Origin of the sequence: Nonomuraea sp. NPDC050227 (assembly GCF_044459705.1) — a bacterium.
In the GTDB taxonomy this organism is placed as follows: domain Bacteria; phylum Actinomycetota; class Actinomycetes; order Streptosporangiales; family Streptosporangiaceae; genus Nonomuraea.
Genome location: NZ_JBITJF010000004.1, coordinates 112,975 through 227,689 on the forward strand (window position 1 = coordinate 112,975; position 114,715 = coordinate 227,689).

The 114,715-nt window shown below is 71.3% G+C and carries 96 protein-coding genes and 2 pseudogenes (2 of these 98 running past the window's edge); 50 read left to right on the top strand and 48 right to left on the bottom strand.

The genetic code is table 11. The features are described from left to right. The 5 genes from ACIBK9_RS17615 to ACIBK9_RS17635 form a co-directional block, all read right to left on the bottom strand. On the bottom strand, positions 1–250 hold the beginning of the coding sequence (locus ACIBK9_RS17615) for an alpha/beta fold hydrolase (protein ID WP_397159204.1). The gene continues 554 nt to the left of window position 1, outside the view; the window shows 250 of its 804 coding nt (coding positions 1–250); it begins with the start codon at positions 248–250; its stop codon lies beyond the left edge, outside the window. Between the two features lie 246 nt (positions 251–496). Continuing rightward, complete coding sequence (locus ACIBK9_RS17620; RefSeq protein WP_397159206.1) at positions 497–1,018, bottom strand: hypothetical protein; 522 nt, start codon at positions 1,016–1,018, stop codon at positions 497–499. 155 nt (positions 1,019–1,173) lie between these two features. Next, positions 1,174–2,508: a DJ-1/PfpI family protein gene (locus tag ACIBK9_RS17625; protein ID WP_397159208.1), complete on the bottom strand. Its 1,335-nt coding sequence runs from the start codon at positions 2,506–2,508 to the stop codon at positions 1,174–1,176. A gap of 173 nt (positions 2,509–2,681) precedes the next feature. Beyond that, on the bottom strand, positions 2,682–3,662 hold the full coding sequence (locus ACIBK9_RS17630; RefSeq protein WP_397159210.1) for a GlxA family transcriptional regulator: 981 nt from the start codon (positions 3,660–3,662) through the stop codon (positions 2,682–2,684). Positions 3,663–3,948: 286 nt separating this feature from the next. Continuing rightward, the gene (locus ACIBK9_RS17635; protein ID WP_397159212.1) at positions 3,949–4,500 is read right to left on the bottom strand and encodes a TetR family transcriptional regulator; all 552 of its coding nucleotides are present in this window, start codon (positions 4,498–4,500) and stop codon (positions 3,949–3,951) included. Positions 4,501–4,576: 76 nt separating this feature from the next. Between ACIBK9_RS17635 and ACIBK9_RS17640 the strand changes: the two genes are divergently transcribed. After that, on the top strand, positions 4,577–5,605 hold the full coding sequence (locus ACIBK9_RS17640) for a fatty acid desaturase family protein (protein WP_397159214.1): 1,029 nt from the start codon (positions 4,577–4,579) through the stop codon (positions 5,603–5,605). Next, positions 5,602–7,131 carry an MFS transporter gene (locus ACIBK9_RS17645; RefSeq protein ID WP_397159216.1) on the top strand — a complete coding sequence of 510 codons (1,530 nt, stop codon included), beginning with the start codon at positions 5,602–5,604 and terminating at the stop codon, positions 7,129–7,131. Before ACIBK9_RS17640 ends, ACIBK9_RS17645 begins: the two co-directional genes overlap by 4 nt. 112 nt (positions 7,132–7,243) lie before the next feature. Here ACIBK9_RS17645 and ACIBK9_RS17650 read toward each other — a convergent pair whose 3' ends face one another. The 6 genes from ACIBK9_RS17650 to ACIBK9_RS17675 all read right to left on the bottom strand — a co-directional run bounded on the left by ACIBK9_RS17650 (position 7,244) and on the right by ACIBK9_RS17675 (position 15,187). Beyond that, positions 7,244–7,798, bottom strand: coding sequence for a TetR/AcrR family transcriptional regulator (locus ACIBK9_RS17650; protein WP_397159218.1), 555 nt, complete (start codon positions 7,796–7,798; stop codon positions 7,244–7,246). Positions 7,799–8,127: 329 nt separating this feature from the next. Then, positions 8,128–10,902: a hypothetical protein gene (locus ACIBK9_RS17655; RefSeq protein WP_397159220.1), complete on the bottom strand. Its 2,775-nt coding sequence runs from the start codon at positions 10,900–10,902 to the stop codon at positions 8,128–8,130. Between the two features lie 565 nt (positions 10,903–11,467). After that, positions 11,468–12,553, bottom strand: coding sequence for an LLM class flavin-dependent oxidoreductase (locus tag ACIBK9_RS17660; RefSeq protein ID WP_397159222.1), 1,086 nt, complete (start codon positions 12,551–12,553; stop codon positions 11,468–11,470). Further along, entirely contained in the window at positions 12,553–13,368 is an 816-nt protein-coding gene (locus tag ACIBK9_RS17665; protein ID WP_397159223.1) for an ABC transporter ATP-binding protein, read from the bottom strand. Before ACIBK9_RS17665 ends, ACIBK9_RS17660 begins: the two co-directional genes overlap by 1 nt. Continuing rightward, on the bottom strand, positions 13,352–14,386 hold the full coding sequence (locus ACIBK9_RS17670) for a glycine betaine ABC transporter substrate-binding protein (protein WP_397159225.1): 1,035 nt from the start codon (positions 14,384–14,386) through the stop codon (positions 13,352–13,354). Before ACIBK9_RS17670 ends, ACIBK9_RS17665 begins: the two co-directional genes overlap by 17 nt. 21 nt (positions 14,387–14,407) lie before the next feature. Further along, the gene (locus tag ACIBK9_RS17675) at positions 14,408–15,187 is read right to left on the bottom strand and encodes an ABC transporter permease (RefSeq protein ID WP_397159227.1); all 780 of its coding nucleotides are present in this window, start codon (positions 15,185–15,187) and stop codon (positions 14,408–14,410) included. 205 nt (positions 15,188–15,392) lie between these two features. Between ACIBK9_RS17675 and ACIBK9_RS17680 the strand changes: the two genes are divergently transcribed. Both ACIBK9_RS17680 and ACIBK9_RS17685 read left to right on the top strand, forming a co-directional pair. Continuing rightward, positions 15,393–16,019, top strand: a complete 627-nt coding sequence (locus tag ACIBK9_RS17680; protein WP_397159229.1) for a TetR/AcrR family transcriptional regulator — start codon at positions 15,393–15,395, stop codon at positions 16,017–16,019. A gap of 28 nt (positions 16,020–16,047) precedes the next feature. Beyond that, complete coding sequence (locus ACIBK9_RS17685; RefSeq protein WP_397159231.1) at positions 16,048–17,418, top strand: hypothetical protein; 1,371 nt, start codon at positions 16,048–16,050, stop codon at positions 17,416–17,418. Between the two features lie 75 nt (positions 17,419–17,493). Here the strand turns inward: ACIBK9_RS17685 and ACIBK9_RS17690 are convergent, their stop codons facing one another. From ACIBK9_RS17690 to ACIBK9_RS17715, 6 genes are read right to left on the bottom strand one after another with little or no spacing between them, the layout of a single operon-like run. Further along, a complete protein-coding gene (locus tag ACIBK9_RS17690; RefSeq protein ID WP_397159233.1) occupies positions 17,494–18,708 on the bottom strand; it encodes an alpha-L-fucosidase in 1,215 nt (404 codons plus the stop codon). After that, on the bottom strand, positions 18,705–20,912 hold the full coding sequence (locus ACIBK9_RS17695; RefSeq protein ID WP_397159235.1) for a right-handed parallel beta-helix repeat-containing protein: 2,208 nt from the start codon (positions 20,910–20,912) through the stop codon (positions 18,705–18,707). The genes ACIBK9_RS17690 and ACIBK9_RS17695 overlap by 4 nt, the downstream gene beginning before the upstream one ends. Continuing rightward, complete coding sequence (locus tag ACIBK9_RS17700; protein WP_387667216.1) at positions 20,909–22,279, bottom strand: M1 family metallopeptidase; 1,371 nt, start codon at positions 22,277–22,279, stop codon at positions 20,909–20,911. Before ACIBK9_RS17700 ends, ACIBK9_RS17695 begins: the two co-directional genes overlap by 4 nt. Positions 22,280–22,281: 2 nt before the next feature. Beyond that, positions 22,282–23,949: an extracellular solute-binding protein gene (locus ACIBK9_RS17705; protein ID WP_397159238.1), complete on the bottom strand. Its 1,668-nt coding sequence runs from the start codon at positions 23,947–23,949 to the stop codon at positions 22,282–22,284. A 27-nt stretch (positions 23,950–23,976) separates the two neighbouring features. Then, positions 23,977–24,864: a carbohydrate ABC transporter permease gene (locus ACIBK9_RS17710; RefSeq protein WP_357985905.1), complete on the bottom strand. Its 888-nt coding sequence runs from the start codon at positions 24,862–24,864 to the stop codon at positions 23,977–23,979. Further along, a complete protein-coding gene (locus ACIBK9_RS17715) occupies positions 24,851–25,831 on the bottom strand; it encodes an ABC transporter permease (RefSeq protein ID WP_397159240.1) in 981 nt (326 codons plus the stop codon). Before ACIBK9_RS17715 ends, ACIBK9_RS17710 begins: the two co-directional genes overlap by 14 nt. Before the next feature lie 189 nt (positions 25,832–26,020). On the opposite strand from ACIBK9_RS17715, the gene ACIBK9_RS17720 reads away from it, so the two are divergent. From ACIBK9_RS17720 to ACIBK9_RS17745, 6 genes are all read left to right on the top strand, one after another. Continuing rightward, positions 26,021–27,040, top strand: coding sequence for a hydroxyacid dehydrogenase (locus ACIBK9_RS17720; protein WP_397159242.1), 1,020 nt, complete (start codon positions 26,021–26,023; stop codon positions 27,038–27,040). Continuing rightward, on the top strand, positions 27,037–28,116 hold the full coding sequence (locus ACIBK9_RS17725) for a LacI family DNA-binding transcriptional regulator (RefSeq protein ID WP_357985914.1): 1,080 nt from the start codon (positions 27,037–27,039) through the stop codon (positions 28,114–28,116). Before ACIBK9_RS17720 ends, ACIBK9_RS17725 begins: the two co-directional genes overlap by 4 nt. Positions 28,117–28,228: 112 nt before the next feature. After that, positions 28,229–29,548: a M60 family metallopeptidase gene (locus ACIBK9_RS17730; RefSeq protein ID WP_397159245.1), complete on the top strand. Its 1,320-nt coding sequence runs from the start codon at positions 28,229–28,231 to the stop codon at positions 29,546–29,548. A 9-nt stretch (positions 29,549–29,557) separates the two neighbouring features. Next, positions 29,558–30,997 carry a M60 family metallopeptidase gene (locus ACIBK9_RS17735; RefSeq protein WP_397159247.1) on the top strand — a complete coding sequence of 480 codons (1,440 nt, stop codon included), beginning with the start codon at positions 29,558–29,560 and terminating at the stop codon, positions 30,995–30,997. Then, positions 30,994–33,351 (top strand): polysaccharide lyase 8 family protein, encoded by a 2,358-nt coding sequence (locus ACIBK9_RS17740; RefSeq protein WP_397159249.1) that lies wholly within the window; start codon positions 30,994–30,996, stop codon positions 33,349–33,351. The genes ACIBK9_RS17735 and ACIBK9_RS17740 overlap by 4 nt, the downstream gene beginning before the upstream one ends. A 3-nt stretch (positions 33,352–33,354) precedes the next feature. Continuing rightward, positions 33,355–35,274, top strand: a complete 1,920-nt coding sequence (locus ACIBK9_RS17745; RefSeq protein WP_397159251.1) for a DUF2264 domain-containing protein — start codon at positions 33,355–33,357, stop codon at positions 35,272–35,274. Positions 35,275–35,694: 420 nt separating this feature from the next. Here the strand turns inward: ACIBK9_RS17745 and ACIBK9_RS17750 are convergent, their stop codons facing one another. The 3 genes from ACIBK9_RS17750 to ACIBK9_RS17760 form a co-directional block, all read right to left on the bottom strand. After that, entirely contained in the window at positions 35,695–36,399 is a 705-nt protein-coding gene (locus tag ACIBK9_RS17750) for a hypothetical protein (RefSeq protein WP_397159253.1), read from the bottom strand. 351 nt (positions 36,400–36,750) lie between these two features. Beyond that, positions 36,751–37,341, bottom strand: coding sequence for a hypothetical protein (locus ACIBK9_RS17755; RefSeq protein WP_397159255.1), 591 nt, complete (start codon positions 37,339–37,341; stop codon positions 36,751–36,753). Between the two features lie 671 nt (positions 37,342–38,012). Beyond that, entirely contained in the window at positions 38,013–38,825 is an 813-nt protein-coding gene (locus ACIBK9_RS17760) for a MurR/RpiR family transcriptional regulator (RefSeq protein WP_397159257.1), read from the bottom strand. A 55-nt stretch (positions 38,826–38,880) separates the two neighbouring features. On the opposite strand from ACIBK9_RS17760, the gene thrC reads away from it, so the two are divergent. Beyond that, positions 38,881–39,945, top strand: coding sequence for a threonine synthase (gene thrC, locus ACIBK9_RS17765; RefSeq protein ID WP_397159259.1), 1,065 nt, complete (start codon positions 38,881–38,883; stop codon positions 39,943–39,945). A 507-nt stretch (positions 39,946–40,452) separates the two neighbouring features. Next, positions 40,453–40,935 carry a nuclear transport factor 2 family protein gene (locus ACIBK9_RS17770; protein WP_397159261.1) on the top strand — a complete coding sequence of 161 codons (483 nt, stop codon included), beginning with the start codon at positions 40,453–40,455 and terminating at the stop codon, positions 40,933–40,935. On the opposite strand, the pseudogene ACIBK9_RS17775 reads toward ACIBK9_RS17770, so the two are convergent. Together ACIBK9_RS17775 and ACIBK9_RS17780 are read right to left on the bottom strand one after the other, a co-directional pair. Then, positions 40,932–41,129: pseudogene (locus ACIBK9_RS17775) on the bottom strand (IS481 family transposase); the annotation flags it as partial. The gene ACIBK9_RS17770 and the pseudogene ACIBK9_RS17775 sit on opposite strands and share 4 nt — an antisense overlap. Further along, positions 41,112–41,234 (bottom strand): annotated as a pseudogene (locus tag ACIBK9_RS17780) (IS481 family transposase); the annotation flags it as partial. The pseudogenes ACIBK9_RS17775 and ACIBK9_RS17780, both read right to left, overlap by 18 nt. 678 nt (positions 41,235–41,912) lie before the next feature. Between ACIBK9_RS17780 and ACIBK9_RS17785 the strand changes: the two are divergent. After that, on the top strand, positions 41,913–44,438 hold the full coding sequence (locus ACIBK9_RS17785; protein ID WP_397159262.1) for an excinuclease ABC subunit UvrA: 2,526 nt from the start codon (positions 41,913–41,915) through the stop codon (positions 44,436–44,438). Positions 44,439–44,491: 53 nt separating this feature from the next. On the opposite strand, the gene ACIBK9_RS17790 is transcribed toward ACIBK9_RS17785, so the two are convergent. Further along, positions 44,492–45,787 (bottom strand): alpha/beta hydrolase, encoded by a 1,296-nt coding sequence (locus ACIBK9_RS17790; protein ID WP_397159264.1) that lies wholly within the window; start codon positions 45,785–45,787, stop codon positions 44,492–44,494. 494 nt (positions 45,788–46,281) lie between these two features. Here ACIBK9_RS17790 and ACIBK9_RS17795 point away from each other — a divergent pair, with 494 nt between their 5' ends. The 8 genes from ACIBK9_RS17795 to ACIBK9_RS17830 all read left to right on the top strand — a co-directional run bounded on the left by ACIBK9_RS17795 (position 46,282) and on the right by ACIBK9_RS17830 (position 54,911). Next, positions 46,282–47,559 carry a sensor histidine kinase gene (locus tag ACIBK9_RS17795; protein WP_397159266.1) on the top strand — a complete coding sequence of 426 codons (1,278 nt, stop codon included), beginning with the start codon at positions 46,282–46,284 and terminating at the stop codon, positions 47,557–47,559. Continuing rightward, a complete protein-coding gene (locus ACIBK9_RS17800) occupies positions 47,556–48,257 on the top strand; it encodes a response regulator (protein ID WP_397159268.1) in 702 nt (233 codons plus the stop codon). The genes ACIBK9_RS17795 and ACIBK9_RS17800 overlap by 4 nt, the downstream gene beginning before the upstream one ends. 276 nt (positions 48,258–48,533) lie before the next feature. Then, positions 48,534–50,225 carry an ABC transporter substrate-binding protein gene (locus tag ACIBK9_RS17805; RefSeq protein ID WP_397159270.1) on the top strand — a complete coding sequence of 564 codons (1,692 nt, stop codon included), beginning with the start codon at positions 48,534–48,536 and terminating at the stop codon, positions 50,223–50,225. After that, on the top strand, positions 50,212–51,141 hold the full coding sequence (locus tag ACIBK9_RS17810; protein WP_397159272.1) for an ABC transporter permease: 930 nt from the start codon (positions 50,212–50,214) through the stop codon (positions 51,139–51,141). Before ACIBK9_RS17805 ends, ACIBK9_RS17810 begins: the two co-directional genes overlap by 14 nt. After that, positions 51,138–52,124: an ABC transporter permease gene (locus tag ACIBK9_RS17815; protein WP_397159274.1), complete on the top strand. Its 987-nt coding sequence runs from the start codon at positions 51,138–51,140 to the stop codon at positions 52,122–52,124. Before ACIBK9_RS17810 ends, ACIBK9_RS17815 begins: the two co-directional genes overlap by 4 nt. After that, positions 52,117–53,151 carry an ABC transporter ATP-binding protein gene (locus tag ACIBK9_RS17820; RefSeq protein ID WP_397159275.1) on the top strand — a complete coding sequence of 345 codons (1,035 nt, stop codon included), beginning with the start codon at positions 52,117–52,119 and terminating at the stop codon, positions 53,149–53,151. Before ACIBK9_RS17815 ends, ACIBK9_RS17820 begins: the two co-directional genes overlap by 8 nt. Continuing rightward, positions 53,148–53,936 (top strand): ATP-binding cassette domain-containing protein, encoded by a 789-nt coding sequence (locus tag ACIBK9_RS17825; RefSeq protein ID WP_397159277.1) that lies wholly within the window; start codon positions 53,148–53,150, stop codon positions 53,934–53,936. Before ACIBK9_RS17820 ends, ACIBK9_RS17825 begins: the two co-directional genes overlap by 4 nt. Positions 53,937–54,062: 126 nt before the next feature. Then, on the top strand, positions 54,063–54,911 hold the full coding sequence (locus ACIBK9_RS17830; protein WP_397159279.1) for an alpha/beta fold hydrolase: 849 nt from the start codon (positions 54,063–54,065) through the stop codon (positions 54,909–54,911). On the opposite strand, the gene ACIBK9_RS17835 is transcribed toward ACIBK9_RS17830, so the two are convergent. Both ACIBK9_RS17835 and ACIBK9_RS17840 read right to left on the bottom strand, forming a co-directional pair. After that, positions 54,898–55,860: a LysR family transcriptional regulator gene (locus tag ACIBK9_RS17835; protein WP_397159281.1), complete on the bottom strand. Its 963-nt coding sequence runs from the start codon at positions 55,858–55,860 to the stop codon at positions 54,898–54,900. The genes ACIBK9_RS17830 and ACIBK9_RS17835 overlap by 14 nt on opposite strands. A 315-nt stretch (positions 55,861–56,175) precedes the next feature. Beyond that, entirely contained in the window at positions 56,176–57,795 is a 1,620-nt protein-coding gene (locus ACIBK9_RS17840; protein ID WP_397159282.1) for a PHP domain-containing protein, read from the bottom strand. A gap of 297 nt (positions 57,796–58,092) precedes the next feature. Between ACIBK9_RS17840 and ACIBK9_RS17845 the strand changes: the two genes are divergently transcribed. Next, entirely contained in the window at positions 58,093–58,572 is a 480-nt protein-coding gene (locus tag ACIBK9_RS17845; RefSeq protein ID WP_397159284.1) for a GNAT family N-acetyltransferase, read from the top strand. 78 nt (positions 58,573–58,650) lie between these two features. On the opposite strand, the gene ACIBK9_RS17850 is transcribed toward ACIBK9_RS17845, so the two are convergent. Genes ACIBK9_RS17850 through ACIBK9_RS17860 form a run of 3 tightly spaced genes read right to left on the bottom strand, consistent with a single transcriptional unit; the run spans position 58,651 to position 61,077 of the window. Further along, positions 58,651–59,961, bottom strand: a complete 1,311-nt coding sequence (locus ACIBK9_RS17850) for an FAD-binding oxidoreductase (protein ID WP_397159286.1) — start codon at positions 59,959–59,961, stop codon at positions 58,651–58,653. A 38-nt stretch (positions 59,962–59,999) separates the two neighbouring features. Then, positions 60,000–60,404 (bottom strand): DUF4267 domain-containing protein, encoded by a 405-nt coding sequence (locus ACIBK9_RS17855; protein ID WP_397159287.1) that lies wholly within the window; start codon positions 60,402–60,404, stop codon positions 60,000–60,002. 34 nt (positions 60,405–60,438) lie between these two features. Next, positions 60,439–61,077, bottom strand: coding sequence for a hemerythrin domain-containing protein (locus ACIBK9_RS17860; protein ID WP_397159289.1), 639 nt, complete (start codon positions 61,075–61,077; stop codon positions 60,439–60,441). A 248-nt stretch (positions 61,078–61,325) separates the two neighbouring features. Between ACIBK9_RS17860 and ACIBK9_RS17865 the strand changes: the two genes are divergently transcribed. Beyond that, complete coding sequence (locus ACIBK9_RS17865; protein ID WP_397159290.1) at positions 61,326–62,195, top strand: oxidoreductase; 870 nt, start codon at positions 61,326–61,328, stop codon at positions 62,193–62,195. 197 nt (positions 62,196–62,392) lie between these two features. Here the strand turns inward: ACIBK9_RS17865 and ACIBK9_RS17870 are convergent, their stop codons facing one another. Together ACIBK9_RS17870 and ACIBK9_RS17875 are read right to left on the bottom strand one after the other, a co-directional pair. Beyond that, positions 62,393–62,875: a hypothetical protein gene (locus tag ACIBK9_RS17870; protein ID WP_397159292.1), complete on the bottom strand. Its 483-nt coding sequence runs from the start codon at positions 62,873–62,875 to the stop codon at positions 62,393–62,395. Positions 62,876–62,949: 74 nt separating this feature from the next. Continuing rightward, complete coding sequence (locus ACIBK9_RS17875; RefSeq protein WP_397159294.1) at positions 62,950–63,918, bottom strand: NmrA/HSCARG family protein; 969 nt, start codon at positions 63,916–63,918, stop codon at positions 62,950–62,952. 95 nt (positions 63,919–64,013) lie between these two features. On the opposite strand from ACIBK9_RS17875, the gene ACIBK9_RS17880 reads away from it, so the two are divergent. Beyond that, entirely contained in the window at positions 64,014–64,487 is a 474-nt protein-coding gene (locus tag ACIBK9_RS17880; protein ID WP_397159296.1) for a MarR family winged helix-turn-helix transcriptional regulator, read from the top strand. 35 nt (positions 64,488–64,522) lie between these two features. On the opposite strand, the gene ACIBK9_RS17885 is transcribed toward ACIBK9_RS17880, so the two are convergent. The 3 genes from ACIBK9_RS17885 to ACIBK9_RS17895 form a co-directional block, all read right to left on the bottom strand. Continuing rightward, positions 64,523–68,347, bottom strand: coding sequence for a hypothetical protein (locus ACIBK9_RS17885; RefSeq protein ID WP_397159298.1), 3,825 nt, complete (start codon positions 68,345–68,347; stop codon positions 64,523–64,525). Between the two features lie 86 nt (positions 68,348–68,433). Continuing rightward, positions 68,434–69,531 (bottom strand): hypothetical protein, encoded by a 1,098-nt coding sequence (locus ACIBK9_RS17890; RefSeq protein ID WP_397159300.1) that lies wholly within the window; start codon positions 69,529–69,531, stop codon positions 68,434–68,436. A gap of 161 nt (positions 69,532–69,692) precedes the next feature. Then, entirely contained in the window at positions 69,693–72,464 is a 2,772-nt protein-coding gene (locus ACIBK9_RS17895; protein ID WP_397159302.1) for an ATP-binding protein, read from the bottom strand. Between the two features lie 325 nt (positions 72,465–72,789). Between ACIBK9_RS17895 and ACIBK9_RS17900 the strand changes: the two genes are divergently transcribed. The 10 genes from ACIBK9_RS17900 to ACIBK9_RS17945 all read left to right on the top strand — a co-directional run bounded on the left by ACIBK9_RS17900 (position 72,790) and on the right by ACIBK9_RS17945 (position 81,806). Continuing rightward, positions 72,790–73,401, top strand: coding sequence for a sigma-70 family RNA polymerase sigma factor (locus ACIBK9_RS17900; protein ID WP_397159304.1), 612 nt, complete (start codon positions 72,790–72,792; stop codon positions 73,399–73,401). 104 nt (positions 73,402–73,505) lie between these two features. Beyond that, positions 73,506–74,678 carry a low temperature requirement protein A gene (locus tag ACIBK9_RS17905; RefSeq protein WP_397159306.1) on the top strand — a complete coding sequence of 391 codons (1,173 nt, stop codon included), beginning with the start codon at positions 73,506–73,508 and terminating at the stop codon, positions 74,676–74,678. Positions 74,679–74,688: 10 nt separating this feature from the next. Continuing rightward, complete coding sequence (locus tag ACIBK9_RS17910) at positions 74,689–76,419, top strand: L-aspartate oxidase (RefSeq protein ID WP_397159308.1); 1,731 nt, start codon at positions 74,689–74,691, stop codon at positions 76,417–76,419. Positions 76,420–76,539: 120 nt separating this feature from the next. Then, positions 76,540–76,770, top strand: coding sequence for a hypothetical protein (locus tag ACIBK9_RS17915; RefSeq protein ID WP_397159310.1), 231 nt, complete (start codon positions 76,540–76,542; stop codon positions 76,768–76,770). Positions 76,771–76,863: 93 nt separating this feature from the next. Continuing rightward, complete coding sequence (locus ACIBK9_RS17920; protein ID WP_397159311.1) at positions 76,864–77,580, top strand: alpha/beta fold hydrolase; 717 nt, start codon at positions 76,864–76,866, stop codon at positions 77,578–77,580. A gap of 42 nt (positions 77,581–77,622) precedes the next feature. After that, entirely contained in the window at positions 77,623–78,537 is a 915-nt protein-coding gene (locus tag ACIBK9_RS17925) for an RNA polymerase sigma-70 factor (RefSeq protein ID WP_397159312.1), read from the top strand. Positions 78,538–78,583: 46 nt separating this feature from the next. After that, on the top strand, positions 78,584–79,273 hold the full coding sequence (locus tag ACIBK9_RS17930) for a sigma factor (protein WP_397159313.1): 690 nt from the start codon (positions 78,584–78,586) through the stop codon (positions 79,271–79,273). A gap of 207 nt (positions 79,274–79,480) precedes the next feature. Further along, positions 79,481–80,233, top strand: coding sequence for an SDR family oxidoreductase (locus tag ACIBK9_RS17935; protein ID WP_397159315.1), 753 nt, complete (start codon positions 79,481–79,483; stop codon positions 80,231–80,233). Positions 80,234–80,242: 9 nt separating this feature from the next. Beyond that, on the top strand, positions 80,243–80,653 hold the full coding sequence (locus ACIBK9_RS17940; RefSeq protein WP_358296042.1) for a cupin domain-containing protein: 411 nt from the start codon (positions 80,243–80,245) through the stop codon (positions 80,651–80,653). A gap of 133 nt (positions 80,654–80,786) precedes the next feature. Continuing rightward, positions 80,787–81,806, top strand: coding sequence for a ferritin-like protein (locus ACIBK9_RS17945; protein WP_397159317.1), 1,020 nt, complete (start codon positions 80,787–80,789; stop codon positions 81,804–81,806). 47 nt (positions 81,807–81,853) lie between these two features. Here the strand turns inward: ACIBK9_RS17945 and ACIBK9_RS17950 are convergent, their stop codons facing one another. Genes ACIBK9_RS17950 through ACIBK9_RS17990 form a run of 9 tightly spaced genes read right to left on the bottom strand, consistent with a single transcriptional unit; the run spans position 81,854 to position 90,092 of the window. Beyond that, complete coding sequence (locus ACIBK9_RS17950) at positions 81,854–82,735, bottom strand: ABC transporter substrate-binding protein (protein WP_397159319.1); 882 nt, start codon at positions 82,733–82,735, stop codon at positions 81,854–81,856. Beyond that, positions 82,735–83,832, bottom strand: a complete 1,098-nt coding sequence (locus tag ACIBK9_RS17955) for an LLM class flavin-dependent oxidoreductase (RefSeq protein WP_352356221.1) — start codon at positions 83,830–83,832, stop codon at positions 82,735–82,737. The genes ACIBK9_RS17950 and ACIBK9_RS17955 overlap by 1 nt, the downstream gene beginning before the upstream one ends. Then, entirely contained in the window at positions 83,822–84,610 is a 789-nt protein-coding gene (locus tag ACIBK9_RS17960) for an LLM class flavin-dependent oxidoreductase (RefSeq protein ID WP_397159321.1), read from the bottom strand. The genes ACIBK9_RS17955 and ACIBK9_RS17960 overlap by 11 nt, the downstream gene beginning before the upstream one ends. Then, entirely contained in the window at positions 84,607–85,104 is a 498-nt protein-coding gene (ssuE, locus tag ACIBK9_RS17965) for an NADPH-dependent FMN reductase (RefSeq protein WP_397159323.1), read from the bottom strand. Before ssuE ends, ACIBK9_RS17960 begins: the two co-directional genes overlap by 4 nt. A 1-nt stretch (position 85,105) precedes the next feature. Beyond that, on the bottom strand, positions 85,106–86,566 hold the full coding sequence (locus ACIBK9_RS17970) for a hypothetical protein (protein WP_397159325.1): 1,461 nt from the start codon (positions 86,564–86,566) through the stop codon (positions 85,106–85,108). Positions 86,567–86,586: 20 nt separating this feature from the next. Continuing rightward, positions 86,587–87,297: an ABC transporter ATP-binding protein gene (locus tag ACIBK9_RS17975; protein ID WP_125629991.1), complete on the bottom strand. Its 711-nt coding sequence runs from the start codon at positions 87,295–87,297 to the stop codon at positions 86,587–86,589. After that, positions 87,294–88,133: an ABC transporter permease subunit gene (locus tag ACIBK9_RS17980; RefSeq protein ID WP_358296064.1), complete on the bottom strand. Its 840-nt coding sequence runs from the start codon at positions 88,131–88,133 to the stop codon at positions 87,294–87,296. Before ACIBK9_RS17980 ends, ACIBK9_RS17975 begins: the two co-directional genes overlap by 4 nt. Further along, a complete protein-coding gene (locus ACIBK9_RS17985; protein WP_397159327.1) occupies positions 88,130–89,125 on the bottom strand; it encodes an ABC transporter substrate-binding protein in 996 nt (331 codons plus the stop codon). Before ACIBK9_RS17985 ends, ACIBK9_RS17980 begins: the two co-directional genes overlap by 4 nt. Next, complete coding sequence (locus ACIBK9_RS17990; protein ID WP_397159329.1) at positions 89,118–90,092, bottom strand: ABC transporter substrate-binding protein; 975 nt, start codon at positions 90,090–90,092, stop codon at positions 89,118–89,120. The genes ACIBK9_RS17985 and ACIBK9_RS17990 overlap by 8 nt, the downstream gene beginning before the upstream one ends. A 125-nt stretch (positions 90,093–90,217) precedes the next feature. Between ACIBK9_RS17990 and ACIBK9_RS17995 the strand changes: the two genes are divergently transcribed. Continuing rightward, positions 90,218–90,991, top strand: coding sequence for an IclR family transcriptional regulator (locus tag ACIBK9_RS17995; protein ID WP_397159331.1), 774 nt, complete (start codon positions 90,218–90,220; stop codon positions 90,989–90,991). 67 nt (positions 90,992–91,058) lie between these two features. Here ACIBK9_RS17995 and ACIBK9_RS18000 read toward each other — a convergent pair whose 3' ends face one another. Next, positions 91,059–91,883, bottom strand: coding sequence for a helix-turn-helix domain-containing protein (locus ACIBK9_RS18000; RefSeq protein ID WP_397159333.1), 825 nt, complete (start codon positions 91,881–91,883; stop codon positions 91,059–91,061). A 138-nt stretch (positions 91,884–92,021) separates the two neighbouring features. Here ACIBK9_RS18000 and ACIBK9_RS18005 point away from each other — a divergent pair, with 138 nt between their 5' ends. From ACIBK9_RS18005 to ACIBK9_RS18015, 3 genes are all read left to right on the top strand, one after another. After that, positions 92,022–92,747 carry an alpha/beta fold hydrolase gene (locus tag ACIBK9_RS18005; protein ID WP_397159335.1) on the top strand — a complete coding sequence of 242 codons (726 nt, stop codon included), beginning with the start codon at positions 92,022–92,024 and terminating at the stop codon, positions 92,745–92,747. Positions 92,748–93,094: 347 nt separating this feature from the next. Then, positions 93,095–94,612 carry an RtcB family protein gene (locus tag ACIBK9_RS18010; protein WP_397159337.1) on the top strand — a complete coding sequence of 506 codons (1,518 nt, stop codon included), beginning with the start codon at positions 93,095–93,097 and terminating at the stop codon, positions 94,610–94,612. A gap of 808 nt (positions 94,613–95,420) precedes the next feature. Next, positions 95,421–95,870 carry an RICIN domain-containing protein gene (locus ACIBK9_RS18015; RefSeq protein ID WP_397159339.1) on the top strand — a complete coding sequence of 150 codons (450 nt, stop codon included), beginning with the start codon at positions 95,421–95,423 and terminating at the stop codon, positions 95,868–95,870. A 255-nt stretch (positions 95,871–96,125) separates the two neighbouring features. On the opposite strand, the gene ACIBK9_RS18020 is transcribed toward ACIBK9_RS18015, so the two are convergent. The 3 genes from ACIBK9_RS18020 to ACIBK9_RS18030 all read right to left on the bottom strand — a co-directional run bounded on the left by ACIBK9_RS18020 (position 96,126) and on the right by ACIBK9_RS18030 (position 98,641). Further along, entirely contained in the window at positions 96,126–96,755 is a 630-nt protein-coding gene (locus ACIBK9_RS18020) for a hypothetical protein (protein WP_397159341.1), read from the bottom strand. Between the two features lie 129 nt (positions 96,756–96,884). After that, a complete protein-coding gene (locus ACIBK9_RS18025; protein ID WP_397159343.1) occupies positions 96,885–97,979 on the bottom strand; it encodes a sensor histidine kinase in 1,095 nt (364 codons plus the stop codon). Continuing rightward, positions 97,976–98,641, bottom strand: a complete 666-nt coding sequence (locus ACIBK9_RS18030) for a response regulator transcription factor (RefSeq protein WP_387667372.1) — start codon at positions 98,639–98,641, stop codon at positions 97,976–97,978. Before ACIBK9_RS18030 ends, ACIBK9_RS18025 begins: the two co-directional genes overlap by 4 nt. Before the next feature lie 164 nt (positions 98,642–98,805). On the opposite strand from ACIBK9_RS18030, the gene ACIBK9_RS18035 reads away from it, so the two are divergent. The 9 genes from ACIBK9_RS18035 (at position 98,806) to ACIBK9_RS18075 (ending at position 110,080) form a co-directional block, all read left to right on the top strand. Continuing rightward, positions 98,806–99,870, top strand: coding sequence for a hypothetical protein (locus tag ACIBK9_RS18035; protein WP_397159345.1), 1,065 nt, complete (start codon positions 98,806–98,808; stop codon positions 99,868–99,870). 311 nt (positions 99,871–100,181) lie between these two features. Next, on the top strand, positions 100,182–101,513 hold the full coding sequence (locus tag ACIBK9_RS18040; protein WP_397159347.1) for a PHB depolymerase family esterase: 1,332 nt from the start codon (positions 100,182–100,184) through the stop codon (positions 101,511–101,513). Further along, positions 101,498–102,880: a PHB depolymerase family esterase gene (locus ACIBK9_RS18045; protein ID WP_397159349.1), complete on the top strand. Its 1,383-nt coding sequence runs from the start codon at positions 101,498–101,500 to the stop codon at positions 102,878–102,880. The genes ACIBK9_RS18040 and ACIBK9_RS18045 overlap by 16 nt, the downstream gene beginning before the upstream one ends. Before the next feature lie 198 nt (positions 102,881–103,078). Further along, positions 103,079–104,200, top strand: a complete 1,122-nt coding sequence (locus ACIBK9_RS18050; protein WP_397159351.1) for a lectin — start codon at positions 103,079–103,081, stop codon at positions 104,198–104,200. Positions 104,201–104,226: 26 nt separating this feature from the next. Next, positions 104,227–105,804, top strand: coding sequence for a lectin (locus ACIBK9_RS18055; RefSeq protein ID WP_397159353.1), 1,578 nt, complete (start codon positions 104,227–104,229; stop codon positions 105,802–105,804). 77 nt (positions 105,805–105,881) lie between these two features. Further along, a complete protein-coding gene (locus ACIBK9_RS18060; protein ID WP_397159355.1) occupies positions 105,882–107,213 on the top strand; it encodes a glycoside hydrolase family 43 protein in 1,332 nt (443 codons plus the stop codon). 505 nt (positions 107,214–107,718) lie between these two features. Further along, on the top strand, positions 107,719–108,078 hold the full coding sequence (locus ACIBK9_RS18065) for a hypothetical protein (RefSeq protein ID WP_397159356.1): 360 nt from the start codon (positions 107,719–107,721) through the stop codon (positions 108,076–108,078). A gap of 89 nt (positions 108,079–108,167) precedes the next feature. Beyond that, entirely contained in the window at positions 108,168–109,433 is a 1,266-nt protein-coding gene (locus ACIBK9_RS18070; protein WP_397159358.1) for a sensor histidine kinase, read from the top strand. Further along, on the top strand, positions 109,430–110,080 hold the full coding sequence (locus tag ACIBK9_RS18075) for a response regulator (RefSeq protein WP_387667392.1): 651 nt from the start codon (positions 109,430–109,432) through the stop codon (positions 110,078–110,080). Before ACIBK9_RS18070 ends, ACIBK9_RS18075 begins: the two co-directional genes overlap by 4 nt. 214 nt (positions 110,081–110,294) lie before the next feature. On the opposite strand, the gene ACIBK9_RS18080 is transcribed toward ACIBK9_RS18075, so the two are convergent. After that, entirely contained in the window at positions 110,295–110,993 is a 699-nt protein-coding gene (locus ACIBK9_RS18080) for an MBL fold metallo-hydrolase (protein ID WP_397159360.1), read from the bottom strand. Positions 110,994–111,115: 122 nt separating this feature from the next. Here ACIBK9_RS18080 and ACIBK9_RS18085 point away from each other — a divergent pair, with 122 nt between their 5' ends. Beyond that, entirely contained in the window at positions 111,116–112,048 is a 933-nt protein-coding gene (locus tag ACIBK9_RS18085; protein ID WP_397159362.1) for a LysR family transcriptional regulator, read from the top strand. 49 nt (positions 112,049–112,097) lie between these two features. Here ACIBK9_RS18085 and ACIBK9_RS18090 read toward each other — a convergent pair whose 3' ends face one another. Continuing rightward, the gene (locus ACIBK9_RS18090; RefSeq protein WP_397159364.1) at positions 112,098–113,552 is read right to left on the bottom strand and encodes an MFS transporter; all 1,455 of its coding nucleotides are present in this window, start codon (positions 113,550–113,552) and stop codon (positions 112,098–112,100) included. 84 nt (positions 113,553–113,636) lie between these two features. Here ACIBK9_RS18090 and ACIBK9_RS18095 point away from each other — a divergent pair, with 84 nt between their 5' ends. Further along, positions 113,637–114,467, top strand: coding sequence for a helix-turn-helix transcriptional regulator (locus ACIBK9_RS18095; protein WP_397159366.1), 831 nt, complete (start codon positions 113,637–113,639; stop codon positions 114,465–114,467). Between the two features lie 51 nt (positions 114,468–114,518). Next, on the top strand, positions 114,519–114,715 hold the start of the coding sequence (locus ACIBK9_RS18100) for a hypothetical protein (RefSeq protein WP_397159367.1). It continues 220 nt past the right edge of the window; the window shows 197 of its 417 coding nt (coding positions 1–197); it begins with the start codon at positions 114,519–114,521; its stop codon lies off the right edge, out of view.

The following is a 114,715-nucleotide window of genomic DNA, read 5'->3' on the forward strand; positions in this document are numbered from 1 at the left end:
GGACGCAGGCCTCGAAGGAGTAGTCCGCCGACTTCTTCGACTTGCCGCGAGCCCGCTCGTCGTAGGTGATGTGCCGCCACCCCGGCCCCAGGGCGTTGATGACGGGCCGCCAGTGCCGCTGGCTCGCGTAGGAACCGTTCAGGTAGACCACGGGGATGCCTGACCCGCCGGTGTCGGTCACGGCCAGTGCGGTGTCCTCCACCGGCAACAGGCCCTTCCACCCCAGGTGGGCAGCGTTCGAGTTCGTCATGCCACCAGCGTCACCCTTGACCCTAGGGTCAAGGTCAAGTCGCGTTTCCGTGAACTCCGGCCTGTCACAGTCGTCGCGGGTCTCCTTCACCACCACGCCGCTCATCGACCCCGGCTACCGGCCAAGATCTTCTGGGGTGCCGCCGGAATGCGGCAGAATCGGGCCGCATCCGGCTGACCCGAAAGAACACGGTCCTGCCCGGTCGCTGTGGGCGTATCGTCCCCGATCATCGGAGCGGCGGCATCGCTACCCGTCGTCCCGCCGCCGGTGGGAGAGGCGCGCCACCGCGCCGAGGACGGAGGCGGCGGCGACCGCTGCCGGATCGTCGCCGCCGCGCAGCCGTTCGAGGGCCGCAACCGCCTGGTCGCGGCCGACGTCACCGGTGAGCAGCCCGACCGCGATCCGGTACCGCACCCCCCGATCGCCCTCGACGGCGAGCCGCGCCAGCAGCGCCCCGGCCGAAGCGCCCAGCGCGGCCCGCACCCTAACCCGGAGATCACCGTCCTGAAGCGCGTCGTCGAACACCCCGGTGAACATCCCCGGCCCCCGCAGCCGGGCGAGCACTTCGAGGGCGACCATCCGGACGGGCGTTCGCGCCGACTCGGGTGGATCGTCATGATCCCGATCATCGAACTCGCCCGGATCCCGCACGAGAGGTGCCACGACCGCCGCGTCGCCGAAGTCCCCGTGCGCCGCGAACCACCGCAGCGCCTCGGCCCGCGTACCCGGATCGGCCGCCGACAGATTCGCGAGCATCTCCGCCCTCACGCGTCCATGATCCCTCCAAAGACGGGAATCGGGGTCCCGGTGCAAGCCGTCTGACCGCCGCACTGGGCCTGTCCGGAGTTGTGATCAATGGTGTCGGGTTCGGGCCGGTAAGGGGCTGTGGGCTGGGAGACCACCCCGCGGGGTGCGACGCGCTGTCATGTCGCCCGCAGGCGCCGCACAGCCCGCCGGATCGCCGTCGGAAGGAACCCCGCACCGACGCTGACCGCGGCCGCCGCGACGGCCAGCAGGGTCGACCGCCAGGGCCAGGCCGCCCCGGTGAGCGTCAGGTGGGCGGAGGGGTACTCCGTGAACTTCGCCGTGACCCGGGCCGTGGAGCGGTCGCTGTGGCGGGCGAGATCACGCAGGACCGGATCAAAGCCGAACTCACCGGCATGCCGTCCCCCGCCGGGCAGTTCGACGGCCAGCTTGTTGCGGTGCGCCCAGGTGCGCAGCGACGTGTCGACGGCCGACACATCCGCGACACCCGGCACCACGAAGCGGTCCACTCCGTGGGAGCTGGAACCTGTCGGCTGGGCGATCAGGACGAGGCCGTGACGAGTGGTGACTGTGCCACGGCTGCCCAGGACCACCGTACGTGCGCTGAAGGACACCCCGCCGTACGCTTCGAAGGCGGCTGCGGCGTCGATCTCATCGACGCCGTCGACCAGGCCGATCCCCACCGTGGAGCGCCGCCAGGGGAACGCGGCGTTCAGCGCGTACGGCAGGTCGCCGAGTGTCAGTTGGTTGGCCGGGATCGAGGTCGGCCCGTCCAGAGTCCAGCCCGGATACGACAGGCCATTCCCGATTCGGGCGGCTTCGCCGTTGCCTGCCAGTTCCTCCACGACCCGTAGGGCTCCGACCGTACCGGAGGTGACGCCGGCGGTGGTGGTGACCCGGCCGTCCTCCACATACCTCTGGCCGCGCTTCCAGTGCACCCGGGGGTAATCGCGCTGCAAGGAGCCGATGTTGGACCAGAAGGAGGTCGCGTCCCGGCCGTCCAGCAGGCCGGAGGCCGCCAGCAGCTCCGAGCCCGCGCATACTCCCAGAACACGCGCGCCCTTGCGGTGCCGCTCCACGATCCACTCCCGCAGCCGCGCCTCCTTGGCGCCGGCCGGTTCGGTCACCGCGGGCACGACCACCACATCGGGCTCAGGGATCACTCCCCGTCCCACCTCGGCCAACGTGTGGTCGGGCAGGAGATGGGCTCCGCCGGACAGCGGGGAGACGCGGCGCTCGGCTGCCACCGTGTAGACGAAGAACTTCTCCGACTCGGCGAACACCCGGTACGGCGCCATCACGTCGGTGGCCACAGACCCCTCGTTGCTGACCACCACGGCCACCGTGATCCGGCCGGTCGGCACGGCCGGCGCGGTCGGCCACGCACGCGCGTCCGATGCGGTCGGTGCGGGGGCGAAACTGTCCGCCATCGACATGCTCACCCCCGCGAAGGCGATCCCGGCGAACGACGCCACCGACAGCGCCGTGCCCATGAGCACCCAGCCCGCACGGCGGACCACCCAGCGCCCCCTGTTCAATCTTGACACGACATACCTCCATAAAGCGGTCGATCAATGGCGGTGCGGCACACGCAACCGCCCCCATGGGGAGAACAAGAAAGGAAGTGGCCGAGGGAAGGCGTCAGGAGCCGTTCCCGGCGGGCGTTTCAGCCGGCGGGGCGCAACTGCGTGCGGAGTCGGGACGGCGAAATGCCGAAGCTCGCGGTGACCAGACGGCGCAACTGCCGTGCGTCACGGAAGCCGCAACGGGCGGCGATCGTCTCCACCGTCAGGTCGGTGTCCGTCAGCAGGGCACGGGCCCGTTCCAGGCGCAGCCGGCGCTGGTAGGCCAGCGGAGTGATCCCGGTGGCCGTGGTGAAGGCCCGCGTCAGACCACGCGGCGACAGATGGGCGACGGCGGCGAGCTCGTCGAGGGAGTGCGGGGCATCCAGGTTCTGAGCCAGGTGGTCCTGCACCCGGTGCACGGCGGGCTGCAGATGGTCGCGGTAGCGCAGGAATGGGCTGATCTGGGCAGCATCGCCGTCCCGCCGCAGATAGAGCACCAGCTCACGGGCGACGGCGGCGGCCAGTTCCGGGCCGTGGTCGCGTTCGACGAGGGACAGTGCAAGGTCGATCCCGGAGGAGATGCCCGCGCTGGTACTGATGCGCCCGTCGTGGACGTACAGGGCCGCCTCGCGGACCCGGGCCGCCGGATACCGCTCGCGCATCGCTCCGGTCAGCGACCAGTGCGTCGTGCACGCCCGGCCGTCCAGCAGCCCCGCCTCTCCCAGGGCCGCGGCGCCGCTGCACACCGATGCCACCCGCGCCCCCGCGTCATAAGCCTCCCGCAGCCATCGCACTGCGGCGCTCGACACCAGTCGGTCGGATCCGGTCAGTCGTGGCCCCGGTACCAGCACCAGATCACCCGGTCCCGCCTGCGTCGCCGCGAGCGCCTGGAGGCCAGCGAGCTCCAGCCCCTGCGCCGAGCGCACCCCACCGGTCTCGGCGACGTACTCCAGCCGGTAGCAGCCGCCCAGGTGGGCTGCCGCAGAGAAGACCTGGACCGGGCCGCCGAGATCCAACAGGTTCACCTCGGGCAGCACCAGCACGACCACCCGTCCCGTACGCCCGCTCGTCACGTCACTCACACGGACACAGTAGGCAAGCTCCACCGATGCCCACGAGGGCAACCAGCGCCGGAGACCGGACGGATCAGGCACTGCGAGGTCCGGCCCCTTGAGCAATTCTCGGTGACGCAGGAGCCGACCGACTGGGGTGCCTGCCGAGTCCTGATCATCTGTGGGATTCGCTCTCGGGGCGGGGCCTGGGTCGGCAGAGCTTCTTGCGTGACCTCCGGGCCTGGAGGAGGTCCGGGTGGAGTTCGGGCGCGCGGAGCTGTGGGTGCTCACGCGGCTCCGGTTCCGGCGCCGGCGCTCAGCTCAGCAGTCCTACTGCTCGCAGCCCCTCTTCGTAGCCACCCTCGGAACATGCCCAGAATCGCTCGGCGGCGGCGATGACCGCCAGGCGCTCGCGGGTCGTCCATGCCTTGATCATGTCCAACAGGGCGCGCCCTTCCTCCGCCCATACCGCTGCCGCGCCCAACGCGATCACCGCCTCCACTTCCTGTGCCAGCAGGCGCGTGTCGGCCAGGCGGTCGGTGGAGTGCATACCGTTCACCGCGTCCACGACCAGCAGAGCTTGACGCAGGGTGAGTGAAGGTATCGCCGTCATGCGCCGGCATGTGCACGCACGGCACGCAGCGCCTCCGTCAGTGATTCGGCGGTGGGGGCGCGTTCCGGGTCGATGAGACGTTGCAGGATCAGCCCCGTCAGCAAGGTCGGGCAGAGGGCGCCGACCGCCCGCTGCGTCGCTGGAGGCGAGATTGGCGCCGGAAGTCCTGGCGATGTCGCGTGCCGTGGTGTGCGCGTAGCCGCGTTCCTGCAGGCAGCGTTCAGCGCCGTCGATCAGCTTGTCTCGCTCTTTCACTCTGCCACCCTATCCGAACGCACGTCACAAACATATGTTTTGCACGAGTGTTTCAAACATGTGTATGGTCATCGGCATGGCACAAGCAACCGCAGCGGCTACGGCCGCGAGCGACTTCAGCCGCCTGTCCAGACTCATCCGGCAGGCCGGGCTCCTCGACCGGCGCCCCCGCTACTACCTGATCCGGATCACCGCCGTCGCAGCCGCCTACCTTGCAGGAGCGGCGGCGTTCCACTGGCTGGGCGACTCCTGGCTCCAGCTCCCGCTGGCCGTCTACTTCGCGATCGTCTTCGCGCAGGTCGCCCTGGTTCTGCACGATCTGGCTCACCGGCAGGTCTTCACCAATCGCCGCCCGAGCGAGATCCTCGGGCGGCTCGGCGGCAACCTCGCCATCGGCCTCGGCTACGGCTGGTGGATGAACAAGCACACCCGCCACCACGCCAACCCCAACCACGAGCAACTCGATCCGGACGTCACACCCGACGTCCTCGTGTGGTCACAGGAACAGGCACGCAACGCGCGCGGCCCGGCCCGGCTCATCGGCGGCCGGCAGGCGTTCCTCCTCTACCCGCTGCTCCTGCTCGAAGGGCTCAACCTGCACGTCAGCGGTGTGCGGGCACTGCGGCAGCCCTGGATGAAACAGCGCTTCCTGGAGGGCGCGCTGCTGTTCGCGCACTTCGCCTGTTACCTCGGTGTGCTGGCTTGGACCCTGTCACCGGGCAAGGCACTGGTCTTCCTCGCCGTCCACCAGGGGCTGTTCGGCGTCTACATGGGCTGCGTGTTCGCCCCCGGCCACAAGGGAATGCCGACCCTCACGGGGGAGGCCAAGCTCGACTTTCTACGCAAGCAGGTGCTCACCACCCGCAACGTGCGCGGCGGCCGGTTCACCGACATCGCCATGGGCGGGCTCAACTACCAGATCGAACACCACCTGTTCCCCAACATGCCCACCCCCAACCTGCGCCTGGCGCAACCCATCGTGCAGGCCCACTGCCGGCAATTGCGCCTGCCGTACCACGAAGTCAGTTTCGTCGCCTCGCACGCCGAGGCGCTGCGTCACCTGCACCAGGCCGGTGCTCCGCTCCGAGAGAAGGGCCGCTCATGAAGGCCGGACGCAAACAGTGGATCGGGCTGGCCGTCCTGGTCCTGCCCGTACTCCTGATCTCCGTCGACCTGCACGTCTTGTCCTACGCGCTGCCGTTCATCAGCGCCTCCCTGGCGCCGAGCGGTGCCCAGCTGCTGTGGATCATCGACATCTATCCGTTCATGCTCGCCGGGCTGCTGCTGCCGATGGGCACGCTCGGTGACCGGGTCGGGCGGCGGCGGCTGCTGATGGCGGGGGCCGCCGCGTTCGGGGCCGCCTCCGCGGTCGCCGCGTTCTCTCCCAGTGCCGACCTGCTGATCGTCACCCGTGCCCTGCTCGGGGTGGGTGGCGCCACGTTGATGCCCTCGACGTTGTCGCTGATTCGCAACATGTTCCACGATGACGGCCAGCGCCGCGTCGCGATCGCCATCTGGACCGGCGCGTTCGCCGGCGGCGCGATGCTGGGCCCGCTGATGGGCGGGGCGTTGCTCGAGCACTTCTGGTGGGGGTCGGTGTTCCTGGTCAACCTGCCGGTCATGGCGCTGCTGGTGGTCCTGGCGCCGCTGCTGCCCGAGTCGCGTGACCCGCGTCCGGGCAGGTTCGATCTGCTCGGAGTGGCGTTGTCGCTGGGCGCCATCCTGCCGACGATCTACGGGATCCAGCACATCGCCCAGGACGGCCTCGGCTGGGCGCCGGCGTCGGCCATCGTCGCCGGGCTGACGCTGGGGGCCGCCTTCGTCAGGCGCCAGCGCTCGATGGCCGATCCGATGCTGGACGTGCGCCTGTTCGGCAGCCGCGCCTTCACCGTCTCGATCGGCGCCAACACCCTCGGGGTCTTCGCGATGGTCGGCTCCAGCCTGTTCACGACGCAGTACTTGCAGATGGTCATGGGCGCCAGGCCGCTCATCGCCGGGCTGTACGCGCTGCCGTCGGCGGGCATGGCGATGCTGGCCGCCGGGCTCGCGCCGATGCTCGTCCGCAAGGTCAGGCCGGGCCTGGTGGTCTGCGCCGGGCTGCTCGTCGGCGCGAGCGGGTTCATGCTGCTGTCCCGGCTGGACATGACGGGGCAGAGCGGTCTGCTGATCGCCGGGATCATGCTGATGGCCGGTGGCGTCACGCTCGTCCTGACGGTCTCCTCCGACCTGATCATCGCCACCGCTCCGCCGGAGCGCGCGGGATCGGTCGCCGGGCTGTCACAGGTGGCCACCGAGTTCGGCGGCGCGCTCGGCATCTCCCTGCTGGGCAGCATCGGCACCGCCGTCTACCGGGGACACCTCGCCGAGACGGGCGCTCCGTCAGCGGCGCTCGACACTCTGGGCGGCGCCCTGGAGTCGGCGCGGCACCTGACGGAACCGGCCGCGACCACGCTGGCCGCCGCCGCCCGCGAGGCCTTCACACAGGGGCAGCACTACGCCATGCTCGCCGCGGCCGCCGCGTTGTGCGTGATGGCGGTGCTCGCTCCCGTCATGCTGCGTGCCGTACGGCAGGCGAAGGGCGCCCCGCCGCCACCTGAGGACCGGCACGCCGGCCGCCACGCGATGCGCTGAAGAGGCCGCTTGCCACGGCAGGCGGAAGGGGGGCGGGGCGGAACGAGGTGGGCGGAACAGGGCCGCTGGGGCGAGGAGCCTGGAGTGGGGCGGCTGGAGTGGGGCCGAGCGGTCAGGCGGGTGCCGATTCCCCGTCTCCCGCCGCCTGGGCGACCGCGCGGAGGCCGGCGGCCAGATCGTGGGCCGCCGGGGCGTTGTCGGGGTCGATCTGCCAGCGCACCAGCAGCCCGATGAACAGCGTCAGCAGCACCTGGGCCCCCGCCTCGTCGTGCCCGGGAAGGCGCGCGCTCAGCTCCCGCTGGGCCAGCGCCTGCCCCTCGGCCAGCCGGGCCCGCACATCAGGCAGGTGAGAGGCCTGCGCGAGCGTCTCGACATTGGCCCGCCAGACGGTCGGGTTGGTGCGGAAGGACTCGATCAGCTCACCCCAGAAGGCCTCGAACCATTCCTTGGAGTCGTCGGGAAAAGCCTTGAGGATCTCCGCGACCGCCTCGCCGGTCACCTCGATCATGGCCTGGGTGAGCAGCGCGTCCTTGGAGCGGAAGTGGTAGTTGATCGCGGCGAGGTTGCTGCCGGAGACGGCGATGATGTCGCGCACCGTCGTGCGGGCATATCCGCGCTCGGACAGACACTGCTTGGTCGCGGCCAGCAAATCCTCAGGAACTCCCACGTGATGATCCTACCAACGCCGCAAACAAGCGTTTCAAACATCCGTAGCTCAGAATCGAGGCCGGGCTCGCTGGTGTGAACGGTCACGTCAGCGTCGGTGGCGGGGGTCAGGTGCGGGATCCCGAAGAGCGCCCGGCGGCTGTGGTGCCCGGTGCTGACGCGGCGGAGTGCGCCCTTGCTGATCAGCGCGTTGATCACCTCGTAGCGCTGGGATCGGCTGGCGATCCGGGGCCGGACGATGAAGTCGGGGTCGGCCTCGATGCCAGGCCAGGCCGCCACGGGGGCGGCCACCGAGGTGGCCACCAGGACGGCCACCTCGGAAGCACATGGCTAGCTCGCCAGACCCGAGTTGATCTCGGCGAGCACCTGGGTCGCCTTCGTGTAGCGGACGAGGTTGTCCAGCGTGGGCGGCTGCGCGAGGGTGGCCTGGGCGTGGCGGACGGCCTCGCCCACCGTCCGCACCCCCAGGGCCCGCGCGGTGAGGCCGTCCACGGCGGTGCCGGCGTTGATCCGGCGGTCGGCCAGGTTGAGCGTGGTGGCCAGCAGTTCGGCCCGCAGTGTGCGCGGCTGCGTCAGCGGCAGGGTCAGGACGGCGGTGGACTCCCGCAGGGAGAGCGCGCCGTTCGCGGCCGAGCCGTCGGCGCCGTCGAAGCGGTCGTCGGTGGCCTGGACGCGGGCGAGCGCCTCGGCGGTGCGCAGGTCGGGCCGCAGCGCCCAGAACGTGACCAGCCCCGGGTCGCGGCTGGGGGAGACGGTCGTGATCCGCGTTTCCGCCGTCGCGGCGGCGGGGCTGGTGAGGCACGGGCCGGAGCCGTCGGCGCTCAGCGAGACCGGCACGGTGACCGTCGCCGCGTCCAGGAGCAGCAGGCTCGGCCGTGCGGTGAAGGCGATCGTGCCGGCCCCCGTGCCGGCGGGCAGCGTGCCGATGGCCCAGCGCAGCGTGGTGGTGCCGTCGGTGTTCCTGCTCACGGAGCCGGGACGGGGCCCGGCGCCCTGGTCGAGCGCGGCGCTGTAGTAGAGGCCGGCGGGCAGCGTGGCGGTGAGCGTGGCGCCGGAGGCCGCGGCCCCGCCGGTGTTGCGGTAGGTCAGGGTGTAGGCGGCGGCCTCGCCGGCGTTGACGGTGGCGGGCGCGGTGGCCGCCACGCCGATCACCGACCGGTGCACCGTGGTGGACACCTCGGCGGCGTTGTCGGACAGGGTGCCGGTCTCGGCGTATCCGCGCTCATTGGTCCCCGACACGGCCGCCTTGTTCGTCAGGACCGTCCCGTCCGTGGTCGCACAGGGGATGTCGTAGGTGAACGTCTCCCGCGCGGAGCCGCCCGCCGGCACGTCGGACGTCGTGCGGTGGACGACGTCGCCGCCGGGCATCGTGTCGTCGATCTTCACCGCCGTGGCGGTGGCGGGTCCCTTGTTGCCCACGGCCACGGTGTAGGTGAGCCGGTCGCCGGGGGAGGCGTCCTGCCTGTCCACGGTCTTGGCGGCGGTGAGGTCGATCGGCGGGTTGAGACTCGCGGCGGCCTCGGCGGTGATCTCGGCGCTGCCCAGGCCGAGCACGCCCTTGTGCGCGCCGTCCTCGAACCAGGGGCTCTCGCGGAAGTTGAGGTTCAGGTGGTCCCAGTCGTTCCAGGAGGTGAGGGTCTGCTTGGGGGAGACGGGGCAGGACGTGGTGTCGGGGCCCATGATGATGTGGTTGACGTCCCCGGACTGGCTCGTCGCGCGGGTGCCGTCGCCATTCCAGTCGACCGGCTTGTTGGCCGGCGTGGTCAGCGCGACTCCGGGTTTCCCGGCCACCACCGTCCCGTACACGACCGTCGCGCCACCCGCTCCCGGCAGGGCGTCGCCCACTTCGTCGAGACCTTGGTCCTCGTTCATGGGGGCGCGCTCCTGGGGCTGGTAGTCCAGGGGGCGGGACGCGGTGGACGCCGTGGGGAACTGGTAGGAGTAGTTCATGACGCTCAGGTAGTTCGGCTTGCAGTTGACGCTGTCCAGGCCGCCGTGCTGCAGCCCGAGCGTGTGGCCGAGCTCGTGCATGAACGTGCCCGCCTCCGCCGCGGTCTGGCCGCCGTTGGCGGCGATCCGCGTGTTGTCCCACGCGCCGAGCGAGATGACGAAGTCGTTGCCGCCCGGCAGGGCGACGCGGGCCAGGTGGGCCAGGTCGACGTGCTGCTGGGTGTCGTCGCCCGCCTCGGCCTGGCCCGATGTGGTGCCGAGGCCGGTCAGCCCGTGCACCGACACGGCGTAGCGGAACGCCAGCCGCTTGGCGCCCAGGATGTTCTCGCAGTTGCGTGAGATCCGGTCGAGCACGTCGCCGAAGTTCCCGTCGCAGGCGATGGCGGAGTCGCCGAACTTCACATCGTCGAAGTCGTCCCAGCTGCCGGGGCTCTTGGTGTCGAACGTGATCCGCTCCGCCTCGCCGGCCCGCTCGCCGGTATGGACGTGCAGGGTGATGCCGTGCGCCGCGAAGGCGGTCACCACCTGGCTGATGGCGTTCGGGTCGAACTCCCTGGAGCGCCGGCAGTACGACGCCAGGCAGAACATCGCGTCCAGCTCGACGAAGACGTCCTTCTTGTTCGGGTCAGCGCTGTACGGGGGCTGGTTCAGCGCGAGATCGACCGTGCCGTCCTGGTCGTAGTCGATGCCGTTGGTCTCCCAGTCGTCCAGCAGCCCGTCCTGGTCGGTGTCACGGCCGGTGTGCACCTTCAGGGTGGTGGAGCAGGTGCCGATCGTCGTGTCGCCCGACAGCGTCGAGGTGATGTCGATCCGCAGGCCGCTCGCGTCACCGAGGCCCTCCGCGTACGCCGGCGGCAGGTCGAACTCCCCCTGCACCAGCCCCGTCTCGGCGGACAACAACTGCCGGTGGAACGGCGTGGCGTGCCAGTAGTGGAACCCGGCCTCCACCGTGGCGGTGAACCAGCCGCTCTCCTGACTGTCGTTGAGGAAGGTGATACGGGCACGGGGCCGCTCGCCCTCCGCGAGCGACAGGGGCGAGGTCCCGAGGAACTCGCACTCACCGTGCACCGCGCTGTCGGCGTGCCCCGCGGGGGCGCCGAGCAGGGCGGCGACGACGAACAAGACGAGCGGCACGATCACGCGGCGGATAAGCATGGGCCGAGTGTCGGCGCCCGCGCTCGTGCCGTCATGAGTAGCCCGTACTCATCCCGTTCCGGTGGCGGCCACAACCTGGCCGCCACCCCTGCGGCGGTGGTTCCACAGCCGGGCAACCATGAAGGAGCCGAACATGGGCTCGACTGTCCGCGCAGCCTCCAGCAGTTCGTGAACGGCACGCTGGATCCTCCCCGGGCCACGGCTCTCATCAGCACAACGTAAGTGTTGAGGCGTTTCGGCACGCGCCACCTCAACACTGACCGCCTTCGGCCCCCGCGGGTCGAAATCCGAGTATGGGTTACTCATGACCGATCTCGCCTGGGCCGGTGATGGTGGGGGAGTTCAGCCCGTGTCACCGAGGAAGCGCAGGAGAGATCATGAGTGGTAGGCGACTCAGGTCAGCAGGCCGGCGCCGCGCGGATGGCTTGCACCGGGACCCCGATTCCCCTCATCGGAGGGATCATGGACGCGTGAGGGCGGAGATGGCCCAACGCCATGACCGCCTCATCCCGCTGACGAAGATCGTCGACGAGCGCCGCGGCGACTGACCAGCCTCCCATGGGGCTCAGGCCGGAAGGGCCGCCGTCCGCGGCACGCGCGGCAGGACGTGCTCGCCGACCCGGTACGCCTCCTCCAGATGCGGCCACCCGGACAGCACGAACTCCTCCACCCCTGCCTCCGCGTATTCGTGGAACAGCGCCGCGACCTCGTCGTACGAGCCGACCAGGGCGGTGCCGGCGCCCTCGCGCACCAGCCCGACCCCGGCCCACAGCCCCGGGTGGATCTCCAGCTCACGGGTGCCGCCGGCGTGCAGGTCCACCATGCGGCGCTGGCCGACGGAGTCGTAGCGGGCGAAGCGGCGTTGGGCCTCGGCGATGCGGCCCGGGTCCATGCCCGTGAGCAGCCGATCGGCCTCGGCCCAGGCGGCTTCGTTCGTGTCGCGGGCGATGACGTGCACGCGCAGGCCGTACCCGAGGGTGCGGCCGTGCGCGGTGCTGAGCGTGCGCAACCTGGCCACCCGCTCGGCGACCGCCTGCGGCGGCTCGCCCCACATGAGCACGACGTCGGCGTGGCGGGCGGCGACCTGCTCGGCGGCCGGTGACGCGCCGCCGAAGTAGAGCGGCGGCCTCGGGTCGAGCGGCGCGGGCAGGCCGCCGCTCTCGACCCGGTAGTGCTCGCCGTGGTGGTCGAACGGCGCGCCGTCCCAGGCGCGGCGGAGCACGTGCAGGAACTCGCCGGTCCTGGCGTAGCGGGCGTCGTGGTCGAGGAAGTCTCCGTACGCGCGCTGCTCGACGGGGTCGCCCCCGGTCACGACGTTCAGCAGCAGCCGGCCGCCGGAGATCTCCTGGAAGGACTGGGCCTGCTGGGCGAGCAGGGTGGGCAGCGCGTACCCGGTGCGGAAGGCGACCAGCAGCCGCAGCCGCTCGGTGTGCTGGGCCAGGGCCGCGCACACGATCCATGGGTCGGGGCAGCCCGCGCCGACGGGGGCGAGCGCGGCCTCGAACCCCGCCTGCTCGGCCGCCCTGGCCACCTGCGTCAGGTACGCGACGGTGGCCGGGCGGGCGGAAGGGCGGTAGGCGTCGGTGGTGGTGATGGCCGAGCGTACGTCGTGACCGTCACCGGTCGTGGGCAGGAACCAGTGGAAACGCATCAGGAAACCTCGGGGTCGGACGAAGCGGCCCGCCGGACGGCTGCGGCCACGGTCTCGCGTACGGACGGGAAGTCGGGATGGGTGCGCGGATCGGCCGCGCGCGGCAGCTCCGAGGGCTGGTCGAGCACGATCGTGCCCGGCCCGCGGCTCATCACCAGCAGGCGGGTGCCCAGGTAGACGGCCTCGTCGACGCTGTGCGTGACGAACAGGACGGTCTTGCCCGTGGCCTGCCACAGCCGTCGCAGCTCTTCCTGGAGCCGCTCCCTGGTGAGCGCGTCGAGCGCGGCGAACGGCTCGTCCATCAGCAGGATCGCGGGGTCGGGCGCGAGCGCCCGGGCGATGGCGGCGCGCTGCTGCATGCCGCCGGACAACTCGTACGGACGCCGCCCCGCCACCTCGCCCAGCCCCACGAGCGCGAGCAGTTCGTCGGCCCTGGCCGTCCTGACCCGCTTCGGCACCCCTGTCATGCGCAGCCCGAACTCGACGTTACGCCGTACGTTCAGCCAGGGGAACAGCCGCGGCTGCTGGAACACCACGCCCCGGTCGGGCCCCGGCCCCGCCACGGGCTCGCCACCCACGGTGACCGTCCCGGAGGTGGGCGCGGCGAACCCGGCGACGAGCCTGAGCAGCGTGCTCTTCCCACAGCCCGAGGGCCCGACGATCGTCACGAACTCGCCCGCGCCGACGTCGGCCCCGATCCCGCGCAGTGCCTCCACAGGCTCCGCCTTCGACCAGCGGGAGCGCGGCCGGTAGGTGAGCGAGACCCCCTCCAGCCGCACCGCCGCCGCGGTGAGCGTGTCAGCTGGTGAAGGCATCGCGCAGGTCCTTGGTGTCCAGGCCCTTCTGGAAGACCTCCAGGGCGGGCACCTCGGGCAGCTTGTTCTGGGCCTTGAGGAACTCGGCGGCGCTGCGCAGGTTCTCGGCCAGTGCGCCCGGCTTGTCCGGGGTGCCCAGGTAGGCGGAGCCGGCCTGCTCCTTGGCGTCCAGCAGGATCAGCTCGTCGATCTGCCCGGCGGCCTCGTCGGGGCTCAGGTTGAGCTGGCGTCCGACGGCCGCCGCCGCGGCCCGCTTGTCGGTGCGTACGAGCTTGACCGCCCGGTCCTGCTGCGTGAGCCAGGTGCGCAGCGCCTGGGGGTAGGAGGTGGCGAACTGGGTGCGGACGACGGCCAGGTCGGCCGTCAGCTTGCCCTTGGCGGCCAGCTCCTTGCTGGTGACCAGCACCTTGCCGCTCTTGCGCAGCTCGCCGAGCACGGGCGTCCAGACGTAGGCGGCGTCGATGTCGCCGCGCGTCCAGGCGGCCTGGATGTCCGGCGGCTCCAGGTCGACGACGGTGACGTCCGACTCGCCCAGCCCGGCCTCCTGGAGCGCGGCCAGCAGGCTGTAGTGCGAGGTCGAGGAGAACGGCGTCGCGATCTTCCGGCCCTTCAGCTCGGCCACCGAGCCCGCCTGGCGGGCCACGAGCGCCTCGTTCTCGCCGATGACGTCGAAGATCCACGGCACCTGGTACGGGATGTTCAGCGGCGCGGACAGGCCGCGGGTGACCGGGCTGCTGCCGGCCAGGCCGATGTCGATGCTGCCCGCGACCATCGCGGTGTTCACGTCGCCGCCCGAGTCGAACTTGATCCAGCTGATCTTCGTGTTCGGCAGCGCGCTCTCCAGCCAGCGCTGGTCCTTGACGATGAGGTCGCCGTTCGGGATGAGCTGGTAGCCGATGCGCAGCTCCTTGGGGCTGCCGTCGGCGGCGGGGGCGGCGCCGGTGGCGGCTCCGGTGCCGGTGGAGCAGGCCGCCAGGCACAGTGCGAGCGCCAGCGCGGGGATGAGGCGATGTTTCATGGCTGATGCCTTCGCAGGGGGTCAGGCCTTGCCGCGCCAGGGCACGAGCAGGCGCTCGGTGAGTTGGAGGAGGGTGTCGATGAGCAGGCCGGACGCGCCGATGACGAGCAGCCCCAGCACGACGACGTCGGTCTGGTTGTAACGCTGGGCGTCGCGGATCATCCCGCCGATGCCCGGCACTCCGTTGACGGTCTCGGCGGCCACGACCGTGGTGTAGGCCACCCCGACCGCGACCCGGACGCCGGTGATCACCTCGGGTAGCGCCGAGGGCAGCACGATCCGGTACGGAAGCTGCCACCGCCCGGCCCCCAGCGACCTGGCCGCGTACAGGTAGTCCTCGTGCACCCCGCGTACCGCGTCGGCGGTGGCCACGGCGACGGGCGGCAGCGCGGCCACGAACAACAACGAGACCTTGGGCGGCTCGTCGATGCCCAGCCAGATGATCAGCAGGCTGAAGTAGGCCAGCGGCGGCAGCGTCCGCACGAACGTGATGAGCGGGTTGAGCAGGGCACGCACGGTGGGCACCAGGCCGACGACCAGGCCCAGCGCGATCCCGCCGGCGATGCCGTACAGACTGCCGAGCAGGATGCGGCGCAGGCTGGCCAGCAGATGCTCCGACAGCAGGTAGCCGCCGTAGCCGCGCCGGCCGTCGTGCACGGAGGAGGTCAGGAAGAGCTGGTCCCACACCGACCCCGGGCTGGGGACGAACACCTCGGGCCACAGGTGGGAGGCCGCGACCGCCCACCAGATCGCGGCCAGCAGGACCACCCCCGCCACCCGCAGCCCGACCCCACGGGTCACCGTCTCCGCCTCTATTCCACAATAAGCGACTGGTTTAGTGGGAATTAAGGTAGACGATCCCTCGGGCGCACGCAAGAAGGACGGCGCGCCGGCCCCTTCGGGTGTTGTGCTGCGCGCCGCGAGACCGGCTTGGCGGCTCTGGGTCAGGCATGCCCGGATAAACTTCCAGTTGCTGGAAAATTCTAGTAGGAGTATATTCGCCCGCATGCAGGAAACGCGGCGGGAGCGGAAGAAGCGGGAGACCCGGCAGCGCATCGTGTCGGCGGCCATGGCCCTGTTCGAGGAACAGGGCTATGAGCAGACCACCGTGACGCAGATCGCCGCGGCGGCGGACGTCGATCCCAAGACGTTCTTCAACTACTTCCGCACCAAGGACGAAGTGCTCTTCGTCGACATGGAGCGGGACTTCGACGTGCTGGTCGGCGCCATCGCGGACCGCCGCCCCGAGGAGGGCCCCGGCGAGGTGCTGGCCAGGGCGGTCGAGCGGTACGCCGCCCACCGCCGGCCCAAGATCCCCGCCAAGGAGGCCGCGGAGCTGTCCGGCGTGACCCGGCTGGCCCTGACCACGCCGGCGCTCCAGGCCAAGGGGCTCTACCTGCTGCTCGACCTTCAGCAGCGCGTCGTCGGAGAGCTGCTGAAGGCTTTCCCCGGCCTCGACCCGATCACCGCGGCCGCGATGATCGGGGCCCTGATGGGCGCCGTCCAGCAGGCGGGCCTGGCCAGCGTCCAGCTCGGCCGGTCCCAGGAGGAGTTGTGGGAGGCCGCCCGGCACGGCGTCGAGATCGCCATGCGTGGTCTGCGCTCGGTGCCGCCGTCCACCCCGAACCCTTGACGCATCACCGCAAAAAGGAGCGACGATCATGGAGGAAAGCGTCCGGCGGCTCGCCCGCGACATGCGGCGCGCCGTACGGGAAGGTCCGGAGGCGATCACGCGGCGGCGGCGGGGTCGCCTGGCCGAGCTGGTGGCCCATGCCCGCGCCCACTCGCCCTTCTACCGCGAGCTCTACCATGACCTGCCGGAAGGGGCCGACGACCCGCAGCTGCTCCCGGTCACCGACAAGAAGACACTGATGGCCCGCTTCGACGACTGGGTCACCGACCATGAGGTGACCCGGGAGCGAGTCGAGGAGTTCGTGGCCGATCCCGACGTGGTGGGCCATCGGTTCCTGGGCCGTTACCTGGTCACCACGACCACCGGCACCAGCGGGCAGCGCGGCCTGTTCGTGCAGGACGATCGGTGCCTGGCCGTGCACACCGCCACCGGGTTGCGCACCGGCGCCGGGCTGTCGGCCCGCGACGTCCTGCGCACGCTCGCCCGCGCCGGCCGCACCGCCATCGTCACGGCGCCCGGGGGTCACTTCGCCACCCTCGCCGGGCCGGCACGGGCGGCCCTGGAACGGCCGTGGCTGGGCCGGTTGATGCGGGTCATCCCGACCGACCAGTCGATGGAGAAGATGGTCGACGAGCTCAACCGGTTCGATCCGGCCAGCGTCGCCGGTTTCGTCGGGCTGCTCACGCTGCTGGCAGGGGAACAGGAGGCCGGCCGGTTGCGCATCCGCCCGGCGCTCGTCATCCCCGGCGGCGAGACGCTGAGCCCGCAGACCCGGGAACGCCTGGCCGCCGCGTTCGGGGCGAAGGTCCGCGCCGCCTACGCCTGTGGCGAGTGCGGCTTCCTCACCGCCGGCTGCCGGGAGGGCTGGTACCACGTCAACAGTGACTGGGTCGTCCTGGAGCCGGTCGACGCCGACCACCGGCCGGTGCCGCCCGGGCGGCTTTCACACACCGTCCTGATCAGCAACCTCGCCAACCGGGTCCAGCCGATCCTGCGCTACGACCTCGGCGACAGCGTCCTGATGCGTCCTGACCCCTGCCCGTGCGGCAATCCGCTGCCGGCCGTCCAGGTGCAGGGGCGTGCGGCCGATCTGCTCACCTTTCCCACCGGGTCCGGCGAGCGCGTCGGCATCTCGCCCATGTCCTTCAGCACCGCGCTGGCCGTTCCCGGCATGGAACAGTTCCAGCTCGTCCAGACCGCGCCCACCGTCCTGCGGGTACGCCTGCGGGCCGTCGGCGGCGCCGACGCGGACCGCGTCTGGCAGGCCGCCCGCGACCGGGCCGTCCATCTGCTCGCCGAGCACAAGGCCGGTCACGTGACGATCGAGCGCGCGGAGGAGCCGCCGGAGCAGTCGGCCGGAGGGAAGTACCGCAAGATCATCCCGCTGCCGCAGCCCTGACGGGCGCCGGACTCTCCGCCGCAACGCCCGGACAGCCGCCGGCGACGGTTCACCTACACCCTGAGGAACGCGGCACTAGGGCCTCAGGAACAGCTCGACGACCGGGATCGTCACATCGGGGCGGGTGATCGGCAGCCGCAGGGTCAGGGTGTCCTCCGGCAGGCCGCGCAAGTAGTGGTGGAACGGCTCCTTCGGGTCGATCTCGACGAACGGCACCTCCGAGGCGTCGTGCAGGAACTGGGCATAGGCCACCCGGCCGCCGAGGCCGGGCAGGTGCACGTGCTGCATCGGCCACGACAGCAGGTGCAGGTAGAGCCGGTCGCCGCGTCGGGTGTAGCGGCAGTCGGGCGGGGCCTCGAACTCCGCGGGCCCCGCCCCGTGGATGGACCGGGCGTGCAGGCGCATCCACGCGCCGATCCCGCGCAGCCGTTCCAGGGCGCGCGGCTCGAACTCGCCCCGGGCGTTCGGGCCGACGTTCAGCAGCATGTTGCCGCCCTTGGACACGGTGTCGACCAGCATCTTCACCAGCAGCTCGACCGGCTTCCAGTCCTGGTTGTCGCGGTGGTGTCCCCAGCTGCCGTTGAGCGTCTGGCACGCCTCCCACGGCCGGTGGCCGGGCACGCCGCCGGGCGGCATGACCTGCTCGGGCGTGGTGAAGTCGCCGCCGCCGAGCCCGAGCCGGTTGTTGACGAGGATGCCCGGCTGCAGCTCGCGGACCATCCGCTCCAGCTCGGCCGAACGCCACTCGTCGGGGCCCTTGGCGCCGAACCCGCGCCCGGCGTAGGAGAAGTCGAACCACATGGTGTCGATGCGGCCGTAGCGGGTGAGCAGCTCGCGCACCTGGCCGTGCAGGTAGTCGGCGTACTTGGCGACGTCGCGTTCGCCGAGGTCCTCCTCCCGGCGGGGGTGGTAGAGGTCGTTGGGGAAGTCGGGGTGGTGCCAGTCGAGCAGGGAGTAGTACAGGCCGGTACGCAGGCCCCGCTCCCTGAAGGCGTCGAGCATGGGGGCGAGCAGGTCGCGTCGGGCCTTGAAATCGGTCAGCGCGGAGTCCCACAGGCAGAAGCCGTCGTGGTGCTTGCTCGTCACGACCAGGTACTTCATCCCGGCGTTGACGGCCTCGTCGGCCCAGGCGGCCGGGTCGTAGAGGTCGGGGTCGAAGTGGTCGAAGTAGCGGCGGTAGCGCTCGTCGTCCATCTTCTCGTACGACTGCACCCACTCGTGGCGGGCGGCCGCCGCGTAGATGCCCCAGTGGATGAACAGGCCGAACCGGGCCTGCGTGAACCAGCTCATGGGTGCACCATGACGGCCGACAGGCCGATCCTGCCGGTGCCGGTCCGCTGGATCCGCACGTACCGGCCCTCGGCGTCCACCGCGACCACGGACGGGCGCAGCGCCCGGCCCGGCAGCGGCACCCGCGTGGCCTGCGCGAAGTCGGGCGTGGCCGAGACCAGCAGCTCGGCGTCGGCCGTGGTCATGGAGGCGTCGTTCCAGATCTCCACCGTGCCGATCCGGTGCGGGCCGCCCAGGTCGACCTGCCACCAGGAGCCGGGCGCGGACGTCGTCCTGCTGTCGGTCACCGTGGAGCCGTCGAGGGCGTCGGCGGCCGCCGCGGCGCCCTCGGTGGCGGACTGGGTGGCGCTGCCCGTCCTGGCCAGGTCGGGTTCCAGCTGCTCGGCCGGGCCGGGGCTCGCGCCCGCCGCCGCGGCGACGGCGAGCGCCGCGTCGGGCAGCCGTTCCAGGGCGGTGTGGTTGTCCACCTGCCGCGAGCCGCGGCCGGACAGCTCCGGCGCGGTGGTGTCGGTCCAGTTGCCGGTCGCGAGGTTGTCGATGCCGTACCCGGCCCAGTTGGAGATCCACTTGTAGCCGACGCGGGTGATCACGTTGCCTTCGACCGTGATGTGGGAGCTCTGCTCGTCGAGGTAGACGCCGTTGCCGTCGCGCTCGGTGTTGCCGTACGCCGACCGGTTGAGGTAGTTGCCGGAGATCACCGTGCCGGGCTGCGGGCCCTGGGTGTAGATCGCGCCGCCGTCGTGCTGGTCCTCGGCGACCATCATGGCGTCCACGATCCTGTTGCCGGTGATCCGGTTGTCGCGCATGTCCGGGTTCTGGGCCACCGGCTGGTTCCAGCCCCACCCGACCGACACGCCCGAGTACGGCAGCTTCTCCAGCGTGTTGTGGTCCACGCGCAGCCCGGACTCGTAGCCCGCCCAGACGCCCACCGCGTCGGTGAACTCGCGGCCGGTCCAGGTGATGGTGTTGCGGGCCACCGTGTTGCGCTCGCCGCGCAGCTCGGCCGGGGGATTGGGGTCGGTGTCGCCGACGTAGACCGCGCCCGACGACAGGTCCGTGAACGTCGAGCCGGTGACCGCCGAGTCCTTGGTGCCGCCCTCCAGGATCACGCCGGCGCCGCCGAGGCGCGCGAACGCGGCGCCGTCGACGGTCACGTCCCGGCCGCCGCGCACGACGACGGCCGCGGCCGGCTTGGTGTAGAAGCGGCCGGCGTGGTCCTCGGGGCCGGTCGCGCCGGTCAGGGTGAGGCCGCCCTGCGTGCCCGCGTACCCCTCGGCGGTGTCCGGCTGCCGGTAGGCGGCGTGCTCGAAGCCCAGCCCGGCGATCCTGACCCGGCTCGCGCCCTCCAGGCGCAGCAATGTCTCGGTGGCGGGCGCGATCACGTCGTCCAGTCGCTCGTCCGGCCGGGGCAGGTAGGAGACGGTACGGGCGGTCCGGTCGAAGACGAACTCGCCCGGCTCGTCGAGCAGCTCGGCGGCGTTCTCGAAGAAGGACACCTTGGAGTACCGGGAGGAGTCGACCGTCGTCGAGTCCCACGCGGGCCCGGTGCGGCCGGTGCCGCTCGCGGAGTTCGTCCAGCACGGCTGGACGAAGGTGATCACGTCGCCGTCCACGCGGTCGATCCCGCAGCGGTAGTTCCGCCACCTGACCTTGATGACCGCCTCGGCGTTCGCCGGGTCGGCCCAGCCCGCGACCCCGCTCTTCACCGCGCCGGTCATGCCCGTCTTCGTCGCGTCGCAGGTCGCGGCCGGGCACGACCCGCCGCGTGCCCGGACCGCGCGTACGCCGCCGACGAACAGCTGCCGGGGCGAGAGGCCCTCGGGAACGGGCGCGACCTGGAGGCGTCCCTCCTGCCGCCAGCCGGTGATCGGCACGCCGCCGGACAGCACCGGACGAGCGCCGGGGGCGGCGGTCCAGGTCACCGTGTGCCCGTCGGGGCCGGAGTCGCGCCGGTCCAGGACGAGCGGCGCGGCCATCCGGTAGACGCCGCCCGCCAGGCGGACCTCGACGTCGCGGTCCATGCCGCCGGCCAGGGCCTCGCGGACCTTGTCCCGCGCGGTCTCCAGGGAGCACGGGTTGACCTGGTTGCAGGCCGCGGACCGGCCGTCCGGGGCGACGTGGAAGACCTTCGGGGCCGGGCCGGTCGCGGGGGGCGTCGCGGGGGTCAGGGAGAGGGTCAGGGCGAGGGCGATCGCGGCGTTCACATTCCCTCCAGCGGGGGGTTCTGGGTGCCGAAGAGCCAGGCGCGCAGGAATCCGTCCAGGGCGGGACGGTGGGCGGTGGCGGCGGCGTGGGTGATGAAGTCCTCGGTGGAGGCGTTGCCGTCCTTGTTGCGCTGCACCCACCGGCGCATGATCCGGTCGAACGTCTCCTCGCCGACCTCGGTGCGCAGGGCGTACAGGACGAGGGCGCCGCCGTCGTAGATGTTGTAGCCGCCGAGGCCCTTCGGCCTGCCGGGCGGGCCGTCCTTGGCGCGGACCTCGTCGAGCTTGGCGTACACGCCGCGCATCTTGTCGGCCAGCGGCTGGCCGCCGTGCTCCTGCGCCCACACGGCCGCGTAGTAGACGGCCGGGCCCTCGTTCAGCCAGGCGTCCTGCCAGGTGGCGGGGGTCACCGAGTCGCCGAACCACTGGTGGACGAGCTCGTGCACCATCGTGTTGGAGTACGTGGGCCGGTCGAACCACCCGGTGCCGAACAGCGACAGCGTCTGGTTCTCCAGCGCGTCGCTGTACCCCGGGTAGATGTGCACCCCGTACGTGGAGAACGGGAACCGGCCGAACCTGGCCTCCGCCCAGGCGATCTGGGCGCCGGTCTCGGCGGCGATCGGCGCGTACCTGGCCTCCTGGCCCTGCGGGACGACGTGCCGCAGCGGGAGCGCGTGCGGGCCGGTGCCGTAGACGTACGTGCCCTTGACCACGGCGAGGCCGATCAGCTCCGAGGCCATCGGCTCGCGCTCCTCGAACGTCCACGTGCCGCCGTCGCGGCCGGTCAGCTCGCCGTTGGCGGTGGCGACGTACCCCTCGGGGGCGGTGACGCGGAAGGTCCAGGTGGCCTTGTCCGACGGGTGGTCGTTGACGGGGAAGAACGTGTCGGCCCTGCTGGACTGCGCGGCGGCGGCGAACCCGCCGTCGGGGCCGAAGCGCCAGCCGGTCAGGCCCGCGCGCGGCGCCTTGCCGTTGCCGTGGAAGCGCACCTCGGCCTCGAACGGGACGTGCTCGCGCAGCGGCTCGGCGGGCGTGACGGTCAGCTCCTGACCGCTCTGCCCGGGGGAGAGCGCCCAGGTGGCGGGCTCGCCGTCGACGGTGACGGCGTCGATCACGTGCCCGTCGGTGTCGAGGTTGAAGGACGACAGGGCCTGGGTGGCCTTCGCGGTGAACCGTACGACGCCGGAGAAGTCGTAGGTGACCGGGGTGAAGTCGAAGGAGACGTCGTAGTGGCGCACGTCGTAGCCGCCGTTGCCGAGCGTCGGGAAGAGCGGGTCGCCGACCCCGGGCGAGCCAGGCGACGGGGGTACGGCGGCGGCGGTGCCGAGCAGCGCGGCCGCGACGAGGGCGATGACGGTCCGCTTCATGGTCAGCCCGCCTTCGGTGACTGCTTGAGTGCTTCCTCGAACTCGGCGCGTGCCTGGTCGCCGCCCTGCGCCCGCCAGTCCTTGACCAGCTTGTCCAGGTCACTCAGCGGCGCCCGCCCGGCCACGATGGAGGTCACGCGGTCGGTGCGCATGGTGTACAGCGACTCGTACTTGTTCTCGTTGGCGGGGGAGTACAACCCGACCGTCGGGTCCTCCACGCCCACGGCGATCATCTTGCCGATCGCGTCGTGCATGATCTTCACGGCCTCCTTCGAGGAGGAGTCGAACAGCGCCTGCGTCGGCGCGGCGACGAACTTCCACGGCACGGCGGTGTCCCGCCCGCCCTGCTCGGTCAGCACCGGCGCGCCCTTGGCGTCGCGCGTGTGGTCGGTGCCCTCCAGGCCGTAGTTGAACAGCGTGTACTCCTCGCTGCCGAACGGCGAGGCGAAGAAGTCGGCCACCCGCAGCAGCTCCTTGGCCCGCTGCTCGTCGCTCTTCTTCAGCATGGTGATCGAGACGACGATGTTGTTGAGGAACGCCTTGGCCTTCGGGCCGACCGGCGTGAGCGGCCGCGGATCGGCCGTCGGGTCGATCTTCTTGGACGTCTGCAGGTAGCCGGTGGGCCCGAGGTAGGCGGGCAGGCCGTCGTAGACCATCGCGGCGTGGCCGGAGTTGAACTCGTTCTTGCGCTTGAGGCCGTCGAAGCCCTCCGAGCCGGGGTAGACGACGCCCGCCTCGCGGAGCTTGCGGACGTACTCGACGGCCGCCTTGTACTCCTCGGTCTCGATGGCGTGGACGAGCCTGCCGTTCTCCAGCCGCCAGCCGTTGGGGGCGCCGAACAGCTGCGAGAAGATCGACAGGCCGTACACGCCGCCGACCATGGTGAGCACGCCCCACTGGTTGTCCTTGGGCCTGGTCACCTCCTTGAGCAGCTCGAACAGGCGGTCCATGTCGGAGATCTGCGCCAGGTCGGTGACGCCCGCCTTCGCGAACATGTCGGCTCGGTAGAAGCCGAGCCCGCCGACCATGTTGCGCGGGATGGGGATGCCGTACAGCTTGCCGCCGACGATGCCCTGCTTCCAGAACACCTGCGGGATCGCCGCCAGGTTCGGGTACTCCTTGACCGCGTCCCCGCCGAGCAGCGCCGTCAGGTCGGTGCACTGGCTGGCCGCGAACGCGGGCAGGTTGTTCACCCCCTGCGACTGGATGTAGGTGAACATGTCGGGCAACGTGCCGCCCGCGACCATCGTGTTGAACTTCGTCGGCCAGTCGTCGGACGAGACCGCCTGCACGTCGGCCGTCCCGCCGAGCCGCTTCTCCACCTCCTGCCACGCCGGGTTCTCCGCGCGGCCGGGCGGCGGCGGCAGGAACGTCTGCACCGCGATCTTCACGGTCCCGCCCGACATCGGCGGCTTGGCGACGGCCCTGAACAGCTTGTCCGGATAGGTGAAGTAGCCCTCGGGCACGCCCGTGGGGCTGCCGGGCAGGTCGGGGGTGAGCGTGCCGGCCGGCGGCGTGTACGTCGGCAGCTTGATGGTCAGCCCCTGCGCCTTGGCGGCGGGCGCGGCGGACCCGCCACCGCAGGCCGCGAGGGCGGAGGACGCGACGACACCCGCCGCCGTGGCGGCGCCGAGCCGGAGGAAACCTCGGCGCGAGACGCTTTCTCTCATGGGATCTTCCTTGGGGGGGTTGGGGGGTCAGCCTTTGACGGCGCCGGTGAGCACGCCCTTGGTGAAGTAGCGCTGCAGGAAGGGGTAGACGAGCAGGATGGGCACGATCGCCACCACGAGCACGGCCATCTGGACCGCCTGCACGGGCGCCGGCGCCTCGGCGGCCGTCACGGTCTCCATCGAACGGCCCTGCAGGACGAACGTGCGCAGGATCAGCGGGAGCGGGAACTTGTCGGAGTCGTCGAGGTAGAGCAGGGCGTTGAAGAAGGCGTTCCAGTAGCCGACGGCGTAGAACAGCGAGATCACCGCGAGCACCGCCTTCGACAGCGGCAGCACGATCCTGACGAGGATGCCGAAGTCGCCCGCGCCGTCGATGCGGGCGCTCTCCAGCAGCTCGCGCGGCAGCCCCATGAAGAACGAGCGCAGCACGACCAGGTTGAACGCGCTCACCAGGCTCGGCAGGATCAGCGCGCCGAACGAGTCGATCAGGCCGACCTGCTTGACCAGCAGGAAGTTGGCGATCAGGCCCGGGTTGAAGAGCATGGTCAGCAGGGCGACCATCAGGATCCAGCGCGAGCCGGTCACCTCGCGGCGGCTCAGCCCGTACGCCATGCCGATGGTGGCGAGCATGCTGGCGAGCGTGCCGACGGCCGTCACCAGCACGCTGACCAGCAGCGCCCGCGTCACCACCCCGCCGCTGAGGATCGTCGAGTACGCCGCCAGGCTCGGCGCGGACGGGACCAGCACGAACCCGCCCGCCCGCGCGATGTCGGACTCGGCCGACAGGCTGGTGCCGATGACACCGACGAAGGGGTAGGCCACCAGCAGGACGACCGCGGTGAGGATCGCGCCCTTGAGGATCAGGCCGGGCGTGGAGGGCCGCTCCATCCAGGCCGGCCGGCTACTTGTCGCCACCGCGGTACACCCCCTCGTGGCCGAACAGGTGGGCCACCTTGTTCGCGCCGAGCACCATCGCGGTGCCGACGATGGTCTTGACCAGGCCGACCGCGGCCGCGGGCCCCCACTGGCCGTCCTTGACGCCGTTGAAGTAGACGAACGTGTCCAGCACCTCGCCCGCCTCGGGGCCGACGTTGTCGCGCTGGAGCAGGATCTGCTCGAAGCCGACGGACAGGATGCTGCCGAGGTTGAGGATCAGCAGCAGGACGATGATCGGCGTGATGCCGGGGAGCGTGACGTGCCACAGGCGGCGCCAGCGGCCCGCGCCGTCCATGGCGGCGGCCTCGTACAGGTCCTGGTTGATGGCGAGCAGGGCGGCGAGGAAGATGATCGTCGCCCAGCCGGCGTCCTTCCAGATCACCTGCAACGTCACCAGCAGCGGGAAGACGTCGGGGTCGGTCATCATGTCGTAGCGCGGCAGGCCGGCGCTCTGCAGGAAGTTCGGCAGCGCGCCCGCGCCGCCGAGGATCTGCTGGAACACCGAGACGATGATCACCCAGCCGATGAAGTGCGGCAGGTAGACCACGCTCTGCACGAACCTGCGCACCCTGTCGCTGACCACGCTGTTGAGCAGCAGTGCGAGGGCGATCGGTGCGGGGAAGAAGAGCACGAGCTGGGTGAGGGCGATCTTGAGGGTGTTGCCGAGGGCGTTCCAGACGCCGGGGTCGCCGAAGACGGTGGCGAAGTTCCGCAGCCCCACCCAGGCGCTGTCGATGAAGCCGATGTAGGGCTGATAGTCCTTGAACGCGACCACGTAGCCGAACAGCGGCCCGTAGTGGAAGACCAGGAAATAGATCAGCCCGGGCAGCGTCAGCAGGAGCATCACCCGGTCGCGCCGGAGGCGCCGCCACAGCGAGAGCCTGCGCGGCCTCTCGCCGGACGACGACGCTGTCCCGGCACGGGGGGCGTCGAGGGTAGCGGTCATGCGCTGGGTCCTTCCAGTTGGCGAGGAAGCTAGTAAGCGCTTTCATGCTTCGTCAAGCCCCTGGCCGGAAGTCGTGCCGTTCTTGGCCCGGCTCCTTGACCTTTGCGCAGGTGAAGCCCTAGCGTGCCGCAGCAGTGCGTAGAACGCGCTTACTATTTGGAGATGGACGTGGGCAGACAAGAGGCGCCGGTGAGACCTCCGCACACCCGGCCGAGACCGCGCGCCGTGCTGGCGATGGCGCCTGGGGTGCGCGAGGAGGTGTTCGGGCACGAGGCCCTGCGCCGCCTCGGTGAGCTGACCGAGCTCCACGACCAGGTGCTGCACGAGGTCGGCTCGCCGGACGCCCTGCGCGCGCTGGCCGGGGCCGAGGTCCTGGTGACCGGCTGGGGCTGCCCGAAGATCGACGCCGGGCTGCTCGATCGCGCCCCCGGCCTGCGCCTCGTCGCGCACGCGGCGGGCACGGTCAAGACCTTCCTGGACCCGGCCGTCCTGGAACGCGGCGTCCGGGTCTGCAGCGCGGCCGACGCCAACGCGGTGCCCGTCGCCGAGTTCACCTTCGCCGCCATCGTCTTCGGCGCCAAGCGGGCCTTCACCCTGGCCCGCCGCTACCGCGAGCGCGGCACCCGGCGCGACTTCTCCGGCCTGCCCTGGCTCGGCACCCGCGGCATCACGGTCGGCCTGGTCGGGCTGTCCAGGATCGGCCGGCGCGTCATGGGGCTGCTCGGCGGCCTCGACGCGGACGTGCTGGTCTACGACCCGTACGCCGACCCCGCCGGGATCGCCGAGCTCGGCGGCACGGCCGTCGACCTCGACACCCTGGTCAGGCGGTCGCACGTGGTCAGCCTGCACGCCCCCGAGACCCGCGAGACCCGCCGCATGCTCGACGCCAGGCGGCTGTCGATGCTCCGCGACGGCGCCGTCGTCGTCAACACCGCCCGCGGCGGCCTGGTCGACACCGACGCGCTGGTCAAGGAGGTACGCAGCGGCCGGCTCGACGCGATACTTGACGTCAGCGACCCCGAGCCGCTCCCGGCCGGCCATCCGCTGTTCGACCTGCCCAACGCGTTCGTGACCCCCCATCTGGCGGGCGCGCAGGGCAACGAGCTCGGCAGGCTGGCCGAGTCCACGCTCGGGGAGATCGCCCGCTACGCCGCCGGGCTGCCGCTGCTGCACGAGATCGATCGCGGCGAGCTCGACCGAATGGCATGATCGACAGCGAGGAGGTGCCGGTGACCGAGCCGAGCCTGGCGACGATGGCCGACGTGGCGAAACGCGCGGGCGTCTCCAGCGCGACCGTGTCCCGGGTGATCAACGGCAACTACCCGGTCTCGGCGGTCACGCGCCAGCGGGTCGAGCGGGCCATCGCCGAGCTGGGCTACGTCGCCAACGCCCACGCCCGCGCCCTGGCCGGAGCCACCAACAGGACCGTCGGGATCATCATCAACGACGTGATCGACCCCTTCTACGCCTACATCGCCCGGGGCGTCGAGCGCGAGGCCACCAGGCACGGCCGCCTGTGCATGGTCTGCTGCACCCACGGCAGCCACGAGAAGGAGCTCGCGCTCATCGACCTGCTGCACGAGCAGCGGGCCGACGCCGTCATCCTGGTCGGCGGCGCCCACGAGGACCGCGCCTACGCCGCCCAGGTCGCCCGCCGGGCCCGCGCGCTGCATGCCAGCGGCTCCACGCTGGTGCTGTGCGGCCGGCCGTCGCTCGGCGACGACGTGCCGACCCGGGTCGTCGAGTACGACAACGAGGGCGGCGCCTTCGCGATCACGGACCACCTCATCACGCAGGGGCACCGGAAGATCGTCTTCCTGGGCGGGCCGCCGAGCCTGTCCACGACCGTCGCGCGGCTCGCCGGGCACCGGCGCGCGCTCGCCTTCCGCGGCCTGCCCTACGACAAGGGGCTGATCCACCTCGGGCAGCTCAACCGCAGGTTCGGCTACGACAGGATCCGCGCGCTGCTGGCCGACAAGCTCGACTTCACGGCGCTGTTCTGCGCCAACGACACGGTCGCGGCGGGCGCGATGCAGGGGCTGGAGCTCGCGGGCGTGCCGGTGCCGGAGGCGGTCTCGGTGGTGGGCTACGACGACGTGCCGATCGCGCAGGAGCTGCGGCCGCAGCTGACGACCGTGCGCATCCCGCTGGAGGAGCTGGGCCGCCAGGCCGTACGCCTCGGCCTCGACGTCGGGGACGACGACGACTACCTCTCGCCCGTGCAGACGATGGCCAAGGTCGGCACGAGCATCGTGGTCAGGGCCTCGGTCGCGCCGCTGCCGTAGGAAGCGCTTACTGATCATGGCTCCGGATTGCCGCGTGGAGCAGGGATAGAAAGCCGCAGAAAGATCTAGTAAGCCCTTGACCGGCATAGTAAGCGCTTACACAATCCCTGCCATGACCCCCCTCACACGCAGAACCTTCCTCGGCACCTCCCTCGGCGCGGCCGGAGCGGTGACGGGCGCGGCCCTGCTCGGCCCCCGCCCGGCCCTGGCGCGCCCGGCCGGCCAGGAGGCGCGGCACACCGTGACGCTCAGGGCCAGGCCCGCGGCCGAGGGCGAACGCCTCCGGCTCCAGCAGGCGCTCAGGACCACCGAGTTCCACCCCACCCGCGTCCACCTGCCCGCCGGCACCCCGATGGCCGTCGAGGTGACCGCCCCCGACGGGGTGCTGCCCACCCTGTACGTCGGCGCACCCGACACCCACGCCGACGTCGCTTACAAGAACCCGCGCGCCTACCGGCTCACCGAGGGCGTCACCACCGTGACCGACCCCGGCGGCGGGCTCGTCTACCTGGCGCTGACCGGCGACGGGCAGCGCGCCAGGGTCAAGTTCCTGTCGGGCGGGGAGCGCGTGCCGACGTTCACGCTGGGGGAGAGCACCGAGGCCGAGTTCCAGTCCCAGCTCGACACGCTGACCGCCGCACCGCAGGCCGAGCTGGTCTCGCCGCACGCCATCGTCACGATCACCCGCGACGGCATGCTCGCCTGGCGCGACCAGGACCACGGGGAACTGCTCCGGCTCCTGGAGACGATCACCGCCTCGCACGCCGCGATCTCCGGCCTGTCCGCCGCCGAACGTTCCCCGCTGCCCTTCCACCTCGTCGAGGCCCCGCGCATGCCCACGGGCGCCGGCGCGTACGCCACCCACGGCTGGACCGCCTACCCGCGCACCTACCTCGACCGGCTCATCGCCGTGGACGGGCTGCGTACCCGGGGCTGGGGCGTCTACCACGAGCTCGGGCACCAGCACCAGCAGATGGCCTACAAGCCGGAGGACCTGACCGAGGTGACGGTCAACGTCTACGCGCTGGCCGCGCAGCGCACGCTGGCGCAGCCGTCCAACCTCACCAGGCCCGACGCCAGGACGGGGCTCACGCCGTACCAGAGCGCGCTGGCCAAGCTGCCCGCGGCCGACTTCCGGAAGCTGGGGGCGTACGAGAAGCTCGTGCCGTTCCGGCAGCTCGAACTGGCCTTCGGCGAGGACTTCCACCCGCGCCTGCACCGGTTGGTCCGCGAGGAACGCCCGGCCTCCGACTACACCGAGTCCGCCAAGCGGTGGGGCAACCTCGCGATCTACACCTCGCGGATCGCGGGGGCCGACCTGTCGGGCTTCTGGACCCGCTGGGGCGCGCCGCTGACCGCCGAGTACCTGGCCCGGGTCGCCGCCCTCGGCCTCCCGGCCCCCGCCGCCGACCCCTCGACGCTCACCGACTAGGAGCCCGCCGTGACCACTGACCGGACCTCCGTCCACCCTCTCGCCAGGCCCCTCACCCGCAGGGGCGCGCTCGCCGGGCTGGCCGCCGCCGGCGGTGCGGCGCTGCTGGCCAGGCCCGCCTTCGCCGCGGCCCGTACGCCGGTTCCCGGGCCGCGCAGGGCGGTGGTGCTGCGGGGGCGGCCGGCGGCGGAGGCGGAGCGGCTGCGCATGCAGACCGTCTACCGTACGACCGAGTTCGTGCCGACCGGCCTGTACCTGCCGCCCGGCCGCACGCTCACCCTGGAGGTGCGCGCGAACGACGGCGCCCTCCCCACCCTGCACGTCGGCGCCCCCGACACCAACCCCGACACCGCCTACCGGTACCCGCGCGCCCACCCGCTCACCGAGGGCGTCAACACGGTCACCGACGCGGGCGGCGGCATGGTGTACCTGTCGTTCACCGGTGACCGCAGGGCGAACGCGGTCGTGCGGTTCGGGCCGGAGGGCGTCCCGGTGCCGACGTACGTGCTGGCGCCGAGCAGCGGCTGCGGCGACCCGGCGCGGGCGACGCGGGCGGCGTGGCAGGGCCGCCCGGCCTTCGCCGCGCCCGTGTTCGCGCCCGAGGGCACCACGGAGGCCGAGTTCCAGGCACAGGTGGACGCGTTCACCCAGGCGCCCTTCGTCGAGCTGGTCTCGCCGCAGATGATCGTGACCGTCCGGCGCGAGACCTTCCTCCAGGTGCGCGACCAGGACCACGCCCAGCTCATGACCCTGCTGGAGCAGGTCGAGGACGTCGAGGCGGCGATCTCCGGCCTGGACGGCTCCGCCCCGCTGCACGCCCCGACCCCGCTCGGCCGGCACCTGGTCAACGTACGCCCCGAATACGGCCCCAAGTCCACCGCGTACGCCACCCACGCCTACACCGCCTACTACGACGCGTACGCCACCACCCGCCTGCTCCTGCCCGACAAGGTGCGGACCACCGGCTGGGGCGTCTATCACGAGCTCGGCCACCAGCACCAGCAGATGGCCTGGCGGCCGGGCGAGCTCACCGAGGTCACGGTCAACATCTACAGCCTGGCCGTGCAGCGGCACTTCGGCATGCCGTCCAACCTGGTGACCGGCAACGCCTACGAGACGGCGCTCGCCAAGCTGCCGGTCGCCGACTACGCCGGGCTCGGGGCGTTCGAGAAGCTGGTGCCGTTCCGGCAGCTCGAACTCGGGTTCGGTGACGACTTCTACCCCCAGGTGCACCGGCTGGTCAGGGAGGAGACGCCGCCGTCGTCCTCGGGGGACTCGGCGCGGCGCTTCACGCTGATGGCCCTGTACTTCAGCCGCGTCGCCGGACGCGACCTGTCCGGGTTCCTGCGCGCGTGGGCGTTCCCGATCCCGGAGAGCGGGTACGCCGAACTGGCCGCGCTCGGCCTGCCCGCGCCGGACGCCGACCTGACCCGGCTGAGCGAGCGATGACCAGCCGCCGCGCCTTCCTCGGCGTCGCCGCCGCCGCACCCCTGCTCACCGCGACCCCGGCCCGGGCCGGAACCATCCGCCGCACAGCGGCCTCGGGGGCGGACGTACCGGCGGGTCCCGCCGACTTCGCCGGGCTCCGGGCCAAGGCGGCCGAGCTGATCACGGGCGGCGACCTCGACCCCCGTGACCCGGCCTTCGCCGCGCCGCTGGCCCGCCTGGACGCGACCGCCTCGGCGTACCGGACGTCGATGAACCTGGCTCCCGGACGTACCCACCTGTGGCCGGACCTCCCGCTGACCGGCGTGTCCGGCGACATCGCGACCAGCCACCAGCGCCTGCGCGCGCTCGCCACCGCCTGGGCGAGCCGCGGCTCGGCCCTGTACGCCGACGAGACCCTGGCCGCGCAGATCATCGGCGGCCTCGACTTCCTCTACGAGCGCGCCTACAACGAGGGCAAGCGCGAGACCGGCAACTGGTGGCACTGGGAGATCGGCGCCCCGCGCGCGCTGATGGACACCTGCGTGCTCATGCACGACGCCGTCGACGCGGGACGGCGGGCCGCCTGGATCCGCGCCGTGGACCGCTTCTGCCCGAACCCCGACCGCCGGACGAACCTCACGAACTTCGCCGAGACCGGCGCGAACCGGGCCGACAAGGCGCTCATCGTGGCCCTGCGCGGCATCGTCGGCGAGAGCTCGGACAAGATCGCGCTCGCCCGCGACGGCCTGTCCGACCGGCGCGACGCCGGCAAGCACACCCTGTTCGGCTACGTCACCTCCGGCGACGGCTACTACGCCGACGGCTCGTTCGTCCAGCACGACGTCGTGGCCTACACGGGCTCGTACGGCGTCGTCCTGCTCCAGTCGGTGAGCGCGATCCTCGGCCTGCTCGGCGGGAGCGCCTGGCAGGTGGACGACCCGGCGGTGCGGGTCGTGCTGGACGCGGTGGAGCGCACGTACGCGCCGTGGATCCACGACGGGCTGATGATGGACAGCGTGCGCGGGCGGGCGGTGTCGCGGCAGTTCAACCGGGACCACGACGCGGGCCGCGACACCGTGGACGCGATCCTGCGCCTGGCGGCCGGCGCGGGGGAGCCGTCCGCGGCGCGGTTCCGCGAGCTGGCCAAGGGGTGGATCGCGCGCGGCCGGTTCCTGGAGGGCGCGGACGTCGCGGCCACCGCGAGGGCCGTCGCCGTGCTCGCCGACGACGCGGTCGCCGCCGCGCCCCGGCCGAGCGGCCACCACGTGTTCGCCGACATGGACCGCGTCGTGCACCGCCGTCCCGGCTGGTCGTACGCGATCAGCCTGTCGTCGAAGCGGATCGCCCTGTACGAGTGCGGCAACGGCGAGAACTACCGGGCCTGGTACCAGGGCGACGGCGCGACGTACCTCTACCTCGACGCCGGCCACTACAGCGACGGCTACTGGCCCACGGTCGACTCCCACCGGCTCACCGGGACCACCGTCGACACCCGCCCGCGCGACCCGGCCGTCTCCTCCGGCGGCACCGGCACGTTCCGCCCGAAGAACGCCTGGGCGGGCGGCGCCACCGCGGACGGGTACGGCGTCGCCGCGCTCGACCTGATGGCCGTGGGGACCACGCTCACCGCCCGCAAGACCTGGGTGTGCCTCGACGACGCCGTCGTCTGTCTCGGCGCCGGGATCACCAGCGCCGACGGCCGCGTGATCGAGACGGTCGTGGAGAACCGGCGCACCTCCGCCCCGCTCACCACCGGCGACGGCTGGGCGCACCTCGAAGGCGTCGCCGGGTACGTCTTCCCGTCCGGCCACCGGCCGCGCTCGCTCACCGAGCGCCGTACCGACACCTGGCGGTCGATCAACGACGGCGCGAGCACGCAGGGCACGGACGCCACCGTGACGTGCGACTACACCACCCTCTGGCTCGACCACGGGATCAGCCCGTCCGGCGCGGACTACGCCTGGGTCCTGCTCCCGGGCGCCACACCCGACCGGACGCGCGACTTCGACCGGGCCGAGATCCTGGCCAACACCGCGACCGTGCAGGCGGTGCGCGCGCACGGGCGCTCGGCGGGCGGCGGCGAGCTGTTCGCGGCCACGTTCTGGGGGGCGGGGGAGGCGGGCGGGGTGTCGGCCTCGGCTCCCTGCGCGGTCCTGGTCCGGCGGGCGGCGGGACGGACGACTCTGGCGGTCTCCGACCCGGGGCGTACCGTGGCGGCGGTGACGCTCGTGCTTCCCCATCCCGCGCACGCCCTGGTCAGGGCCGACGACACCGTCTCGGTCACGACGGGCGAGCGGCCCTTCGTCACCGTCGATCTGGCCGGCTCCCGCGGCCGGTCCCACACCGCCGTGCTCGCCGTCGGCAAGAAAGGCTGAACGTTGATCCCTCCGTACCTGTCGCTGCCGCCGACCGACCGCGTGCTCTCCTCGCGCACCGGCTGGACCCGCGCCCACTGGGAGGCTCTCGCCGACCGGCTGCTCGGGGCGGTGACGCCGTACGCCTCCCCAGGTTTCGCACAGATCCGGCTGCCGGGCCGGGCGAGCTGGTCGGGCGTGGCGCTCGACGGGCTGGAGGGGTTCGCGCGCACGTTCCTGCTCGCCGCGTTCCGCCTCGCGGGCGCGGCGGGCGACGTCCCCGACCTCGCCGAGCGGTACGCCAGGGGTCTCGCGGCGGGCACCGACCCCGGCAGCGGCGAGGCGTGGCCCGAGCTGACCGACTGCTCGCAGCAGATGGTGGAGGCCGCCTCGATCGCGGTCGCGCTGCACGAGACCCGGCCGTGGCTGTGGGACCGGCTCGACGACGGCGTACGGGACCGGGTCGCCCACTGGCTCGGCGGCTTCGTCGGCAAGCGCACCTGGGACAACAACTGGATGTTGTTCCAGACGGTGACGGAGGAGTTCCTGAAGTCGGTGGGCGGGCCGTACGAGCAGCGGGAGATCGACCGCGGCCTTGAACGCATCGAGGACTGGTACGCCGGCGACGGCTGGTACACCGACGGCGGCTCGCGCAACTTCGACTACTACTGCGGCTGGGCGCTGCACCTGTACCCGCTGCTGTGGACGCGCATGTCGGGCGACGCGGAGCGGGCCGGCGTGTACACGAGCCGCCTGCACGAATTCCTCACGACATATCAGCATTTCTTCGGTGCGGACGGCGCGCCCGTCCATCACGGCCGCTCGCTCACCTACCGTTTCGCCGCCCTCGCGCCCGTCTGGCTGGGCGCGCTCACCGGCGCCACCCCGCTCACGCCGGGCCAGACCAGGAAGCTCGCCTCCTCCGTGGCGCGCCACTTCGCCGAGCGCGGCGTGCCGGGCCCCGACGGGCTGCTCTCCCTCGGCTGGTACGAGCCGTTCCTGCCGGTGACGCAGGCGTACTCGGGGCCCGCGTCGCCGTACTGGGCGTCGAAGGGGTTCCTCGGGCTGCTGCTGCCGCCGGACCACCCGGTGTGGACCGAGCGCGAGCAGCCGCTGCCCATCGACGAGCACGACGTCGTCGCGGCCGTCCCCGCCGCGGGGCTGCTCCTGCACGGCACCCGGCACGACGGGATCGTCCGCCTGCTCAACCACGGCAGCGACCACGGCGCGCCGCCCGACGACCCGCACTACGCCAAGCTCGCCTACTCCACCCGCACCGCCCCCGAGGCGGCCGAGCACGCCTGGGCCCGCGATCTCGACAACCACCTCGCGCTGGTCGGGCCCGGCGGCACTCCCTCGCGCCGTACCGCGATCACGGCGCTGACGTGCGCGGACGCCACCGCCTCCTCCTCCCATCGGACCGCGGGCGGCGCGCTCGTCACCAGCACCTCGGTCGTCCGCGGCCCCTGGGAGCTCCGCGTCCACGAGATCGCCGGCGGTGAGGGCGGCGGTGAGGGCGGCGGTGAGGGCGGCGGTGAGGGCGGCGGTGAGGGCGGCGGTGAGGGCGGCGTGCGTGAAGGTGGGTTCGCGGTGGCCGGGGACGTGCCGCCGACCGTGGCGACCGGGCGTGGATGGGCGATGGCGCGCCGCGCGGACGGCCTCACCTCCGCGATCCTCGCCCTGTACGGCTGGCGGCGGGCGAGCGTCGAGCGCGAGGTCGAGTCCAACGCGTTCGGCCCGCACTCTGCCGTCCCGTGCCTGCACGCCGACGAGCCCGGCCTGCACGTCTCGCTGGTCGTGCTCTCCGGCGACGCCGTGCACCCGGCCGCCCTCCGCGACGCGGTCACCGTGGACGTCTCCGCCCGGGAGGTCGTCATCGGCTTCCCCGACGGCACGTCCACGACCTTGACACGGTCTCCTGGCCCGGACCGCAGTGCTTCGTGATCGCAGGCCCTGGTGGCCGGCGACGCGCTCACCGCGTCACCCGGCCACGTCAGCGGCTCGGAGATCCAGAAGCTCCTGAACGCGGTCGGCGCGGCCACGGGAGGCCACGCCGGAGCGGGGAACATCCGCTAGCCCTCCGGTGGAAGGCCGGCTTGTCTAGACAAGATCTCTCCCAACAGGGTCGGGATCGGCGCCTGTGATCGCGGGCGTCGATGACTGTGTCTCTCGTACGAGCGGATGGGGACTGGGGATCCGCTGGGGACCACACGCCCTGTTCACGCCCGCGCGACCTCCAGGCCGACAGATGGCGTGCCAGGGAAGGAGTAGTACAGCGGATCATGTCTCCGTACGCGCTTCCCTCTGCTGGGGCGACCGGGGTTCGGACCACGGGTTTGCCTTTGATCGCTGTAGTTCACCGGCTCACTGCGGATGCACCGGTCGCTCGATGGCGGCTCGGATCGCGGCGAAGTGCTCATGGGCTCGCGTGGTCATTTCTGCCGTCGCGTTGAAGGAAACGACGCCGAATGATGTCCGGTCGGCCCAGGCGCAGAAGTACGTCGTGGTGAGCCAGCACATCGTCTGTCCCTCGTAGGGCCAAGGGTTGAGCGTCTCGGACTTCCTGGCGGTCTTGCCGAACGACGGCATCAACCACTGTTTGAAGATCGCGTCCGGGTTCAAATCCTTGGATTCGGCTGCCAAGAGGCTTACCGGGGAGGTGAGCGGAGGCTGTCCGGACGAGGGGCGGGGGAGAACGTAGAGGCCGCTGACCGATTTGCTGACCGCGTAGCCTCTGTTCCTCAGGCCCTGGAGGAAGACGGCGAAGCCGTCCTCGACGGTGTCGTCGAACATGTGACGCAGCGTCATGCCCTCGACCTGATCAGGAAGCGTGATTGCCGTGGCGCCACGAACGGCGGGCAGGCTCAGGCGCGCCTCACTGGTCGCGGGTCGGGGCGAGCCGCTGGACGAGGAGGTTGGCGCGGCCGGCTTGGGGCGGAGCGCAGCAGGCACGAGACCCGCCGTGCTCAGGGCGACGCCCGCAGCGATACCCAGCGCGACTAGCGCGGCTCCGGTCAGTACTGAACGGCGACGCTGCGCGTCCTTGCCACCCGCGGCGGGGGTCTCCATGGTTGCTCTCCGATCGCGCGGGAAAACGATCATTATTGGGCGATATGCCAAGATGATCAGGTGCCATCTGCCAGGCCGGAACACGGGCTGGATGGAGCACACGGAGAGTAGAGCGTGAGGGCAGGCGGCCGTCGAAGGCGATGGCGAAGACGTTCAGGCCATGATCGCCATATAGACGCACTTGAGCGCGCGCAGCCGCCTCGGTCGGCGCGGTGTAGACCGGCTTGAGCGCCATCAGCGCATCGCCGACGCCGCGGTTCTTGACGACGGTCTCGGGCAGGCCGGCGGCGTAGTGGGCGGCGCCGGGCGGCGGCAAGAACCCGCCCGGCCTGTGGCAGCCCTGCGAGGGCGTCATGGTGTCAGGGGCGGGATCGTCTCGATGATCTCTTCGACGGCTTTGGCGCGCAACTGCGAGCCGGACAGGCCAGGATGTCTCCGGCCTACAGAGTCCTCCCACACCTTGGCCAGCCCCGGGCGGACCTCCAGCCAGACCAGGGCCATCCCCACCATCTTGGGCCGGAAGTCATCGGGCTCGATCCCCGCAGGATTCACCATCAGGACGGCCTTGTCGAACGCATATATCGCCTCTTTGGGCTTCCTCTCCATGGCGCGGATCACCGCCAGGTGCAGCAGCGCCCGCCAGTGCCTGTAGATGCAGGCCTTTTCGATCTCCATGGCCGCGAGGCTCTCCGAACCAGGAGTGGCAAGGCGCCTCTCAGCCTCCTGGTAGTGCTTCTCCCCGTGGGCGGCGTTGGTGAGGCAGACCTCCAGGAGGCGGCGTGCCCCCTGGACCCGCACTTCCCACCGCCGTCGCTGCACGGCCGGATCGACTTCGTTGTCGGCCGGCTTGGCTTCGGAGTCACCGGACACCAGCAGGACAAGCAGCAGCACACCCCCGAGGAGCGCCAACACACCAAGCGCCTCGTTCACATCCTCGCCCACCTCATTCACAGTAGAGGCAGGTCCATTCCGTGTGAACCTGATCTCGTAGAGGCAAGCAGGCAAGAAGCCCCCAGCGTCAGAGCCTTGCACGGATGCGGACGCGCACCTGCCGGTGGCTCTGACGGATGGGCGTTGGTCGAGAGCGGCCCTCCGGCCTGAAGACTCACGGTGCAGCGGACACCGCGCCTGCGGCCTTCCCGGCCGAGTGCCACCGAAGGCGGAAGAGGAACGTCGATCCTCCTCGCGTGAAGGCAACCCTTGTCGCCCCTGTGCGTCACGCCGACCCTTCGGACCGCGCCGGCCGGGCGGCGCGGGATTCGGAGAATCGGCACATGGCGGCCCCCCTGCTGGACACCCGACATCCTGGGGTCGGCATCGCCTGGGGCGACCCGTCTCCGACCGGCCTCGCGGGTTGGGGCGTCGGCGGGGTTCGTGGAGCCGTTCGGGCTGGAGGAGGCGGCCGGCTGGTGACGCGAGCGGGCGGCGGTGGTCGCCGGGACGGGCTGATGGTCTGGGGCCGCGACGCCGGCGGCGTCCTGGTCGCGACGATCAGCCTCGCCCTGCCCGCAAGCCCGACTCGGGGCATCGCGGCGAGATCGCCAAGCTGCTCCTCCACCACGAGGCGCGAGGCCAGGAGGTGTCGCGGCTGCTGCCGGCCGCGTCGTAGCGGTTCACAACATCTCGGTGAGCGCGTCGAGGTCGGCCAGGCGTCCGGCGGGAGCGAGGCGGGCCGCCACGGCGACCAGCAGCAGCTCGGTGACGGCGATCTGGTGCGCGAGCGGCGCGATCGGCCCGGCGGCCTCGCGCGGCAGCCTGATCAGCACCTCCGCCCGCGCCGCGAGCGGCGACTCCCCGGCGTCGGTGATCAGCGCCAGCCGCGCCCCGCGGGCGCACGCGGCCTCGGTGAAGCGGGCCGTCGCGGGGGAGTAGCGCCGGAAGTCGTACGCGACCACGGCCGCAGAACCGCCCAGGTCGAGCAGCGTACGGGCACGCGCGGACGCCGAGTCGGGCACCCGATGCGCCCCCGGACGCAGGCCGGCGAGCTGCCTGATCAGGTATTCGGCGGCCAGCTCGCTGAGCGGCCCGCCGAGCGCCCAGACCGACGCGGCTCCGGCCAGCAGGTCGCCGACGGCGTCGAGCAGGGGCTCGGTGACGGCGGCGAGGGTGCTGTCGAGCCCGGCACGCAGGTCTTCGGCGGCCCGCTGGGTGCCGGGCGGACGGGCGACGAACTCGCGTAGGCGCGACCGGTCGCGGACGCCGTCGCGCACGGCCGCCTGGAACCCGGCGAATCCCGCGTACCCGAGCCGGTCGAACAGCCGGGAGGCGGTCGGCGGGCTGACCCCGGCACGCTCGGCGAGCGCGCGCAGCGAGCCGAGCGCGGCGAAGGGGTGGTCGTCGAGCAGCGCCCGCACGACGGCCCGCTCGCCCGGTGGCAGTTCGGGGTAGACCGCGCTGAGCCGGTTCGTCACCGGATCCTCATCCATGCTGACAAATGTTACACGTGGCGGAGTTAATGAAACGAATGTTACGGTCGCCGGTGTGAGTACCTGGAACGGACTGATCGACAGCGGCTACCGGCGCTGGCTCCCGGTCACCACCGACACGCCCGCCGTCTCGCTCAACGAGGGCAACACCCCGCTGCTGCGCTCGGCGCACCTGTCCGCGGTGACCGGCTGCGAGGTCTGGCTGAAGGTCGAGGGCGCCAACCCCACGGGGTCGTTCAAGGACCGTGGGATGACCGTGGCGATCAGCAGGGCCGCCGAGGCCGGCGCCGAGCTTGCCGTGTGCGCCTCCACCGGCAACACCAGCGCCTCGGCCGCCGCCTACGCCGCGCGCGCCGGGCTGACGGCCGCCGTGCTCGTGCCGAAGGGGCGGGTCGCGCTCGCCAAGCTGGGGCAGGCGGTCCGTTACGGCGCGCGGATCGTCGAGATCGACGGCACGTTCGACGACTGCCTGCGCGTCGCCCGCGAGCTCGCCTCCCATCACCCGATCGCGCTGGTCAACTCGGTCGGCAACGAGCTGCGCCTGGCGGGGCAGCGCACGGTCGCCTACGAGATCGTGGACGCGCTCGGCGACGCGCCCGACATCCACTGCCTGCCCGTCGGGAACGGCGGCAACATCACCGCCACCTGGGGCGGCTACCGCGCCTACGAGCAGGTGGGGCTGTCCGGCCGGTCGCCGCGCATGTGGGGCTTCCAGGCGGCGGGGGCCGCGCCGCTCGTCCACGGCACGCCGGTCGCCGATCCCGAGACCGCGGCGAGCGCGATCCGCATCGGCAGCCCGGCCACCTGGGACGGCGCGCTCGACGCCCGCGACCGGTCCGGCGGGCTGATCGCCGCGGTGACCGACGCGCAGATCTTCGAGGCGTACGAGCTGGTCGCGAGGCGCGACGGCGTCTTCGCCGAGCCCGCCTCGGCCGCCGGGATCGCCGGGCTCCTCGACCAGCACGCCCGGGGCAACCTCGCGCCGGGCCAGCGGATCGTGATCACGCTGAGCGGCAACGGCCTGAAAGACCAGGACGCCTCCCTGCGCGGCGGCTACACCGCGACGGAAACCAGTTCGGCCACCTCGGCCGTGGCCCAAGCCCTCGGCCTCGCCGTCTGATCCCAGGCGCGCCCCGGCGCGTGCGCTGGGTGGGGCAGCACACCGCTGGCCGCCTACCTGTTCTGCCGGGGCCGGGAGATCACCGATGCGCGCGGGATTCCTGCGTCACTCCTTCGATCGGCCGCGGACGAGCGGCACGCGGATCCGTCTGCCTGTTCAGGTGATGGTGTGGTTCTCCCGAACCGGACGCAGGATGAGGGCACGGATGGAGCGGACCGTGGGTGGGCGGCCAGGCCGCTTCGGCCGACAGGTACGAGCGTGACGACGTCTCATCAGATCGCGATGCCGGCGCAAGACGGTGTCCGGGCGGGTGAGCAGCCGCAGCCGGCGGAGGACCTCGCGAGGCAGCCTGACCTGGGCGGATGTCATCATCGGCAGGCGCAATGTCCCCGTCCGGAGGGAGGACAGCGCGTCCAGTAGTGCGGGCCGGTCGTCGGTGGCGGGCTTGCCGCCCACAGGTCCGATTTCCGCCGGATGCATCCTGTCGGGGGCGGACATGATGAGCGCATGATGGCAGAAGCAATGACGAATGACGGTCCGGCTTCGGGGGGCGACGAGGGCGGGAGCTCACTGGCAGTGCTGGAGAGGTTCTATCGGGCGGAAGTCGCCTATATCGCCGCAGGAGGCTTCGGCAAGGCCGATTTCGGTGAGCTTGCCGAGTGCCTGGACCCAGAGGTCGTGATGTACCAGGCGGACTCCCTGCCCTACGGGGGCACCTGGCGCGGACCGAGCGGCATCGAGCAGTTCATGGCCGCCATGAGCGAAGCATGGCAGTCCCTGGAGTTCCTGGAGCAGAAGTACGTGGTCGACGGCGACAGTGTCGTGGTCTGGAACCGCGGCATCCTGCGCGCCCGCGCCACCGGCCGGGCCTTGGAGACCTCGGTGATGCAGCTGATGACGATCAAGGATGATCGCATCACCGAGATACACCCGTTCTACCTGGACACTTCTGCGGTCCTGAACGCCCTGCGCCCGGACGACGACGTCTAGCTGTTCTGTCCCGTGAGGTTGAGTACGCGGCCGGCTGGTGGCAGACCTGCCAGTGCGGACTGGCCGCGGTGGTGATTATAGGTGTACAGCCAGTACGGCAGGACTTGGCGGCGTTCGATCTCTGAGACGTAGGGCCGGGCGTAGGCCCATTCGTCCAGCAGGGTGCGGTAGCAGGAGCCGTTGTCGGTCAGCACCTCGCCCGGCGCCCCGAACGCCTCCACAAACGCCAGGCGGACAGCACGGCCAGTGGCCCGCAGCACCGCCTTGGCGATCACACAGCAACGCGAGCGGTCGTCGCCCTCGCGCTGCCAACGGCGAAAGACCCTCCTGCGCCGCCCCGCGCCCGGCTCGACCAGCCCGTGACGCACCAGGCCCCGATCCACCCCATCCGTGACGGCGGCGGATCCACGCCACGGCGACCGGCCTCGTGCGCCAACCGGACCGGTCCCCACAGCGGATGCTGACGCTGGAACTCACACACCAGCACCTCCACCTCCGCCCGCATCTGCGGCGGAGACGAACGCGGCCGCCGCGAACGGCCCACCGGCCGCCGGCCCGCAGATCCCCGCCTGCCGATGGCGCGACACCGAGCCCGACGACGTCGGCCGGGCCACCCCCACCTACCGGGCGACCTCGGTCACCGAACCGCCGGCCAGCACCGCCGGCACAGCACCTGTCACCCATGTCCTGGGATCGACGTGTCCAGCAGGTCGCGGGGCAGGACACGGATGAAAACATGACACAAGGCGTCGGGTTTCAGGGTGATCATCAATGCACCGGTCGGCGCCGATGTGGGTGTGGACCGGGGGCCTCACGGATAGGGGGCCCGGTCTTGATGTGCGGCATGGGTCGAATCCGGACCGGCCAGGTGCCGAGGGGGCTGATCGAACGGCCGCGTAGTGGCGGAATCGACTTGTTCGACATGGGTGGAGTTCGTCCGCCCGTGTTCTGCTGTGTTGCGAGAGGGTGGATCAAGGTTGACTGCGTTCGTACGGGACGTCGCCAGTTTGGGGCGAGAGGCCATCGAGGTGGTGGGGGCTCGTACCAACAATCTGCGGGACGTGTCGGTGAGCATCCCCAAGGGGTGGCTCACCGCCTTCACCGGGGTGAGCGGCAGCGGCAAGACCTCGCTGGCCATCGACACCCTGCACAACGAGGCCCAGCTGCGCTACCTGGAGGGGCTTTCGCCGTTCGTACGGCAGTACATCACCCAGCGCAATCGGCCGAAGGTCGACCGCATCCTGGGACTCGGCGCGACGCTCGCGGTCGACCAGCGCCGCCTGAACCGCAACCCCCGGTCCACGGTCGCGACGATCACCGGCATCGACGGGCATCTGGGACTGCTGTACTCGCGCCTGCCGGGGATCGGCGCGGACCCGGCGGCGCAGAGCGTCAACGGGCATCTGACGACCGCTCATTTCGACCGCAACACCCCGGAAGGCAGCTGCGCGGACTGTCACGGCGTGGGCGGGCGCTGGCAGGCGCAGGAGGACCTCATCATCACCCGTCCGGAGCTTCCCCTCTTCGAGGGGGCCTCGCCCTGGTACGCCAAGTGGCGGTCGGGGGAGCACGCGTTCGTGCCGGCGCTCGCCGACAAGCGCGGCGTGGACCTCGGCCTGCCATGGCGGTCGCTGCCGGAGGAGTTCCGCCACTGCGTGCTGTACGGCACAGGTGAGGAGAAGGTCGAGGCGACCGTCGACATGACCAGCAGGAAGGAGACGGTCTCGGTGACCTACACCTCCAGCCAGCCGCTGCGGGGGGCGCTGGCCGAGGTGGAGCGGGTGTTCCTGAACGCCCAGACCGCCAGCGCCAAGCAGCGCTACCTGCCGTACATGCGCAAGCAGCCGTGCGGCACCTGCGGCGGCAGCGGGTACGACCAGGTGGCCCGGTCCGTGCGGCTCGGCGGGCTGACCTTTCCCGACCTGCTCCAGGTGGACGTACGGGAGGTACGCGGCTGGGCCGAGCGGGTGGCCGGCGACCTGGACGCCCGGCAGCGCGAGGTGGGTGAGCCGCTGCTGCAGGACCTGGGCCGCAGACTCGGGATCCTCGACCGCCTCGGCCTGGCCCATCTCCAGCTGTCCCGGAGCGCGGCGACACTGTCCGGGGGCGAGTTGCAGCGAACCCGGCTCGCCGCGCAGCTCAGCACCGAGCTGAGCGGCATCGTCTTCGTCCTGGACGAGCCCGGGACCGGGCTGCATCCGGCGGACAAGGCGCACCTGCTCGACATCGCCCTGGAGCTGCGCAAGGCCGGCAACACGGTGCTCCTGGTCGAGCACGACCCCGAACTGATCGCCCGGGCCGACTGGGTGATCGACATGGGGCCCGGCGCGGGCCGCCTCGGCGGTGAGATCCTGGTGTCGGGGCTTCCCGCCGACGCGGCCGCCCACCCTGCGTCACTGACCGGACGCTACCTGGCCGGTGAGGGGCCACGGCTGCGCCGGACCCGCCGTCCGGCCGGGGATGACACCGGCTGGGTGGAGCTGCACGGCCTGCGTGCGCACAACGTGACCGCAGACGTGGTGCGTTTCCCCGCCGGCCGGCTCACCTGCCTGACCGGGGTGAGCGGCAGCGGCAAGAGCAGCCTGCTCGGCGCGCTCGCGGCGAGCGCGGAGGCCGCCTTGAACGGGACGACGATCGACGCCGTGCGACAGGTGACCGGCCTGGAGGGGTTCGACTGGGTCGCCGTCGTCGATCAGGAACCGCTCGGGCGCACGCCGCGATCCAACCCGGCCACCTACAGCAAGGCGTTCGACGTCGTCCGTAAGCTGTTCGCCGAGACCGACATGGCACGCGCACGTGGGGTCAACGCGTCCTGGTTCAGCTTCAACACCACGGGCGGTGGCCGCTGCGAACCCTGCACCGGTTATGGCCGCAAGCTGGTCGACATGCACTTCCTGCCGGATGTGTGGGTGGTCTGCGACGCATGCCAGGGGCGGCGCTACACGCCGGAGGCCTTGGAGATCACGTACCAGGGACTGGCCATCGACCAGGTGCTGGAGCTGACCGTCGCCGAGGCGGTGGAGCAGTTCTCCGAACCCCGGCAACTCGCCGAGACCCTGGGAGCCTTGAACCAGGTCGGGCTCGGCTATCTGCAGCTCGGCCAGAGCGCCACGGAGTTGTCCGGCGGCGAGGCGCAGCGGCTGAAGCTGGCCTCCGCCATCCAGCGCGGCGCCGCGGGCCGCAAGGCCGGTCTTGTCGTTCTCGACGAACCCGTCTCGGGCCTGCACCCCTCTGACGTCCAGCGGGTGGTGGACGCGTTCGACGTGTTGCTCGACTCGGGCAACACCGTCGTCGTGGCCGAACATGACATCCCCGTCGCCGCGTCCGCGGACTGGGTGATCGACCTGGGGCCGGGAGCCGGTCCGGACGGGGGCGCGGTGGTCGCGGAAGGCACCCCGGACGCCGTCGCAACCGCGAACACCCCGACCGCCGGCTTCCTCCGGCGGTACGCGGCGGGCCTGCCGCTCCTGGAAGGGCCGCGGCTCGCTGGAACAGGTCGTTGAGGATAATGAGGCCCGGTTCCGGCCGGGGCGGCTGGTGGTGGGGCGCGAGCGTGTCAGACGGCCGGGCGGCCGCAGGTGACGTCCTCACCGGGTAGGACACCGTCGACCACGTAGCTGGTGACCTTGGTGTCGACGCAGGCGTTGCCCGCCGCGAGGTAGACGCCGTGGCGGAAGGCGTCGTTCAAGGTGATCATGCGGGAGCCGGTCAGCGCCCGGTGCATGGCCTGCTGGCCCGGATAGGGCGTCGCGGGGTCGCCGGCCGCGCCGACGATCAACGCCGGTACGGAGTTGCCGATCCTCGTGGGCGCTTCAAGCGGCTTGACCGGCCAGAACGCACACGGGGAGATGTTGCGGGCGAGCGGCCCGAACAGTGGTTCGGTGCTGCGGTGCCGCTGGATGTCGCGGTAGTAGGTCGCCGGGTCGCGGGGTGCGGCCCGGTCACCGCACAGGATCGCCGTGCCCGCCCGGTCCGAGGCCTCTCCGGAACCGGTGAACAGGCCGTCGAGGAATTCCTTCAGCGAGGCGGGCGGCGGTGTCTCGCCGCCGCGGCTCAGCGCCCGCGCCTCCTCGGCGAGGACGGCATAGGACTGCGGGCCGTCGCTGTAGAGACGTGCGAACAGCCAGTACGGCACGACATGGGCATCGACGCGGTATGCGCCGATCTTCACGGGATGCCGGTTGATCTTCTCCACGGTCGCCAGGACGGCGTCACGGGTCCCGCCCAATCCGTACTCCTTGTCATGTGACGCGGCCCAGGACGCCCAGCGCCGCAGCGCGGCGTCCATCGCGGGGGCGGCGCGTGAGAACATGCGCGGGCCGTACACCTGCGGGTCGACGGCGCTGTCGAGCACCACCCGGTCGGCCCGCGAGCCGAACATCTGCAGGTAGGTCGCACCCAGGTAGGTGCCGTAGGAGTAGCCGAGGTAGGACAGCTTCTGCTCGCCGAGCGCGGCCCGGATCACGTCCATGTCGCGTGCGGTGTTCCTGGTCGTGGCGTACGGCAGGGTCTGGAGATTGCCCTTGGCGCAGCCCGCCGCCAACTGTTCGGCCAGGCGCACCCCCTCGTCGAAGGTACGCCGGTCGGGTCCCGCGGAGCGGAGGAAGGTGTCGGTCTGCCACCGGCAGCTGATCGGGGTGCTGCGGCCGACGAATCGGGGGTCCATGCCCACCAGGTCGTAACGGGCCGCGACCTCGGGCATCGCCTTGCCCAGGAGCGTCATCGAGAGGCCGGCGCCGCCCGGCCCGCCGGGGTTGAGCAGCAAGACGCCGCGGCGCCGGGAGGAATCGGTGGCCTTGATCCGGGAGATCGCGATGGTGAGGGTCCGCCCCTGCGGTCTGCGGTAGTCCATCGGGACCAGGACGGTGGCGCATCGAGCACCGGCGGCGTCCATCTGTTCGCCCAGCTGATCGCCGGGTCCGGTTGCGCAGGCGCGCCAGGTGATCGTCTGATGGTGGAAGCGGTCCAGGGGGGTGGCCGCCTGCGCCGGTCCGGCGGCGCCCAATCCGATTCCGGCCGTGAGTGCCACTGCGGCAGCCGTTCCACTCTTGATGAGGAGCATGCGTCGTTCCTTGGTGAAGGGGTTGTTTCCTGCGGATCCGGCGCGCGTCGGATTTCGACGCTCCGGTAGTGATGTGTCCGGTCTCAGGGGTGCCCCCTGTTGATCACTGATCACCGGCTGTATTCAAAACTAGGGGCCTGAGCAGCCCCTGGACATCGTGCGGAAGGTCGATCCGGGCCCTGCCACCGGCACACCAACCGCCCGCTTCTCTGCAACCGCTGCCCTAACGACGACTCCTCCCAAAGGAGGACAAAGCGGGTCATGCTGGCGGCTACCTTCGTCTCATGAACGTGGTGCGACGATGGGGCCGCTGGTGGCGCGGCTTGCCGGTGGTGGTCGCCGACAGCCTGCTGGCCGGTGTGTCGACCGCGCTGGCGGTGACGCAGGCCGCCTTGTCCGCCCATGACCCGGTCGTGCTGGCGTACCTGCTGGCGGTGCTCACCAGCGCGCCGCTGGTGCTGCGCAGGCGCCACCCCATCGCCGTCCTCGCGGTGATCACGGCGGGCCTGATCGGCTGCGGCCTGGCCGGCTACCCCAACGGATTCCAGGCCCCGCCGGTGCTGGTCAGCCTCTACACCGTCGCGGCCTACCGCCGGGAGGGCCACCGCGACGGCGTCCTGGCCCTGGCGTTGATGGCGGGCATCCTCGTTCCCGACCTCATCAGGTCCGGGCTGACGTTCGCGATCGTCAAAAGCCTGGTCGAGAACGCGCTTCAGCTCGGCGCGGCCTGGGCCATCGGGGAGGGGGTGCGCAGCCGCCGGCTGCGCCACCAGGACCTCATCGAGCACGCCCGCCACCTGGAGATCGAACGCGAGGAGAAAGCCCTGCGAGCGGTCGCCGAAGAACGCGTGCGCATCGCCAGGGAACTGCACGACGTGGTCGCCCACCACCTGTCGGTCGTCTCGATCCAGTCCGGCGCCGGTGGCCGCCTGATCGACACCGAGCCCGACGCCGCACGCGAAGCATTCACCGCGATCGCCGCCACCACCCGCGAGGCACTGGCCGAACTCCGGAACATGCTGTCGGTCCTGCGCCTCACGTCCGACGCCGGCGAGGACTCCTACGCCCCGCAGCCGGGGCTGGCCCAGCTGGACACGCTGCTGGAACGCTCCCGACTGTCCGGCCTGTCGATCCGGCGGGAAACCTCCGGTCAGGTACGCCCGCTGCCGCCCGGCGTGGACCGGTGCCTGTACCGCATCACCCAGGAATCATTGACCAACGTGCTCAAACACGCCCCACACGCCGACGTGACCCTCACCCTGACCTACCAGCCCGCCGCGGTCACGCTGCAGGTCGGCAACAGCGGCCCGGCCACCCCCGGGCACAGCGCCGACGGGCACGGCCTGATCGGCATGCGCGAGCGAGCCACCCTCTACGGCGGCACCCTCACCGCCGGCCCACGTACGGACGGCGGCTTCACCGTGACCGCGCACCTGCCCGCCTCCCCACTCGCCGAGCCCGCGCTCGCCACGGCCCACCTGCCCGCCTCTCCGCTCGCCGACCCCGCTTTCGCCACGGCCCACCCGCGGCAGAGCGCACCACGACCCGGGGCACCCCGATGACCGGCCCCGACACCGGCCGCGGGACCATCCGCGTCCTGGTCGTCGACGACCAGGCCCTGGTCCGCGCGGGCCTGGTCGCCCTCCTCCGCACCGACGCCGCTCTCGCGGTCGTCGGCGAGGCCGCCGACGGCCACGAAGCCATCGCCCAGGCCGCGGCGACCGCCCCGGATGTCATCTTGATGGACATCCGCATGCCCGACCTGGACGGCGTCGCCGCCACGCGCCACATCCTCGCCCACGCCGCCGGCCCGGCACCGAAGATCCTCATCCTGACCACCTTCGACCTGGACGAACACGTCTTCGCCGCCCTGCGCGCCGGCGCCTCGGGATTTCTGCTCAAGGACACCCCTGCCGACCAGATGCTGGCCGCGATCGCCACGGTCGCCCGCGGCGAGGTGCTGCTGGCGCCCAGCGTCACCCGGCGCCTGGTCCGCCATTTCATCACCGCCCCCGAACCCGACCGGCGCCGGCCCGAGGAGCTCGCCCGGCTCACCAGCCAGGAAACCGCCGTGCTCCACCTGGTCGGCCAGGGCCTGACCAACCAGCAGATCGCCACCCGCCTGAACATCGCCGAGGCCACCGTCAAATCCCACCTGGGCCGCCTCATGACCAAGCTCAAGCTGTCCAGCCGCGCCCAAGCCGTGGTCATCGCCTACGAGACCGGCTTGATCGTCCCTGGAGCCGGAGACCGCACCTGATACCCGGCAACGCACCGGATCGGTCGCAGGTCGTCCCATCCTCCGGTTCGGGCAGGTCCGGTCTTCCGGCCACCGGGACCGCCGGACTATCATGGACGCCGCGCGCACGGATCCCCGCGATCTTTAAGATTTTCTGCAAGATCCGTTGCAGAACTCCTCGATGGACGCGTGCTCTCGCTCGCCAACAGACTCCCTTCCTGAGATCCACAGCGGACCCGACCGATCGGGGCCGCTTCACAGGAAGCGCGATCTATGGCGAATCGATCCCGGAGAGTGTTGCCCGCAGGGCTCGCGCTCGTCTTGGCCCTCGTGACGGCGGGCTGCAACGCGAACTCGCAGTCCACCTCGCAGTCCACCGAGCCCACGAAGGGCAGGAACGCGGCGCCGCTGGAGTCCGTGCCCAAGGGCGGGACTCTGCACTACCTCTCGCGGCGCGCGACCGAGTCCTTCGAGACCGCCAACGCGCAGATGGTGCCGACCAGCCGGCTGCGGTGGGTGCACCGCGGGCTGACGTCGTGGCGGACGCTCCCCGACAAGGACACGGTGCTCGTGCCGGACCTCGCCACCGACACCGGCAGGACGGACGACGGCGGCAAGACGTGGACCTTCACGTTGAAGGAGGGCTTGAAGTTCTCCGACGGCAGCCCCATCACCGCGCAGGACGTGAAGTACGGCATCGAGCGGTCGTTCGCGCCGATGTTCCAGGGTGGCCTCGGCTACCACAAGACGCTGCTGGTCGGCGGCACCGACTACGACGGCCCGTACGACGGCAAGGAGCTCGACTCCATCGAGGTCGCCGGTGACCACAAGATCGTCTTCCGGCTGAAGCGTCCGTTCGGCAACTGGCCGTGGATCGTCAGCATGCCGGCCTTCGCGCCGGTGCCGGCCGCCGCCGACACCAAGCCGGAGACCTACGGCGAGCACCCGGTCGCCAGCGGCCCGTACCAGGTGACGAGCTTCCGCAAGGGGGCGCAGGCGGTGCTGGACCGTAACCCGAACTGGACGGCCGACAGCGACCAGGTGCGGTTCGCCGGCCCGGACAAGATCGTCCTTGACATGGGCCTGAACAACGACACGATCGTGCAGCGCCTCATCGACGACAAGGGCGAGGACCGGACTGCGATCAGCAACGCGCTCATCTCGCCGTCGCAGTTCCAGCGGATCCAGTCCGACCCGTCGATCTCCGGCCGCATGGCCAACAGCCCCTCGGGCTACTTCCGCTACCTCGCCATGAACGTCAAGCGCCCGGGCCTGTCCGACGTCCGCGTGCGGCAGGCGATCAACTACGCCATCAACAAGGCCGAGGTGCAGAGCGTGTACGGCGGCCCGAAGTTCGGCGGCCAGATCGCCTCGACCATCATGACGCCCGGCATCCCCGGCTACACCGAGTACAACCTGTACGACGGCGGTGACACCGGCGACGTCGACAAGGCGAAGGAACTGCTCGCCGCCGCCGGCGTCTCCGACCTGAAGCTCACGCTGACCTATCCGACCGACGTCAGCGCGATCGAGGAGAAGGAAGCCCAGAGCATCAAGAACTCGCTGGCGCGGGTCGGCGTCAAGGTCGAGCTCAAGGGCCTGGACGCCAACACCTGGTCCGAGCTCATCTCGTCCGCCGACGGCGACTACGACATGACGACCAACGGCTGGGGAGCGGACTTCCCGAGCGGCATGAGCACCATCCAGCCGCTGTTCGCGTCGAGTGAGATCGGCAACGGCGGCGGAAACGCCTCGAAGTTCTCCGACCCCGAGGTGGACGCCGCGATCGACGCCGCGATCGCGGAGCCGGACCTCGACAAGGCCGCCAAGATGTGGGCCGCGATCGACAAGCAGATCATGGAGGACGCCCCGGTCGTGCCGATCCTCGTGCAGCGCACGCAGGCCCTGGCCGGTTCGAAGATCATGAACTACTTCGTCCCCGCCTACCCGCCGTTCGCGAACGAGTTGGTCGTCGGTGTCGATCGCTGAGATCCAGCAGGCGGAGGGCCGGGGCGCCTCGGTCCTCGGCCGCTTCCTCCGGAAGCGGTCCGGCGTCGCCGGCCTGGTCATGCTGGTGGTGCCGCTCGTCGCGGGGCTCTGCGCCCCGCTGCTCGTGCGGATGGAGGGACAGGACCCGAACACCTTGCACACCGACGTGCTCGACCCGGACGGCGGCCGTCCGCTGGGCGCCTTCGGTGGCGTCAGCGCCGACCACTGGCTCGGTGTCGTCCCGGTGACGGGTGTCGACCTGTTCGCCCAGATCGTCTACGGCATCCGCTCGTCGCTGTTCATCGCGTTCGGGGCGAGCATCCTGTCGATCGCCTTCGCCGCCGTCCTCGGTACGGCGATCGGGTACTTCGGCGGCTGGCTCAACGCCGTCGCGGGGCGGGTGATCGACTTCATGTTCGGTTTCCCGGGCCTGATGTTCGTCATCGCGATCATGGCGATCGTGCCGCCGGAGATGCCGCGGGGCCTGGTCCTCGTGCTCGTGCTGGCCTTCTTCGGCTGGACCGTCCCGGCCCGGATCATCGGCGCCCAGGCCGGCGCCGTCAACGCCCGCGCCTTCGTCGAGGCGGCGCGCGCGACCGGGGCCGCGCCCTGGCAGATCATCCGCCGGGAGATGCTGCCGCACCTCTTCGGCCTGGTCGTCGTCCTGTTCGCGATGTCACTGCCCGGCAACGTCAGCGTCGTCGCGGGACTGTCGTTCCTCGGGGTCGGCCTGCGTGGCGACGTTCCCGACCTCGGCAAACTGCTTTCGGACTCGCTGCCGTGGATCTACAGCGGCGCGGACGTCTGGTACATGCTCTTCCCGGGCGCCGTGGTGTTCCTGATCGTATTCGGCGCCACGCTCGCCGGTGACGCGCTCCGCGACGTCCTCGACGTGCGCATGGAGGATGCTGCATGATCGTCTACATTGCCCGCCGCATGGCCACCGCGGTGTTCATGCTCCTCGCGATCGCCTTCGTGACGATAGCCCTCTTCTTCGGGGCCTCGAAGGACCCGGCCCGCGCCATGTGCGGCAAGCCGTGCCCGCCCGAGACCCGGGCCAAGGTCAGCGCCTACATGCAGACCGACCAGAGCCCGGTGTGGCAGTACGCCCAGTTCGTGAAGGGCCTCTTCGCCGGCCGCACGTACGGCGAGGGCGCCCAGCAGGTGCACTGCCAGGCGCCCTGCTTCGGCTACTCGTTCCCGAACCGCAGCGACGTCACGACGCTCATCGCCGAGCGGCTGCCCGTCACGTTGTCGCTCGCGTTGGGCGCGGCCGTCCTGTGCCTCGTCGTGGGCATCGGCCTCGGCGCGTTGTCGGCGATACGCAAGGGCGGGATCGTGGACCGGTTCTCGATCGGCTTCGCGATGTTCGGGTTGTCGGTCCCGACCTTCCTCGTCGGCCTGCTCGTCGTCCAGGTCTTCGGCTTCATGCTCAACGCGCTGCCGTACTCCGGCTTCGTGCCGTTCTCGGAGTCGCCGGCGGATTGGGCCTGGCATTTGATCGGCCCGTGGATGGTGCTGTCGTTCATCCTCGCCGCCGGCTACATCCGGGTCACCCGCACGCAGCTGCTCAACGAACTCTCGGCCGACCACCTCGTCGCGATGACCGCGCGCGGCGCGTCGACCCGGCGGGTGAACCGGCACGCCGTCCGCGGCGTGATGGTGCCGGTCGTGGCGATGTTCGCGCTCGACGTCACCGCGCTCCTGGGCGGCTCGGCGATCGCGGAGAAGGTGTTCAGCCTGCACGGGCTCGGTGACCTGCTGCTGTCCGGCGTGAACGAGTCCGACCTGAGCATCGTCGTCGGGGTGACGCTCTTCTCCGCCTTCCTCATCATCGTCGGCAACCTGATCGCCGACCTGCTGATGCCGCTTCTCGACCCGAGGATCCGCCGTGCCTGACCCCGTACTCCAGGTCGAGGACCTGTGCGTCTCGTTCACCGGCGGCGGCCTCACCGCCGATGTCGTGCGGGACCTCTCCGTGAGGCTGGACGGCGGCCGCACGCTCGCCGTGGTCGGCGAGTCGGGGTCGGGCAAGACGATCACCGGCCGGGCGATCATGCGGCTCCTGCCGCGCGGGGCGAGCGCCCGGGGCCGGATCGTCGTCGCCGGCCGGGAGATGCTCTCCGCCGACGAACGCGAGCTGCGCCGGGCCCGCGGCTCCGACGTGGCCATGGTGTTCCAGGACTCGATGTCCGCGCTCAGCCCGTACCTCGACATCGGCGCGCACATCGCCCAGGCGGTCCGCCTGCACGACCCGTCGGTCACCCGTCGCGCTGCGCGGGCCCGTGCGGTCGAGATGCTCGACCGGGTCGGCATCCCCGAGCCCGCGGACGCCGTACGCCGCTTCCCGCACGAGTTCTCGGGCGGCATGCGGCAACGCGCGGTGATCGCGATGGCCCTGGTGAACCGGCCGGCGCTGCTCATCGCCGACGAGCCGACCACCGCGCTCGACGTGACGGTGCAGGCGCAGATCCTGGCCCTGCTCCGCGGGCTCCAGCAGGAGTACGGCATGGCGATGCTGCTGATCAGCCACGACTTCGGGGTGGTGGCGAGTGCGGCGGACGACGTCCTCGTGCTGTACGCCGGCCGCCAGGCCGAGTACGGCAGCCTCCGCGACATCTTCGATCAGCCTGCCCATCCGTACACCGCCGGACTCCGCGCGGCCACGCCGCGGCTGGACGCCCGGCTCGACATCGGTGGGGAGCGGACGCGGCTGCGCGCCATCCCCGGCACGCCCACGTCGCTGCGCGACGCAGGACCGGGTTGCGCCTTCGCGCCGCGCTGCGGCTTCGCCGGCCAGGTCGGCGAACGCTGTGTCGTGGAGGTACCGCTGCCCACCGTCCGCCCGGCCGGCGAGGGCGGCGGCGTGCACCTTGCGGCCTGTCACCTCGATCGTCTCCCCGAACTGCAGGAGGTCGCCCGGTGAGCCGGCCGATCCTGGAGATGACCGACGTCAGCAAGCGCTACCGCATCGCCGGTGGCTTCGGCCGCGGCCGCAAGGGCTTCCTCGCCGTGGACGGCGTCTCGCTCCACGTCGAGCGGGGCGAGGCGCTCGGCCTGGTCGGCGAGTCCGGCTCGGGCAAGTCCACGCTGGCGCGGATGGCCAACGGCCTGGTGGTGCCGACGTCCGGCACCGTCCGTACGGACGGGCAGGACGTCGCCCGCCTCGGCCGGCGGGGACTGCGGCGGCTGCGGCGCAACGTCGCCATGGTCTTCCAGGACCCGCTGGCGTCGCTGAACCCGCTGCAGACCGTGCGGCAGACGCTGGAGAACGTCTTCCGCGCGCACGGCGAGACGACGACGACCGCCGAACTGGTCGCGCTGCTGGAGTCGGTCGGCCTCGGCGCCGACTACCTGGGGCGCTACCCGCACGAGGCGTCCGGCGGGCAGCTCCAGCGCGTCGCCGTGGCACGAGCGCTCGCCCTCAAGCCGGATCTGATCATCGCGGACGAGCCGACCTCGGCGCTCGACGTGTCGGTGCGCGCCCAGATCCTCAACCTGCTGGCCGACCTGCAACGCGACCAGGGGATCTCGTTCCTCCACGTCAGCCACGACCTGGCGGTGATCCGGCTCTACAGCGACCGTGTCGCCGTCATGCAGCGCGGCCGGATCGTCGAGACCGGGTCGTCCGACGAGATCTTCCGCTCCCCGCAGCACCCCTGCACGCGCGCGCTGGTCGAGGCGACACCGGAGGCGGAACTGCGGACCTGACCTGACCTGCGGGAGCGTTGCGCGACGCCGAAGAGGCGTGCCACGATCATGACCATGATCCACCGAACGACAACCCCGTCGTGAGCCGGCCGGGGGCCGGCGCGACAGAGCAGTGAATGAGGACACGTGGGAACAGACCTGTTCGTCCGAGAGTATGGGCGGGACGCAGCAGATGCGCCTGCCATCCTCATCCTCCACGGCGCCGTGGAGTCCGGCGCCTGCTACGGTGACGCCGTCGACCGCTGGGGTGGCGACTACCACATCGTGGCGCCGGACGCACGGGGCCACGGGGAGTCGCCCGGCCGCCTGCCCGAGCACGAGGGCGTTCCGTCCACCGACGTGATGGTGCAGGACGCGATCGACATCCTCAAGGACATGCTCGACGAGACCGGGCGCAAGACGCTCGTCGTCGGGCACTCCATGGGCGCGCGGATCGCCGCCTTCGTCGCCGCCGACGCCCCGCACCTCGTGGCCGGCGTCGTGCTGGAGGACCCGCCGTGGTGGGTGCCGGAGGCCGGTCCCAACCCGTGGCTCAGCGTCGAGCAGACCACCAAGGACCCCTTCGACTACGCCGAAACGGCGTCGGTCGAGGAACTCGTGGACATGCAGCGCGAGCTCAAGCCCCACTGGGCGGAGCAGGAGCTGCGCCCGCTCGCCGAGGCGATGAAGGCCGTCGACATCGACTACATGCAGCAGCGGGTCCACGAGAAGCGCCGGATCTGGACGCCGACCGCGCGGCAGATCACTGTCGGCCCGGCCGGCGTACCGGCGCTGCTCGTCACCGGCACCGGCGACGTCATCGTCGACAAGCACTCCCGTGAGCGCCTCACGGCCGTCGCGCCCGGCTTCGACGTCGTCGTGATCGAGGGCGCCCACCACTGCGTGCGCCGCGACAAGCCGGAGGAGTACCACCGGCACGTCGACGCCTTCCTCCGCGAGAACGCGCCGCTGGCCGGAGCCATCACTCGACGCTGAAGGTGTCGGACCGCGCGAGCGGGCCGTAGACCTCCGAGTCCGGCTCGGACACAGCGGCCCGCATCGCCTCCAGCCCAGCGCGTACGACGGGGTGGCTCTGGTTGTCGCGCCGCGTCGTCATGATCACCTTGCGCAGCGGAGCGATGCCGCGCGTCGGCAGGATCGTCACCCACTCGGCGTCGCGGGCGGAGAGCGCGGACTCCGGCGCCAGGCAGATCCCCGCCTCGGCGGCGACCAGCGCCAGCGCGGCGCGGTAGTCGTCCGAGACGTGGGTGATCGGCGGGTGGAAGCCGAGCTCCGCGCACGCCTGCAGCACCATCGTGCGGCACGGATTACCGGGCGAGGGCATGATCCAGCCCTCCTCGGTGAGCTGGGTGAGCCCGATGCCCTCCTCGCCGGACAGCGGATGCGCCTGGGGGAGGACGACCTTGAACCGCTCGATGTAGAGCGGGAACTTCACGATGTCGGGGGAGTCGCGCTCGGGGTCGGACTCGTACTCCATGCTGACGGTCACGTCGATGTCGCCCCGCATCAGCATCCGGTGGCTCATGTGCGCCTCCGCGTCGACGACGGTGACGTCGACTCCCGGGGCCTGGCGGCGCAGCTCGACGATGGCGGGTGCCACCAGCCAGCTGATCGCCGTGGGGAAGGCGCCGATCCGGAGCTGCCCGAGGACACCGCCCGCGTGCGCGGCCAGGTCGGCCTCGGCGATCTTCAGCCGGGAGCTGATCTCCTCGGCGTGCCCGGCGAGGATGCGCCCGGCCGGCGTGAGCACCAGCTTGCGCCCCGAGCGTATGACGAGCGCGTGACCGACCTCGCGTTCGAGTGCGGCGAGCTGCTGCGACACCGCGGACGGCGTCAGGTGCAGCGCCGCCGCGGTCGCGGTGACAGAGTCGGATAGCACGAAGGCACGGAGGATGAGGAGACGTCGGGGGTCGATCGTGGGCACGCGGGCTCCGTGGCGGGTCGGCCGGGCGTCCGTCGCAGTGGGGCATCCGCGAGGCGGGACCGGGGGACCCCGATGTTAGCGGGCCCCTCCGGACGCGGGCGCTCCGGCATGCGGTACGCCACCTGTGGGCGCCGAGAATTGCCTCACCTGCTCTGACCTGGCATGTGTCTCTCAGACAACGGCAGGCCATCACCTTCCGGAGCGTGACATCCGGCGGCGCAGGGCCTCAGTCGGCGACGAGCCGGACCTGGTCGGCGAATCCCCGCTCCCACTGCGAAGCCATGTTCCGAGTGGGACGGGTGTCGTCGAATCGTTCTACGTCAGTTCTACGAAGGTGGGATTGGTGTAGCACCAGAGGTCGTGCCAGGGGTTGTCGTTGCGGCCTGTGTCCGCCGCCGGCTCCATCCCGCCGGGAGCGCTGCGCCTGCCGTCCGTGCCACGCAGCCGGAAGTAGAACGGCTCGCGCACGTCGCGGAACCTGTAGTGGAACTGGGCGACCCGGCCCTTGCCCTTCGGCATGAACGACTCGACCACACTCACCTCCGGGGCGGTGAAGACGTCGGGGTCGGCGGCCGGCCCGGTGATCGCACCGCGGATCAGATCCAGGCGGGCGAGCCGGGGGATCTCCTCATTGGCGTTGGGACGGCCGGCGAGATCGACGGAAATGGTGATGGTGACGTCGTCGCCGCGCCGCACCGACAGCCGTCCGCCGAACGTGGCCGGGGCGTTGCCGGGGGCGTGCGCGTCGACGTGCAGCCCGTCGATGAGGCCGCCCATCGACACCCAGGATCGCCCGGCCTTGATCGCCTCCATGACCGCGCCATAGCTGCGTGAGGTCGCCCCCACAACCGTGCGGCTGAACTGACCGGGCCAGAAGTCGGCGTGCCGCAGCGGGACGCCGCCGTCGATGGGATCGGGGTATCTACCGTGCTGGTCGTACCAGTCAGCAGGTCGGGAGGGCTCGACGGTCGTGTCACCGTTGTAGAAGTGGCCGTCGGAGTTGGCAGTGATCCACCAGCCCTTGCCCTCGGCGAGCATCGAGTCCCACATGCCGCCCAGGATGCCGGTCATGGAGTCGAAGCCGCCGTACGTCGGGTAGTGTTCCGGCCGCCAGCCGGGCCAGGAGTCGGCGTCGGCGGTGTTGTTGAAGTCGCCGCGGGCCCTGGGCTCGTTCTGGGCGCCAGGCGCGCCCTCCATGCCGACCGCGATGTTCGGCGCCTTGTCGCGATAGGTGCGCAGGTCACGCGGGGAGTACCTGCCGCGCCGCATCACGTGGTTGATCAGGAACAGCGCGGAACTCGCCGAACCCGTGCGCAGCGCGGTCTCCAGCCAGGCGAGCGCCTCCAGCGCCTTGGCCTCGTTCGCCGGGTTGCCGGCGCCGGTGCCGTTGATCCTGGAGTCGAAGAGCCGCTCGAACGCGCGCAGCAGTTGGATCTCATCGCGAGCGCCGTCGAAGAACACCGTGGCGTGCTCGCCTCCGGGAACGTTCCACTCCAGCCCCTGCCACAACAGCAGCTCAGGGTGCTTGGCCCGGGAGGTGACGATGTCGGCATAGGTGGACTCGACCGCGAACTTCTCGTGCGCGGCGTGCCCGTGGTCGGTGATGACCAGCCAGTCCAGGCCGTGCTTGAGAGCGCCCGCAGCCTGCTGCTCAATGGTGTACATGCCGTCGTAGCTGTACTGCGTATGAACGTGATGGTCGCCGGCCAGCCAGTGGAGCGCGCGGGAGCCTCCGCCGGTCGCGGCGGCGGGACGCGTGGTCAGCCCTCCCAGTGCGGTGACGCCGAGACTGCTGATGCCGAGCAGCCCACTGTTCAGCAGAAAGCGGCGCCTACCGAGGTCGGCGGGCGACAATTCGGTCTCTGAGACGGACAGGTCGGCGAACGCAGCCGTTCCTTCCGGTGCGCTGTGGGAGTGTGCATGGGTGCGGCACATGGGACATACCTTTCATCTGGAATACCTGGTGCGTCGTTCTCGGGTGGCCCATGAGCTTGCGCACGAAGTGGGGCGGAGCAGGTGAACCTGCGGCCCTTCGTCACGTTCGCAGAGGAGCATGACGGCTTGCATGGGGAGGAAGCGAATGCTGGGCGACTTCTTGCCGAACGGCGGAAGGCTCCGGCGAGCCATCCGGCATCCGTGCGTGACGTGCGGCGATTCGCGCAATGGTCACCCGTGCCTGATCGCAGTGATATTCGCATGACGGTCCGCGCAATGATCCGGTAGAGAGGATCCATGTCGATTCGTGTGCGCCTTGACGACCTGTGCCAGGAGACCTGGGAAGCGGTGGCCGAGCTGAGGGTGGCCGACGACCAGGCTGATCTCATCGCGTCGAACCTGTACTCGATTGCGGAGAGCCGGTTCCTGCCGGGCTTCGTGACCCGTGCGGTGATGCACGATGAGCGCGCCGTGGGCTTCGCGATGTACGGCCCCGATCCCGATGACGGCCAGATCTGGCTCTATCGCTTGATGATCGACAAGGATCACCAGGGGAAGGGGCTGGGCCGAGCGGCCCTCCAACAGGTCATCGCCCATGTGCGGGACGCGTTCGACGCACCGGTGCTGCGGTTGGGAGTGCGTGGCGACAACCTCGCGGCCAGGGCGCTCTACACCTCTGCCGGGTTCGTTCCCACCGGCCAGGTCTTCGGCCGGGAGGACGTCCTGGAGCTCCGTCTGCGAACGGGGCACGAGACGGGGCCGGTCCAGTCGCCGTGAGGCGACATCTGTCACGCGGGTGTGGTGCGGCCCCGCCGCCGTGGTGGGCGGAGGGGCCTTGAGCCGCTGGGAACCGATCTATCCGAGCACCGGGTAGTTCGCGCGGAACACGTTGTGCGGGTCACGGGCGCGCTTGATCTCTCGCAGCCGCGCGAGCGCGCTGCCGGAGAAGGACTGCGCCGCCGTGTCACCGGGGGACAGCAGGGTGTACGGCTTGCGGCCGCTGATGTACGCCTCCAGGTCGGCCACGACCTCGGCCTGCTTGGCGCGCGTCGCGTCGGCCGCGTGCGGCAGGCCGAGACCCACCAGTCCGAGCAGGTACGGCTCAGTCACCGCGCCGCTCGCACCGGCCCCGCCGCCCGGCTCGGCGAGCGCCCCGCCCAGGTGCCTGATCTGCACGTTGATGAGCGGTTCGATCGGCTTGGCCAGCAGGAGCTCCACCGCGTCCGCGTTCAGGCCGGTGAGCAGCTCCGCACGAGCGATGGACGGGACCGGATCGGTGGGCTCGGCGGCGATCCTGCCCAGGTCAGCGACCGGGACGACGCCGCGGCTGTCGGAGATCGCGTCCTCGATCTTGTCGATGCGCGCCAGCAGGTCCTCGCCCTGGGCCGCCTCACCCAGGTAGGCCAGATCCAGCGTCACCATCGGCGGCGCGCCGGGGGGCTGGAGCCGGTTGATCCAGACACTGAGCTCACGCGGCGCCTCGGCGGTGATCTCCAGGAACGCGTCGTACACCTCCCGGGTCCGGTGCTCCGGCCAGATCACGCGCCCGCCGTACAGGACCGGAGCGGGATACAGGTCGAGTTCGAGGGCGGTCACCACCGCGAAGTCCCCGCCACCGCCGCGCAGCGCCCAGAACAGGTCGGGGTCGGACTCGGCGGTCACCCGGCCCGGCTCGCCGTCGGCGTCCACGATGTCGATGGCCCGCACGCTGTCGGAGGCCAAGCCGTGCTTGCGGCTGAACCAGCCGACGCCGCCGCCCAGGGTGTAGCCGGTCACGCTGACCCCCGGCGCGCTGCCGGACAGGCCGGTCAGACCCAGCGGACCGGCCGCCGCCAGCACCTGCCCCCACTTCGCGCCCGCGCCCACCCGGACCACGCGCTCCTGCGGGCGTACCTCCACGTCGTTCAGCAGGCCGGTACGCAACAGGATCAGGCCGTCCACGTCACCCGAGGCGCCATGCCCGCTCGGCTGCGCGGTCACCGTCATGCCCGCCCGCCGCGCGTAACGCACGAGCGCCGCCACGTCATCGGCGTCCGCGGCCTCCGCCACGGCCGCCACCGGCTGCCTGACGGTCAGGTTCCACGCGGTGGCCGCCTGTTCAAAGCCGTCGTCACCGGGCAGGAGCACGCGCCCCTTCAGGACACCGCGCAAATCGTTGATCGTCATTGTCGTCTCCCTTGTCGAGTTGTCAGAAAATGCGGACGTCAGGCGGACTGCGCGGCGGTCGCCGGGGTGGCGCCGGCCTCGCGGAGGATCAGCAACCCCGTGATCGCGATCAGCGCCGCGGTCAGGCCGTGGATGCCGAGCGCGGCGGCCGTGGATCCGTGGTGGGCCAGGACGTTGACCATGTCGCCGAACGGGGTGACGGCCATCATCAGCAGGACCCAGCCCAACGGGCGGCGGTGGCCTGTCACCAGCAGGACGCCCATGGCCAGGCCCATCCCGAGCTCGCGGCTGCCCTTCACGATGGAGAAGCCGCTGCCGTCGGAGGGCCAGTTCGCCAGCCCCGGGAAGGTCGTCCCGAGGGGCAGGACGAAGGACAACCCGAGGTAGAGGGTGAACAGGACGACGACGGCGGCCAGGACGGTGTTGAGCTTCTTCAGCGACATGGTCGTTCTCCTTGTTTGCACGGACGGGCAGGGTTCAGCCGCGGACACGGCGGATGTGGCGGGCGTAGCGGGGGCGGCCGATGAGGTGCCAGATGACGCGGACCGGGACGGGAAGGCCGCCGAGGACGACGGCGCGCTCGGCCGGGTTCGCGTCCTCCAGGACGGCGCCGAAGAGCGTGAGCAGGGTGAGCTTGGGCGTGTTGTTCACCAGGTGGTCGCCCAGGGAGGCCCACTCCCGTCGGGTGATGTGTTCGGCCGCGAGCGGGAGGAGGGTGGCCTCCTCGTCGTGAAGGTGTTCCAGCAGGACCGCGCGGTGCTCGCAGAGGGCGGCCGCCAGGGCGTCGCGTTCGTCGGCGCCCGCGGTGGCCTCCCAGGCGGGAAACGCGGCGTCCAGCCTGCTCAGGGTGGCCGCGACGCGCTCGTGCTGGGCCTGCATGCGCAGGACGACGTCGGCCTCCAGGTCCACCCGGGAGAGCAGCGGCGGCCACAGCAGCTCGTCCTCGCCCTCGTGGTGGTTGTGCAGGCCCAGCCGGTAGACGCGGAAGTGGCCGGCGATCACCCTGGCGCGAGCGGTGTCACCCGGGGCGACGGCCGCGACGAGCTCCACCAGCAGCCGCGACTCACGGCGGAGCACGCGGTGGACGATCTCCATGTCCTGGGTGTTGACGCTCATCTGTTCCCGCTCCTTCATCGGTTGCGATGTGTTCAGGCTGCTCCTGGGTGTTTGGAAGGCATTTGGAAGCGATTTGGAACGTCCACGAAGGATGCGCGGATCATGGTCTTCATCCGGGTGCTGGGCTCGTTCGGGGCCGAGGTTTGCGGCGGGCCCGTGCCCCTGAGCGGGCCTCGGCAGCGGGGCGTGCCGGCGTTGCCAGTGGCGGCCGCGGCCTCGGCCGCTGATCATCGCTAGAGTGGGTGATCATGACGACTGGACGATGGGCGTTGGGCGGCGACCTGAGCGTCGCCAGGGTCGGGTACGGCGCGATGAAGCTGACCGGCTGGCCGAAAGGCGACCGTCCCAGCAGGGACACCGCGCTCGCCGTCCTGCGCCGGGCCGTCGACCTGGGCGTGAACCACATCGACACCTCGCACTACTACGCCCGCGACGGCGTGGCGGCCAACGAGCTGATCCGGGAGGCGCTGCATCCCTACCCGGACGACCTGGTGATCGTGACGAAGGTGGGCGCGCTGGTCGAGGGCTCTGACCTCGCCCTGCCCGCCGAGGGCAAGACCGGCCTCACCCCCGACGGCCTGCGCCGCGGCGTCGAGGCGAACCTGCGCTCGCTCGGCGTGGACCGCCTCGATGTCGTCAACCTGCGCATGGGCGACCTCGACCGCGCCGGGACGCCGCTCGCCGGTCCGCTGGAGACGTTGCTCGCGCTGCGCGAGGAGGGGCTGATCCGCCACCTCGGCGTCTCGAACGTGACACCCGCCGAGTTCGCCGAGGCCCGGAAGATCGCGCCGATCGTCTGCGTCCAGAACCTCTACAACCTGGCCAGGCGCGAGGACGACCCGCTGGTGGACGCCTGCGCCGAGGCGGGCATCGCGTACGTGCCGTTCTTCCCGGTCGGTGGGTTCCGGCCGCTCACGGCCGAGCGCCTGGACGCCGTCGCCGCCCGCCACGGCGCGACCGTGCCGCAGGTGGCGTTGGCCTGGCTGCTGGCCCGGTCGCCGAACATCCTGCTCATCCCCGGCACCGGCTCGCTCGCCCACCTGGAGGAGAACGTCGCCGCCACGTCCCTGCAGCTGACCGACGAGGACCTGGCCGACCTCGCCGACCAGGCGCACTGACCACGGAGTCCGAAGGACCACGACAGGTGTCGGCCGATGACTCCTGGTCGACTCTCGGCGACCACGGGAGCGCGCCGCGCATCGCCCTCACCGAGGGCGACACACACGTGCTCGCCGTAGCCGCTGTAGGACGGCCCGGGCCGGAGCGATCGTGGGTGGGCAGGCGCGGGCTTGTCGCTGATCGTTCCGGGTCGGGGTCAGGGGTAGCTGATCCACTCCAGGAAGAGGGTGTCGTTGTCGCGGATGACGAGCCTCTTCCTGCCGCCTTCGATGCCGTTGGCGGACACGCGGCCACTGTTGTCGAAGTCGCCCACCGCGCTGCACTTGATATCGCCGTGGTCCGGCCCGCCGTATCTCTGGAACACCCAGTAGCGATTCCGGTTTCCCCACTTGATGGTGATGCTCTTCCACATCTCGTCTTGACGGCCGAGCCAGGGAACCCACATGGAACCGGTCCATTGACGGCCGGCTGGGACGGTGAAACGGATGTCCTGGTTCTCCCCGTCGTTGATCTGTACGTCGCGCGTCGTCTGGTTCACCACTTCCCTGATGTCGGTCATCTCATTGATGGTGGGATCGTGCCAGTCGGGCCAGGGGCCGGTGCCGCACGGGGAACTGGTCGCCGTGGCGCCGGCGGGTGAGGCGGCCATGAGAAGCGTGCCCGCGAGAACCGCCGCCATGGAAAGGCTGAGGGTTCGGCGGAATGCCTGCAGGTGAGCCGGGGCGGCCGCGTGTGGGGAGGGGCGGGGGCCGGTCAGTGCGGGATGGTGTCCCGGTGGGCGGCCAGCCACGCGTCGAACGTCTGCAGCCGCGGATTGAGTGCACGCAGCAGCTCGAAGTCGATGAGCTCGGCGATGTCGGGGGCGGCCGCGACCAGGTACTGGAGCATGTTGCCGACCTCGCCCGCGCCCGGGAACCCCGCGGCCCGGATCATGTCGGGGCTGACCGCCTGGTACGTGACGGGCTCGCCGAGCGCCCGGCTCAGCGCGGCGGCGTACTGCGCGCCGGTGAGCACGGCCCCGGCGACGCTCACCCGCCTGCCGGCCATCCCGTTCCCCTGGCGGAAGATCCCCAGCGCGGTCCTGCCGACGTCCTCCGCGGCCTGCGCGGCCACCCTCGCCTCGCCGAACCCGAGCGGCAGCACCAGCGCGCCCGTCTCGTCACGCCGGGGCGCGAACATGTCCCGGAAAGCCTCGTAGTACACGTTCGCCTGCAGGAAGGTGGTGGGCACGCCCGACTCCAGGAAGAAGCGGTCGGCCTCGGCCTTGCCGTCGGCGTGCGGCACCTTGTACGTGCCCCCGAAGCTCGGCGTCCCGTCGTCCGGACGGAAGTAGCCGCGGGTGTCGGACAGCGTGGACCACACGAAATGCCGGACGCCGGCCTCCCGGCCCGCCCGCGCGGCGTTGCCGGCCTGCTCCCGCTCCTTGGTGGTCGCGGGCCGTGCCCGCTCCTCCTCGGGCGTGCGCGGCTCCCAGAAGTTCGTCACCACGAAGGCGCCGTGCGCGCCGTCGAAGGCCCTGCGCAGGCTGCCCGCGTCGTCGAGATCGGCCTCCACGACCTCGGCCCCCAGGGCGGCCAGCTCCCTGGCCCGCGCCGAACCCGGGTCCCGGGTCAGGGCTCGCGCGGCGAACCGCCCGCCGCGATCGTCGAGGATGGCGCGGACCAGCCCGCCTCCTTGCGCCCCGGTCGCGCCCACCACGGCGATGATCTGCTGCTCGCTCACGGAAACGGTCCTCTCATGCGGTCAGGTTGATGTATCAACCCGGCCCACCATACAGCGCCAGGTTGATACGTCAAGCAACCGGTAGAGTGGGCGTCATGGGATGGGAGCAGGACATCGGCGAGGCCGACCGGATGTGGCGCACGTACATCGAGATGGCCAAGCACCTCGGCTCACACCTGCAGCAGCACCTGCAGCGCGAGTGCGACCTGTCCGCGGCCGACTTCGAGGTCCTGGTCCGGCTCACGGAGTCGGAGCGGCGGGAGATGCCCGTCGCGGAGGTGGCCGCCGCGACCCAGTGGGAGAAGAGCCGCCTGTCCCACCAGCTCACCCGGATGGCGCAGCGCGGGCTGGTCGAGCGGGTGGACGCCGACGACCGCCGCTATCCCGACGTGCGGCTCACCGACAAGGGCTCCGCGGCGATCGACAAGGCCGTCCCCGAGCACACCGAGCTGGTGCACGCCCTGTTCATCGACGTGCTCGGCCCCGAGCGGCTGGCCGCTTTCGCGCAGGCGTGCGCCGACGTGCTCCGCGCGCTCGACAAGCACCGGGAGCGGGACTGCTCGTTGTGATCACGCTCCCGCCGCCGGCGGAACCGCCGCGGTGGTCAGTCTGCGACGGCTTTCCAGTTCCAGGTGAGCCCGTAGGACGCGCTCAGCGCCAGCAGACCCGGGCCGACAGCGCCGAGGTTGAGGAAGCGGCCCTGCGCGTCGTACTGGCCCACCGCCGTCAGTTGCGAGGCGTGCCTGTCGGCCGGCGGGGTGCAGAACATGTAGCCGCCGTCATTGGGACGGAATTCGTTCAGCGTGAGCAGGTTGCCGTCGCCGACCCCGGGGTTGGTGGCCGTTGAATTGACATACAGTCCCTTGTGGACCAGGTAGTAGCAGTAATAACCCTCGGTCTTGTCGGCGTATACGGGCATGAATTCTTCCGCGGAATCGTCGCTGTCGGGTTCGAGCGCCACCGGCGTGCCCGGTTCCGGATCGGAGTCCTGTACGGTCATGGCCGATCCCGCGCCGGTGACGATCTCATCGACGTCCAGCGCCTCGTTCTCGGCGTCCTGGAGGAACCAGCGCTGGTCGGGGTCGAATTCGTCGGCGAGGTCACGACCCACCAGTTCTTCGCCGTCAGCGCGATCCAGGGCGGTCAACGCCTGGCCGGTGGCCTTGTTCAGCAATATCCAGGTGCCGTCCCCCATGTCGAGCAACCGCCACAGCTGGGAGTCGCCGTCGTCGGAGCCCTGGAGAATCACCGGTGCGTCGGCGACTCCGAATTCCTGGCCCAGATAGGTACGCGTGAAGCTGTGCAGCACGCGATAGTGTCCCGGGTCGTCACCGGCGGCCAGGAACCGGAAATTGTGCGCGCTCTGCTCGGACCGGGCGAACGTCCTGGTCTTGAGGCGGCTGCTGCCGGGCCGCGTCCCCGCACCCGAAGGGTAGGGGGAGCGGGTGCTGGAGGCGCTTCTGAGATTCTGCGTCGTTCGCGGAACGGCCTTCGCCTGCCGCGCCGGTTGGGACGTCGTGCACCGCGGGTCCTCGGTGAGATAGGAGAAGTCGTATTCGACGGGAAGGTGGTCCGACATCTCGAAGTCGGTCATCGGCGTCCCGAACCCGTACCCCCTGTAGAGCGCCGGGGTGACGCCGTTCTGGGTGACGGCGTAGTCGATGGTGCGTCCCGTGACGGGCCGGGTGGGCCCGCTGGAGGGCAGTACGTCGAACTGACGGGAGTCGTCGCCTAGGGCGGTCAACAATCCTGTCTGCCCATAAGCCTCCATGTTGTAGTCGCCGAGGACCACCCAGCGCAGCGGCTGCCCGTTCGGGCCGGCGTTCTCCATACGACTCCTGATGTTCCGCAGCATCGTGACGTTGTCCGTGCCGCCTGCCGCGGCCCCGTGCCAGGTGAAGTAGACGACCCCGCAATAGTTGACGCCGAGCGCGGGACGGGACTTGCCCTCGTGAACGCCGTTCCGGGTCGCTCCGGGGACGACGAATATCTCGTCCCTCCGGACACTTCGCCGGGTCCAGACGGCCAGATTGATCTTCTCCGGGTTGCCGGAACCGGTGTCGACGTTCGTGTTCAGCCAGTAGAGGTAACCTCCGCGGCGGCCCCCACTGGTTCGGCTGAGCCAGATCTCCTCGACGGGAGGCGCGTTCGTGCTGCCGTCGCGCATCCTCTTGACGTAGTCGGTCTGCGCGATCGTGTCCTTGCCCCAATAGTGCCGGTCGGCGGGATAGCCGGTCTCCTGCAGGGCCAGGAGGTCGTTCTCCCTGGGAGGACTCTCCCGGGTGTGCAGAGCGGGCAGCGCGGTCGCGTACCTGTCGCCCTGTCGCGGTGAGGACGCGCCGGCCATGTTCCAGGTGGCCGCCTTGATGTCGACGAGCTGTGGGTCGCGTGGGGGAAGCTCGCCGCCGGTGTCGCGGAGGAACAGCGACTGCCGGTGTCCCACGTCGAGGGCGGCCACTCCGTTGCCCTGGTAGTTCAGGGTCTCCCGCCCGGTCCAGTCCGTGATCGCCTGCCCGTTCTGGCTCAGGGGCAGGAACGCGCGTGGGTCGGAGCCGTCCGATCCGAACTGGAAGGCGGTGCCGGCCTGGGCGCCGTACGGCCGGTACGGCTCGAACGGCCCGCCGGCGGTGGTCTGCTTGCTCAGCGTGTTGTCGTAGAAGACGTTCTGCGGCCCGGAGGAGCCGGCCCACTTGCCCGCTTTGGGCCCGGCCGCCCACCAGATCGGATACCAGGTGCCCGCGTCCATCTCACCGCCCTCGCCACCGCAGTTGGCGGAGCAACTGGCCGAGCGGTGCTCGTAGGGGACTCGCACCGTGTTCTGCTCGAACAGGTTGTCGTGCTCCCAGCCGCCGTGCAGGTTCAGGTCGGAGTCGAGGTCGTTGCGGAAGGCGACGTTGCCGCCCGCCGACCACTGGAAGGTGAAGTGGCGCAGGCCGCGGCTGAGGTTGTGCGCCCACAACGAGTCCCACACGCGGCTGCCACGCAGGTAGCCGTTGCCGCCCTTGCCCTTGTTCCAGGCGCCGTCGAAGCTGTTGCGCTCGATCTGCAGGTTGCGCGCCACCTCGGTGACGATCGGGTGTGAGCCGGTCATCGTGGCCTTGAGCCCGCGCGCCCAGCTGTTCGCCGCCCACTTGAACACGATGCCGTGCATGGCGTACTCGGGCGCCAGGTTGCCGTAGTTGTGCACGGCCTGCTCGGGAGCGAGCGCGTACGTCTCCTGGCCGCCGATCTTCGGCAGGCCGTTCATGTCCTGGGTGAAGGAGAAGTCCTCGAACCCGACACCCTCGACCACCTTCAGCGGCGTGACCTTGCTGGCGTACGGGGTGCCGTTGCCGTTCAGCGGTTCGGAGCCGTCCGATTCGGAGTTCACCGGCAGGTCCCACCTCAGCGGCCGGTCCAGCGTGATCGTCTTGGCCGTGGCGTCCATGCGGCTGAGCCGGAACATCTCCTGCCGCATGTGGAGCGCCTCGATCATGCTCTGCTCGGTGATGCCCTGCTGCGCGTAGAACTTCCTGCTGTTGGCCGCGCCCACCCAGACATAGCCGCCGGGCCTGAACCTGGTCATGTCGGCCTTCGCGTCCAGCCGCACGACCGTGCCTCCCGCCCGTGCCGCGAAGCCCGGGTCATCGGCCGCGGCGGCCACCTTGAAGCCGGAGACCCAGTGCTGGTTGACGCTGCCCTCGTACAGGTCCTTGCGCATGGGCAGGCTGGAGGCCAGCTCCCAGTCGTCCTTGTACCGGGTCGCCACCTCCCGGGTCTGGACGCGGAACATGCCACGCCCGGGCCAGATCCAGCCGCCGTTGCCGATGTCGGGGGCGGTGCCGGCGATCATGCTCTCCTGGTCCCACCGGCCGTTGATCACCTGGTCGTAGCGGGTCTGGAGGCCGGGCCTGAACACCAGCCGGGTGCCGCCGTCGCCGGAGCCCTTGCCTCGTAGGATCAGAAATCCGGCATCTACGTAGATCTGCCGGGTGATGTCGATCCGGCCTGCCGGTAGCTCGATGAGCGAGAGCCGGTTGAAGTTGGCGTTCGGCGAGCAGTCGTCCTTGATGTGGTCGATCGCCTTCTGCAGTCCGGCGGTGTCGTCGGTCCCGTCGTCCGCCGTCACCTTGTAGGAGGAGGCGAGCTCTTCCGGCGAGATGCGGCAGGAGGCGTCGTCGGTCAGCTCCGCATCGCCCTCAGGCAGCTCCTGGCCTCCTCGGTATCCGGCGCGGGACCAGTCCGGCAGTCCGGCCGGCGGGGTTGTGCGGTTGTTGTGACTCAGGTCAGGGCCGGACGCTCCAGGCCCGGCCCACGGCGGGTCCTCCACCGCGGCAGGTGCGGTCACGGACGTCGGGGAGGCGGAGGCCCCCCACGCCGCCGGGGTGCCGCCCGGCGACGACAACGAGAGCAGCAGGACGGACATCATGGCCGCCGCTGGTCGGACCATTCTCATGTGATCTCTCCGAGAAGGACGCGGACGCCGGGAGCCGGCGTCGGTGACGATGACGTCGTCCGGCTGCGCGTTCGCCGGCTTCACCACTGCGGGGCCGACGGCGTGGGCATCGCCGCGAAGTCGTAGACCTTCTTCCACAGCACGCCGCTCCTGCCGCCGGCCGAACCGTTGACGACGTAGTAGAGATCGGTTCCGGCCACCACGGCCAGCGGGGTTCTGCCGGGGGAGAGCGCGAAGCTGTTCTCCTCGTAGTAGCCGCTCCACCCGCCGTCGCGCGAGATCAGGTAACTGCCGATGGTGTTGTCACGGTCCTCGGTGATGGTGATGACGCCGTAGCCGCTCCGGGAGAGCGCGACGGACGGGCCGTTCCTCGTGTAGCCCGGGGTGCCTGTCGCGTAGACCCGGAACGGATTCGTCCAGTTGCCGGTCCCGTACCGCTGCCGCGACATGTACACGTAGTTGTCGGTGCCCGTGAAGGCGAGCACGACCTGGTTCCAGGGAGCGGGGTCGCCGTTGGCGCCCACCTGGGCGGCCAGTCCCGGCGCGTCCTTGCTCCGCGCGCCCGGCACGACGCTGGGCGAGCTGTAGGTGCCGGTGTCGCCGTTGTAGTACATCGTCCAGATGTCGTCGGTGGACTGGCTGTTCCAGGCGAGCATGAAGGAGTTGCCGGGCAGCGCGGCAGCCGCCACGGGCTCGGTGTCGGTGGTGCGCGTGTCGTTGGGGATCCTGGTCCAGCTGGGCAGGGTGGCGGGTAGCTGGTAGCTCGGGCTGAGCTGGACGCGGTGCTGGTAGACGTGGCCCTCGGTGCCGGTGTGGAAGATCCGGAAGTTGCCGCGGCCCCCGTCGTCCGTCCAGATCACCCGCGGCGGCGTCCATGTCTGCGCGTTGGGCAGCGAGTACGCGGGCCCGTTGTTCAACGAGATCCAGATGGAGTCGTTGTCCGCGCCGCGCCAGGCGTGCAGGATGTTGCCGCGGTCGTCGCGCGCCTCTCCCGGAGTGGACCTGCTGGTGATCTGCCCGCCGGCGTAGGTCACCGGCTGCCAGTCGGACCCCTCACCGGGGAAGCCCCAGGAGCTGATCGAGGCGCCGCCGTCGTCGGCCGAGGCCGGCGCCGTCATTCCACCGGCGGAGGCGATCAGCGACACGGCCGCGATGAACAACCTCTTCTTGACGAACATCTCTTCTCCCGCATCGTCTCTCGAATCGACGGCCGTCGCGCCGTTGGCCCGGCGGTGACTCATGGACCGTCGTTACAGAGACAAAGTGCGGGAGGCCGCTCGTGACATGACGCTCGTCACATCACCGTCCCGCTCGCGGACGACGGCGGGGCCGCGGATGCTCAGGCCGTGAGCGCCGCGCCTTCGAGCAGCGTGGTGCGGATCTGCTTGCGTGAGGAGATGCCGAGCTTCGCGAAGACCTTGCGCAGATGCCATTCGACGGTGTGCGGGCTGATGAAGAGCTGAGCGCCGATCTCGGGGTTCGTCAGCCCGTCGCCGGCCAGGCGCGCTATCTGCGCCTCCTGGGCGGTGAGAGTGGCGCGTGCCTCGACGGTGCGCCTGCGTACCGTCTCACCGGTGGCCTGGAGCTCGCGCCGGGCGCGTTCCGCGAACGCCTCGGCCCCCATGTCGCCGAGCAGCTCGTATGCGATGCCCAGCTGCTCGCGTGCGTCGAGGCGGCGGTTCTCCCGGCGCAGCCACTCGCCGTAGAGCAGCCGGGTGCGGGCGAGCGTCGTCCGGACCTCGGTGCGGCCGAGCCGCTCGATCGCCTCGCGGTAGAGAACGTCGGCGTCCGCTCCGTCGCTCACCTGGGCCCGTACGCACGCCGAGGTCCCGAGGGCCCAGTCGGTGCCGCTGGCTCGGGCCATCTCGTCGAGTCGCCAGGCGACCTCGGCCGCCCGGGCGGGCCTTCCACTCCGGACGGCGGCCTCGACGAGTTCGACCGTGGACCTGATGGCCGTCCCGCCGAGCTCCTGCGGGTGCTCGAAGGCTCGCTCGGCGGCGACGTACGCCTCCTCGTACCGGCCGAGGCCGTTGCAGAGCACCGCGCTCGCCCATTGGGTGGCGGTCACCACCTTGCCTTCCCCCTGAATGGCCGGGTCCCGCGTGATCGCTGCGCTCACCTGACGGGTCGCGGCCTCTCGCCCTCTCCACGGCTCAAGGATCAGGGCCGCGTACTGGGCCAGGTAGCGGCTGCCCGTCACCTCGCCGATCGTCACCGACTCGGCGACCAGCGCGTCGGCCAGGGCGAACTCGCCGGCGAGGACCCTGTTCGACACGAGCATGTGGAGGGCTGAGGGCAGCACCGACAGTGCGCCCGCCTCGCGTGCCAGATCGACCAGTCTCGCGGAGAGCACCGACCAACTGTCGAAGTCCCAGACGTTATGGGCCATCCGGGACGCGAACGGCAGCCAGCCAAGGCCCTGTTCCCTGGAGACCCCTTCGGCGCGGAAGGACTCCAGGGCCCGCAGCACCATCGGCACGCCCGCGGCGGAACCCTCGGTGAGCGCCACGCCCACGCCGTTCAGGAGCAGGTCGTTGCGCTCCGGCGGCGGCCCCGGCGGTGCGGCGAGCAGCGCCTCGGCGATGTCCGCCACCTGGGCGCCGCTCGGCAGCCGGCCCGCGTTCATGGCCGCGTTCAACGTGTCGCGGTAGGTCTCGCGGGCCAGCCCGGCGTCCAGCGGCGCCAGGCGCTCACCGGCTCTGAGCAGCAGCGGGAAGGCGGAACCTGCGCTCCTGGAGGCGAACGCGATCCGGCCGCGCAGCAGGTCTGCCTGGGCGCGTTCGCGTTCGTCCAGAGTGCTGAGTTCGGCTGCGTCCAGCAGTTCGAGCGCGGCGTCGTACCCGCCGGCCTGGTACTTGGCCCGTGCCGCCGCCAAGGCCCTGGCGCCGCGGCGCACGGGGTCGGGGGTCAGCTCGGCCGCCCGCTCGTGGAACGCCGCTGCCGCGGCGACTCCGCCGCGCGCCTGCGCCCGATCGGCCGAGCGCTCCAACTCGGCGGCCACCGTCTCGTCGGGGCCGGCCGTCGCGTTGGCGAGGTGCCACGCCCGGCGATCGGGGTCCGCTCGGGGATCGGTCGCGTCGGCCAGCGCCCGGTGGACGTCCTGCCGGTCCTGCGGGGACGCGACGCGGTAGGCCGCCGATCGCATGAGGGGATGACGGAAACGCACCCGCGTACCGATGGCGATCAGCCCCGCCGCCTCGGCCGGCGACGCGGCGGACACCTCGATGCCCAGCAACTCCGCCGCGCGAGTCAGCAGGGTCACGTCCCCGACCGGCTCGGCCGCCGCGATGAGCAGCAGCCGCTGCGTCTCGGCCGGCAACGACCGGACCCGCCGCAGGAAGCCCTGCTCGATCTGGCCGGCCAGCGGTCGCGCGTCGGGCCGCCCGAATCCCCCCGCCAGCTCCGCCGGCGCCAGCCCCCGGGGCAGTTCGAGCAGGGCCAGCGGGTTTCCCTGCGTCTCGACGACGATCCGGTCCCGGACCTGCTCGTCGAGTCGTCCGGGAGTCACGGAGTCCAGCAGGGCGCGGGCGTCGCTGTCGCTCAGCCGTCCCACGTCGAGCTGGGGCAGCCCCTTCAGCTCCGGTCCGAGGTGGTGCTCGCGCACCGCGAACAGCAGCCCGATCGGCTCCGCGAGCAGGCGCCGCGCGACGAAGGCGAGGGTCTGCGCGGAGACCTGGTCGAGCCACTGCGCGTCATCGACGAGGCAGACCAGCGGCCCCTTCTCGGCCACGTCGGCGAGCAGGCTGAGCACCGCGAGGCCGACCAGGAAGCGGTCCGGAGGAGTTCCCGCGCTCAGGCCGAACGCCGTCCCGAGCGCGTCGCGTTGCGGGCCCGGCAGGCGACCCAGGTGCTCCAGGAACGGGGAGCACAGCTGATGCAGCCCCCCGAAGGCCAGCTCCATCTCGGATTCCACGCCGGTCGCCTTGATGATCCGGCAGCCGGACGCGCTGTCCCGCGCGTACTCCAGCAGCGCCGTCTTGCCGATGCCGGCCTCGCCGCGCAGAACCAGGACCGAGCTGTGGCCGTCCTGAACCGTCGCCACGAGCTGATCCAGCGTCTCGCACTCCAGCCGCCGCCCGAGAAGTCGCGACCCGGGACCTCCGCTTGCCATGGCACTGCCCCCGACGATCATCTGTTCGTTGCCCCATGACCGCTGAACATGGGGAGAAACCGGCGCTACATCCTAGACGGAGACGTAACCTACCGTTCTGCCATCAAGCCCAGCAATCTGCTGGTGACACCGGCCGCAGGGTGAGCCGGGTGGTCGCGGAGCATCCCAGTGCCCGAAGCGCCTCCGCTGCCCCGACGCCCGCCACGGTGCGGGCCAGGGTACCGACCACGGTGTTCCCAGGGCGCGACGGAGCAGCCCGGACAGCGACCGTGATCGCAGTGGCATCACCGGATGCCAGCTGTCGAACGGAGCCGCCATCGTGACCATGAGCCTGTTGGAGTCGTACGGAGAGGATTCGGCGTTCGTCAGCGCCGCGCCCCGGCTTCTCACGATCGGTCTGCGCGTCCTGCAGGACGTGGGCGAAGCCGAGGACGTGGTGCAGGAGACGTGGCTGCGTTGGGCCCGTGCCGATCGGTCGGTCGTCATCAGCCCGCCGGCCTTCCTCGCGCTGACCACCGCGAGGCTCGCCATCAACGTCGCCCGGTCCGCCCGCAGGCGCCGAGAGACCTCCGCCGGCTCCTGGCTCCCCGAGACGGCGGACCTCGCCGCCGGGCCCGAGACGGCAGCCGAACGGCGAGAGGCGGTCGACACTGCGATCCGGCTGCTGCTGGAGAGGCTGACACCCGCCGAACGAGCCGTCTATCTCCTGCGCACGGCCTTCGACTACCCCTACCGCCAGATCTCCGAGCTCCTCCACCTCGGCGAAGACCACGCGCGGCAACTCCTGCGACGCGCGCGCAACCACCTCGCCACCGAGCGACGCCACCAGGTGAGCGCCACCGCGCACCGGCGTCTCGTGCGGACGTTCGTCGCCGCCGCCCAGTCCGGCGACCTCGCCGCGCTGGAAGACGTGCTCACCGCCGACATCGTCCGCTGAGTTCGATCGCTGGTGCGGCGATCTGTCACAGATCACGACGCCGTCCGGTCTTTCGGGTGAATCGGACGCCGAAGAGCGACAGGAGCGTGAGCGTGCCCTCGACCATGACCACCATTCGGATCCGGGTCAGGATGAGCTCCCGGCCCGTCGACGAGCCGCATCGCGCGTCGAGCCAGCTCGAACTGCTCTTCGATCTCACCTTCGTGGTCGCGGTCGCGGCCGTCACGGCGCAGTTCGCGCACGTCGTCGCCGAAGGTCATGGCCTGACCGGGCTGGTCCCGTTCCTCCAGGTGTTCTTCGCCATCTGGTGGGCGTGGATGAACTTCACCTGGTTCGCCTCGTCCTACGACACCGACGACGTTCCCTACCGGCTGCTGACCATGGTGCAGATGGCGGGGGCGCTGGTCCTGGCCGTCGGCGTGCCCGCCGCGGCCGGCCATTCCGACTACGGGATCATCACCCTGGGCTACCTCATCATGAGGATCGGGCTCGTCGCCCAATGGCTCAGGGCCGCGTTCGAAGACCCGGCGAGCCGCCGTACGGGGCTGCGGTACGCCGCGGGCATAGGTCTGGTCGAGCTGGGCTGGTTGCTCCGGCTCGCCCTCCTGGACGCCGGCCTCCTGCCGGCGTCGCTCCAGCTGCCGTTCTTCGCCTGCCTGGTCGTCCTGGAGCTGGCGGTGCCGTGGTGGGCGGAGCGGGCCAGGGCGACCACCTGGCACCCGCGGCACATCGCCGAGCGCTACGGCCTGTTCACGATCATTTTGCTGGGCGAGAGCGTCCTGGCCGCGAGCAGAGGGGTTGAGGGGGCGCTCGAAGCGGCTCCCCTCGTCGTCATCGCCGGATCCGGTCTCGTCCTGCTGTTCGCCCTGTGGTGGCTGTACTTCCTGGTCGAGGCGGGGGAGGGGCTCAGCGAGCGGCGTCACCGGTCGTACTGGTGGGGATACGGCCACTTCGGCGTCTTCGCCGCGCTGGCGGCCCTCGGCGCCGGGCTCGAAGTGGCGGTGGAGCAGAGCGGGCGTCAGGTGGCGGCGTCGCCGACGGCGATCGGCTACGCGGTCGCCGTCCCGGTCGGGGTGTATCTCGTCCTGCTCCGGGCGGTGCATGCGCTGGTCGACGCGGACTCCGTGGTCCCTCGCGCCGCCGTGGCAGGGTGCGTCGGCGCCGTCGTGTCGTCGCCGCTCGCGGCGCCGTGGATCGGGGTGGCCGCCGTGGTCGCGCTGATCGCGGCCGCCTGCGTCGCGCTGGTCGCCGTCGCCATCTGGGCGGCACGTAGCTGAAAGGAGCATCATGTACGCGTCAGAGAACAGAATCGCCACGTCCGTCCTGGTCATCGGGACGGGAGGGGCCGGGCTGCGGGCGGCCGTCGAACTCGCCGAGCGCGGGGTGGACGTCCTCGCGGTCGGCAAACGGCCGAAGGCGGACGCACACACCGCGCTCGCGGCAGGCGGCATCAACGCGGCCCTCGCCACGATGGACCCCGAGGACACCTGGCAGCAGCACGCGGCCGACACTCTCCAGGAGAGTTACCTGCTGGCCAACCCCGAGACGGTGCGCATCGTCACCGAGGGGGCCGCGCGTGGCATCGAGGACCTCGTGCGGTACGGCATGCCGTTCGCACGCGAGCGGGACGGGCGGATCTCCCAGCGCTTCTTCGGCGCCCACACCTTCCGGCGCACCTCGTACGCGGGGGACTACACCGGACTGGAGATCCAGCGCACGCTGATCAACCGGGCGGCCCAGCTCGACGTCCGCGTCCTCGACACGGTGTACGTCACGCGGATTCTCGTGCGCGACAACGCGGTCTTCGGCGCGTACGGGTTCGACCTGACCGACGGCAGCCGCTACGTCATCCATGCCGATGCGGTGATCCTGGCCGCGGGCGGCCACACCAGGATCTGGCGGCGCACCTCCTCCCGGCGCGACGAGAACACCGGCGACTCCTTCCGCCTGGCCGTCCTGGCCGGCTGCCGCCTCCGCGACCCCGAGCTGGTGCAGTTCCACCCCTCCGGTCTCATCGCGCCGGAGAACGCGGCGGGCACGCTCGTCTCCGAGGCGGCACGGGGGGAGGGCGGGGTCCTGCGCAACCGGCTCGGCGAGCGGTTCATGTCCCGGTATGACCCGGAGCGGATGGAGTTGTCCACGCGCGATCGGGTCGCGCTGGCCGCGTACACGGAGATCAAGGAAGGTCGCGGCACCCCGGACGGCGGCGTGTGGCTGGACGTGTCGCATCTGCCGCGCGAGACGATCATGACGCGGCTGCCGCGCGTCTACCGGACGCTCCTGGAACTGCAGATGCTCGACATCACCAAGGAGCCGATCGAGGTCGCGCCGACCGCGCACTACTCGATGGGCGGCGTCCGGGTGCGCCCAGAGGACCACGGCACGGACGTCGCCGGCCTGTACGCGATCGGGGAGGCGGCCAGCGGCCTGCACGGCGCCAACCGCCTGGGCGGCAACTCCCTCATCGAGCTCCTCGTCCTCGGCCGCATCGTCGGCCGAGCGGCGGCGGAGTACTCCGCGGGTCTCGGCGCGCAGCGCCGCTCCGCCGAGGCGCTCGCCGCGGCGCGGCAGGAAGTGGACGAGCTCCTGTCCGCCGACGGCCCGGAGAACGTGCGCTCGCTGCAGCGAGCGCTGCGCGACATCATGACGGAGCACGCCGGAGTGGTACGCGACGAGGGCGGCCTGCGAAAGGGCCTCGCCGAACTGGACGCGGTCGAGGCGCGCATCAGCGGGATGGGCGTGCACCCGGACATCGCCGGCTTCCAGGACCTGGCCCACGCCTTCGACCTGAAGTCCGCCGCGCTCGCCGCGCGCGCGACCATCGAAACCGCGATCGAGCGCCGCGAGACCCGCGGCTGCCACAACCGCTCCGACTACCCGGAACTCGACCCCGCACTGCAGGTCAACCTCGTGTGGTCCGGCCCCGGATCGGTGGAGCGGGAGAGCATCCCGCCGATTCCCGCCGAGATCGCGGCGCTCATGCGCGACGTCTCAACCGTGGGAAAGCTCGCTGAATAGCCGGATCTTGTCACAAATGCCGAGGCTGCCCTGTCTTAGCTGGCGATCGGACCACATGGGCGCGGGAGCCGGCGGTCTGAGGCCAGATCGCCGGCCGACTGCAGATCCCTTGGAGGAGACATGAGCACCCCGAACGGTGAGAACGAGTTCCTGTACGAGCTCCACGTCGAGATCGAGGAGGAGCTGATCATCGCCGAGGCCAGCCATCCGGAGGACGAGGTGGGGCAGCCGGTCACCGAGTGGCTGTACGACCCGACGGACGTCGAGCGCGAGAAGATCGCTCTGCGGGGGCTGCGCGACGCGGTCGAGGTGCTGGAGGACGGCCGGCGGCCGGGTGACGACGTTGCCTGAGCCGCGGATCGGCACGCTCGGCAACGAACCGCTCTGCGACGGCACCCATCGCGAGATCGGCTTTCACGAGTGAACAACCAGAGAGGCAATCCCATGAACCAGCCAGTCGTTCTCCTCGTCCACGGCGCCTTCGCCGAGTCGGCCAGTTGGAACCGCGTCATCCGCCGCCTGCGTGGCAACGAGCTCACCGCGGTCGCCGTGGCCAACCCGCTGCGCGGCGTGGAGGGCGACGCCACCTACCTGCGGGACGTGATCGACGGCATCGGCGGCCCCGTCGTCCTGGTCGGCCATTCCTACGGCGGCATGGTGATCAGTCAGGCGGCGGCGGGCAACCCGGCCGTGCGTGCCCTGGTCTACGTCGCCGCCTTCGCCCCCGAGCCGGGCGAGAGCGCGCTGCTGCTGTCGAGCAAGTTCGAGGGCAGCACGCTCGGCCAGGCGCTGCAGGCCTACCCGGTGGCCTCCGGCGGCGACGAGTTCCGCATCGACCCCGCCAAGTTCCACCGCCAGTTCTGTGCCGACCTCGACAGCGAGGAGGCCGCGCTGATGGCCGCGACCCAGCGGCCGGTGACCGAGCGCGCCCTGTCCGACGGGCTCGCCGTCGACGAGGCGCCCTGGCGCACCGTCCCGTCCTGGTTCGTCCACGGCGACAAGGACCTCAACATCCCGGCCGCCGCACTGCGCTTCATGGCCGAGCGCGCGGACTCGCGCGGCACCCGCGAGGTCGCCGGCGCCTCCCACGCGCTCGCGGCCTCCCAGCCCGACGCCGTGACAGCGACTATCCTCGACGCCGCGGACCACGCGCGAGGCTGACGAACCCCTGTTCAGGCCGACGGGCGAATCGATGTGGGGCACATGAACACGGAATCCCTGGAACAGGCGGACGCTCTCGATCGGGCGGCGTCCGCCTTCATCGAGCTGCGCCCGCGGCTGTTCGGCATCGCCTACCGGATGCTGGGCAGCGCGGCCGAGGCCGAGGACATCGTCCAGGAGGTGTGGCTGCGCTGGCAGGACACCGACCGCGAGACCATCCAGAACCCGCCGGCCTTCCTGGCGCTGGTCACCACCCGGCTGGCCATCAACCTGGCGCAGTCGGCGCGCGTGCGGCGGGAGTCCTACATCGGCCCCTGGCTGCCGGAACCCGTGGATACCAGTCTTGACCCCACTGTCGGCGCCGAACGCGGCGAAGCGCTGGAGCTGGCCCTTCTGCTCCTGCTGGAGAGGCTCAATCCCACCGAGCGCGCCGCCTACGTCCTGCGCGAGGCATTCGACTACCCCTATCCGCAGATAGCGGAGATCCTGCGGCTCACCCCGGTCAACGTCCGGCAGATCGTGAGCCGCGCCCGCAGGCGCGTGACCGCCGTCCGCCACGAGCCCGTCGACAGGCTCCAGCACCGGCGCCTCCTGGAGACGTTCCTCGACGCCGCCCGGACGGGAAACGTCGGCGCCCTGGAGAAGCTCTTCGCCGCCGACGTCGTCAGCTCCTCCGACGGCGACGGCATCAGGGGATCGGCCAGGTTCCCCGTGCTGGGCAACGAGCGGGTGGCCAGGTTCGTGGCCGCGTTCTCGCCGCGGTTCTGGCCGGGCACCGCCGTCACGTGGGTCGAGATGAACGGGCTGCCAGGCGTGCTCGTCACCCGGGACGGCACCGGCGTCGCCCTGCTCGCCATGGAGGCATCCAAGGAGGGGATCCACCACCTGTTGTGGATCCTCAACCCGGCCAAGATCGAGGCCTTCGAGCGGTCTCGCAGCCGCTCTGTCACAACGTAACGGGCTGTCCGGTCTTATCTGCCAACGATGAAGGAGGCGGCGGACCATGACCGAGGCGGGCGCCGAGTCGCTGGCGGAGATGCTCGACGAACGGCAGCACCTGCTCGGGATCGCTCTGTCCATGTTCGGCTCGGACACCACGGCCGACCACGTCGTCCAGGAGACCTATCGCCGCTGGTACGCCCTCGACGAGGAGGAGCGCGCCGCCATCGCGGTGCCGCGCGCCTGGCTGACGCGGACAGCGGGAAGCATCTGCCTGGAGCTCGTCGCCGACCCCGACCCCGACCCTGACCCTGACCACGTGCCCGGCGGCCGGGTGACGCGGGCCCAGCCCGTGCCGTACCCGGCCTCGCGCCAGGCCGGGGACGGCCCGGAGATGCGCGCCGGGCACGAGCGGGTGGCCCGCCGGTTCGCCGCGGCCTGCCAGGCGGGCGACACCGAGGCGCTGCGGGAGGTCCTGGCCGCCGACGCGATCGTCGTCAGCGATGGCGGCGGCAAGGTGCGCGTCGCCGTACGGCCGACCCACGGTGCGGACGCGGTCGCGCGGGTCGTCACGGCGTTGCTGATCGACCAGCCAGGAACCGAGCCGGCCATCGGATCGGTGAACGGCAGGACGGGGCTCGTGCTGCGGCGGGCGGGCAAGGCTGTGGCGGTGGTCAGCGTGAGCGTGGCCGGAGCCGAGGTCACGGCGGTGTGGATCATCCTGAACCCCGACAAACTCCAGCATTGGCACTGAACGGCATACCGGTGCACGACCAGATCTCCCCGGGTACTTCTTCGGGTCGAGCCTGGTCCGCGTGCTCTCGCCCTGGTCCAGGCGGCGCGGGATCAGCACGCTTCTCCTCGAACACGAGGCCGCCTGTCACAACCGAGGGGGGCTGCCTTGTCTTAGCTGACGACAGGGGCGCACCACAGCGCCCGGAAAGCCAGAAGGGTGCCAGCAATGAAAATCGTGGTGATCGGCGGGACCGGGCTCATCGGGTCGAAGCTGGTGAGAAAGCTGGGCGAGCACGGCCACGAGGCCGTGGCCGCGTCGCCGAACACCGGCGTCGACACGCTGACCGGGGAGGGCCTGGCCGAGGTGCTGAAGGGCGCCGAGGTCGTGATCGACGTGTCGAACTCGCCCTCGTTCGAGCGCGAGGCCGTCATGAAGTTCTTCCAGACCTCCACCGGCAACCTGCTGGCGGCCGAGGCGGCCGCCGGGGTGGGCCATCACGTGGCGGTGTCGATCGTGGGGACCGAGCGGATGCCGGAGAACGGCTACTTCGCGGCGAAGATCGCCCAGGAGCAGCTGATCGAGAAGTCCGGCATCCCGTTCTCGCTGGTGCACTCCACCCAGTTCTTCGAGTTCGCCCGCGGCATCGCCGACGAGGGCACCGTCGACGGCAAGGTGCACATCGCGCCGGTGCTGTTCCAGCCGATCGCGGGCGACGACGTGGCCCAGGCGGTCGGCAGGACCGCGGTGGGGACGCCGCTGAACGGCCGGACCGAGATCGCCGGACCGACCCGGTACAAGATGGACGAGTTCTTCCGCAAGGCGTTGGCCGCCTGGGGCGACACCCGCGAGGTCGTCACCGACCCGCAGGCGCGCTACTTCGGCAGCGTGCTCGGCGAGCGGTCGCTGGTGCCCGCCGACGGCGCGCAGCTCGGCACCGTCACCTACAAGGATTGGCTCGACCAGTCCGACGCGAAGTAGGGCGGGGCGATGGACAAGCCGCGATCGACCGCGTGGCAGACGGCGCTGACCGTGCTGCAGGAGGCGCAGCCTCCGTTCATCCCCGAGGGCGCGCACGCGATGACCGTGGTCATCGAGTACCCGCCCGGAGATCCGGGCGCGCCGCCGCATCGCCACCCGGGTCCCGCCTTCGGCGTCGTCCTTGAGGGCGAGATGCTGATGGAGCTGGAAGGAGAGCCGGAGCGGGTGATCCGCGCCGGCGAGGCGTTCTGGGAGCCGGGTGGCGACGTCATCCACTACCAGGACGGCAACAATCGCGACGATGTCCCGGTACGGTTCACGGTCACCATGCTGTGCGAGCCGGGCAAGCCGATGTTCACGCTGGTGGAAGAGGCCGAGCTGGCCCGGCGCAAGGACCGCCGCGCGCCACGCCCGTCCTGAACCCCGGCGAGGTGTCCGCAGCGTGACGGCACCGGCTGCCGTCATCGCCGCCTGATCCCGGGATCGAACCAGGCCGCCGGCCCATCGGCCGGCGGTCCGATCCGCCATGCCGACAACCCGAGGTATGACACGAATGAACCACGAACGACCGGTCCGGATCGGCACGCTCGGCAGCCTGCGTGAGCACCTGCAGTGGGCGATCGAGCTGGAGCACGCGACGTTGCCGCCGTACTTGACGGCGCTGTACTCGTTGGATCCGGAGCGCAATCCGGTGGCTGTGGAGGTGGTGAGCGGCGTCTTCGTGGAGGAGATGCTGCATCTGGCGCTGGCGGCGAATCTGCTGAACGCGGTCGGTGGCACGCCGCGTCTGGACGTGCCGGGGATGCTGCCGCCGTATCCGCGCAGGCTGCCTCATGGTGATCTGGAGGTGTCGCTGGTGCCGTTCGGCGCGCAGGCGCTGGAGATGTTCCTGCGCCTGGAACGGCCGGCGCCGCCCGGCGCGCCGCCGGAGGACGACGGCTACGAGACGATCGGGCAGTTCTACGCCGCGATCGAGCAGGGGTTGCGCCATCTGTGCGAAACGCTCGGCGAGAAGGAGGTGTTCTGCGGCGACCCGGCCCGGCAGGTGAGCGGCGCCCACTTCCGGCACACTGCCGGATCGCTGTTCGCCGTCGAGGATCTGGAGTCCGCGCTCGGCGCGCTGAAGGAGATCGTCGAGCAGGGGGAGGGCAACGCCCGCGGCGAGGTCTGGGACGGTGACCAGGACGTCCTCCACCCCGAGCGGAAAGAGGTCGCCCACTACTACCGCTTTCAGGAGCTCAAGCTCGGCCGCCGTTACCAGCGGGGCGACACCCCGAAGACCGGCCCGACCGGCGAGAAGGTCGGCGTCGACCCGGACGGCGTGCTGCCGATGACGCCGAACCCGCGACCCGCCGAGCCGGGCAGTGCCGTACGGGCGGCGCAGGATCTGTTCGACACCACCTACAGCACCCTGCTGAACCTGCTGGAACAGGCGTTCAACGGCGACCCGAAGCGGCTCACGGACGCCACCCGCACCATGTTCACGCTCAGGGCCCAGGCGCAGGCCCTGATGGCGCTGCCCGGCGGCGCCGGTCCCACCTTCGCCTACGTGCCGCCCGAAGCACGCAGCTGATCCATGAAACCTCTCCGCTGCCGCGTGGGCGGCGGAGAGGACGGGAGTCACCGGGTTCGCGTCACCAGCTCGCCGATCTCGGGGAGGACGGCGTCCGCGACCGTGATCTTCCGCTCGATGAGCCCGTTGGCGTGGAACAGGTCGGCGGCGTGCTGCTGCTCGGCGACGAACTCCGCGCTGACCGGGTGCAGCCCCCACGGGCGGGTGCGCAGCGCGTGCTCCCACGCGTCGAGGTCGCCGTCGAACAGGGCCGCGGCCTCGCGCGGGTGCTCCTCCGTCCAGCGGTCCGCCCGCTGCAGCGCGGTGACGATCCTGGCCAGCTCCTCCGGCCGTTCCTGGGCGAAGTCGCGGCGGGTGAACCAGAGCGAGCGGTGGCTGAACAGGCCCTCGGTCTCCACCAGCGTCCGGGTGCGCGACTCGACCGGCGTCAGGTACGGGTAGGAGCCCACCCAGGCGTCCACGTCGCCGTTCACCAGCAGCTCGGCGGCGTTGCCGTAGGCGTCCACCGGGACGATGTCGCCCCACCCGAGCCCGGCCCGCTCCAGCGCCAGCAGCAGCAGGGTGGTCTGCCAGGAGCCGTGCCCGAGCGCCACCCGCCTGCCCTTCAGCTCGGCCACCGAGCTGATCGGGGAGTCGTCCCGCACCACCAGGCGGCCGTTCTCGACCCGCGGCCCCGAGATCGCCACGTACACGATGTCGTGCCCCTTGGCCTGGGCGGTGACCGGGGGCGTGGAGCCGGTGCCGATGAAGTCGTATCCGCCGTCGAACAGGTGGTCGCCGTGGGCGGACGGCAGGGCCCGGGTGGGATCGACGCGCCCGTCCCGGCCGAGGGCGTTCAGGTCCACCCATTCGACGCCGGGCAGCAGGTCGCGGTGGCGGGCCACCCAGAGCGTGTTGTTCTGCGGGAAGAAGCCGACCTTGGTGGTCATCAGGAGCGTCCTTTCAGTAGCGGCAATACGTGGCGGCCCACGCGGCGGGCCTCTTCGAGATGGGGGATCCCGGCCAGGATGAGGGCGTCCACCCCGAGATCCAGCAGCCGGTCGAGGCGGTCGGCGACCTGGTGGTAGTCGCCGACCAGGCCGAAGGCCGGGCCGTCGCGCAGTTGGCTGAACCCGCCCCACACATGGGGGGCGACCTCCAGGGCGCGGGGGTCGTCACCGGCTCCGGCGAGGAAGGCGCGGCTGCGGCGCACGCCGACGGAGTCGCCCTCGCCGGCGTCGCTCTCGCGCGGCCGGGCCCGCCAGCCGGCCTCGATCTCCGCCCACGCCTCCTCCTCGCTCTCCCGGGCCAGCAGGTCCACCCGCACGGCGAACCGGGGCGGCGTGGCACTGTGCGCGCGCACCGCGTCGAACTTCTCCTCCAGCGCCTCGAACGGCTCCAGCCAGGACAGGTAGTAGTCGGCGTGCCGGCCGGCGGCGTCGATGGCGGCGGGGGAGGAGCCGGAGAAGAAGATCTCGGGGAACGGCTGCCCGGCCAGCTCCTCCGGCAGCCCGGCGTTCTCCACCTGGTAGAAGCGGCCCCGGTGGGTGTGCCCGCCCTGCCAGACGCCCTTGAGCACGTCCAGGAACTCCGAGGTGCGCGCGTAGCGGTCGTCGTGGTCCACCTTGTCGCCCCACCACAGCTGCGCCGGGCCGCCGCCGCCGGAGATGACGTTGTAGACGATCCGGCCGCCGGTGGCCCGTTGCAGCGTGGCCGTCATCCGGGCGGCCTGGACGGGGTGCAGGAAGCCGGGCTGGAAGGCCACCATGAAGCGGTACGACGTGGTCTCGCGGGCCAGCGTCGCGGCGGCGGCCCACGGGTCGTCGGTGTGCGGGAAGTTCGGCAGCAGCCCGCCGGTGAAGCCGCTGTCCTCGGCGGCCCTGGCGACCTCGGCCATGTAGTCGGCGTGGCTGTAGCCGTCGTCCCGGCCGTCCCTGGTGCCGGGGGCGGTGCCGCCGGGGGCGAAACCGCCTCGGCTGCGGACGCGGCGGCGCAGCGAGGGCTGGTCGCCCTCCATGTGGATGCGCCAGTAGATGTCAACGGTCAACAGACCGCTCCTTCACGTGCTCGCCGAGGCGGTAGACGTCCTCGGTCTGGAGGAAGAACTCGGTGACGCCGAGCGCGGCGTACTCGCCGGCGGCCTCGATCGAGGGCAGGTGCACGCCGTAGCGCAGGCCGGGCAGCTCGGGGATGAGGGCCGCCAGGTCGTCCCCGGCCGCGAAGACGTGCACGTCGGCGTGGCGGCGCGACAGCTCCAGGGCCTCGGGCGAGGCGCCCGACAGGTGCACCTCGGGGAAGGGCGGGGACGACAGCGGCGCGCCGAAGCCGCCCCTGACCACCTCGTAGAAGTCCCCGGCGAAGTCGAACGGGCCGCCGCCCCAGACGCCCTTGGCCACGGTGAGGAACTCGTCGGCGCGGGCGAACCGGGCGGCGCCGGTCAGGAAGTCGCCCTGCGCCCTGGCCACGGCCGGGTCCAGATCCACCGCGAGCCGCCAGCCGAGCCGTCCGGCGGAGAAACGCTGCAGGGACGCCGAGAGCTTGGCCGCGTAGACCGGGGTGGCCACGGCCGGGTGGAACTCGGCCACGACCCGCAGGTGGCGGGTGCGGCGCAGGGCGTTGGCGGCTACGGCGAGGGATTCCTGGCCGGCGGGGTCGAAGGGCGAGAGCGCGCCCGCCCACCCGGACAGGTCCGCGGCCACGGCGGCCCGCCCGGCGGGGTCGGTGAGCGCCGGCCGCAGGTCGGTGACGAAGCCCGGCAACGGGGCGGGGTCGGGGCTCCGGGTGGGCAGGGCCAGGTGGAAGCGGCCGGTGCGGTGCGCCGTCATGCCGCCGCCCCCAGCGGGACCTCTTCCAGCAGGGCGTCGATGCGCGGGAGCAGCTCCCCGGCCAGCGGCTCGATCTGGCTGTCCAGGACGAACAGGCCGCGCGTGACGTGCCGCGCGCCGAGCACGCTCAGCACCGGGCGCAGGGCGTAGTCCACGGCCAGCAGGTGGGCCGGGGTGCCGCCGGTGGCGATCGGCACCACCGTCTTGCCGGCGAACGCGCCCTGCGGCAGGACGTCCAGGAACGCCTTCAGCAGCCCGGTGTAGGACGCCTTGTAGATCGGGGTGGCGACGACGATCGAGTCGGCCGCGGCCACCTGCGCGGTGGCGCGGGCCAGCTCGGGATGGGCGGTTTCGCCGCGCAGCAGGGCCTCGGCGGGCAGGTCACGAAGGCGCAGTACGGTGGCGGGCCGGCCCAGCCGACCGGCCAGGTGGTCGAGCAGGCGTACGGTGCGCGAGGCGGCCGATGGGCTGCCGGAGATGAGCAGGACGGACATGTCAGATCTTTCCTAGGGGTTCAGCGGAAACGGGCGGCGTCCGGGTCGGCCGCGGCGACTGGCCCGTCTCGTCGAGGAAGCCGGGCGGCGGCAGGTGGTACGGCGGCTCGGCGGCGGCCGGCAGGAGCGCGGGCTCCCGTTCGCGGGAGTCGAACTCCGCGCTGACCGCCGCCAGCGTCTCGGGCTGCTCGACCAGCGTGACCGCCGCCGTGGCCAGGTAGCGGGCGGCGGCCAGCAGCCCGGCGTGTGCGATCGGGGTGCCGGTCGCCGCGGTGGCCGCCCACGAGTGCAGGGGCACCCCGAGCGGCACCACGGCCGCGACCAGGCTGAGGTGCGGCGCCGTCCAGCTCACCTCGGAGGTGTCGCTGGACGGGCCGCCGAGGTCGGGACCGGCGGGCGGGCGCAGCGGCAGCACCTCGCCGGCCAGGCCGGCGGGCGGGCGGCCGATCGCCGCCTGCAGCCGCCGCGCGAACGCCTGGTCGGCGTCGGTGAACGCCGGCGGCCCCAGCTCGCTCATCGTGTGGTGCAGCAGCTCGGCGCCCGCCCGGTTGCCGAGCCCCTGCCTGATGGCGGTGACCAGGCGGTGCTCCAGCCGGGTCCCGCTGCCGGCGGCGGCGGCGTGGGCGCAGGTCACGACCTGGTCGTAGAGGGTCCTGGCGGCGGCGGCCGTGGACTCGCGGACGTAGACCCAGACCGTCTGCAGGTCGGGGGTGACGTTGGGGGCGCCGCCGCCGCTGATCGTGTAGCTGACGCGGCCGGAGGGGGAGACGTGGCCGGCGCGCAGGCGCTCGACCATCTCCGTCAGCAGCAGCGCGCCGTCCAGGCCGCTTCGGGTGCCCAGCGGGTTCGAGCCGTGGCCGGGCGAGCCGAGGAAGGAGAACGTGGCCGAGTACAGGGCGCTGGTGACGTCCCAGCCGGTGCCGGTGACGGGGGCGGGGTGCCAGTCGAGGAAGGCGTCCAGCCCGTCGTAGGCGCCGTCGCGCACCGCGTACGCCTTGCCGACCAGGTGCTCCTCGCCGGTGGACGCGAACACCTTGATCGTGGCCCGGCTCCCCAGTGCCGTGGCGGCGGCGATGGCCGCGCCTGCCGACGCCGCCGCCAGGGCGTTGTGGCCGCAGCCGTGGCCGGGGCCGTAGGCGGGGGCGTACTCGTCGCCCTCGAACGCGACCGGCTCGTGCCGGGCCGCGCCGGCCCGCTGGGACAGGCCGGGCAGGGCGTCGTACTCGACGTTGAAGCCCAGCACCGGCCCGCGGTCGCCGTGGGTGGCGACGAACGCGGCAGGCAGGCCGGCCGTGCCCCACGCGATCGTGAAGCCGTGCGCGCGCAGGAGCGCGGCGGTGGCCAGGGCCGAGCGCCATTCGCGCAGCGACGGCTCGGCGTAGGCCCAGATCCGGTCGGCGAGCCCGGTCAGCGCGGCGGCGTTCCCGGCGATCCAGCCCGCCGCCGTCATGGCCCTGCTCACGGCACTGCTCCCGGGCGCCGTCATGGCGCCGCTCCCGCGTGGGCGTCCACGCCGAGGTCGGCGAGGAGCCGGCGGCGCAGCTCGACGAAGTCGGGGTCGGTGCGGTCGCGCGGCCGGTCGAGCTCGACCCGCACATCGGTGACGAACGTGCCCGCGCGCAGCACCGCGATCCGGTCGGCGAGCAGGATCGCCTCCTCCACGTCATGCGTGACCAGCACCACGGCCGGGCGGTGCCGGGCGCACAGCTCGGCGATCAGGTCCTGCATGTGCAGCCGGGTCAGGGCGTCCAGCGCGGCGAACGGCTCGTCGAGCAGCAGCAGCTCCGGCTCGCGTACCAGGGCCCTGGCCAGCGCGACCCGCTGGGCCTCGCCGCCGGACAGCGTCGCGGGCCAGGCGTCGGCATGGCTGCTCAGCCCCACCTCGGCCAGGGCCGCCAGGCCCTTGGCGCGGGCGGCGCGGCCCTGCCCGATGATTACGTTGGCGAGGGCGCGCTTGGACGGGACGAGCCGCGGCTCCTGGAAGACGACGGTGCGCACCGGCGGCACCAGCACGCTCCCGCCGCCGGCCGCGTCCAGCCCGGCCAGGATGCGCAGGAGCGTGGTCTTGCCGGTGCCGCTCGCGCCGAGCAGCGCCAGGAACTCGCCGCGCCGCACGTCCAGGTCGACCCCGTCGAGCACGGCCCGCTCGCCGAAGACCTTGCGCAGCCCCCGGGTGCGTACGGCGAGGCTCATCGGATCGTCACCGCCCTGCGCCAGGGCATCGTGACCCGCTCGGCCAGCCGCAGGGCCAGGTCGGCGGCGAGCCCGATCACCGCGTACAGCAGCACGCACAGAGCGAGGATGTCGGTGCGCAGGTAGTCGGTGGCCCGGGCCATGAGGTAGCCGAGCCCGGCGGTCACGTTGATCTCCTCGGCGGCGATGAGCGCGATCACGCTGAGCGTGGTGGACAACCGCAGCCCGGCGAAGATCGACGGCAGCGCGCCCGGCAGCACGACCTCGCGGGCGACGGCCAGCCGGCCCAGTCCGAACGAGCGGGCCGCCTCGACGACCTTGCGGTCCACGTTGCGCACCCCGCTGGAGACGTTGATGTACATGGGGAACGTGCAGGCCACCCCGATCAGCAGGATCTTGGACGCCTCCTCGATCCCGAACCAGACGATGAACAGCGAGGTCAGCGCCAGGAACGGGATGGCCCGCAGGGCCTGCATCGAGGAGTCGACGAGCTCCTCGCCGAGCCGGGTGAAGCCGGAGACGACGCCCAGCGCCAGCCCCGTGGAGGCGCCCAGCAGCAGGCCGAGCCCGGCCCTGGTGACCGACACGCGCAGCGCCTCGGGGAGCTGGCCGTCGGCCCACAGCTCGCCGAAGGTGTTGACGACGTCCTGGGGACCGGCGAGCACGTCCTGGGTGAGGGCGCCGGTGGCGGTGGCCGCGTACCAGGCGGCGAGCAGCAGGACGGGGCCGGTGGCGCGCAGCGCGAGCGTGACGGCCGGGTGGCGGCCGGACGAGCGCGGCGGCTGGGGCGCGACGAGCCCTTCGACGCCGGCCTCCGCGTGAGTGGCCACGCTCATGACTGCGCGCTCCCGAGCGTGTTCACGTCCACGACGTGCTGGGAGACGTCCAGCGGCGCGGTGAGCACCTTCTGGTCGAGAAAGAACCTCGCCACGTCCTGATATTTCGCGATTTCGGCGGCGGTGACCGCCTGGACGGGCTTGCCCTTCTTCTGGATGCCGGCCACGAGCTCCTTCTGCTCGCCCTGCACGGCCTGCGGGCCGGTCTGGGTGAAGACGTTCAGGTACGCCGCCGGATCGGCGATCTCCTTGGCGCTGCCCTCCTTGAGGAACGCGAACAGCGCCTTGACCACCTCGGGATGCTCCTGCAGCAGCTTGTTGGCGGCCACGTAGATCACGTAGTTGTCCGACTTGATCGCCTCGCCGTCGGCCAGGACGCGCGCGTCCAGCTGGGTGACGGCGGGGATGAGGAAGGTGGAGAAGGTGGACCAGGCGTCCACCTCGCCCGAGCCGAAGACCGGCGCGGTCTGCGGCGGCGGCAGGTAGACCCGCTTGACCTTCTCGACCGGCACGTCGAACGTCTGCAACGCCTTGAGCAGCAGGTACTCGCTGGTGCCGCCGTGCCCGACGGCCACGCTGCGCCCGGCCAGATCGGCCACGGACCTGATCGGCGAGTCCTTCTTCACCACGATGCCCTCCCCGGCCAGGTCGGGCGGGACGGTGGCGAAGATCTTGAAACTGGGCTTGACGGCCAGCGCGGTGACGCCGGAGGTGATCGAGCCGGTGGCGATGTCGAGCGAGCCCGCGTTGATGGCCTGGGCGGCCGGGGCGAACACGGAGAAGTCACCGGCCCACTTGACCTTGGCGTTGACCTTGGCCAGGGCCGCGTCCAGGCTGCCGTCCTTCTTCGCGACGGCCAGGAAGCCGCTGTTGCCGGGGTCGGAGATGCGCACGACGACCTGCTCCTGGCCGGCGGCGGTGGTGGTGGTGTCCGGGCCGCCGCAGGCCGTGGCCAGGAGGGCGAGCGGAAGGGCGAGCAGCAGCTTACGCATGGGTGACTCCTTGGAGCGGGGTGTGGTCGGCCCAGGCGGCGACGTCCACGGGTGATTCGAGGAAGCCGTGGCCGCGCAGGAAGCGCTCCTGCTCGGCCAGCAGGTCGAGGCGTTCGGCGGACAGGTCGAGGTGCAGCGAGGCGCCGGGGCGGTAGGCCGCGGTCACGCCGGTCGCGCCGGCGCCGGTCTCCGCGCCCAGGATCCTGGCCACCTCGGACGGGTGCGCGGCGGCCCAGTCAGCGGCGCGCAGCAGGACGGCCAGGAAGCGGGCGACCACCTGCGGATGCTCGTCCAGCAGGCGCTGGTGGACGGTGATCGGGCGGGGGGTGCCGTTGTTGATCCGCGCGCGCCGGTCCGGCACGGCGTCCAGGTCGATGCCCACCTCCGCGCCGTGCCGCAGGGCGGCCTCGACGGCGAGCGCGCCCTTGACGTAGACCGCGTCCACCCGGCCGGCGGCCAGCGCGGCCAGCTCCGCCTCCCACTGGCCGCCGCCCGGCTCGGCCTCGACGTCCACCAGTTCGGCGTCACCGAGCCCGAGCCCGGCCAGGGAGAGCGCGCCGTGGAAGCCGCGCAGGGCCATGGCCCGCCAGAAGTCGATGGCGATGCGATGCCGGGGCGCCGCCAGCCGCAGGCCCTTGAGCTGCTCGGGGCTCTCCAGGGCGGTGCCGCCGCGCACCAGCACGACCTGCCGCTCCTCGATCCAGGTGAGCCCGATGAGCCTGGTCGCCTCGCCGCGCGAGCGCGCCCACAGCGCCGGCACGTTGCCGCCCTCGCGGAACAGGCCGGTCAGAGCGTGGGTGTAGTGGGTCTCGCGGGGCACGCCGGGGTCGTCGTCCTGCAGCGAGCGGACCTCGATCCCGTCGCCGGCGAACTCTTCCGCCAGCCAGCCCTGGTCGGCCGCGATGCCTGTGGCGGTGGGGACGGGACAGCGGGTGAACCAGATGGCGTCGAGTGCGGCTGTGGTCATGGGCAGAGTTTGCTTGTAAATTGGTAGGGAATGCAAAGATTGTCCCGCGATGCGGGAAGCGTTCTCGGCCGGACCGGCTCTTACCTGGTCCCCGCTCTCCCTACTCGGAAGACGGAGTTTCCCGCATGGCAGCGAACGACAGCGTCCAGTCGGTGCGCAGGGCGATCGGCCTGCTCGGCTGCTTCGGGGGCGGTGACGCCTCGCTCGGCCTGTCCGACCTGGCGCGCAGGATGGGGCTGTCCACCTCGACCACCCACCGCCTGGCCAGGACGCTGGCCGCCACGGGCTTCCTGGAGCAGGAGGCGCGCACCGGCCGCTACCGGCTGGGGCCGTCCATCACGGAGCTGGGACAGCTCTCCTTCCACCGGCGCGGCCTGCACCGCATCGCCCCCGAACTGGCCGAACTGGCCCGCGTCACCTCCGCCACCGTGGACCTGGCCGTCCGCAACGACCGGCACGCGGTCATCCTGAGCGGCGGCTCGCTCAACCCCGACAGCGGCGCCGGGCTGCGCCGCCCCCTGCACTCCACGGCGCTGGGCAAGGTGCTGCTGGCCTGGGACCCGGAGGGCAGCGCCGACCTGGCGGCGCTCGGCCCGCTGCCGGCGCTGACCGGCCGCACCATCGTGGACCACGCCGAACTGCGCGAGGAGCTGGTCCGCGTGCGCGAGGCCGGGTACGCGCTCAACGACGGGGAGTCGGGCGACGGCGTCCGCACCGTCGCGGTGCCGGTGCTCGACCGGCACAACCACGTCCGCTACGCGCTGGCCGTGCGCTCCACGCCGCTGGTCATCAGCGACGCGCGGATCGACTGGTTCGCCGCGCACGCGCGGGCCTGCGCCCGCGCGCTGGAGGTGCTGCTGATCCCGCCGGCCGAGCGCCGCCTGCGCCCCTCCGCCTGAGTCACGACAGGCGTCGCCGGCCGGCGGCGGCGTTCCCGTTCACGTCGCGGGCGAGCCCCTGGGCGATTCAAGGGGAAAGCGTGACGGAGGTGAGGAGCGCCAGCTTCTCGGCGCTGCCGGTGCCGGGGTCCGGGTGCAGGACGATGAGCGTCTGGCCCGGCGCGCCGCTCACGCCCAGCCTTTCCCGGTTCAGCCACAGCTCACCGACCTGGGGATGGTCGAGGCGCTTGGGCGCGCCCTCGCACGTGTTCACGTCGTGGCGGGCCCAGAGCCTGCTGAACAGCGGGCTGGCGAGGGAGAGCTCGCCGACGAGTTCGACGAACCGGGGGTCGTCGATGTCGGCACCGACGGACTTGCGGAAGCCGGCGACCATGCCCTGCGCGGCGTTCTCCCAGTCCGGGTAGAGAGCCTGCTCGGCGGGGTCGAGGAACACGTCCCGCAGGCGGTTGCGCCCCGCCACGAGCCGCGGCGACAGGGCGGTCGCCGGGGTGTTGGCGGCCAGGACGTCGAAGGAGCGGCCCTCCACGTACGCGGGCAGCGCGAGCGCGGCGACGAGCTTGGCGATGCCCGCGGGAACGCTCTCCTTGCGGGGCCGCCGCCGTCGCCGCCGAGGATCGCCCGCCCCGAGGCGCAGCAGATAGGCCGTCGCGTCGTCGTCGAGCCGCAGCACCCGCGCGAGGGACACCAGCACCTGCGCGGACGGATTGCGGTCGCGGCCCTGCTCCAGGCGCAGGTAGTAGTCGGCGCTGATGCCGGCGAGCATCGCGACCTCCTCCCGGCGCAGGCCCGGCACCCGCCGTACGCCCACGGAGGGGATGCCCGCCTGCTCAGGAGTGACGAGCTCCCGGCGGGCGCGTACGTATTCGCCCAGAAGGTTGGATTCGCCGCCCATGCGCCCCACGGTAATGGCGCACCTCGGCGCGTGCCTGGCCCCCTCACCCCCAGGATCGCGAGGGCTCTGGCTGCGCCGCCGGACGAGCGGAAACCTCGCTCGGGAACGAACACCCCTTTGATGAGCAAGGAGCCGCACATGTCAACGTACGTGCTGGTACACGGAGCCTGGCACAGCGGACGATGCTGGGAGCGGGTGGTCCCGCTCCTGACCTCGGCCGGGCATCAGGCGGCCGCGCCGTCGCTGACCGGCCACGGCGACAAGGCCCATCTGCTCGGCCCCGAGGTGGGACTGGACACCCACGCCGGCGACATCGTCGAGCTGATCACCGCCAACGACCTCACCGACGTGATCCTGGTCGGCCACAGCTACGCCGGGCTGGTCATCTCCTCCGCCGCCAACCGCGTCCCGGAACGCATCGCCCACCTGGTCTACCTCGACGCGATGGTCCCGGAGGACGGCGAGAGCGCGGTGGACGTGCAACCCGTCACCCAGGCCCTCATCGACCGCGCCGCGCAGTCCGGGACCGGCTGGCGGATCCCGCCGATGCCCGAGCTGCCGCCGCCCCTGGGCCTGTTCGGGGTCACCGACCCGGCGGACGTGGCCTGGCTGCGGGCGATGTTGTCGGACCAGCCGGTGCTCTGCCTCCAGCAACCGGTCCGGCTGGACAACCCCGCCGCGCACGCGATCCCGCGGACGCACATCCACTGCGTCGCGGGCGTGCCGGAGGGCATCACGCGGCGGCCCGTTCCGGCGACGCAGCCCAACGGCAGCCCCGCACAGGTGTGGGAGCTGCCGACGGGCCACGACTGCATGATCACCATGCCGGCCGAGCTCACCGAACTGCTGCTCAAGCTCGGGTGACCCGGTGGCGCCCCCAGTCGGCCACCCGGGGATGTTCGCCGGGCGCGTCGTCGCCCGCCTGACGCAGGTCAAGGCCTTGGGCCTGACACCCCTTACAAAACCGGGGACGCGTCGTGGACTTGATGGCGGGTGGACAGCGCCGGCACGCCGGCATCGTCTCCTCGGCGGAGGCGTAAATCCGTGGTGTGGGCGGCGCGTGCCGTACTACAGTCGGGCACGCCTTCACCTCGCGGCTGCTGAACCACGAGGCCCGCGGCGGCGGCTCCGGTCCGTCGCCTTCTTCGGCGCGCTTTCGGTCGCGCCCGCCCCTTGCATCGCTTTTCAGCAGCCCGAAGGACTTCACCATCATGCGCATCCGTCAGGACCGCCGTCTCCTGCGCCGCGACGAGCAGTGGCTCACCCTCCCGAACCCTTGGGACATCCCCGTCGACATCTGTGCCGACGAACGTGTGCCTCTCGAACCGGCCGCCGTCGACGAAGTGCTGTCCGTCCTGGAGACCGCCGACACCCTCGACCGCCTCGCCGAGGCCGTACCCGGCCACGACGGTCCGCTGCCCCGCCTGGTCCGCCTCGTCCTCACCCCTGACTTCCACAAGGGCGCGGGCATCCCGATCGGCACCGTCATCGAGACCGAGGGCGCGCTGCTCCCGCAGGCGGTCGGCAACGACGTCAACTGCGGCATGCGGCTGGAGGTGACCTCACTCACCGTGGAGCAGGTACGGCCGCGCCTGGACGCCCTGGAACGGCGGCTGCGGCACCTGTTCTTCGAGGGCGGCCGCCGCATCGCCCTTACTCCCGCCCAGCGGGAGGCACTCCTGCGCGGCGGGCTCCCGGGGCTCCTGCACACCGGCGACGCCCCCTGGCAAGGTCACCAGCCGACCGACACCGAGGACTGCCTGCATCGCATGCACGCTCCGGCGCACCCGACCGGTACCGCCGAGGCGTTCGCCGACTGGATCACCAGCGCGGGCGGCGCCGATGCCGCCAGCCATGACAGCCTCATCGGCAGCATCGGCGGCGGCAACCACTTCGCCGAACTGCAGTACGTGGCACGGGTCCACGATCCCGCCGCCGCGTACGCGTGGGGCCTGACGGCGGGCGCGGTCGTCCTGATGGTGCACAGCGGCTCACTGGCGCTGGGACACCAGGCCAACGCCACGGCGCTGGACCGGCTGCGCCAGACCTGGCCGCCGGGGTTGTCGCGACCCCGCAACCAGATCCTGCCGTTCCTGCTGAACGAGCGCACGGCCGCCGCCCGGCGCCGCTACCTGGACGCCTTCGGCAACGCCGCCAACTTCGCCTCGGGCAATCGGTTCTTCCTCGCCCTCACCATGCGTGCCGGGCTCGCCGCCGAATGCGGTCGGATGACGGCCCGCCTGGTCTACGACGCGCCGCACAACCTGTTCTGGCAGGAGGAGGACCGCGTCGTCCACCGCAAGGGCGCGACGCCGGCGGGTGGTCACGAGCAGATGAGCGGCGGCCCGTACGCGATCTGGGGCGAGCCCGTGATCGTGCCCGGGTCGATGGGGGCGTCCAGCTACCTGCTGCGGGGCCACGGCAACGCCCGCACGTTGGCCAGCGCCTGCCACGGCGCCGGACGGCGAGTCCCGCGCGGCGCCACCGCGCGGGCCGGCGACCGCGACCTCGACGCGTTCCTACGGGAGTTCCGCGTGGTCACCCCGCTGGACCACCGCGATCCGACCGTGGCGCGCCGCGCGGACGTGATGGCGGCCTGGCGGCGCGACCTCAAGCAGGAAGCTCCGTGGGCGTACAAGGACATCGGGCCCGTGGTGTCGAGCCTGCACGCGGGAGGTGTGGCGGACCCGGTGGCCGAGCTGCGCCCGCTCCTCACCGTCAAAGGCTGACCGCCATCCCCGCGCATGGCATCGGCTGCCTGTGGGGCGCACTGTCCGCGGCGTGACGGCGCCGCAGCAGATCGCGGTACCAGCGGCACCCTCAGCGCTCTGGCCCTCCGAGCGCGGCCCGCGATTCGGTTTCTTTCAGATCAACCCCGCTTCGCCGCCTGCCGTGACGCGCTCGGCCTGGAAATACGTCACCCAAAAGCCAATAAAGTCAAATCAAAACTCCCCGACGAGCTGAACTATTGGCCTATTCCGACAGTCACCTATCCATGAGCGATGTCCCGACCAGCAGCAGTGCTTCGGCCGGGCATAATTCTCCAAACGGTCGGCCGTGACCTGCTCTTGCGCAGCGCCGTTTTCTCTTGAGGCGGGGTGGCCGGGCACGTCGTGATGAGCTTGTCTGACACCGCTGGTGGGGCCAGGTGGCGGAGGCTTGAACCCTGTCCGGATGTGGTCACGGCTGGAGGGTGATTTCCCATCCGCAATCAAGTTTCATAGAGACGAACAGCGCGTCGCCGCCTCGATCATCGACTGGAGGGAAGCATATGGCCATTCCTGCTGTCGCCGATCGAGCCGTCGCCGACAAGTCCATGATCTCCAGGCGCAGCCGTGGTCTGGCAGCTCATCACGGGTTTTCATGACGGGCGCGTCTGCCGGAATTCGAGGCTGAGGAATATGCCCCTGATATGGCCACTGTTTCTCTAGTCCCTTGAATGTCGACCGGCTCAATGTGGTGACCACTGGCAGGGCCGCACCGTCCGGTGTGTGTGGCAGGGTCCTGCCCCCGAATTCCCCTACCAGGGAGGTACTCATGGCTCCTTTCCCGCCGCGAGCCCGGCTGATCGTCAAGCAATCGGGCAAGGTGCTGGCCATCGAGAACGCCAGCCTCAAGGACGGCGCCAGCCTGAACCAGTACGACACCGGCACCCAGGACAACGAGAAGTTCGAGCTGCGCGACGCCGGTGACGGTTACGTCCGTATCGTGGTCAAGCATTCGGGCAAGGTGCTGGCCATCGAGAACGCCAGCCTCCATCAGGGTGCCAGTGTGAACCAGTACGACACCGGCACCCAGGACAACGAGAAGTTCGAGCTGCGCGACGCCGGTGACGGTTACGTCCGCATCGTGGTCAAGCATTCGGGCAAGGTGCTGGCCATCGAGAACGCCAGCCTCCATCAGGGTGCCAGTGTGAACCAGTACGACACCGGCACCCAGGACAACGAGAAGTTCCGGCTGGAGCCCATCAGCGACGCCAACTGGTAGCTCACAAGGTTCAGCACGTCCGTGCCGTCCGTGCCGTCGTGCCCCGGGCGGCCGGGCGTGCCGGGAGCGCTTGTGGACGCTTCCCACCCGACACGGGCAGGACGTGACCGTGCAGATGTGGTTGCGGCCGGGCGCTACCGAGGCCGCCTGCGAAGATCCGGCGGGTCAGGCGCGCACTGCATCCGGCCGGCGGGGGCAGCCAGGCTGACCGGGGCCGTCTCCTACAGCGACGACGTGCCGGTGGTCTCGTAGACGTCAGCGAAGTCTCGCGGACGCCAGGGGCACCGGCGTCTCCTGACCTGGCCAGGTACCACGTAGCACCACGTCCGCGAGCTCGACGCCGACGTCGAGCCGGCGGACGACGACCAGCTCGATCGTGTCTGTCACGATCACCGTCGGGTCGTCCTCGGTGACGCGCTCGATCTCTCCCACGGCCGGCATCACCGCTGTCTCATCTCCACCACCGAGGACGCTCATATCAGGCTCGCGACGCACCAAACGGCCATCGACCTGCACCAGTTTCTCGGCCTGGCCCGTGCCGCAGATGATCGCCCTCGCCAGTGCCGCAGCGTAGACAGGATCACCGACCGCGTCATAAACCCAGCGCATCCCCAGCACCGAGTGCTCGGCGGTGCCCAGCAGCCACGCGTCGCCACCGGGCAACGGCGCCTCCCGGTAGGTGAGCGGCATCTGATGAACCGGGCCGTCACCGGCCCGTACCAGTATCGTCTCCATCCCGACCGCGCCGGCCGGGTCATCGAACCGGAAGGAGGCCATCTGCTGCGTCTCGCCGGCCGACCCGGTGTACCAGGGGCGGCCGGGCAACCAGTCGCTCAGCAGCTCAAGCTTCGTAGGCCGAAGCGTTGCCTGGTAGAGCAATGCCATGGGGTCATCGTAGCGTGATCGAAGAATGCGCAATCGGGAGAATTTCCGCCGCGACCAGCGCCGACCGGTAAGACGCTGTCTCGCGGATCGTCCGTGGTCGGCCTGGACCTCGTACGCCCCGAACCGGGATCAGCCGAACATTATCGTCACGTCCAAGCCGCCATCGGCGCGTGGAAGGGCCGTCAGCCGTGCGCCGTGCGCCTGGGCGACGGCCCGGACGATCGCCAGGCCCAGTCCGTGACCGCCGGTCGTGTGGGTGCGTGGGGCGCCGAGCCGCTGGAACGGCTGGAAGAGCCGCCGCAGGTCCTGCGGCCGGATGAGCGGGCCGGTGTTGCCGATCGTCAGGCGGGCGCCCTCGCCGGTGAGGCCGGTGGCGATGGTGACGTGTCCGTCGGGAACGTTGTGGTGGAGCGCGTTGTCGACCAGATTGCCGATCATGCTGGCGATCAGGTCGGGGTCACCGCTGACGGGCGCGGGGTCCAGCGACGTACGAACCGTGACCGTTCGCCCGGCGGCCTCCGAGCGGCGCGACGACACCACCTGCTCGGTGACCTCGGCCAGGTCGACCGGCTCCCGGTGCTCGATGCCCTTCTCTCCTTCGGCCAGCGTGAGGAGAGCGCCGATCAGGCGTTCCTGCCGCGCTCCGAGAGCGAGTGCCTCCTCACACGCGGCCCGCAGGCTCGCCTCACCCGCCTCGGGGTCGGCGAGCGCGACCTGGAGCACGGCGCGCTGACCGGCCAGCGGGGTGCGCAGCTCGTGGGAGGCGTTGGCCACGAAGTGGCGCTGCGCCGCGAACGAGGAGTCCAGCCGCTCGAACAGGTCGTCGAGGGTGCGCCCCAGCCTGGTCAGCTCGTCGTCCGGGCCGCGCAGGCCGAGCCGACGGTTGAGGTTGGTGGCCGAGATCTCCCGGGCGGTCACGGTCATGGCGCGCAGCGGGCGGAGGAAGCGCCCGGCCAGCCACCACGCGGCCGGCACGGTCAGGACCACGACGACGATCCCGGTGACCGCGAGCACGGCGTCGACCTGCTGGGCTGAGCTGTCGGGCGGTGGAGCGGCGTCCCCGGCCCGGAGGCGGACCTGGTCCCTGCCGAACAGGAATCCGGCGACCAGCATCATCGGGACGACGACGGCCAGAACCAGTCCGGCGTACAGCGTCGTGAGCTGCGCGCGCAGGGACGGCCGTCGCAGGTGGCGCCGAGCGCGGCCGGTCACCGTCAGGTTCATCGCGGGACCCCGATGCGGTAGCCGCCCTCACGGACGGTGCCGATCACCGGTGGTTCGCCGAGTTTGGCCCGTAACCGGCGCACGGTCGTCTTGACGGCCGTGGTGAACGGGTCAGCGGCCTCGTCCCAGACCCGTTCCAGCAGCTCCTCCGTGGACACGACCCGGTCACCGGCGGCGAGCAGGCACTCCAGCAGGGCGAACTCCTTCGGGGTCAACTCCAGGCGCCGCGCGCCGCGAAAGGCCACCCGCCTGCTCGGGTCCAGGATCAGGTCCTCCGCCCGGAGGATCGGCGGCACGGCGGGCGCCGAGCGGCGTCCCAGCGCGCGCACGCGGGCCACGAGTTCGGCGAAGTCGAACGGCTTGGGCAGGTAGTCGTCCGCGCCCAGCCCCAGACCCTCGACCCTGTCCCGTACGGTGCCCGCGGCGGTGAGCATCAGCACCCGCGACCCCGCGTCACCGGCGGCGATCTCGCGGCACACCTCGTCGCCGGGCGTGCCCGGCAGATCGCGGTCCAGCACCACCACGTCGTACCGGGTGGCGGCCAGGCGGGCCAGGGCGTCGTCGCCGTCGAGGACGACGTCCACCGCCATGCCCTCGCGCCGCAACCCGGTCCCGATCGCCCGCGCCAGAACCTCGAAGTCCTCGACGACCAGCACTCGCACGACCGTCCTCCTCACCCCGGCGGTGGCGCCGTTCCGTCCACCGCGTCCGGTCACCGGACACGATGCCAGGGAACGGGTGTCGGGCGGGTGTCAGCGGCTGACACCCGGCCGACACCGGCCGTGCCGTACAACCGTCCGTGATTCCCCTTCGGAGAGGACGAGACGTGACAGATCCGCGGTTGACCCGGCGCAGGTTCCTCGCCGTCACCGGGGCCGGTACGGCAGCCGGCGGACTGCTGACGACCAGCTCGACGGCCGGCTCGACGGCCGGCTCGAAGGGCACGGGCGAGGTGTCCGCGCGGGGCCTCACCCAGGCCGTCCTGTCGGCCTTCGAACACCACCGGCTCGTCGCCGTCGGCGAGTCGCACGGCCAGCAGGAACACGGTGACGCGCAGCAGATGCTGCTCACGGACCCGCGGCTGCCGGACGTGGTCGACGACATCGTCGTCGAATTCGGCAACGCGCTCTACCAGCCGGTCATCGACCGGTTCGTCGCCGGCGCGGCCGTCGAGGACCACGTGTTGCGGCAGGTCTGGCGGAACACCACGCAATCGCCCGGGGGCACCGGCGACCAGCCGATCCGTGAGCAGTTCTTCCGTACGGTCCGCGCCGTCAACTGGACGCTGCCCGCCGCGCGGAGGATCCGGGTGCTCCTCGGGGACCCGCCCATCGACTGGTCACGCATCACCACCCAGGACCAGGTGGACGGCTTCCTCGCCCAGCGTGACACCCACATGGCGTCCCTGGTGCGGCGGGAGGTGCTCGCCAGGAACCGCCGGGCGCTGATCTGCTACGGCAGCGGGCACGTGACGCACTCGCCGGAGCGGGGCCGGAACGCCGACCACGCGGTCCCGCTGATCGAGGAGCAGACCGGCCGGCGCGTGTACGTGATCGTGGCCGGCAGCCATCCCCGCTTGGCGGCCTGCCCACGGCGTACCGTGATCGCGTGCTCCGGCAACTGGCTGGAGTCGGCCGACGCGGGACAGTTCATGGACGCGCCCCGGCTGTGCGGCTTCCCGCTGGGGAAGCTGGCCGACGCCGTCTTGTACCTGGGGCAGATGAAGGACCTGACGCAGCCGCTGTGGAACCCCGCGATCTTCCTCGATCCGGCGTACTGGGCGGAGCTCCAGAGACGCAACGCGATCAACGGGAACCTCGTCGACCTGGAGGCGTACCGGCGGCAGCAGCCGATCTCCCTGCCCTCGTCACCTCCCGTGGACTGCGCCTGACAGCGCGCTTCCGGCCCCACCCGTGCCGTTCGTCTCGCTTGCGCAGGTGCAACGTGCGACTTGGCGTCCGGAGAGTTTCGTCAGCTGGTGTCGCGGGAGGCTGTTGAAAGTTTCATGGCGACGCTCTCGCCGGCCCGCCTCGATAAGTCGAGGTGAGCGCGCTCGGCGGCCGCCTCCTCCGGCCGCCGAGCGTCATGGCGCTCTTGACAGCGCCTTTACGGCTCGTATTTGCTCCCTCCGTCCCTTCCATCGGCCCGGAAGAGCTCGACCGGTTGGCGCTTTGTTAGCGCTAACATACGAGAGGTGGATGCATGAAGCCAGGCGAATCGCGCAGGACAAGGCGCGCGGGCATCGGAGCCGCTCTGGCGGCTGTGATCACGGCGGCGGTCACCGGTCTGTCCATGCTGCTGGTGGGCGCGCCGCAGGCGTCGGCCGCGGTCCTGACCGAGGTGACGAACTTCGGGGCCAACCCGGGCGGGCTGCGGATGTACCTCTACGTCCCCGACAGGGTGGCGGCCAGGCCGGGCGTCCTGGTGGCGATGCACGGCTGCAACGGCTGGGCTCCAGGCTTCCACCAGGGCACCGAGTTCGCCTCGCTGGCCGACCGGTACGGCTTCATCGTCATCTACCCGCAGGCGAACAAGAGCGCCAACGGCCTGTCGAACTGCTTCGACGTCTGGTCGAACGAGGCCCTGCGGCACGGCGGCGGCAGCGACCCGGTGTCGATCGTCTCCATGACCAACTACGTGCTGCAACGCTACGGCGGCGACCCGCAGCGGGTGTTCGCGACCGGTTTCTCCTCCGGGGCGATGGAGACCGGCAACCTGCTCGCCACCTACCCCGACGTGTTCAAGGCGGGAGCGCCGTTCTCGGGCGTCCCCTACGGCTGCCTCGGGCCCGCCGGATGCGGCGACAAGACGCCGCGGCAGTGGGGTGACCTGGTCAGGAACGCCTACCCCGGCTACACCGGGCCCCGGCCGCGCGTGATGGCCTGGCACGGCACCGCCGACTCCGTCCTGCCGTACACGATGTTGCAGGAGGAGGTCGACCAGTGGACCGACGTGCACGGCCTGAGCCAGACCCCCGCCTCCACCGACAGCCCGCAGCCCGGCTGGACCCGGCGGGTCTTCGGCTCCGGGCAGGTCGAGGCGTACACCGTCACCGGTGCCGGACACGACCTGCCCCACCCGGGGATGGCGGCGTACGCCATCCACTTCTTCGGCCTGGACGGCGGCTCGTCCACCACGACGCCGACCCCGCCACCCGCAGGTCAGATCAGGGGAGTGGCCTCCGGCCGCTGCGTGGACGTCCCGGGCTCCGCCACCGCCGACGGCACCGCCGTGCAGCTGTGGGACTGCAACGGCCGCACCAACCAGCAGTGGACGCGGACCTCCGCCGGAGAGCTGAGGGTGTACGGCGACAAATGCCTGGACGCCGGAGGCACCGGGAACGGCGCCAGGATCCAGATCTACTCCTGCTGGGGCGGCGACAACCAGAAGTGGCGCGTCAACTCCGACGGCACCGTCACCGGCGTCCAGTCCGGGCTGTGCCTCGACGCCGTCGGCGCAGGCACCGGCAACGGCACCGGGCTCCAGCTCTACACCTGCCATGGCGGCACCAACCAGAAGTGGACCTGGACGTGATGCCCCTGGCCCGCCGCGCCGAGCGCGGCCCCGCGCCGACCCGGGCATCGCGTGCCGCACTCGCGACCGCCGCCGTCCTCCTGATGGCCGCCGCCGTGCTGCTGGGCGTCAGGCCCGCCGCGGCCGCGTCGCTGACCCGGGTAACCGGCTTCGGCAACAACCCGACCAACCTGAACATGCACATCTATGTCCCGGATCGGGTGGCGGCGAGGCCGGCGCTGCTGGTCCTGGTGCACTACTGCACCGGCTCGGCCGCCGGGGTGTTCAACGGCGTCGGGCACGACTACGTCACCGCCGCCGACCAGTACGGATACATCATCGTGGTCCCGGAGGCCACCCGCAGCGGCCAGTGCTTCGACGTGTCCACCCCGGCCGCGCTGAGACGTGACGGCGGCGGGGACTCCACCGGGATCATGTCGATGGTCAGCTATGCCCGGCAGCGCCACAATGTGGACCCCGCCAAGATCGTGGTCAGCGGCTTCTCCTCGGGCGCGATGATGACCAACGTACTCGCCGCGCAGTACCCCGACGTGTTCTCGGCCGCCGCGGCGTTCTCCGGCGTCCCGGCCGGATGCTTCGCCACCGCCAACGGGTCCTTGTGGAACAGCGAGTGCTCCGGCGGCCGGATCGTCAAGACCGCCCAGCAGTGGGGCGACCAGGCCCGCGCCATGTTCCCCGGCTACACCGGCGCCTACCCGCGCATGCAGCTCTGGCACGGCACCGCCGACACCACACTGGCCTACGCCAACTTCGGCGAGGAGATCAAGCAGTGGTCCGGCCTGAACGGGGTGAGCCAGACCCCTGTGTACACCGACAGCCCGCGCTCGGGCGTCACCCGCACCCGGTACGGCGGCACCGGAGCCCAGCCGCGGGTCGAGGGGCTCAGCTTCGCGGGGGACGGCCACTCCCTGCCGTTGACGGGCATGTTCCCCCACGCCCTCTCCTTCCTCGGGCTCGACGGCACCTCGCCTGGCCCGGAGCCCGGCGGCCAGGTCAAGAACGCGGGGTCGGGCAGGTGTCTCGACGTCGCGGGCGCCTCCCAGGCCAACGGCGCCCAGGCGCAGATCTGGGACTGCCACGGGCAGCCCAACCAGCAGTGGACGTCCACCGCCTCCGGTGAGCTGCGCGTGTACGGCGGCAAGTGCCTGGACGTCGCCAACCGCGCCACCGCCGACGGCAGCGGCGTGATCATCTGGGACTGCAGCGGCCAGAGCAACCAGCAGTGGCGCTTCAACGCCGACGGCTCCATCACCGCCGTCGGTGCGAACAAGTGCCTGGACGTGCCGAGCAACAGCACCGCCAACGGCACCAGGCTGCAGATCTGGAGCTGCAACGGCGGCTCCAACCAACGCTGGACCCGCACCTGAGGCCGGCGGCGCCGCCGGATCACGCCGTCCGGCGGGCCCGGCCCGGCGTCGGACACCGGCGCGATGTCAGCGACAGCGAACGTGATCACAGGAGGTCCTGATGTCCCCACCAACAGAGGGGTCGATGCGCTCAGCGCGGGCGTCAACGGCCGACTCGGCCGACTCGTCCGGCTCGCGGCCGGTGGTGAGAGGGTGAGCATGCGTACCTGGAGGCGATGGCGGGCCGCCGTGCTGACGGTGGCGGCGTTACTGGCGGCCGGCACGGCGATGGGGACGGGGGTCGCCGGAGCCGAGTCCAACGGCGGGGTACGGGTCATGCCCCTCGGCGACTCGATCACCGAGGGCACGCAGGTGCCGGGCGGCTACCGGATCGGCCTGTGGCAGCGCCTGGCCGGGGGCCGCTACACGGTCGATTTCGTCGGTTCACAGTTCAACGGGCCCGGCAGCCTGGGCGATCATGATCACGAGGGCCACCCAGGCTGGCGGATCGACCAGATCGACGCGAACCTCACCGGCTGGCTGCGCACGTACACGCCGCGCACGCTGCTGCTGCACCTGGGCACCAACGACATCCTGCAGAACTACAACGTGGCCGGCGCTCCGCAACGGCTGTCCACGCTGATCGACCACATCACCGCGGCCGTGCCGGACGCGGACGTCTTCGTCGCGACCGTCATCCCGCTGTCCAACGCCGGACAGGAGTCCGCCGCCCGCACCTTCAATGCGGCGATCCCCGGCATCGTCCAGAGCAAGGTGAACAGCGGCAAGCACGTCCATCTGGTCGACATGCACAGCAGGTTGACCACCTCGGACCTGATCGACGGCGTCCACCCGACCGCCGGCGGCTACGACAAGATGGCCGCCGCCTGGTACGCGGCGCTGCAATCGGTCCCCGGCAGCATCGGCCAGCCGCAGGGCGAACCCTCCGGCGGGACGGAGATCAAGGGCGTGGGCTCGGGCCGTTGCCTGGATGTCACCGGCGCGTCGCAGGCGAACGGCGCGCAGGCGCAGATCTGGGACTGCAACGGCCAGAGCAACCAGCGCTGGACGCCGACCAGCGCCGGTGAGCTGCGCGTGTACGGCGGCAAGTGCCTGGACGTGGCCAATCGGAGCACCGCCGACGGCGCCGGCGTGATCATCTGGGACTGCAGCGGCCAGAGCAATCAGCAGTGGCGCTTCAACGCCGACGGCTCCATCACCGCCGTCGGCGCGAACAAGTGCCTGGACGTGCCGAGCAACAGCACCGCCAACGGCGTCAAGCTCCAGATCTGGTCCTGCAGCGGCGCCGCCAACCAGCGCTGGGCCCGCGCCGGCTCATGACGACACCCAGGAGGTGGAGAAGCGAAATGCGCAGAATTCTGGGCCTGACGACGGCCGCGTTGCTGGCGGCCGGCTCCCTCGTCGCGATCGGCGGCGCGACGTCCCCGGCCGTCGCGCTGGAGAACGGCCTCGCCCGTACCCCGCAGATGGGCTGGAACGACTGGAACAGCTTCGGCTGCAACGTCAACGACGGCCTCATCCGCCAGACGGCCGACGCCATGGTCTCCAGTGGCATGGCGGCGGCGGGCTACACCTACGTCAACATCGACGACTGCTGGTCCACCAAGAGCCGGAACGCGAGCGGCGACCTGGTGCCGGATCCGCAGAAGTTCCCCAACGGCATCAAGGCCCTGGCCGACTACGTGCACTCCAAGGGGCTCAAGCTCGGCATCTACTCCTCGGCGGGCACCACGACGTGCGCGGGCTACCCGGCCAGCCTGGGCTACGAGCGGCGGGACGCGGCCCTGTGGGCGTCGTGGGGGATCGACTATCTGAAATACGACAACTGCGGCGACCACCGTGGCATGAACGGGCAGCAGCGGTACACGGCCATGCGGGACGCGCTGGCCGCCACCGGCCGTCCGATCGTGTACAGCCTGTGCAACTGGGGGCAGGAGAACGTGTGGACCTGGGGGGCGCCGGTGGGCAACTCCTGGCGTGACACCGGCGACATCGCGGCCAACTGGAGCTCCATCATGGGCATCCTGGACCAGCAGGTCGGGCTGGAGTCGTACTCGGGCCCGGGGGGCTGGAACGACCCGGACATGCTGGAGGTCGGCGTCGGCTCGGTGACGGGCACCGAGGGGCGCGCGCACTTCAGCCTGTGGTCGCTGCTGAACGCGCCCCTCATCGCCGGCAACGACCTGCGCACGATGAGCGCCGACACGCGCACCATCCTCACCAACACCGAGGTCATCGCGGTCAACCAGGACTGGGGTGGCCGGCAGGGCCACAAGATCAGCGACAATGGCGACCTGGAGGTCTGGCGCAAGCCGATGAAGAACGGCTCGGTCGCGGTCGTCCTGCTCAACCGGGGCACCTCGACCGCGACCGTCTCCACCACCGCCGCGGCCCTGGGGCTGGGCTCGGCGTCCTCCTACTCCGTGCGTGACCTGTGGGCGCACGCGACGTCCTCCTCGGCGGGGACGATCAGCGCGCCGGTCCCCGGGCACGGGGCGGCCATGTACGTCGTGACGGGAGGCGGCATCGTCCCGCCCACCGCGATCGCGATCAAGGGAGTGGGCTCGGGAAGGTGCCTCGACGTCGCCGGCGCCTCGCAGGCCAACGGCTCACAGGCGCAGATCTGGGACTGCCACGGCCAGGCCAACCAGCAGTGGACGCCCACCGCGAGCGGCGAACTGCGCGTCTACGGCGGCAAGTGCCTGGACGTGTACGACGGCGGAACCACCGACGGCACCAACGTCATCATCTGGGACTGCAACGGCCAGAGCAATCAGCAGTGGCGCTTCAACGCCGACGGCACCATCACCGCCGTCGGCGCGAACAAGTGCCTGGACGTGCCGAACAACGCCACCGCCAACGGCACCAAGCTGACCATCTGGTCGTGCAACGGCGGCGCCAACCAGCGCTGGACCCGTAACTGACCCGTCATCCGGGAGCGATCGTGAGAATGGCATTACGGTTGCCGGCCACCACAAGAGCCGGACGCGGAATCGTAGGGGTGCTGGTCCTGCTCGGCCTCGTGGCGTTCCTGCCCGCCCACCCGGCCAGGGCGGACAATCCGATCATCCAGACCGTCTACACCGCCGATCCGGCGCCGCTGGTGCACAACGGACGGGTGTACCTCTACACCGGCCATGACGAGGACGGCTCGACCTGGTTCACCATGAAGGACTGGCGGGTCTGGTCCTCCGCCGACATGGTGAACTGGACCGACCACGGATCCCCGCTGAGCCTGACCACCTTCAGCTGGGCGAAGTCCGACGCCTGGGCGGGACAGACCATCTACCGGAACGGCCTGTTCTACTGGTACGTGCCCACGACCAACCGGGCGACCGGCCGGATGGCCATCGGGGTGGCCGTCTCCGACAGTCCGACCGGGCCGTTCAGGGACGCACTCGGACGGCCGCTGATCGAGAACGGCGAGATCGACCCGACGGTCTTCATCGACGACGACGGGCAGGCCTACCTTTACTGGGGCAATCCGCACCTCTGGTACGTGAAGCTGAACGCCGACATGACCTCGTACTCGGGAAGCGCGACGCAGATCCCGCTCACCACGGCGGGATTCGGCGCCAGGACGGGTGACGCCAACCGCCCGACGCTGTTCGAGGAGGGGCCCTGGGTCTACAAGCGGAACGGCCTGTACAACCTCGTGTTCGCGGCCAAGTGCTGCTCGGAGTTCATCGCCTACTCCACGGCCCCCGGCCCCACCGGGCCCTGGACCTACCGAGGGACGATCATGCCCACCCAGGGCGGCAGCTTCACCAACCACGCGGGCATCGTCGACTACCAGGGCGGCTCGTACTTCTTCTACCACAACGGCGCACTGCCGGGCGGCGGCGGCTTCACCCGTTCGGTGGCCGTGGAGAAGTTCGCCTACGGCTCCGGCGGCACGATCCCGACGATCAACATGACCGCGTCCGGGGCGCCCCAGGTGGGCACCCTCAACCCGTACGTCCGCCAGGAGGCCGAGACGATCGCCTGGGAGTCCGGGGTCGAGACCGAGCCCTCCAGCGAAGGCGGGATGAACGTCGGCTGGATCGAGAACGGCGACTACATCAAGGTCAAGGGCGTCGCGTTCGGCGCCGGCGCCAGGACCTTCACCGCGCGGGTCGCCTCGGCGGCCGGCGGCGGCAGGCTCGAACTCCGCCTGGACGGCGTCAACGGCCCGTCGGCCGGGACCTGCACCGCGCCGGGCACGGGCGGCTGGCAGACCTGGACCACCGTGTCCTGTGCGGTCAGCGGCGCGACCGGCACCCGCGACCTGTACCTGAAGTTCACCGGCGGAAGCGGCTACCTGTTCAACATGAACTGGTGGCAGTTCAGCTGACGTCGCATCTCCCGCGCGTCACCGGCGCCACCGCCACCCGCCTCCTGCCCCACCGGCGAGAGGGGGTGGCGGTTCCCGTGCGACTGACACCTGGTCGTCCGGCGTCAGCGGGGGCGCCGGCGGAAGCGGGTGCGGACGCGCAGGAGGCCGGGGGACCGACAGCCAGGTGATCGCGGCGCGCTGCTGAACGGAGCGGGCTCGGGAACCGCTGAGCAACAGGCCGCCGACGACGGGACGGAGGTGCAGACCTGGGACTCCGCCACGAAGGCCGACCAGAAGCAGACCTTGCCCGCATGAGCTGAGCGCTCACCGTCCTCGTGCCCGGGCGGCCGTCCCGGGCCGGGGCGCTCAGTGAGGGGGTGCTCCACCGATCGGTTGATCGGCTCCACCGCCTGAACGGTCACCCGAATCCACCGCCCACTCGGAGGATCGGGCGATCCGCGCGGGGCGCCTGCGTTGCGACGCTGGATCCCGTCGGTGAGCACCAAGGACGGAGATGGTCGAGATGCGCAATGTGGTGTGGCTGGTCAGAGGGTACGTCCTGGTCAGCGTGCTGACGCTGGTCACGATGGTCGTGTTCCGGAACGACGCGGCGACGGTCCCCGACTCGGTGTGGATCCGCGGCACGCTCGTCGCCGTCGCTTCGCTGGTCGCATGGTTCTTCGCGGTACGGGCGGCCAGGGGTGAGCGGAAGATGCTGCTGCGGCTGCGGATCGTCACCTCGATCATGCTCGTCGCGATCGTGGTGATCATCGCGTTGCCCGGTCTGTTCCCGCTCTGGTTCAAGCTGGAGCAGGGCGTCTGCGGCCTGCTCCTGCTGCCCGTGGTCGTCCAGCTCAACCGGCCGCCCTCGGACCGGCGCTGAGCGCGCCGGCCCGAGGGCGGCGGACGGCGCTTCCAGCGGCGCGGGAGTCTCGACGGCGGCGGCTAGATTGTTCTGGGAGCAGGTGAGCGATGGACAATTGGCGGATGGCCGCGCCGGCGGGCTGGGAGCGACGGCTCCTTCCCATGATCACCGTGGTTCCGTACGTGCTGCTGGCCGTCATGGCCGCCCTGACGATCGTCGTCAAGCACGACCAGCCGGGCTCGCTCGCCCTCGACCTCGCGCTCTGCGCGGCAGCCGCGGTGTGGAAGCTCGTGCTCTTCACGCTGCACCCGCAGTGGCGCGGGCGAGTCGGCGTGATGAGCGTGTTCATCGCGGGCCTGATCCTGTTCGGGCTGGTCATGGTCGTACGCGATCCGTGGTTCGGCGTCTACACGCCCGCGCTGTACTTCTACGCCTTCCGGATCATCGGCTGGCCGCGTGAGCTGTACTTCATCGCGGGCGTCGCGGTGGTGGCGGGCACGGCGCAGTCGGCCGGCCTGGACGTCGGCACCTGGATGGGCCTGCTGGAGTATCTGGGAGTCCTGGCCGTCAACGTCGTGCCGATGTGCCTGATGGCCTGGCTCAGCGAGGTCGGCGCACGCTACTACGCGGCACGGGAGACGGCGCTGCGCGAGAGCAGGGAGGCCAACGCCCGGCTGGCCGCGGCCCTGGCCGAGAACGCGGCACTCCAGGAACGGCTGGTCGAGCAGGCTCACGAGACCGGCGTCCTGGACGAGCGGGCCCGGATGGCGCGGGAGATCCACGACATCCTGGCCCAGGGCCTGACCGGCATCGTCACGCAGTTGCAGGCGGCCGAGCAGGCGGCCGACGACCCGGCCGCGTGGCGGCGGCACCACGCGGCGGCGACCGCGCTGGCCCGGGAGAGCCTCACCGAGGCGCGGCGCTCGGTGGACGAGCTGCGCCCCGAACCCCTGGAGTCCGGCCGTCTGGCCGACGCCGTCAGCGAGGTCGCGGCCAAGTGGTCGGCACGCCACGGCCTTCCGGTCCAGGTGGCCGTCACCGGCGAGACCCGGACGATGCCTCCGCAGGCCGAGGTCGCTCTGTTACGGGTCGCGCAGGAGGCGCTGGCCAACGTCTTCAAGCACGCGTCCACCGCCACCCGCGTCGGCCTCACCCTCTCCTACACGGATCGGCAGGTGGTGCTCGACGTCCGCGACGACGGCCCCGGCTTCGACCCGGACGTGCGCGCCGGTCACGACGGGGGCTTCGGGCTGGTGGCGATGCGGCAGCGGATCGAGGCGCTGTCGGGCGCGTTGCGAATCGAATCAGAGGTGGGCGGCGGGACCGGGATCTCGGCCTGTCTGCCCGCGGACACGCCGGAGGCAGGCACATGAGTGACGCCATCAGGCTGCTCGTGGTCGACGACCACCCCGTCGTGCGTGACGGGCTCAGCAGCATGTTCGCCCGCGATCCCGAGTTCATCGTGGTGGGGGAGGCGTCGGACGGAGCCGAGGCCGTCCGGCTGGCCGAGGCCCTCGCGCCGGACGTGATCCTGATGGACCTGCGAATGGCGGGCATGGACGGCGTCACCGCGATCGGCGAGCTGGCCAGGCGCGGCGTGCCGGCCCGGGTGCTGGTGCTGACGACGTACGACACCGACAGCCACGTGCTGCCCGCGATCGAGGCGGGCGCCACCGGTTACCTGCTCAAGGACGCGCCGCGCGAGGAGCTCGTCCGTGCCGTGCGCTCGGCCGCGCGCGGCGAGGTCGCGCTCTCGCCGTCGGTGGCCGCCCGCCTGGTGAGCCGGCTCCGCACCCCGGCCCCATCGACCGGGCCGTTGAGCCAGCGCGAACTGGAGGTGCTACGGCTGGTCGCGGCCGGCCACAGCAACCGCAAGGCCGCCGTCCGGCTGTTCATCACCGAGGCCACGGTCAAGACGCACCTGCTCAACATCTACGCGAAACTCGACGTCAACGACCGCGCGTCCGCGGTGGCGGAGGCGTACAACCGCGGCCTGCTCGGGACGCCCGAGCGCCCGTAGCCCTCGCCGCCCGGCCCGCTCCGGCAGCGCCTCTGCGGCGGGTCCGGGACCTGTACACCGACGTGTCCGGGCTGGACCTCCTGGCAGGACGACATCACCGCCGCCTCCGCCGACGGCCCCCGGCCCACTCCGGGGCGGCCTCTGCACACGGCGCCTCGCTGATGGCCTGGCTGGTACGCCTGAAGACGACGGCTGAGAACGCCTGAGCAGCGGGTCAGACGGGGATGTCGCCGGCCGCCTTCCGGAGGGCGTCGCCGGCGTCCGTGACGGGGTCGCCGTGGCCCACGCAGGCCGTCCGGACGTCCAGTTCGGCCAGCCGCCGGAACGAGCGGAGCATCTCGTCACGGTCCATGTTGAACACTCCGGGCATGACCAGCCCGGACACGTGCGCCACGGTGTCGCCCGTGAAGAGGACTCCGTGCTCCGGCAGGTGGAGGGCGATGCTGCCGGCGGTGTGCCCGGGGGTGGTGATCACGCGGGCCCCGCCCCCGAAGGCGATCACGTCGCCGTCCTCAAGCTCGCGGTCCACCCGGCACGGCGGCGCGGGCGGCAGCAGGTGGGCGCCCAGACTGCGATGCAGGGCCCGCTCCTCGTCGGTGAAGTTCGGCGGCGGGGCGGGCACGTCCCCTCGGATCACCGGGGCCTCCAGGCGATGGGCCATCACCGTGACGTCGCCCCACGCCGTCACGTCCGCCGCGCTGCCGCAGTGGTCCTCGTGGTAGTGGGTGAGGACGACCCGCCGTACGGCGTCGGTGCGCAGCCCGAGCCGGCCGATCGCCTCGGCGATCTCCCCGGCCGAGGTGGCGATGCCCGTGTCCACCAGGGTGAGCACACCGTCGTCGTTCCACAGGTACGCCTGCCCGAACGTCAGCCGCAGCAGGTGCAGGCGCCGGTCGACCTCCACGACCTCCATCGCGGGACCCCCTCTCATCAGCACGGATGTCAGGGAACAGGTAACCGGTCCGCCGATGGCACTGTCCAACATCCATGGGACCGCGGATTGACAACCGATGGTTGTCGATGCAGGGTCTGGGCGTGGAAGCAGACGTTTCCGGCGTACGCGCCTTCATCGCGACCGCCGAAGAACTGCACTTCGGCAGGGCCGCAGCGCGCATGTTCATCACCCAGCAGGCGTTGTCGAAACGCGTCCGCAGGCTGGAGGACGCCCTCGGCACGCCGCTGTTCGATCGGACCACCCGGTCCATCGAGCTGACCGCCGCCGGAAGGCGGTTCCTGCCCCTCGCCGTGGCGGCGGTGGCGGCGTTCGACGAGGCCGTGGGGGCGGTCCGCGTGGTGGACAGCCCCGTCCGCGTGGACGTCTACGACGAGCGCTTCACGCCCCTGCGCATGGTCAGGGAGGCGAGCGAGCGCGACCCGCGGCTGCGCGTGGAGGTGAGCATGCGGCAGGGGCTCGCGGTGGCGCTGCCGGCGCTGCGCCGCCAGGAGATCGACGCGGCCTTCGGACGGGCGCGCGACCTGCCGTGGCCGGAAGAGCTGGCCCAGCGGCTGGTCCACCTGGAGCCCCTGGCCGCGTTCGTCCCGGAGGATCACGCGCTCGCGCACCTGAGGGAGCTGCGGCCCGCCGACCTGCGGGCGGGCGGCATCGCGATGCCCGACCCGGCGGGCGCCGCCGAATGGCGCGCCTACCTGAGACGCCTCGCCGACCGTCTCGGCGTCCCCTTGCGCTTCACCGAGCCCGCCATCGGCCAGGGGCACCTGGTCCAGCAGTTCCTGCGCGAGAAGAGCGCCGTCGGCCTGGGGGAGTGGAGCATCGGCGCGGCGGGGAGCGGGCTGCGCCGCATCCCCATCGTGGACCCGGTCCCCCTCCTGCCGTGGTGGGTGGTCTGGCACCGCCGCAACCCGCACCCGCTGCTCCGTACGCTGCTCGGCCGGCTCCCACGCGTGCGCCCGCCGGACCCGTCGGACGGGCGACACTGGATCCCCGACGCCGACCGTGCCCTCCCGTAGGGGCGCGCCGGCGTGACCGGCGCGGCCTGACCGGCGGGGTGCGGGCCGTTCACGCGTGCGTCCTTCGTGGCCGGCGGGAGGTGGTGCGGAGCAGGGCGTACCCGATCAGGAGCGAGACGACCAGCAGCACGCCGGCGTCCACGGCGGCGGCCAGCCGGACACCGCTCAGCAGGGCCGGGGCCGCGGCCTGACCGGCGGCCTGGAGCGCCGACACCTGCGCCATGCAGATGGCGCTGAGGATCGGGGTGCCGACGGTGATGCCGATCTGCTGGGCGCTCGTCACCAGCCCGGTCGCGACCCCTTGGGCCGTGTCGGGCAGCCCGGACGTCACGGTGACGCCGTAGGAGACCACGACCGACATGTGGCCCACGGAGGCCAGGCAGATCACGGCCAAGGCCGGCCAGGCACCCTCGGTCACGGTCATCGCGGCGGTGCAGACGCCCTGCAGGGCCAGCCCCGCGACCAGCGTCCGCCCCGCGCCCAGCACCCGGATCACCGAGGAGGAGACCATGCCCGTCACGGCCAGCACGACGCCCTGGCCGCCGAAGAACAGACCTGTCCACAGGGGTGACAGCGCCACGACGTCCTGCAGGTAGAGAGTCAGCAGGAAGATGAACGAGCTCATCATGGAGAAGGTGATCAGGCCGCCCAGGCTGCCGAAGGCGACCGTGGGCCTGCGCAACATCGTCAGCGAGACCAGCGGCTGCGCGGCTCGCGACTCGATGACCACGAACCCGCCCAGCAACAGCACGGCCGCCGCCATGGCCACCACCCTCACCGCTCCCGCCGCCGACAGGGCAAAGATGAGGCAGACCAGGCCGCCGCTGACTGTGGCGGCTCCGGGCAGGTCCAGCCGGGGAGAGCGGGCGCCCCGGCTCTCGCTCAGCAGTCCGGGCGCCGCCACGGCGAGGACGCCGCCCGCGACGGCCAGCAGCGCCATCGTCGAACGCCAACCCAGCGTGTCGGTCATGGTGCCGCCGAGCAGCATGCCGACGGTGAATCCGAGGGAAAGCACCGATCCGCTGGCCCCGAGCGCCCGGTTGCGCTGCGGCCCTTCGGCGAAGGTCGTCGTCAGCAGCGACATGCCGGTGGGAATGACGGCGGCGGCCCCCAGCCCCTGCAGGACCCGCCCCGCGACGAACACCCCCGGGTTCCACGCGAGGGCGGCCACCACGGAGGCCACGGTGAACAGCAGGACGCCGCCCAGGAAGAGCCTGCGCCTGCCGTACAGGTCTGCCATGCGGCCGAACAGCAACAGGCATCCGCCCGAGGGCAGCGCGAAGGCGGTGATCGCCCATTGCAGGTCGGCCTGTTCCATCCCGAGTTCCCTGCCGAGATCGGGCAAGGCCACATTTAGAATCGAAAAATCCAAAGAAATGATGAATTGCGCGGCACACAGGATGGCGAGGATGAGTTTGGCACGCGTGGTGAACCGAGCGCCGTGCTCCCCGGAGGAGGTTCCGGCACCGGCCTCGGCGTCCCTGGACAAGGGGTCGATCGTCATGACGTCCACGCTCGGCCATCTCCGGTCCGCGCGGGGAGAGCGTGGTGACACCGGTGGTGGCACCACCAGTCGAAGCGGTGCGCGGTGAGGTCGGGAGAGGAACGCCGCCGGGACCTGCGTGACTTCCTGGTGAGCAGACGTGCCCGCGTCAGCCCCGCCTCCGCCGGCCTGCCGGCGGGCGGGCGCCGGCGCACGCCGGGGCTGCGCCGTGAGGAGGTCGCGGTGCTGGCCGGGGTGAGCCCGGGTTGGTACCAGTGGCTGGAGCAGGGACGCGACATCAACGTCTCCGCGCAGGTGCTGGACGCGGTGGCGCGGGTCCTGCAACTGGACGAGGTCGAACGGCGGCACCTGTACACGCTGGCCGGGCACAATCCGCCGTCTCCGGCCGGACACCCGCACACCTACTGCGAGGGACTGCAACGACTGATCGAAGCCTGGGACCCCAAGCCGGCGACCATGCTGGACGCCTCCTGGAACCACGTGGCCTGGAACGAGTCGGCCAGGCTCGCGCTGGACGTGGCGCAGGCCGAGCGCAACTGCCTGGTGGGCTTCTTCCACGACCCGCGGTACCGACGCCGGGAGCGGGCCTGGCAGGACCTGGCGCCGACCGTGGTGGCGGCCTTCCGCGCCACGGCGGCTGAGCAACCCCGCGATCACGACATCCACGACGTGGTCCGCGCACTGGACGCGACCAGTCCCGAGTTCGCCCGGCTGTGGGCGCGACAGGACGTCCAGGCCGCAGGAATCTGGATCAACGAGGTCGACCATCCCGTCGTGGGCACGCTGACCTTCGAGAGCAGTCAGATGAGACTGCCCGCCAGGCCCGACCTGACCATGGTGCTGTACAACCCGCTGCCCTGCACCGACACCGCGGACAAACTCGCCTGGCTGCGCTCCGTCACCGCGCCCGTCTGAGACCGGCGGCTGGCCGGCTTGCCGAAACGGGTGGCGATGGCGGTCCCTGACATGACCTCTCGCCTGCGGCCACTGGCCGCGTACCGTGCCGTGGCCAGCGGCCGGCGACTCAGGGAGTGGCACGCCCAGACAACCACCCTGGCCTTCAGCCCCGACAACGGTGGGCTCGCGGCGGGCGCCGGGGACGGCCGCGTCCTGGTGCTGGACGTCCGCGACCCCGCGCATACGAGCACACCGCCGGCGTTCAC

Coding starts and splice junctions, on each gene's coding strand:
- ACIBK9_RS18040 (WP_397159347.1), top strand. CDS start 100,182: ATGAAGCCAGGCGAATCGCGCAGGACAAGGCGCGCGGGCATCGGAGCC.
- ACIBK9_RS17725 (WP_357985914.1), top strand. CDS start 27,037: ATGATCGACAGCGAGGAGGTGCCGGTGACCGAGCCGAGCCTGGCGACG.
- ACIBK9_RS17850 (WP_397159286.1), bottom strand. CDS start 59,961: ATGACGATCAACGATTTGCGCGGTGTCCTGAAGGGGCGCGTGCTCCTG.
- ACIBK9_RS18010 (WP_397159337.1), top strand. CDS start 93,095: ATGCGCATCCGTCAGGACCGCCGTCTCCTGCGCCGCGACGAGCAGTGG.
- ACIBK9_RS17800 (WP_397159268.1), top strand. CDS start 47,556: ATGACCGGCCCCGACACCGGCCGCGGGACCATCCGCGTCCTGGTCGTC.
- ACIBK9_RS17640 (WP_397159214.1), top strand. CDS start 4,577: ATGGCACAAGCAACCGCAGCGGCTACGGCCGCGAGCGACTTCAGCCGC.
- ACIBK9_RS17905 (WP_397159306.1), top strand. CDS start 73,506: ATGACCACCATTCGGATCCGGGTCAGGATGAGCTCCCGGCCCGTCGAC.
- ACIBK9_RS17690 (WP_397159233.1), bottom strand. CDS start 18,708: ATGAGCTGGTTCACGCAGGCCCGGTTCGGCCTGTTCATCCACTGGGGC.
- ACIBK9_RS17860 (WP_397159289.1), bottom strand. CDS start 61,077: ATGAGCGTCAACACCCAGGACATGGAGATCGTCCACCGCGTGCTCCGC.
- ACIBK9_RS17870 (WP_397159292.1), bottom strand. CDS start 62,875: ATGGCGGCGGTTCTCGCGGGCACGCTTCTCATGGCCGCCTCACCCGCC.
- ACIBK9_RS17920 (WP_397159311.1), top strand. CDS start 76,864: ATGAACCAGCCAGTCGTTCTCCTCGTCCACGGCGCCTTCGCCGAGTCG.
- ACIBK9_RS17645 (WP_397159216.1), top strand. CDS start 5,602: ATGAAGGCCGGACGCAAACAGTGGATCGGGCTGGCCGTCCTGGTCCTG.
- ssuE (WP_397159323.1), bottom strand. CDS start 85,104: ATGTCCGTCCTGCTCATCTCCGGCAGCCCATCGGCCGCCTCGCGCACC.
- ACIBK9_RS18065 (WP_397159356.1), top strand. CDS start 107,719: ATGCGCAATGTGGTGTGGCTGGTCAGAGGGTACGTCCTGGTCAGCGTG.
- ACIBK9_RS17885 (WP_397159298.1), bottom strand. CDS start 68,347: ATGGTCCGACCAGCGGCGGCCATGATGTCCGTCCTGCTGCTCTCGTTG.
- ACIBK9_RS18080 (WP_397159360.1), bottom strand. CDS start 110,993: ATGGAGGTCGTGGAGGTCGACCGGCGCCTGCACCTGCTGCGGCTGACG.
- ACIBK9_RS17700 (WP_387667216.1), bottom strand. CDS start 22,279: ATGAAGCGGACCGTCATCGCCCTCGTCGCGGCCGCGCTGCTCGGCACC.
- ACIBK9_RS17880 (WP_397159296.1), top strand. CDS start 64,014: ATGGGATGGGAGCAGGACATCGGCGAGGCCGACCGGATGTGGCGCACG.
- ACIBK9_RS17935 (WP_397159315.1), top strand. CDS start 79,481: ATGAAAATCGTGGTGATCGGCGGGACCGGGCTCATCGGGTCGAAGCTG.
- ACIBK9_RS17705 (WP_397159238.1), bottom strand. CDS start 23,949: ATGAGAGAAAGCGTCTCGCGCCGAGGTTTCCTCCGGCTCGGCGCCGCC.
- ACIBK9_RS17960 (WP_397159321.1), bottom strand. CDS start 84,610: ATGACGGCGCACCGCACCGGCCGCTTCCACCTGGCCCTGCCCACCCGG.
- ACIBK9_RS17845 (WP_397159284.1), top strand. CDS start 58,093: ATGTCGATTCGTGTGCGCCTTGACGACCTGTGCCAGGAGACCTGGGAA.
- ACIBK9_RS17625 (WP_397159208.1), bottom strand. CDS start 2,508: ATGGGCACGGCGCTGTCGGTGGCGTCGTTCGCCGGGATCGCCTTCGCG.
- ACIBK9_RS17740 (WP_397159249.1), top strand. CDS start 30,994: ATGACCAGCCGCCGCGCCTTCCTCGGCGTCGCCGCCGCCGCACCCCTG.
- ACIBK9_RS17865 (WP_397159290.1), top strand. CDS start 61,326: ATGACGACTGGACGATGGGCGTTGGGCGGCGACCTGAGCGTCGCCAGG.
- ACIBK9_RS18005 (WP_397159335.1), top strand. CDS start 92,022: ATGTCAACGTACGTGCTGGTACACGGAGCCTGGCACAGCGGACGATGC.
- ACIBK9_RS17945 (WP_397159317.1), top strand. CDS start 80,787: ATGAACCACGAACGACCGGTCCGGATCGGCACGCTCGGCAGCCTGCGT.
- ACIBK9_RS17940 (WP_358296042.1), top strand. CDS start 80,243: ATGGACAAGCCGCGATCGACCGCGTGGCAGACGGCGCTGACCGTGCTG.
- ACIBK9_RS17930 (WP_397159313.1), top strand. CDS start 78,584: ATGACCGAGGCGGGCGCCGAGTCGCTGGCGGAGATGCTCGACGAACGG.
- ACIBK9_RS18015 (WP_397159339.1), top strand. CDS start 95,421: ATGGCTCCTTTCCCGCCGCGAGCCCGGCTGATCGTCAAGCAATCGGGC.
- ACIBK9_RS17985 (WP_397159327.1), bottom strand. CDS start 89,125: ATGCGTAAGCTGCTGCTCGCCCTTCCGCTCGCCCTCCTGGCCACGGCC.
- ACIBK9_RS18055 (WP_397159353.1), top strand. CDS start 104,227: ATGCGCAGAATTCTGGGCCTGACGACGGCCGCGTTGCTGGCGGCCGGC.
- ACIBK9_RS17975 (WP_125629991.1), bottom strand. CDS start 87,297: ATGAGCCTCGCCGTACGCACCCGGGGGCTGCGCAAGGTCTTCGGCGAG.
- ACIBK9_RS17750 (WP_397159253.1), bottom strand. CDS start 36,399: ATGGAGACCCCCGCCGCGGGTGGCAAGGACGCGCAGCGTCGCCGTTCA.
- ACIBK9_RS17715 (WP_397159240.1), bottom strand. CDS start 25,831: ATGACCGCTACCCTCGACGCCCCCCGTGCCGGGACAGCGTCGTCGTCC.
- ACIBK9_RS17670 (WP_397159225.1), bottom strand. CDS start 14,386: ATGAAACATCGCCTCATCCCCGCGCTGGCGCTCGCACTGTGCCTGGCG.
- ACIBK9_RS18070 (WP_397159358.1), top strand. CDS start 108,168: ATGGACAATTGGCGGATGGCCGCGCCGGCGGGCTGGGAGCGACGGCTC.
- ACIBK9_RS17915 (WP_397159310.1), top strand. CDS start 76,540: ATGAGCACCCCGAACGGTGAGAACGAGTTCCTGTACGAGCTCCACGTC.
- ACIBK9_RS17770 (WP_397159261.1), top strand. CDS start 40,453: ATGATGGCAGAAGCAATGACGAATGACGGTCCGGCTTCGGGGGGCGAC.
- ACIBK9_RS17815 (WP_397159274.1), top strand. CDS start 51,138: ATGATCGTCTACATTGCCCGCCGCATGGCCACCGCGGTGTTCATGCTC.
- ACIBK9_RS17980 (WP_358296064.1), bottom strand. CDS start 88,133: ATGAGCGTGGCCACTCACGCGGAGGCCGGCGTCGAAGGGCTCGTCGCG.
- ACIBK9_RS17655 (WP_397159220.1), bottom strand. CDS start 10,902: ATGCTTATCCGCCGCGTGATCGTGCCGCTCGTCTTGTTCGTCGTCGCC.
- ACIBK9_RS18090 (WP_397159364.1), bottom strand. CDS start 113,552: ATGACGATCGACCCCTTGTCCAGGGACGCCGAGGCCGGTGCCGGAACC.
- ACIBK9_RS17680 (WP_397159229.1), top strand. CDS start 15,393: ATGCAGGAAACGCGGCGGGAGCGGAAGAAGCGGGAGACCCGGCAGCGC.
- ACIBK9_RS18050 (WP_397159351.1), top strand. CDS start 103,079: ATGCGTACCTGGAGGCGATGGCGGGCCGCCGTGCTGACGGTGGCGGCG.
- ACIBK9_RS17900 (WP_397159304.1), top strand. CDS start 72,790: ATGAGCCTGTTGGAGTCGTACGGAGAGGATTCGGCGTTCGTCAGCGCC.
- ACIBK9_RS17925 (WP_397159312.1), top strand. CDS start 77,623: ATGAACACGGAATCCCTGGAACAGGCGGACGCTCTCGATCGGGCGGCG.
- ACIBK9_RS17665 (WP_397159223.1), bottom strand. CDS start 13,368: ATGCCTTCACCAGCTGACACGCTCACCGCGGCGGCGGTGCGGCTGGAG.
- ACIBK9_RS17910 (WP_397159308.1), top strand. CDS start 74,689: ATGTACGCGTCAGAGAACAGAATCGCCACGTCCGTCCTGGTCATCGGG.
- ACIBK9_RS18025 (WP_397159343.1), bottom strand. CDS start 97,979: ATGAACCTGACGGTGACCGGCCGCGCTCGGCGCCACCTGCGACGGCCG.
- ACIBK9_RS17760 (WP_397159257.1), bottom strand. CDS start 38,825: ATGGATGAGGATCCGGTGACGAACCGGCTCAGCGCGGTCTACCCCGAA.
- ACIBK9_RS17790 (WP_397159264.1), bottom strand. CDS start 45,787: ATGGACTACCGCAGACCGCAGGGGCGGACCCTCACCATCGCGATCTCC.
- ACIBK9_RS17840 (WP_397159282.1), bottom strand. CDS start 57,795: ATGTGCCGCACCCATGCACACTCCCACAGCGCACCGGAAGGAACGGCT.
- ACIBK9_RS18000 (WP_397159333.1), bottom strand. CDS start 91,883: ATGGGCGGCGAATCCAACCTTCTGGGCGAATACGTACGCGCCCGCCGG.
- ACIBK9_RS17890 (WP_397159300.1), bottom strand. CDS start 69,531: ATGTTCGTCAAGAAGAGGTTGTTCATCGCGGCCGTGTCGCTGATCGCC.
- ACIBK9_RS18075 (WP_387667392.1), top strand. CDS start 109,430: ATGAGTGACGCCATCAGGCTGCTCGTGGTCGACGACCACCCCGTCGTG.
- ACIBK9_RS17895 (WP_397159302.1), bottom strand. CDS start 72,464: ATGGCAAGCGGAGGTCCCGGGTCGCGACTTCTCGGGCGGCGGCTGGAG.
- ACIBK9_RS17795 (WP_397159266.1), top strand. CDS start 46,282: ATGAACGTGGTGCGACGATGGGGCCGCTGGTGGCGCGGCTTGCCGGTG.
- ACIBK9_RS18020 (WP_397159341.1), bottom strand. CDS start 96,755: ATGGCATTGCTCTACCAGGCAACGCTTCGGCCTACGAAGCTTGAGCTG.
- ACIBK9_RS17855 (WP_397159287.1), bottom strand. CDS start 60,404: ATGTCGCTGAAGAAGCTCAACACCGTCCTGGCCGCCGTCGTCGTCCTG.
- ACIBK9_RS17995 (WP_397159331.1), top strand. CDS start 90,218: ATGGCAGCGAACGACAGCGTCCAGTCGGTGCGCAGGGCGATCGGCCTG.
- ACIBK9_RS17990 (WP_397159329.1), bottom strand. CDS start 90,092: ATGACCACAGCCGCACTCGACGCCATCTGGTTCACCCGCTGTCCCGTC.
- ACIBK9_RS17660 (WP_397159222.1), bottom strand. CDS start 12,553: ATGCGTTTCCACTGGTTCCTGCCCACGACCGGTGACGGTCACGACGTA.
- ACIBK9_RS17730 (WP_397159245.1), top strand. CDS start 28,229: ATGACCCCCCTCACACGCAGAACCTTCCTCGGCACCTCCCTCGGCGCG.
- ACIBK9_RS17685 (WP_397159231.1), top strand. CDS start 16,048: ATGGAGGAAAGCGTCCGGCGGCTCGCCCGCGACATGCGGCGCGCCGTA.
- ACIBK9_RS17950 (WP_397159319.1), bottom strand. CDS start 82,735: ATGACCACCAAGGTCGGCTTCTTCCCGCAGAACAACACGCTCTGGGTG.